This window comes from Cupriavidus basilensis OR16 (genome assembly GCF_000243095.1).
GTDB classification, from domain to species: Bacteria; Pseudomonadota; Gammaproteobacteria; order Burkholderiales; family Burkholderiaceae; genus Cupriavidus; species Cupriavidus basilensis_D.
In genome coordinates this window covers 1-100685 of the sequence record NZ_AHJE01000114.1, presented here as the reverse complement: position 1 = coordinate 100685, position 100685 = coordinate 1, and the positions used below count along the sequence as shown (strand labels likewise).

At 66.0% G+C, this 100685-nt stretch carries 87 protein-coding genes, 4 tRNA genes and 15 pseudogenes; 31 read left to right on the top strand and 75 right to left on the bottom strand.

The window, feature by feature from the left end:
- Nucleotides 1-4089: pseudogene (locus OR16_RS33380) on the top strand (NAD-glutamate dehydrogenase); the annotation flags it as partial.
- 62 nt (nucleotides 4090-4151) lie between these two features.
- Complete coding sequence (locus OR16_RS33375; RefSeq protein WP_006163227.1) at nucleotides 4152-4742, top strand: DUF2939 domain-containing protein; 591 nt, start codon at nucleotides 4152-4154, stop codon at nucleotides 4740-4742.
- Between the two features lie 33 nt (nucleotides 4743-4775).
- Here the strand turns inward: OR16_RS33375 and OR16_RS33370 are convergent, their stop codons facing one another.
- The 5 genes from OR16_RS33370 to OR16_RS33350 form a co-directional block, all read right to left on the bottom strand.
- A complete protein-coding gene (locus tag OR16_RS33370) occupies nucleotides 4776-5030 on the bottom strand; it encodes a hypothetical protein (protein ID WP_006163226.1) in 255 nt (84 codons plus the stop codon).
- Nucleotides 5031-5290: 260 nt separating this feature from the next.
- Entirely contained in the window at nucleotides 5291-5659 is a 369-nt protein-coding gene (locus OR16_RS33365) for a hypothetical protein (protein ID WP_006163225.1), read from the bottom strand.
- Nucleotides 5660-5758: 99 nt separating this feature from the next.
- Nucleotides 5759-6010: a hypothetical protein gene (locus tag OR16_RS33360; protein ID WP_006163224.1), complete on the bottom strand. Its 252-nt coding sequence runs from the start codon at nucleotides 6008-6010 to the stop codon at nucleotides 5759-5761.
- 87 nt (nucleotides 6011-6097) lie between these two features.
- The gene (locus OR16_RS33355) at nucleotides 6098-6340 is read right to left on the bottom strand and encodes a hypothetical protein (RefSeq protein ID WP_006163223.1); all 243 of its coding nucleotides are present in this window, start codon (nucleotides 6338-6340) and stop codon (nucleotides 6098-6100) included.
- Between the two features lie 20 nt (nucleotides 6341-6360).
- Nucleotides 6361-6651 carry a hypothetical protein gene (locus tag OR16_RS33350; protein WP_006163222.1) on the bottom strand — a complete coding sequence of 97 codons (291 nt, stop codon included), beginning with the start codon at nucleotides 6649-6651 and terminating at the stop codon, nucleotides 6361-6363.
- A 274-nt stretch (nucleotides 6652-6925) separates the two neighbouring features.
- Between OR16_RS33350 and OR16_RS33345 the strand changes: the two genes are divergently transcribed.
- Complete coding sequence (locus OR16_RS33345; protein ID WP_006163221.1) at nucleotides 6926-7354, top strand: hypothetical protein; 429 nt, start codon at nucleotides 6926-6928, stop codon at nucleotides 7352-7354.
- Between the two features lie 185 nt (nucleotides 7355-7539).
- Nucleotides 7540-7902, top strand: coding sequence for a hypothetical protein (locus tag OR16_RS33340; protein ID WP_006163220.1), 363 nt, complete (start codon nucleotides 7540-7542; stop codon nucleotides 7900-7902).
- A gap of 1213 nt (nucleotides 7903-9115) precedes the next feature.
- Here the strand turns inward: OR16_RS33340 and OR16_RS33335 are convergent.
- From OR16_RS33335 to OR16_RS33270, 14 genes and pseudogenes are all read right to left on the bottom strand, one after another.
- Nucleotides 9116-9192 (bottom strand) — tRNA-Pro (locus OR16_RS33335).
- A 56-nt stretch (nucleotides 9193-9248) separates the two neighbouring features.
- On the bottom strand, nucleotides 9249-9680 hold the full coding sequence (locus OR16_RS33330; protein ID WP_006163219.1) for a MerR family transcriptional regulator: 432 nt from the start codon (nucleotides 9678-9680) through the stop codon (nucleotides 9249-9251).
- A gap of 124 nt (nucleotides 9681-9804) precedes the next feature.
- Nucleotides 9805-10221 (bottom strand): integration host factor subunit alpha, encoded by a 417-nt coding sequence (locus OR16_RS33325; protein ID WP_043422102.1) that lies wholly within the window; start codon nucleotides 10219-10221, stop codon nucleotides 9805-9807.
- Between the two features lie 70 nt (nucleotides 10222-10291).
- Nucleotides 10292-12768, bottom strand: a pseudogene (gene pheT, locus OR16_RS33320) (phenylalanine--tRNA ligase subunit beta).
- Nucleotides 12769-12837: 69 nt separating this feature from the next.
- On the bottom strand, nucleotides 12838-13863 hold the full coding sequence (pheS, locus tag OR16_RS33315; protein WP_192816473.1) for a phenylalanine--tRNA ligase subunit alpha: 1026 nt from the start codon (nucleotides 13861-13863) through the stop codon (nucleotides 12838-12840).
- 342 nt (nucleotides 13864-14205) lie between these two features.
- Nucleotides 14206-14562, bottom strand: coding sequence for a 50S ribosomal protein L20 (rplT, locus tag OR16_RS33310; protein WP_006163216.1), 357 nt, complete (start codon nucleotides 14560-14562; stop codon nucleotides 14206-14208).
- 27 nt (nucleotides 14563-14589) lie between these two features.
- A complete protein-coding gene (rpmI, locus tag OR16_RS33305; RefSeq protein ID WP_006163215.1) occupies nucleotides 14590-14787 on the bottom strand; it encodes a 50S ribosomal protein L35 in 198 nt (65 codons plus the stop codon).
- A gap of 171 nt (nucleotides 14788-14958) precedes the next feature.
- Nucleotides 14959-15480, bottom strand: coding sequence for a translation initiation factor IF-3 (infC, locus tag OR16_RS33300; RefSeq protein WP_081488948.1), 522 nt, complete (start codon nucleotides 15478-15480; stop codon nucleotides 14959-14961).
- Between the two features lie 45 nt (nucleotides 15481-15525).
- On the bottom strand, nucleotides 15526-17433 hold the full coding sequence (gene thrS, locus OR16_RS33295; protein WP_006163213.1) for a threonine--tRNA ligase: 1908 nt from the start codon (nucleotides 17431-17433) through the stop codon (nucleotides 15526-15528).
- A 367-nt stretch (nucleotides 17434-17800) separates the two neighbouring features.
- Nucleotides 17801-17877 (bottom strand) — tRNA-Val (locus OR16_RS33290).
- 71 nt (nucleotides 17878-17948) lie between these two features.
- Nucleotides 17949-18025, bottom strand: a tRNA-Val gene (locus tag OR16_RS33285).
- Between the two features lie 21 nt (nucleotides 18026-18046).
- Complete coding sequence (locus OR16_RS33280; protein WP_006163212.1) at nucleotides 18047-20200, bottom strand: RelA/SpoT family protein; 2154 nt, start codon at nucleotides 20198-20200, stop codon at nucleotides 18047-18049.
- A 15-nt stretch (nucleotides 20201-20215) separates the two neighbouring features.
- On the bottom strand, nucleotides 20216-20578 hold the full coding sequence (locus OR16_RS33275; RefSeq protein ID WP_006163211.1) for a RidA family protein: 363 nt from the start codon (nucleotides 20576-20578) through the stop codon (nucleotides 20216-20218).
- A 62-nt stretch (nucleotides 20579-20640) separates the two neighbouring features.
- Nucleotides 20641-21352: pseudogene (locus tag OR16_RS33270) on the bottom strand (alpha/beta fold hydrolase).
- 203 nt (nucleotides 21353-21555) lie between these two features.
- Here OR16_RS33270 and OR16_RS33265 point away from each other — a divergent pair.
- On the top strand, nucleotides 21556-22332 hold the full coding sequence (locus OR16_RS33265; protein WP_006163209.1) for a 3-hydroxybutyrate dehydrogenase: 777 nt from the start codon (nucleotides 21556-21558) through the stop codon (nucleotides 22330-22332).
- Nucleotides 22333-22358: 26 nt separating this feature from the next.
- Nucleotides 22359-22832, top strand: a complete 474-nt coding sequence (locus OR16_RS33260; protein ID WP_043422117.1) for a DUF411 domain-containing protein — start codon at nucleotides 22359-22361, stop codon at nucleotides 22830-22832.
- A gap of 133 nt (nucleotides 22833-22965) precedes the next feature.
- On the opposite strand, the gene OR16_RS33255 is transcribed toward OR16_RS33260, so the two are convergent.
- The gene (locus OR16_RS33255) at nucleotides 22966-23604 is read right to left on the bottom strand and encodes a CoA transferase subunit B (RefSeq protein ID WP_006163206.1); all 639 of its coding nucleotides are present in this window, start codon (nucleotides 23602-23604) and stop codon (nucleotides 22966-22968) included.
- A gap of 14 nt (nucleotides 23605-23618) precedes the next feature.
- Complete coding sequence (locus OR16_RS33250) at nucleotides 23619-24332, bottom strand: CoA transferase subunit A (RefSeq protein WP_006163205.1); 714 nt, start codon at nucleotides 24330-24332, stop codon at nucleotides 23619-23621.
- 173 nt (nucleotides 24333-24505) lie between these two features.
- Here OR16_RS33250 and OR16_RS33245 point away from each other — a divergent pair, with 173 nt between their 5' ends.
- Nucleotides 24506-25051 carry a PAS and helix-turn-helix domain-containing protein gene (locus tag OR16_RS33245; protein ID WP_006163204.1) on the top strand — a complete coding sequence of 182 codons (546 nt, stop codon included), beginning with the start codon at nucleotides 24506-24508 and terminating at the stop codon, nucleotides 25049-25051.
- Nucleotides 25052-25090: 39 nt separating this feature from the next.
- Here OR16_RS33245 and OR16_RS33240 read toward each other — a convergent pair whose 3' ends face one another.
- The 7 genes from OR16_RS33240 to OR16_RS33210 all read right to left on the bottom strand — a co-directional run bounded on the left by OR16_RS33240 (nucleotide 25091) and on the right by OR16_RS33210 (nucleotide 31837).
- Complete coding sequence (locus OR16_RS33240) at nucleotides 25091-25489, bottom strand: acyl-CoA thioesterase (RefSeq protein WP_043422100.1); 399 nt, start codon at nucleotides 25487-25489, stop codon at nucleotides 25091-25093.
- Nucleotides 25490-25575: 86 nt separating this feature from the next.
- A complete protein-coding gene (locus OR16_RS33235; RefSeq protein ID WP_006163200.1) occupies nucleotides 25576-26259 on the bottom strand; it encodes a hypothetical protein in 684 nt (227 codons plus the stop codon).
- A gap of 386 nt (nucleotides 26260-26645) precedes the next feature.
- On the bottom strand, nucleotides 26646-27350 hold the full coding sequence (locus OR16_RS33230; protein ID WP_006163198.1) for a DUF2968 domain-containing protein: 705 nt from the start codon (nucleotides 27348-27350) through the stop codon (nucleotides 26646-26648).
- Nucleotides 27351-27588: 238 nt separating this feature from the next.
- The gene (locus OR16_RS33225) at nucleotides 27589-28617 is read right to left on the bottom strand and encodes a DctP family TRAP transporter solute-binding subunit (RefSeq protein WP_006163196.1); all 1029 of its coding nucleotides are present in this window, start codon (nucleotides 28615-28617) and stop codon (nucleotides 27589-27591) included.
- Between the two features lie 156 nt (nucleotides 28618-28773).
- On the bottom strand, nucleotides 28774-30078 hold the full coding sequence (locus OR16_RS33220) for a TRAP transporter large permease (RefSeq protein ID WP_006163193.1): 1305 nt from the start codon (nucleotides 30076-30078) through the stop codon (nucleotides 28774-28776).
- Nucleotides 30075-30683: a TRAP transporter small permease gene (locus OR16_RS33215; RefSeq protein ID WP_006163191.1), complete on the bottom strand. Its 609-nt coding sequence runs from the start codon at nucleotides 30681-30683 to the stop codon at nucleotides 30075-30077. Before OR16_RS33215 ends, OR16_RS33220 begins: the two co-directional genes overlap by 4 nt.
- A gap of 368 nt (nucleotides 30684-31051) precedes the next feature.
- Nucleotides 31052-31837 carry an SDR family oxidoreductase gene (locus tag OR16_RS33210; protein ID WP_006163189.1) on the bottom strand — a complete coding sequence of 262 codons (786 nt, stop codon included), beginning with the start codon at nucleotides 31835-31837 and terminating at the stop codon, nucleotides 31052-31054.
- 339 nt (nucleotides 31838-32176) lie between these two features.
- Here OR16_RS33210 and OR16_RS33205 point away from each other — a divergent pair.
- Nucleotides 32177-33740 (top strand): annotated as a pseudogene (locus OR16_RS33205) (4Fe-4S dicluster domain-containing protein).
- A 53-nt stretch (nucleotides 33741-33793) separates the two neighbouring features.
- Here OR16_RS33205 and OR16_RS33200 read toward each other — a convergent pair.
- Nucleotides 33794-34255, bottom strand: coding sequence for a hypothetical protein (locus OR16_RS33200; protein ID WP_006163184.1), 462 nt, complete (start codon nucleotides 34253-34255; stop codon nucleotides 33794-33796).
- A gap of 137 nt (nucleotides 34256-34392) precedes the next feature.
- The gene (locus OR16_RS33195; protein WP_043422099.1) at nucleotides 34393-35271 is read right to left on the bottom strand and encodes a flagellar brake protein; all 879 of its coding nucleotides are present in this window, start codon (nucleotides 35269-35271) and stop codon (nucleotides 34393-34395) included.
- Nucleotides 35272-35573: 302 nt separating this feature from the next.
- On the opposite strand from OR16_RS33195, the gene OR16_RS33190 reads away from it, so the two are divergent.
- Together OR16_RS33190 and OR16_RS33185 are read left to right on the top strand one after the other, a co-directional pair.
- Nucleotides 35574-36272, top strand: a complete 699-nt coding sequence (locus tag OR16_RS33190; protein ID WP_006163180.1) for a FadR/GntR family transcriptional regulator — start codon at nucleotides 35574-35576, stop codon at nucleotides 36270-36272.
- Nucleotides 36273-36359: 87 nt separating this feature from the next.
- Entirely contained in the window at nucleotides 36360-37466 is a 1107-nt protein-coding gene (locus tag OR16_RS33185; RefSeq protein ID WP_043422097.1) for an NAD(P)/FAD-dependent oxidoreductase, read from the top strand.
- Nucleotides 37467-37508: 42 nt separating this feature from the next.
- Here OR16_RS33185 and OR16_RS33180 read toward each other — a convergent pair whose 3' ends face one another.
- From OR16_RS33180 to OR16_RS33160, 5 genes are all read right to left on the bottom strand, one after another.
- A complete protein-coding gene (locus OR16_RS33180) occupies nucleotides 37509-38474 on the bottom strand; it encodes an MFS transporter (protein ID WP_006163177.1) in 966 nt (321 codons plus the stop codon).
- Between the two features lies 1 nt (nucleotide 38475).
- Nucleotides 38476-39594: a chorismate synthase gene (aroC, locus tag OR16_RS33175; RefSeq protein WP_006163176.1), complete on the bottom strand. Its 1119-nt coding sequence runs from the start codon at nucleotides 39592-39594 to the stop codon at nucleotides 38476-38478.
- A gap of 88 nt (nucleotides 39595-39682) precedes the next feature.
- Entirely contained in the window at nucleotides 39683-40402 is a 720-nt protein-coding gene (locus OR16_RS33170) for a glutathione S-transferase C-terminal domain-containing protein (protein WP_006163175.1), read from the bottom strand.
- 15 nt (nucleotides 40403-40417) lie between these two features.
- A complete protein-coding gene (locus OR16_RS33165; RefSeq protein ID WP_006163174.1) occupies nucleotides 40418-42316 on the bottom strand; it encodes an MFS transporter in 1899 nt (632 codons plus the stop codon).
- Between the two features lie 189 nt (nucleotides 42317-42505).
- Nucleotides 42506-42952, bottom strand: coding sequence for a CBS domain-containing protein (locus OR16_RS33160; RefSeq protein WP_006163173.1), 447 nt, complete (start codon nucleotides 42950-42952; stop codon nucleotides 42506-42508).
- A 203-nt stretch (nucleotides 42953-43155) separates the two neighbouring features.
- On the opposite strand from OR16_RS33160, the pseudogene OR16_RS33155 reads away from it, so the two are divergent.
- From OR16_RS33155 to OR16_RS33145, 3 genes and pseudogenes are all read left to right on the top strand, one after another.
- A pseudogene (locus OR16_RS33155) lies at nucleotides 43156-44395 on the top strand (O-acetylhomoserine aminocarboxypropyltransferase).
- Nucleotides 44395-45219 carry an alpha/beta fold hydrolase gene (locus OR16_RS33150; RefSeq protein WP_043422094.1) on the top strand — a complete coding sequence of 275 codons (825 nt, stop codon included), beginning with the start codon at nucleotides 44395-44397 and terminating at the stop codon, nucleotides 45217-45219. Before OR16_RS33155 ends, OR16_RS33150 begins: the two are co-directional and overlap by 1 nt.
- Nucleotides 45220-45321: 102 nt before the next feature.
- A complete protein-coding gene (locus OR16_RS33145) occupies nucleotides 45322-45639 on the top strand; it encodes an Mpo1-like protein (RefSeq protein ID WP_006163172.1) in 318 nt (105 codons plus the stop codon).
- Nucleotides 45640-45652: 13 nt separating this feature from the next.
- On the opposite strand, the gene OR16_RS33140 is transcribed toward OR16_RS33145, so the two are convergent.
- Nucleotides 45653-47017 carry a YihY family inner membrane protein gene (locus OR16_RS33140; protein ID WP_006163171.1) on the bottom strand — a complete coding sequence of 455 codons (1365 nt, stop codon included), beginning with the start codon at nucleotides 47015-47017 and terminating at the stop codon, nucleotides 45653-45655.
- 157 nt (nucleotides 47018-47174) lie between these two features.
- On the opposite strand from OR16_RS33140, the gene wrbA reads away from it, so the two are divergent.
- From wrbA to OR16_RS33125, 3 genes and pseudogenes are all read left to right on the top strand, one after another.
- Nucleotides 47175-47780 carry an NAD(P)H:quinone oxidoreductase gene (wrbA, locus tag OR16_RS33135; protein ID WP_006163170.1) on the top strand — a complete coding sequence of 202 codons (606 nt, stop codon included), beginning with the start codon at nucleotides 47175-47177 and terminating at the stop codon, nucleotides 47778-47780.
- Nucleotides 47777-48091, top strand: a complete 315-nt coding sequence (locus tag OR16_RS33130) for a DUF2069 domain-containing protein (protein ID WP_006163169.1) — start codon at nucleotides 47777-47779, stop codon at nucleotides 48089-48091. The genes wrbA and OR16_RS33130 overlap by 4 nt, the downstream gene beginning before the upstream one ends.
- 86 nt (nucleotides 48092-48177) lie before the next feature.
- A pseudogene (locus OR16_RS33125) lies at nucleotides 48178-49638 on the top strand (FAD-binding oxidoreductase).
- A gap of 41 nt (nucleotides 49639-49679) precedes the next feature.
- On the opposite strand, the gene OR16_RS33120 reads toward OR16_RS33125, so the two are convergent.
- The 17 genes and pseudogenes from OR16_RS33120 to OR16_RS48555 form a co-directional block, all read right to left on the bottom strand.
- Nucleotides 49680-50222, bottom strand: a complete 543-nt coding sequence (locus OR16_RS33120; protein WP_006163168.1) for a gamma carbonic anhydrase family protein — start codon at nucleotides 50220-50222, stop codon at nucleotides 49680-49682.
- A 178-nt stretch (nucleotides 50223-50400) separates the two neighbouring features.
- Nucleotides 50401-50526, bottom strand: coding sequence for a hypothetical protein (locus tag OR16_RS47915; RefSeq protein WP_006163167.1), 126 nt, complete (start codon nucleotides 50524-50526; stop codon nucleotides 50401-50403).
- Nucleotides 50527-50528: 2 nt separating this feature from the next.
- Complete coding sequence (locus tag OR16_RS33115) at nucleotides 50529-50984, bottom strand: PqiC family protein (RefSeq protein WP_006163166.1); 456 nt, start codon at nucleotides 50982-50984, stop codon at nucleotides 50529-50531.
- Nucleotides 50981-52642, bottom strand: a complete 1662-nt coding sequence (locus tag OR16_RS33110) for an intermembrane transport protein PqiB (RefSeq protein WP_050983179.1) — start codon at nucleotides 52640-52642, stop codon at nucleotides 50981-50983. The genes OR16_RS33115 and OR16_RS33110 overlap by 4 nt, the downstream gene beginning before the upstream one ends.
- Nucleotides 52629-53264: a paraquat-inducible protein A gene (locus tag OR16_RS33105; RefSeq protein ID WP_006163164.1), complete on the bottom strand. Its 636-nt coding sequence runs from the start codon at nucleotides 53262-53264 to the stop codon at nucleotides 52629-52631. The genes OR16_RS33110 and OR16_RS33105 overlap by 14 nt, the downstream gene beginning before the upstream one ends.
- Nucleotides 53261-53911, bottom strand: coding sequence for a paraquat-inducible protein A (locus tag OR16_RS33100; protein WP_050983178.1), 651 nt, complete (start codon nucleotides 53909-53911; stop codon nucleotides 53261-53263). Before OR16_RS33100 ends, OR16_RS33105 begins: the two co-directional genes overlap by 4 nt.
- A 185-nt stretch (nucleotides 53912-54096) precedes the next feature.
- On the bottom strand, nucleotides 54097-54762 hold the full coding sequence (locus OR16_RS33095) for a DUF3313 domain-containing protein (protein ID WP_006163162.1): 666 nt from the start codon (nucleotides 54760-54762) through the stop codon (nucleotides 54097-54099).
- Nucleotides 54763-55252: 490 nt separating this feature from the next.
- Nucleotides 55253-55825, bottom strand: coding sequence for a TetR/AcrR family transcriptional regulator (locus OR16_RS33090; RefSeq protein WP_237717313.1), 573 nt, complete (start codon nucleotides 55823-55825; stop codon nucleotides 55253-55255).
- A gap of 148 nt (nucleotides 55826-55973) precedes the next feature.
- Nucleotides 55974-56702, bottom strand: a pseudogene (locus OR16_RS42090) (N-formylglutamate amidohydrolase); the annotation flags it as partial.
- A gap of 68 nt (nucleotides 56703-56770) precedes the next feature.
- The gene (locus OR16_RS33075; protein WP_272942894.1) at nucleotides 56771-57370 is read right to left on the bottom strand and encodes a porin; all 600 of its coding nucleotides are present in this window, start codon (nucleotides 57368-57370) and stop codon (nucleotides 56771-56773) included.
- Between the two features lie 95 nt (nucleotides 57371-57465).
- A pseudogene (locus tag OR16_RS47500) lies at nucleotides 57466-57663 on the bottom strand (porin); the annotation flags it as partial.
- A gap of 206 nt (nucleotides 57664-57869) precedes the next feature.
- Nucleotides 57870-58846: pseudogene (locus OR16_RS33070) on the bottom strand (ABC transporter ATP-binding protein).
- A 64-nt stretch (nucleotides 58847-58910) separates the two neighbouring features.
- The gene (locus tag OR16_RS33065) at nucleotides 58911-59885 is read right to left on the bottom strand and encodes an ABC transporter ATP-binding protein (RefSeq protein ID WP_006163157.1); all 975 of its coding nucleotides are present in this window, start codon (nucleotides 59883-59885) and stop codon (nucleotides 58911-58913) included.
- A 5-nt stretch (nucleotides 59886-59890) separates the two neighbouring features.
- A complete protein-coding gene (locus OR16_RS42085) occupies nucleotides 59891-61294 on the bottom strand; it encodes an ABC transporter permease subunit (RefSeq protein ID WP_272942895.1) in 1404 nt (467 codons plus the stop codon).
- A gap of 54 nt (nucleotides 61295-61348) precedes the next feature.
- Nucleotides 61349-61636, bottom strand: a pseudogene (locus OR16_RS47495) (ABC transporter permease); the annotation flags it as partial.
- Nucleotides 61637-61667: 31 nt separating this feature from the next.
- A complete protein-coding gene (locus tag OR16_RS33050) occupies nucleotides 61668-63272 on the bottom strand; it encodes an ABC transporter substrate-binding protein (RefSeq protein ID WP_006163155.1) in 1605 nt (534 codons plus the stop codon).
- A gap of 349 nt (nucleotides 63273-63621) precedes the next feature.
- A complete protein-coding gene (locus OR16_RS48555) occupies nucleotides 63622-63789 on the bottom strand; it encodes an IclR family transcriptional regulator domain-containing protein (protein WP_237717311.1) in 168 nt (55 codons plus the stop codon).
- A 69-nt stretch (nucleotides 63790-63858) separates the two neighbouring features.
- Here OR16_RS48555 and OR16_RS43790 point away from each other — a divergent pair, with 69 nt between their 5' ends.
- Nucleotides 63859-64050 (top strand): hypothetical protein, encoded by a 192-nt coding sequence (locus OR16_RS43790; RefSeq protein ID WP_006163153.1) that lies wholly within the window; start codon nucleotides 63859-63861, stop codon nucleotides 64048-64050.
- A gap of 192 nt (nucleotides 64051-64242) precedes the next feature.
- Here the strand turns inward: OR16_RS43790 and OR16_RS33040 are convergent.
- The 6 genes and pseudogenes from OR16_RS33040 to OR16_RS33015 form a co-directional block, all read right to left on the bottom strand.
- Nucleotides 64243-64336, bottom strand: a tRNA-Ser gene (locus tag OR16_RS33040).
- A 150-nt stretch (nucleotides 64337-64486) separates the two neighbouring features.
- Nucleotides 64487-65737 carry an aspartate kinase gene (locus OR16_RS33035; protein WP_006163152.1) on the bottom strand — a complete coding sequence of 417 codons (1251 nt, stop codon included), beginning with the start codon at nucleotides 65735-65737 and terminating at the stop codon, nucleotides 64487-64489.
- A gap of 142 nt (nucleotides 65738-65879) precedes the next feature.
- Entirely contained in the window at nucleotides 65880-67346 is a 1467-nt protein-coding gene (gene tilS, locus OR16_RS33030; RefSeq protein ID WP_081488946.1) for a tRNA lysidine(34) synthetase TilS, read from the bottom strand.
- On the bottom strand, nucleotides 67312-68283 hold the full coding sequence (locus tag OR16_RS33025; protein ID WP_006163150.1) for an acetyl-CoA carboxylase carboxyltransferase subunit alpha: 972 nt from the start codon (nucleotides 68281-68283) through the stop codon (nucleotides 67312-67314). Before OR16_RS33025 ends, tilS begins: the two co-directional genes overlap by 35 nt.
- Nucleotides 68284-68397: 114 nt before the next feature.
- Entirely contained in the window at nucleotides 68398-69336 is a 939-nt protein-coding gene (locus OR16_RS33020; protein ID WP_006163149.1) for a DNA-3-methyladenine glycosylase family protein, read from the bottom strand.
- Nucleotides 69321-70587, bottom strand: a pseudogene (locus OR16_RS33015) (cysteine--tRNA ligase). The gene OR16_RS33020 and the pseudogene OR16_RS33015 overlap by 16 nt, the downstream one beginning before the upstream one ends.
- Before the next feature lie 254 nt (nucleotides 70588-70841).
- Between OR16_RS33015 and OR16_RS33010 the strand changes: the two are divergent.
- From OR16_RS33010 to OR16_RS32995, 4 genes are all read left to right on the top strand, one after another.
- On the top strand, nucleotides 70842-71540 hold the full coding sequence (locus tag OR16_RS33010; protein WP_006163146.1) for a tetratricopeptide repeat protein: 699 nt from the start codon (nucleotides 70842-70844) through the stop codon (nucleotides 71538-71540).
- Nucleotides 71541-71610: 70 nt separating this feature from the next.
- Complete coding sequence (locus OR16_RS33005; protein WP_006163145.1) at nucleotides 71611-72195, top strand: peptidylprolyl isomerase; 585 nt, start codon at nucleotides 71611-71613, stop codon at nucleotides 72193-72195.
- 32 nt (nucleotides 72196-72227) lie between these two features.
- Nucleotides 72228-72728 (top strand): peptidylprolyl isomerase, encoded by a 501-nt coding sequence (locus OR16_RS33000; protein ID WP_006163144.1) that lies wholly within the window; start codon nucleotides 72228-72230, stop codon nucleotides 72726-72728.
- Between the two features lie 83 nt (nucleotides 72729-72811).
- Nucleotides 72812-73600 (top strand): UDP-2,3-diacylglucosamine diphosphatase, encoded by a 789-nt coding sequence (locus OR16_RS32995; protein WP_006163143.1) that lies wholly within the window; start codon nucleotides 72812-72814, stop codon nucleotides 73598-73600.
- A 42-nt stretch (nucleotides 73601-73642) separates the two neighbouring features.
- Here OR16_RS32995 and cysE read toward each other — a convergent pair whose 3' ends face one another.
- The 3 genes from cysE to OR16_RS32980 form a co-directional block, all read right to left on the bottom strand.
- Nucleotides 73643-74386: a serine O-acetyltransferase gene (gene cysE, locus OR16_RS32990; protein WP_006163142.1), complete on the bottom strand. Its 744-nt coding sequence runs from the start codon at nucleotides 74384-74386 to the stop codon at nucleotides 73643-73645.
- 211 nt (nucleotides 74387-74597) lie between these two features.
- Nucleotides 74598-75152, bottom strand: coding sequence for a PrpF domain-containing protein (locus OR16_RS32985; protein ID WP_006163141.1), 555 nt, complete (start codon nucleotides 75150-75152; stop codon nucleotides 74598-74600).
- Nucleotides 75153-75156: 4 nt separating this feature from the next.
- The gene (locus tag OR16_RS32980) at nucleotides 75157-76155 is read right to left on the bottom strand and encodes an RNA methyltransferase (RefSeq protein ID WP_006163140.1); all 999 of its coding nucleotides are present in this window, start codon (nucleotides 76153-76155) and stop codon (nucleotides 75157-75159) included.
- 137 nt (nucleotides 76156-76292) lie between these two features.
- Between OR16_RS32980 and OR16_RS32975 the strand changes: the two genes are divergently transcribed.
- Complete coding sequence (locus OR16_RS32975) at nucleotides 76293-77114, top strand: inositol monophosphatase family protein (RefSeq protein ID WP_006163139.1); 822 nt, start codon at nucleotides 76293-76295, stop codon at nucleotides 77112-77114.
- 82 nt (nucleotides 77115-77196) lie between these two features.
- Here OR16_RS32975 and OR16_RS32970 read toward each other — a convergent pair whose 3' ends face one another.
- Complete coding sequence (locus OR16_RS32970; RefSeq protein WP_006163138.1) at nucleotides 77197-77826, bottom strand: pyridoxamine 5'-phosphate oxidase family protein; 630 nt, start codon at nucleotides 77824-77826, stop codon at nucleotides 77197-77199.
- A gap of 70 nt (nucleotides 77827-77896) precedes the next feature.
- Between OR16_RS32970 and OR16_RS32965 the strand changes: the two are divergent.
- Nucleotides 77897-79371 (top strand): annotated as a pseudogene (locus OR16_RS32965) (PLP-dependent aminotransferase family protein).
- A 168-nt stretch (nucleotides 79372-79539) separates the two neighbouring features.
- Complete coding sequence (locus tag OR16_RS32960; RefSeq protein ID WP_006163137.1) at nucleotides 79540-81507, top strand: APC family permease; 1968 nt, start codon at nucleotides 79540-79542, stop codon at nucleotides 81505-81507.
- A gap of 14 nt (nucleotides 81508-81521) precedes the next feature.
- Here the strand turns inward: OR16_RS32960 and OR16_RS32955 are convergent, their stop codons facing one another.
- Complete coding sequence (locus OR16_RS32955) at nucleotides 81522-81947, bottom strand: universal stress protein (protein ID WP_006163136.1); 426 nt, start codon at nucleotides 81945-81947, stop codon at nucleotides 81522-81524.
- 318 nt (nucleotides 81948-82265) lie between these two features.
- On the opposite strand from OR16_RS32955, the gene mutS reads away from it, so the two are divergent.
- From mutS to OR16_RS47905, 3 genes are read left to right on the top strand one after another with little or no spacing between them, the layout of a single operon-like run.
- Nucleotides 82266-84980, top strand: a complete 2715-nt coding sequence (mutS, locus tag OR16_RS32950) for a DNA mismatch repair protein MutS (protein WP_081488943.1) — start codon at nucleotides 82266-82268, stop codon at nucleotides 84978-84980.
- Nucleotides 84961-85464 carry a hypothetical protein gene (locus tag OR16_RS47910; RefSeq protein ID WP_050983177.1) on the top strand — a complete coding sequence of 168 codons (504 nt, stop codon included), beginning with the start codon at nucleotides 84961-84963 and terminating at the stop codon, nucleotides 85462-85464. The genes mutS and OR16_RS47910 overlap by 20 nt, the downstream gene beginning before the upstream one ends.
- Nucleotides 85455-85808 carry a hypothetical protein gene (locus tag OR16_RS47905; RefSeq protein ID WP_141639952.1) on the top strand — a complete coding sequence of 118 codons (354 nt, stop codon included), beginning with the start codon at nucleotides 85455-85457 and terminating at the stop codon, nucleotides 85806-85808. Before OR16_RS47910 ends, OR16_RS47905 begins: the two co-directional genes overlap by 10 nt.
- Nucleotides 85809-85903: 95 nt before the next feature.
- On the opposite strand, the gene OR16_RS32940 is transcribed toward OR16_RS47905, so the two are convergent.
- Nucleotides 85904-86320, bottom strand: a complete 417-nt coding sequence (locus tag OR16_RS32940) for an FKBP-type peptidyl-prolyl cis-trans isomerase (protein WP_043422086.1) — start codon at nucleotides 86318-86320, stop codon at nucleotides 85904-85906.
- On the opposite strand from OR16_RS32940, the gene OR16_RS32935 reads away from it, so the two are divergent.
- Nucleotides 86305-87513 carry a cupin domain-containing protein gene (locus OR16_RS32935; RefSeq protein ID WP_006163133.1) on the top strand — a complete coding sequence of 403 codons (1209 nt, stop codon included), beginning with the start codon at nucleotides 86305-86307 and terminating at the stop codon, nucleotides 87511-87513. The two genes, OR16_RS32940 and OR16_RS32935, sit on opposite strands and share 16 nt — an antisense overlap.
- 162 nt (nucleotides 87514-87675) lie before the next feature.
- Here the strand turns inward: OR16_RS32935 and OR16_RS32930 are convergent, their stop codons facing one another.
- From OR16_RS32930 to OR16_RS32895, 8 genes and pseudogenes are all read right to left on the bottom strand, one after another.
- On the bottom strand, nucleotides 87676-88464 hold the full coding sequence (locus OR16_RS32930) for an MBL fold metallo-hydrolase (RefSeq protein ID WP_006163132.1): 789 nt from the start codon (nucleotides 88462-88464) through the stop codon (nucleotides 87676-87678).
- Nucleotides 88465-88543: 79 nt separating this feature from the next.
- The gene (bamC, locus tag OR16_RS32925; protein WP_043422083.1) at nucleotides 88544-89758 is read right to left on the bottom strand and encodes an outer membrane protein assembly factor BamC; all 1215 of its coding nucleotides are present in this window, start codon (nucleotides 89756-89758) and stop codon (nucleotides 88544-88546) included.
- Between the two features lie 45 nt (nucleotides 89759-89803).
- Entirely contained in the window at nucleotides 89804-90688 is an 885-nt protein-coding gene (gene dapA, locus OR16_RS32920) for a 4-hydroxy-tetrahydrodipicolinate synthase (RefSeq protein WP_006163130.1), read from the bottom strand.
- 150 nt (nucleotides 90689-90838) lie between these two features.
- Nucleotides 90839-91435 (bottom strand): class I SAM-dependent methyltransferase, encoded by a 597-nt coding sequence (locus OR16_RS32915; protein WP_006163129.1) that lies wholly within the window; start codon nucleotides 91433-91435, stop codon nucleotides 90839-90841.
- Complete coding sequence (locus OR16_RS32910; protein WP_006163128.1) at nucleotides 91432-92634, bottom strand: tryptophan--tRNA ligase; 1203 nt, start codon at nucleotides 92632-92634, stop codon at nucleotides 91432-91434. The genes OR16_RS32915 and OR16_RS32910 overlap by 4 nt, the downstream gene beginning before the upstream one ends.
- 82 nt (nucleotides 92635-92716) lie before the next feature.
- A pseudogene (locus tag OR16_RS32905) lies at nucleotides 92717-93311 on the bottom strand (site-2 protease family protein).
- A 48-nt stretch (nucleotides 93312-93359) separates the two neighbouring features.
- The gene (locus OR16_RS32900; RefSeq protein WP_006163126.1) at nucleotides 93360-93983 is read right to left on the bottom strand and encodes an L-threonylcarbamoyladenylate synthase; all 624 of its coding nucleotides are present in this window, start codon (nucleotides 93981-93983) and stop codon (nucleotides 93360-93362) included.
- Nucleotides 93984-94124: 141 nt separating this feature from the next.
- Nucleotides 94125-94969 (bottom strand): annotated as a pseudogene (locus OR16_RS32895) (3',5'-nucleoside bisphosphate phosphatase).
- Between the two features lie 385 nt (nucleotides 94970-95354).
- Between OR16_RS32895 and OR16_RS32890 the strand changes: the two are divergent.
- Nucleotides 95355-96281, top strand: coding sequence for an NAD(P)/FAD-dependent oxidoreductase (locus tag OR16_RS32890; RefSeq protein WP_423739704.1), 927 nt, complete (start codon nucleotides 95355-95357; stop codon nucleotides 96279-96281).
- A 27-nt stretch (nucleotides 96282-96308) separates the two neighbouring features.
- Here OR16_RS32890 and OR16_RS32885 read toward each other — a convergent pair whose 3' ends face one another.
- Complete coding sequence (locus OR16_RS32885; RefSeq protein WP_043422082.1) at nucleotides 96309-97193, bottom strand: alpha/beta fold hydrolase; 885 nt, start codon at nucleotides 97191-97193, stop codon at nucleotides 96309-96311.
- A gap of 169 nt (nucleotides 97194-97362) precedes the next feature.
- Between OR16_RS32885 and OR16_RS32880 the strand changes: the two genes are divergently transcribed.
- A complete protein-coding gene (locus OR16_RS32880) occupies nucleotides 97363-99096 on the top strand; it encodes an acyl-CoA synthetase (RefSeq protein WP_006163122.1) in 1734 nt (577 codons plus the stop codon).
- A 421-nt stretch (nucleotides 99097-99517) separates the two neighbouring features.
- Entirely contained in the window at nucleotides 99518-99877 is a 360-nt protein-coding gene (locus tag OR16_RS32875; protein WP_006163121.1) for a hypothetical protein, read from the top strand.
- Here the strand turns inward: OR16_RS32875 and OR16_RS32870 are convergent.
- Nucleotides 99871-100673, bottom strand: a pseudogene (locus OR16_RS32870) (ferritin-like domain-containing protein). The gene OR16_RS32875 and the pseudogene OR16_RS32870 sit on opposite strands and share 7 nt — an antisense overlap.
- Between the last annotated feature and the right edge of the window lie 12 nt (nucleotides 100674-100685).

The window sequence follows — 100685 nt, the reverse complement described above, 5'->3', positions numbered from 1 at the left end:
GGAGGGCAAGCAGCCCGAGACGCAGGAAGCCTGCGCCTTCCTGCAGTGGATGCTGGACGAGCATTTCACCTTCCTCGGCCAGCGCGACTATGAACTGGTCACCCAGGACGGCCGCTTCTACCTGCGCGGCGTGCCCGGCTCAGGCGCCGGTATCCTGAGCGAGAGCCTGCGCCCGCCCGAGGCGGATACGCTGACCGAACTGCCGGCGGCGGCCACCTCGGTCATCGAAGGCAGATCGCCGATCTTCGTCACCAAGGCCAATTCGCGCTCCACCGTGCACCGGCCCGGCTACCTGGACTACATCGGCGTCAAGCTGACGGACGCCAACGGCAAGCTCTTTGGCGAGCGGCGCTTCGTCGGGCTTTACACATCCACCACCTACATGATGTCGAGCGCGGACATTCCGCTGGTGCGGCGCACATTCGCCAACATCCTGGCGCGCGCGGGCTTCCTGACCAAGGGCCATCTCTACAAGTCGCTGGTGACCATCCTCGAACAGTACCCGCGCGACGAACTGTTCCAGGCCGAGGAGGACGAGCTGTTCCACATCACGCTGGGCATCCTGCGCCTGCAGGAGCATCAGCGCATCCGCCTGTTCGTGCGGCGCGACCGCTTCGACCGCTTCGTCTCCTGCCTGGTGTTCGTGCCACGCGACAAGTACAACACGGACCTGCGCCAGCGCATCCAGAAGCTGCTGATGACCGCCTTTCGCGGCAACAGCTGCGAGTTCACGCCGCAGCTCTCCGAGTCCCCGCTCGCGCGCATCCAGCTGATCGTGCGCGGCGAGCCCGGCACCATGCCCGAGGTCAACCCGGACGAGCTGGAAGAGCGCATCGTGCAGGCCGCCCGGCGCTGGCAGGACGACCTTGCCGCCGCCCTGCTCGACAGCACGGGCGAGGAACAAGGCAACCGCCTGCTGCGCCGCTACGGCGACTCCTTCCCGGCCGGCTACCGCGAGGACTACCCGGCCCGCACCGCCGTGCGGGACATCGAGCTGATGGAGTCGGCGCAGGCCACCGGCGGCATTGCCATGAACCTGTACCGGCCCATCGAAGCCGCGCCCGGCGCGTTCCGCTTCAAGGTCTACCGCGCGCGCGAGCCGATTGCGCTCTCGCTCAGCCTGCCGATGCTCGAACACCTCGGTGTGCGCGTGGACGAGGAGCGCCCCTACCTGATCGAGCCCAACGGCGCCGCGCCGGTGTGGGTCCATGATTTCGGGCTGGAAATGGCCGATGGCGTCGCGGCCGGCGTCGACCTCGGCGCCGACATCGCGCGCATCAAGGCGCTGTTCGAGGACGCCTTCGCGCGCGCCTGGAACGGCGAGATCGAGAACGACGACTTCAACCGGCTGGTGCTGCGCGCCGAGCTGGCCGCGCGCGACGTGACCATCCTGCGCGCCTACGCCCGCTATCTTCGCCAGGTCGGGTCGACCTTCAGCGATGCGTATATCGAGCGGGCGCTAACCGGCAACCCGGCGATTGCCGCGCGCTTCGTGGAGCTGTTCGTCGCGCGCTTCGATCCTGCCACGGAAAGCGCCCGCGCGGCGCGCTGCGAGCACCTCCAGCAAGCCATCGGCACGGCGCTGGACCAGGTGCCCAATCTCGACGAAGATCGCATCCTGCGCCTGTTCCTGGGCGTGATCAACGCCACGGTGCGCACCAACTATTTTCGTCGCGGGCCCGACGGCGGGCCACGCCCTTACCTGTCGTTCAAGTTCAACCCCGCGCTGGTGCCCGGCCTGCCCGAGCCGCGCCCGATGTTCGAGATCTGGGTCTACTCCCCGCGCGTGGAAGGCGTGCACCTGCGCGGCGGCCCGGTGGCGCGCGGCGGCCTGCGCTGGTCCGACCGGCGTGAGGATTTCCGCACCGAGGTGCTGGGGCTGATGAAGGCCCAGATGGTGAAGAACACGGTGATCGTGCCGGTGGGCAGCAAGGGCGGCTTCGTGGTCAAGCGCCCGCCGCCGGCAAACGATCGCGACGCTTTCCTGCAGGAAGGCATTGCCTGTTACCAGACCTTCCTGCGCGGCCTGCTCGACGTCACCGACAACCGCGTGGCCGGCACCCTGGTGCCACCGCCGGAAGTGGTGCGCGAGGACGGCGACGATCCCTACCTGGTGGTCGCCGCCGACAAGGGCACGGCAAGCTTCTCCGATTACGCCAATGCGATCTCCGCCGAGTACGGCTTCTGGCTCGGCGACGCCTTTGCCTCGGGCGGCTCGGTCGGCTACGACCACAAGAAGATGGCCATCACCGCGCGCGGCGCCTGGGAATCGGTCAAGCGCCATTTCCGCGAGATGGGCATCGACATCCAGTCCACCAACTTCACTGTCGCCGGCGTCGGCGACATGTCGGGCGACGTGTTCGGCAACGGCATGCTGCTGTCACCCCATATCAAGCTGGTGGCCGCGTTCGACCACCGCCATATCTTCCTCGACCCCAACCCGGACGCCACCGCCAGCCTGCGCGAGCGCCAGCGCATGTTCGAGTTGCCGCGCTCGAGCTGGGCGGACTACGACATGAGCCTGGTCTCGCAGGCGTGCCTTGGCATCAGCGCCACCGTGCTGTCGCCCGCCGAACTGGTCCACGCAATCCTGCTGGCGCCGGTCGACCTGCTCTACAACGGCGGCATAGGCACCTATGTCAAATCCAGCCGCGAGAGCCATCTGCAAGTGGGCGATCGCAGCAACGACGCGGTGCGCGTCAACGGCGCCGAACTGCGCTGCAAAGTGGTGGGCGAAGGTGGCAATCTCGGCTTCACGCAGCTCGGCCGCATCGAGTTCGCGCTCAATGGCGGGCGCATCAACACCGATGCGATCGACAACTCCGCCGGCGTCGATTGCTCCGATCACGAGGTCAATATCAAGATCCTGCTGGGGCTGGCGGTGGCCGACGGCGAGATGACGGAGAAGCAACGCAACAAGCTGCTGGCGGAGATGACGGACGAAGTCGGCTTGCTGGTGCTCGAGGACAATTACTACCAGAGCCAGGCGCTGTCGGTTGCCGGGCGCAATGCGGCCGCGCTCCTCGATGCGGAAGGCCGGCTGATCCGCTGGCTGGAACGCGCCGGGCGCCTCAAGCGCGCGCTGGAGTTCCTCCCGACCGAAGACGAGCTAGGGGAACGCAAGGCCGCCGGGCTCGGCCTCACCTCGCCCGAGCGCGCCGTGCTGCTGGCTTACAGCAAGATGTGGCTGTACGACGAGTTGCTCAATTCTGCCTTGCCGGAGGACCCGCTGGTGGCCGGCCTCTTGCCCGCCTATTTCCCGCAGCCGCTACGCGAGCGGCACGCCGACACCATGCTGCGTCATCCGCTGCGCCGGGAGATCCTTGCCACGCACCTGACCAATACGCTGGTCAACCGCATCGGCGCGACCTTCATCCACCGCATGCTGGAAGAGACCGATGCGCGCCCCGCGGACATCGTGCGCGCTTGCCTGATCGCGCGCGACGTGTTCGGCCTGGACCCGCTCTGGTCGCGCATCGACGCGCTGGACAACCGCGTCGACGACGAAGTGCAGGCGTGCATGTTCGCCGCCACGGGACGGCTGCTGGAACACGCCAGCCTGTGGTTCCTGCGGCATCCGCATGCGGGCGGCCCCACCGACGGCAACAGCGCACGCTACGCCGAAGCCGCGGCCTGGCTCACGCCGCAACTGCCCACCCTGCTTGCCGGGCCGGAGGCCGCGGCGCTGGTTGACCGGCGGCAGGCACTGAGCCAGTCCGGCGTAGACGATGAGCTAGCCCTGCGTGTGGCCGCTGGGGAAATCTCCGCGGCGGCGCTGGATATCGCCGAGGTGGCCGCCGCCACGCAGCGCAGCCTGGCGCTGGTGGCAGGGGTTTATTTCGCGCTGGATACGGAGTTCAGCTTTGGCTGGCTGCGGGCGCGCTGACGGTCAGTGTGCTAGCGCAGCCGCAGGAACTGGACACGCCGGCACAACTGATCGAGGCCTGGCGCGGCGGGCGCCAGGCGCAGATCGAACGCTTCTCGCGCATGCTGGCGGACCAGCGCGCATCGGGCGCGGCCGGCTTGTCGATGCTGTCGGTGGCGGTACGGGAGATCGGCTTGCTAGAACGCAGCCAGCGGGGCGGGTAGACGCAGGCGCTGCCAATTGGAGACAATGGAGGATCCTGGCAAGCGCCTGATTCGGACACCAGATGAACAAACCCGTCAAAGCCGCGATCGCCGCGGCCATCGTCGTTGGCGCCACCAGCTACGCCAGCCCCTACTGGACGCTCTACCAGATGCGCTCCGCCATCGAAACGCGCGACGCCGACAAATTCTCGCGCTACGTCGACTATCCCGCCCTGCGAGAAAGCCTGAAAGCGCAGCTGACGTTGTCCCTGCAGCAGAAGCTTGGCGCGCCCGCCTTGCAGAACACGCCCTTTGCCGGAATCGGGCAAGCCATCGGCCTGGCGGTCATCAACACCATGATCGACACCATGGTGTCTCCTGCTGGCGTCATGGCGCTCATGGCCGGCGAGAAACCCGCCACGGCGCCGCAGCCAAAGCCCGCCACGCCCCCTGCCCCCACACCTGCGGAAAACAAGGGAGAGCCCGCCGGGCCGGCCAAGGAGGAAGCCGCCAAGGATGCACTAAAGTACAGATTGTCCTATCGGGCACTGAACACCGTGGAGGCCTCGGCCACCAAGGACAATGGCGACCGTATTCTCATCGGCCTGACGCGCGAAGGCTTATGGTCGTGGAAATGGAGCAGCGTCGTGCTGCCCGAGCTTTCCAAGCCTTAGGCCTGATTCGGCCTTTGGCTCGAATGCCAGCATTCACCGGCCCCATTTCGCCTCGAGCAGCACCGCCGCCTTGATCGCGTCGACGGTCTCTTCTTCGGTCTTGAAATCGCCAAGCAGCCGCTTTGACTTGCCGCTGAGCACCGCCGCCTGGAGTGCCTTGCCGGACGCCTCCGAGGTACCGGGACTCCAGCAATAGCGCGCCGTCCAAGAGCCGTCCTGCAAACGCTCGGCCACCCAGATGACGCGAAAATCCTCGAACACTACCCCGAAAGGTTCGTCTTCGTTCATTGCAACCTCCACAACACGCGATCGCTCCCCTCGAACACCACGGCAGTGCGCGCGCGTGCCGTGACAGCATCACCGCCAGGTCGGGATCGGCATGGGACCGGGCGAAATGTCGCCGTCCGTGCGGCGATCTGGTTGATCAGGGCTAGCGGCCACGCTGCGCCACCACCCTGTTTTCGCGTGATGCTAGCACGCAGCCTGGCCGTCGTGTCAGCCATGGCGCACGTGGTGTGCCTGGAGCACCACGGCACTAATCCTGGCGGCTAATCGGCGGGGATCTCATGGTTGCCGTGCACCAGGAGGCTACCCGGGCTGTCGCCGAGCATGCGCGGCCTGCGCGGCTGCAACTCCAGGCCCAGGCGGATGAGCAGCTCGAACGCATCCGCCAGCAGATGCTGCTGGCGCGGCAACAGGCTGGCATAGGGCATGTCGTAGATGGACTGGTGCGAGCCACGCGCGCCCTTGAGGCCGCGATCGCGGGCCATGTCGGACAACAAGGCGGCAAAGCCGTTCAGGTCCTCGGCGGCCAGGGCGGTATTGAGCACCGCGGCCAGCACATGCGGCGGCGACGAACCCCAGCCCATGGCATCGGCGTTTGCGGCGCAGTCTTCGGAAGCATCGAATGAGTTCATACCCGGATTAACGACAGCGATCCCCTGCCATGTAGGTTAAGCGGCAAAACTTCTGCCCTTGCCAAAGCATGGCCGGGCCGTCCAGTCCGGGACAATCAATCAGCCCGCGGCATAAGCAACATGGTCCACCGTCGCGTCAATCAGGCGGCAGGCGCGGGCCTGGGCCCGGTCGGCGACGTCCAGCAGCTCTCCCTGCTCATGCCCCACCCACGATTGCAGCGGCGAGGGATTGCGCACCGCGCCCTTGGCCTCCTGGACGATCGAAGCGCTCACCAAGCACCCCCGCTCATGCTGCTGTACCGAGATCAAGATCACGTAGCCTCGGTAATGCTGTGTTCTGGATTCATTCATTGCGTCTCCCTTTGCCAGCCATCGTAGCATGCCGCAGCGCAGCGTCCGGCCAGCCGGGGAAAGGGGCCGCCGGGGATAATGCCGGGTCTAGGTCCGTTCCTGCGGGCGGTCCTGTGGGCGGCGCCCCATGCGCCAGACATTGGGCGGCTCGCCGTGGGCGGCGTTCTGGAACATCCAGGCGCCGCAGACCGTGCACCGCCAGGGCCGGTCCACCCACCGCGAATTGATATCCATGCCAAGTGCGCCCGCACCCGATGCAGCCAGGTTCTCATGCGGCTCCACCGTGGTCGGCGCACCAACGAGAAGATGGCAGAGATCGCAAGCGTGCATGCCTTACTCCAACGAAACACTCACTCCAGCGAGGGCGGAGTGCCAAAGGGATCAGCGCCTTGCTGATCCGGCACCTCGGCAAGGTCAAACTCATCACGCGCCTTGTCCACCACGGCCCGGATACTGCGCTCATGGCCCGCGGCATTGCCGAAGACCTTCATATCCCAATTGCGTCCGCGCGCATCGCGTGCATGCGCCTGCGGCGCCGGCACGCGGACCTTCGCGCCGTCCTCCACGATGTCATCGATACGCTGGATGCGCCGGCTCACCTCGTCCTGCAAGGCCCGGGCCGCGCGCGCGCGCTTGACCATCCTGTACTCCTATCGTAGGCGTATCACACAGCAAACGGCATCAGGCCGAACCAGTGCCCCGGAACCATGCACCCAAACGTCCGCCCAAAGAGACATGTACGCCGCACGGTCCATGGCTTGATTGTAGGTTCCGCCACCCCTTCGCGACAAACCTGATTGATCGGCGAAGGGTTTTGCTAGCCCTCCACGTCATCGGTCACTGCGACCGAGCCTAGCTGGGCGCAAATAGTCCGGCTATACTGTATATTCATACAGTACTCTTTTGAGTGAAGTGATGTTCACCTGCGATCCTGGCTTCATCCACCTCTACACCCACGGCACGCACAACGTGGCCATCAAGTGCCAGACGCTGACCGTGGACGATCCATTGCTCACGGTGGATACCCGGAGCCCCGAAGCCGAGGCAGCGGCGCAAGTTGCCGGCGCAACGCTCTACCTGATGGGCATCGACACCGCCGCACTCAAGGCACTGCCCTGGCCGGTCGACGGCCTGGTGATCGAGCACGAAGGCGCGCGGCCGCGCTTCGAACTGGCGAAGGGCTTCGACTTCCTCGATGCGAGATCGCTGCGCGTGCGCACACGTGGCGAGCGCCACTATGCCACGCGCGAGGAGCCGGCCGATCCCTATTGGGCCAAGGGAGTCAAGGGAATCAAGGGAGAAAAGGCAACCTTATCCGCGTGGTGTGACTCCCCGGTGATGTAGTGCGGGAGCGTGCTGCCTGGTCAGGCCTTTCTTGATAGGGGTCGGGGCATGCGGTTCTTGAGCTGGTCGCCCTATTGTGGCCGGATGGTGCCGCACTGTATATCCATACAGTTAACTCGACTATTGACCACCCCTCCCGGACGGCCCATATACTGTACATCCATACAGTATCCAGTGAGAGAGACATGTTCGCCTGCGCCCCCGATACCGTCTATCTTTACAGCCAGTCCCACGGTGCGGCGCGCCTGGCCATCCGCTGCCCCCGCCTGACCATCGAGGACCCGCTGCTCACCGCGGACACCTGGAACCCAGAAATCGAGGCTGCCGCGCAGGCCGCTAGCGCGACGATCACCCTGACGGGAGTCGACACGGCAGCCATCATGGCCCTGCCGTGGACCATCGACCGCCTGGCGTTCAACTACCGGGGCACTTCACTAAGCTTCCAGCTCGCCTATAGCATCCAGTTCGCCGGTCCTCGCTCGATCTGCCTGCGCACCCGCGGCGAGCGCCACTATGCCACCCGCCGGGAGATGGCATGCCTCCTGTGACCTGCCAGGCTGGCTCGATCCTCCTGGAGACCTTTTGCACCAAAATCGACGAGCCATCTCAGCGAGGCTTTATAGCGCGTGTTATTCGCTGGATCGGGTCGCAGTCGCCAAAGCCCCTACAGAGCCAAAGGGCCTAGACCCGAATCACATCAGGATCTCAAGAGCAGCAACTCGCAGGCAGTCCGCAGCGATCGGTCAAGCTCGTTCGAATATTCCCGATGCCGCAATGGGCATCGCACAATGACGAGGGAGTCTTGCGCGAACCGCCCGTTGAAAACACTCATATCAGCACACGGAAATATGAAAAGCGCGGTGTTGTGGATTTCTATACGATCATGCCGCCGTGGCATTCTGATCGCGAGAAAGCTCGTGCCTATGCGCAGGTCTCATAGCGATGAGGAGATTCAGCTTCCTTCTTAACGATCAGCCATCACAGAAAGCCTGATGATCGGTTGATTCGCACCAACAGCGGCGGCGCGGGTCTTCGGTCTCCTATCCTCTTCTGACCAACGGGTTGGCGCTTGGCAATGCCGGGACCGCCACCGGCTCGGGCGGTACAGCCGTGAGCATCACCGGCAGTAATAATCTGCTGACATTGGGAACGGGATCCGTGTTGAATGGCAACGCCACGGTCAATTCCGAACACCTCGGTCTTTTGCTGACTATTCTTTGCAATCGATTTTGGCGGAGGCTGGTAGCCTGTCTGCCCCCATGCCAACTTCCGATTGCCGATCAATGACCACCGTTCTCGCCATTGCCGTTGCCTGCGGCGCATTTCTCAGGCTCTGCGTCGCGTCCCCGTATGAAGAGGCATTCGGGCTGGGAAGCTGCAATATCGGCGGCTCCAGCGAGGTCCTGGCGCCGGAGTCCGGAGACGCGGGCGTTCGTCGATCTGTGCAATCTGACGCGCCAGAGGTCCACTGAGATCCGGCTGTCGCGTTGGCGCCAAGCCGACCAGCGAGCCGAGGTGACAGGGATGCAAAGAAGGCGGGCTACAACATCGATGCCCCTCGGGCTGCCGGCGCGCGCACTGCGCGACAACCGAGAGATATATTAAGCAGCGCTAAGCTCCGGCCCCAACGGCCCCATTTACACCTTCCCGCTGCTTGATATTGGATGTCATCCAGGATGTCATCCAATAAGGCGATTTTGATCGCTACCCGCGCAGAAAAGAAAAAACCCGCTAGACGTTAATCTAGCGGGTTCTTAATACTGGTCGGGGCGAGAGGATTTGAACCTCCGACCACCTGCACCCCATGCAGGTACGCTACCAGGCTGCGCTACGCCCCGAGAGAAAAAGATTATATCAGAAGCTTTTTGGAAATGGCTAGTCTTTAGTGCACTTTTTATTCATGCCTCGCGATCTGCTGAAGCTGGGCAAGCAGATGCTGCACTTCCACGAGCTCGTTGCGCAGGCTGCTGAGGTCGAGCGAGAAAACCGGCGCTTCACCGGCGGCCTCCGCAGCCTGCGCTTGCTCATCCTCAGTGGCTGCGTGGCTGTACTGCCGCCCTTCATCCAGGCGATTGCGTGCGCCATTGATGGTGAAGCCTTGCTCGTACAGCAAGTCGCGGATGCGGCGGATGAGCAGGACTTCGTGGTGCTGATAGTAGCGCCGGTTGCCGCGTCGCTTGACGGGCTTGAGCTGCGTGAACTCCTGCTCCCAGTAGCGCAGCACATGCGGCTTGACGGCGCAAAGCTCGCTGACTTCACCGATGGTGAAGTAGCGTTTGGCGGGAATCGGCGGCAACAAGATGCGTTCGCTGGATCTTTCCGACATGCGGTGAATGGGCGGGCTTCAGGCCGTGCCGGGAGAGGTTGTGGTGTTCGCGCGGGCTAGCGCGTGAACAAGCGTGATACACGAAACAAGCAGGATAACGAGTCGTCGTGCTGCTGGCAAACGATCAGCCGGCCACCGCCACCAGGCCTGCACGCTCTTCCACCAGGCCCTTGAGCTTCTGGCTGGCATGGAAGGTCACCACGCGCCGTGCCGTGATAGGAATGATCTCGCCAGTCTTGGGATTGCGGCCGGGACGTTGCGGCTTGTCGCGCAGCTGGAAATTGCCGAAGCCGGACAGCTTGACGCTGTCGCCCTGTTCCAGCGCTTCGCGAATCACGTCGAAGAAAGCTTCGACCATGTCCTTGGACTCGCGCTTGTTGAGACCGACCTGGTCGAACAGCATTTCAGCGAGCTCGGCCTTGGTGAGGGTCGGCACTTCAGCGACGCGAGCGTCGGAAGTATCGTCGTCGAGCGAGGCTGCCTGGCGGTCGCCTGCTTCACCCATTGCAGAGGCCATGAGATACGCGTGTCGATCGTTCATTGTCATTCAGTGTGGCGATCCGCCCGGATGCGGAAGGTCCGGGCGCTCCATTGTCATGTCAGCTGGTGGATCAGCCGCGCATCCGCGCCTGGAATGCAGCGCTGGCGGCTTCGACCATGCAACGCACCGCGCTGTCGACGGTTTCGTCCTGGAGGGTCGCCCCAGTATCTTGCAAGGTCAAGCGGAACGCAAGGCTTTTCTCGTCCGCGCCAATGGCCGCCGAAGCCGCCTTCGGACGGAACTCGTCGAACAGCACAAGGCTCTGGCAATAGCGGGCGGAGCCTTGTTTTTCCAGGGCTTCGCGCATGGCGTCGAGCAGGTCCTGCACACGCACCGACTGCTTCACCACCAATGCCAGGTCGCGTACGGCGGCCGGGAACTTGGAGATTTCGGTGTAGCCGGGCAAGCCCACTTCGCGCAGTGCCTGCAGGTCCAGTTCGAACACGACCGGCGCTTGCGTCAGTTCATACTCCTGCAGCCAGCGCGGGTGCAGTTCGCCGATCACGCCGGCCACCTTGCCATCGATCACGACTTGCGCGGCGCGGCCCGGATGCAGCGCGGGATGCGATACCGGCTCGAAGCGCGCGACGCGCGGGAACAGCAAGGCCTCGACATCGCCCTTGACGTCGAAGAAGTCCACCGGGCGGGTGCCGATGCCCCACTGCTCCTCGAAGGCCGGCCCGTAGGCAATGCCGCCGGCAACCATCGGCTGGCGATAGCCGGCCACCGTCAGGCCACCATCGGCAACCGAGGCGTCGCGATGGAACACGCGGCCTACTTCGAACATCCGCACGCGCGATGCCTTGCGGTTGAGGTTGTAGCGCACCTTGTCGAGCAGGCCGCCGATCAGCGTGGAACGCATCACCGCCAGCTGGCTGGCGATCGGATTCAGCAGGCGGATCGGGTTGTCGTTGCTGGCAAAGTCGCGCTCCCACTTCTCTTCGACGAAGGCGAAGTTGATCACCTCCTGGTAGTCGCGCGCGGCGATCGCGTGGCGCACGGCATGGGTCGAGCGGCGCGCTTCGTCGGTCGGGCGCATCTCGCTTTCGGCGACCGGCGGGCGTGCCGGGATACGCTCGAAGCCGTAGATGCGGGCCACTTCCTCGATCAGGTCTTCCTCGATTTCGATGTCAAAGCGATAGCTCGGCGGTGTGACCACGAACACTTCGCCATCCGCGCCTTGCTCGCGGGTGAACGGCAGCTGCAGGCGCAGGAACACGTCGGCGATGACCGCAGGCGACAGCTCGATGCCGAGCACGCGCTCGGCGCGCGCCACACGCAGGCGCACCGGCTTGCGCTGCGGCAGGTTGACGACTTGGTCATCGACCGGGCCGGCCTGGCCGCCGCAGATCTCGAGGATCAGCGCGCTGATGCGCTCGATATGCTCAACCGTGGTGGCGTAGTCCACGCCACGCTCGAAGCGATGCCCGGCATCGGTCGAGAAGTTGAAGCGGCGCGAGCGGCCCTGGATGGCTTCCGGCCACCAGAAGGCGGCTTCCAGGTAGATGTTGGTGGTGTCGAGCGTCACGGCGGTACTGTCGCCGCCCATGATGCCGGCCAGGCTCTCGATCTCCTTGTCGTCGGCGATCACACCGACCTGCTCGTCGAGCTCCACGGTATTGCCATTGAGCAGCTTGAGCTGTTCGCCCTTGCGGCCCCAGCGCACATCCAGCCCGCCGTGGATCTTGTCCAGGTCGAAGACATGCGAGGGACGGCCGAGTTCGAGCATCACGTAGTTGGAGATGTCGACCAGCGCGGAGATGCTGCGCTGCCCTGCCCGCTCCAGGCGCTGCACCATCCATGCCGGCGTGGCCGCGTGCGCGTTCACGCCGCGGATCACACGACCCGAGAAGCGGCCGCACAGGTCGGGGGCCGAAATCTTCACCGGCAGCTTGTCGGCCAGCGTCACCGCAACCGGCTTCATCTCCGGCAGGCGCAGTTCGGCGCCGGTCAGTGCGGCGACTTCGCGCGCCACGCCGTGGATCGACAGGCAGTCGGCCTTGTTGGGCGTGAGCTTGATCACGAAGACCTGGTCATCGAGGTCCAGGTACTCGCGGATGTCCATGCCAATCTTTGCGTCTTCAGGCAGGAGCATCAGGCCGCCGCGTCTTCAGGCAGGAGCATCAGGCCGCCGTGGTCCTCCGACAGCTTGAGCTCGCGCGCCGAGCACAGCATGCCGAAGCTGTCCACGCCGCGCAGCTTGCCCACCTTGATTTCAAACGACTTGCCGCCGGATTCCGACGGCGGCAGCACTGCGCCAACCAGCGCGCAAGGCACCAGGACGCCGGGCGCCACATTGGGCGCGCCGCAAACGATCTGCAGCGTCTCGCCAGTGCCCGCGTCGACCTGGCAGACGTTGAGACGATCCGCGTTGGGATGGCGCTCGGTGGAGAGCACGCGCGCCACCACCACCTTGTCGAAGGGCGGCGCAACGGGGCCGACCTCTTCCACTTCCAGCCCGGCCATGGTCAGGCTGTGCGAGAGCGCATCTGTGGAGATCTTGTCGGGATTGACGAAACTGCGAAGCCAGGATTCCGAGAATTGCATGGCGCTTCTGATCCGGTAAGTATTCTGTTCTGTGGTGTCGGTGACGATGTGCTCTGGCGCTTGCGCGCTTCAGGCGAACTGGCGCAGGAAACGCGCGTCGCCTTCGAAGAACAGGCGCAGGTCGTTGATGCCGTAGCGGAGCATGGTCAGGCGTTCGAGGCCGGAACCAAAGGCAAAGCCGATATAGCGCTCGGGGTCCAGGCCCATATTGCGCAGCACGTTCGGGTGCACCTGGCCCGAGCCGGAGATCTCCAGCCACTTGCCGTTGCCGAAGGCCATGTCGATTTCCGCGGACGGCTCGGTGAACGGGAAGTACGAGGGACGGAAACGCACCTGGATGTCATCGCGCTCGAAGAACTTGCGCAGGAAGTCGGTGTACACGCCCTTGAGGTCGGCAAAGCTCACGTCATCGCCGATCCACAGGCCTTCGACCTGATTGAACATCGGCGAATGCGTGGCGTCGCTGTCGACGCGGTAAGTACGGCCGGGGCAGATCACCTTGATCGGCGGCATCTCGCGGCCCTTGTACTTCTCCACGTGCATGCGCGCGTAGCGGACCTGCATCGGGCTGGTGTGGGTACGCAGCAGCAGCAACTTGTCATCGCTGTCGCGGCCGTCCACGTAGAAGGTGTCCTGCATCGAACGGGCCGGATGGTTGTCCGGGTTGTTCAACGCGGTGAAGTTCATCCAGTCCGTTTCGATCTCGGGGCCATCGGCCACGTCGAAGCCGACGGAGCCGAAGATCTGTTCGACCCGTTCCCAGGTGCGCATCACCGGGTGCAGGCTGCCGCGGGCAACGGCCCGGCCCGGCAGGGTGACGTCGATGGCTTCGGCGGCCAGCCGCTCATTCATCAGCGCGTCGGCCAGCGCCTGGCGGCGTGCCTGCAGCGCGGCCTCGACCTGCTGCTTGGCCAGGTTGATGCGCGCGCCTTCGCTCTTGCGCGTTTCCGGGTCGAGCTTGCCAAGGCTCTTGAGCAACTCGGTGAGCGCGCCGGTCTTGCCGAGAAAGCGGGCTTTTTCGTTTTCCAGCGTGGCGTTGTCGTTGGCTGCAGAGAAGGCGGCCTGGGCGTCGGCGACGATTTGATCCGGATCCAGAGACATGGCGGCGGTCGGCGATAAATTTGGCGTCCGGGTCACGCTGGGCCCGGGCGTGGGTTGGCACTAGGTGCGATGTGGGTGCAGAGTCCGCGCGGCACCGGGGGCGGCGCGGGCTTCGTTTCGGATGTCGTCTTGCATCGCGCCGGGGACGGCACGCGAAACGGCATTCGAAATGAAAACGGGGCTCGGTGAGGAGCCCCGTTTCTGCAGGTCCGGCCGACTCGCCGTCGCGGCGACAAGCGCTGCTCAGGCAAATTCGGCGGAAATGCTGTCGACCTTGCGGTCGGTGCTTGCCCGGGTAACCACACTACACACTAGCGCGGCACCCCGGAGCCGGCATCAGGCAACGGTGGCTTTCACCTGGTTGACGATGGCGGCAAAGGCAGGCTTGTCATGAATAGCCATGTCCGACAGCACCTTGCGGTCCAGCTCAATCGAAGCCCGCTTCAGGCCGTTCATGAACACGCTGTAGGTCATGCCATGCTCACGCGAAGCAGCATTGATACGCGCAATCCAGAGAGCGCGGAACACGCGCTTCTTGTTGCGGCGATCGCGGTATGCGTACTGGCCAGCACGCATGACCGCCTGCTTGGCGATACGGTAGACGTTATTGCGGCGGCCGCGGAAACCCTTGGCAGCGACGATGACTTTCTTATGGCGGGCCCGTGCAGTGACCCCACGTTTTACTCGAGGCATGTAATGCTCCTTTCGTTTTCGTTAGGGTTATGCGTAAGGCATCATTGCGCGAACGGCCTTCAGGTTCGTCTCATGGACGTCCTGGGTGCCACGCAATTGGCGCTTATTCTTGGTGGTCTTCTTGGTCAAGATGTGACGCTTGAAGGCCTGGCCACGCTTGAACGAACCATTCGGACGCGCAGTAAAGCGCTTGGAAGCGCTTTTCTTGGTCTTCATCTTCGGCATGAAATACTCCAGCTTCTATGACATGCATGCAGGTGGCCAGCTGGCGCCGACACTTGCAAAACCCGCATCCACTTATTGTTGCGCGAAAGCCGCTTGCGGCTCCCTGCGCTGCTTTCGCACGACGCCGCGCTCGGAGGGATTCCCCTCCGGGCCGCAGCGACGCGCAAAATCTTACTTCTTCTTCTTGGGAGACAGCACCATCACCATCTGGCGGCCTTCCATCTTCGGCATCTGCTCGACCTGGCCAACTTCTTCCAGGTCCGCCTTTAGGCGTTCGAGCACACGCGCGCCGATTTCCTGGTGCGCCATCTCACGGCCGCGGAAACGCAGCGTGATCTTGGTCTTGTCGCCGTCTTCGAGGAAGCGCTTCAGGTTGCGCAGCTTGACGTTGTAGTCGCCATCATCCGTACCCGGCCGGAACTTGACTTCCTTGACCTGGATGATCTTCTGCTTCAGCTTGGCGTCGTGCGCGCGCTTGGCTTCCTCGTACTTGAACTTGCCGTAATCCATGATACGGGCAACCGGCGGCACCGCTGTAGGAGCGATTTCCACCAAGTCCAAGTCCTTATCCTCAGCCAGGCGGAGCGCGTCCATGAACTTGACGATGCCGAGCTGCTCGTTATCAACCCCGACCAGGCGCAATTCGGGTGCGCTGATTTCGCGATTGATGCGATGACCTTTGTCTGTAGCGATGTTGCGTTACCTCAAGAAGACAAAAAACAAGCCGTGCTCATCCCATCAGGCTTTGCTGGCAACGTCCTGTTGCAGACGTTCCACAAACGCGGAGACGGACATCACGCCCAGATCCACGTTGCCACGGGCACGCACGGCCACTTGACTGGCATCCCGCTCTTTGTCGCCCACTACCAGGAGGTAGGGAATCTTCTGAAGGGAATGCTCGCGGATTTTATACGTAATTTTCTCGTTACGCAAATCCGCCTTAGCCCTAAATCCTTGTTTTTGCAGCAGTTGCACGACGTTTTCGGCATATTCCGCCTGCGAGTCGGCAATGTTCAGCACAATGACTTGTTCCGGCGCCAGCCAGGCGGGCAGCGCCCCGGCGTGGTTTTCGAGCAAAATGCCCAGGAATCGCTCGAAAGAACCCAGAATGGCCCGGTGCAGCATGACCGGGCGCTTGCGCGAGTTGTCTTCCGAGACGTATTCGGCATCCAGGCGCTCCGGCAGCACCAGGTCCAGTTGCAGCGTGCCGCACTGCCAGGAGCGGCCGATCGCATCCTTGATATGGTATTCCACCTTGGGGCCATAGAAGGCGCCCTCGCCCGGCAGCTCTTCCCATTCCACGCCACAGGCGCGCAGCGCCAGGCGCAGGCCTTCCTCGGCGTGATCCCAGACCTCGTCCGAACCGGCCCGCTGATCCGGGCGCAGCGACAACTTGACCGCGATATCCTTGAAGCCAAAATCGTCGTACACGGAAAACGCCAGTTCGTTGAAGGCCTTGGCTTCCGCAACGATCTGTTCTTCCGTACAGAAAATGTGCGCATCATCCTGCACAAAGCCGCGCACGCGCATCAGCCCGTGCAGCGCGCCGGAGGGCTCGTTGCGATGGCAGGCGCCGAACTCGGCCAGCCGCAGCGGCAGGTCGCGGTAGGAGCGCAGGCCGTGATTGAAAATCTGCACATGGCCGGGGCAGTTCATCGGCTTGATCGCGTAGTCGCGCTTCTCCGACTCCGTGACGAACATGTTCTCCTTGTAGTTTTGCCAGTGACCTGACTTCTCCCACAGCGAACGATCCATCACTTGCGGCGTGCGCACTTCTTCATAGCCAGCCTGCGTCAGGCGACCGCGCATGTACTGCTCCACCGCTTGCCACACCTGCCAGCCCTTCGGGTGCCAGAACACCATGCCCGGCGCTTCTTCCTGCAGGTGGAACAGGTCAAGCAGCTTGCCCAGCTTGCGGTGGTCGCGCTTCTCAGCCTCTTCCAGCATGTGCAGGTAGGCTTCCTGGTCTTCCTTCTTGGCCCAGGCCGTGCCGTAGATGCGCTGGAGCATCTCGTTCTTGGCGTCGCCGCGCCAGTAGGCGCCCGCTACCTTCATCAGTTTGAAGACCTTGAGCTTGCCCGTGGACGGCACGTGCGGGCCACGGCAGAGGTCGACGAACTCGCCTTCGCGATACAGGCCGATCTCCTGATCCTGCGGGATCGAGGCGATGATCTCAGCCTTGTACTTCTCGCCCATCGACTCGAACAGCTTCACGGCTTCGTCGCGGCTCCAGACTTCGCGCGTTACCTTCTCGTCCTTCTTGACCAGCTCGGCCATCTTTTTCTCGATGGCAACCAGGTCCTCGGGCGTGAAGGGGCGCTTGTAGGCGAAGTCGTAGTAGAAGCCGTTCTCGATCACCGGGCCGATCGTCACCTGCGCCTCGGGATACAGCTCCTTGACCGCGTAGGCCAGCAAGTGGGCCGTCGAGTGACGGATCACATCAACGCCATCGGCATCCTTGTCCGTGACGATGGCCAGGCCAGCATCGCGCTCGATGAGGAAGCTGGTGTCGACCATCTGGCCATCCACCTTGCCCGCGAGGGCAGCCTTGGCCAGGCCCGAGCCAATACTCTGCGCCACTTCGGCCACCGTCACCGGGCCGGGGAATTCGCGTCGGGAACCATCCGGCAGCGTGATTGCGATCATCTTGCACCTCATCAGAAATCCACCCGCCGGCACCGTACGGCCGGCAAGCGAATAAAAAGCATCTTGTAGCGCCAGGCTCATGCCACTTCATGCAACCAGCATGAGCCAGGCAGCGGGGACTTCGCTCGGATCCACCCACGGGCGACCGAGCAGGATAGCAGGGAGCCAAGAAGCGACAGACGAAAAAAAACGCAGCCAAGGCTGCGTTGTTTTTCGATTTAACCCCAATCCACCGGGTCCGAAGGCGCACCTCGACTACTGTCGCTAATTAGCGGTAGTAGTTCGCTGTGTCTTGAACATGGCGCCTTTTCCGTTCCAGGTTATCGGGATCAACCGGACTGCTTCGGTACTTCTTGCTACTATGCGTTGGTAGGCTCGATTGGACTCGAACCAACGACCCCCACCATGTCAAGGTGGTGCTCTAACCAGCTGAGCTACGAGCCTATGGTACTGCTTGAAACTGACTGCTGTATGCGCCAACTGCACTGCGCGCTTACGTCTTGCTGCTTGTTCGTTGGTAGGCTCGATTGGACTCGAACCAACGACCCCCACCATGTCAAGGTGGTGCTCTAACCAGCTGAGCTACGAGCCTACGGAGAACGAAAGTATAGCATCACTTTCTTTTCGCTTGCAAGACCCCCACCACATCTTCGATCAAACCGAGTGCGCGCTGCAACTGCGTGGCCTCGGAAACCTCGGCGGTGAACTGCATCCGCGCGACGCCTTTGCTCGACAGCGTCTTCACGCCGGTGACGTTGATCTTCTCGCGCGACAGCACTTCGGAGATGTCGCGCAGCAGCCCTTGCCGGTCGACCGCCTCTACATGGATGTCCACCGGATAGACCGCGTCGCTGCGCTTGCCCCACTCGGTATGGATCACGCGCTCCGGCGCGCGCGCCGAGAGCTGCCCGAAGGTGTGGCAGGTGCGGCGATGGATCGAGACGCCGCGCCCGCGCGTGACAAAGCCCACGATCTCGTCCGGCGGCGCCGGCTTGCAGCATTTGGACATCTGCGTCAGCAGCGAATCCACACCCACCACCAGCACGCCGCTCTTGGCGCCGCGCGCCACGCTGGTGGCGCGGCTCTTCTTGGTGACGGCCTCTTCCTCGCTCTGCACCACCGCGGCCTCGCCCTCGGGGTGCCGCAGCGCCTGCTCCACATGACGCAGGCTGAACTCGTCCTTGGCGACCGCTGCGAACAGGTCGTCCGGCGTCTTGAAGCCCAGCCGCGCGGCAAGGTCATCCAGGTTGACAGCGGTCTTGCCCTCGCGCTGCAAGGTCTTGTCGATCAGCGCGCGGCCTTGCGACATGGTCTCTTGCGAATCCAGCGCATTGAACCAGGCGCGCACCTTGGCGCGCGCCCGCGGGCTGGCCAGGTAGCCAAGTTCCGCGTTGAGCCAGTCGCGCGATGGGCCGCCCTGCTTGACGGCAATGATGTCCACCGTCTGCCCGTTCCTCAGCGGCGTGTTCAGCGGCACCATGGTGCCATCCACGCGCGCGCCACGGCAGCGATGGCCCAGGTCCGTATGCAGGTAGTACGCGAAATCCACCGGCGTGGCGCCCTGCGGCAACGCCACCACGCGCGCCTGCGGCGTCAGCACATAGATGTGATCATCGATGGCCGCGTGCTTGAGCTGCTCCCACGGCGACTCGTCGTGCGCAACCGAATGGTCGGCATCGTCCTTCCACGCCAGCAGCTGGCGCAGCCAGGCGATCTTCTCGTCGTAGCGTTCGCTGGCGGAGAACTGGCCGCTATAGCCCTTGCTGCCCGCTTCCTTGTAGCGCCAGTGCGCAGCCACGCCGTACTCGGCGAAGTGATGCATCTCCTGGGTGCGGATCTGCACCTCGAAAGCGCGCCCGTCGTCGCCGATCACGACGGTGTGCAGCGACTTGTAGCCGTTCGATTTTGGCCGGGAAATATAGTCGTCGAACTCGCGCGGGATCGGCTGCCAGATATGGTGCACGATGCCCAGCACGGTGTAGCAATCCTTGATGTCGTCGACGATCACGCGGAAGGCGCGCACATCGTAGAGATCGGCGAAGTCGAGTTCCTTGCCGCGCATCTTCTTCCAGATGCTGTAGATATGCTTGGGCCGCCCGCTCACCTCGGCGCGGATCTCGGCCGATGCCAGCTCGGACTGCAGCCGCGCGATCGCGCTGGCGATATAGCCTTCGCGCTCGATGCGTTTTTCGTCTAGCAGCCGCGCGATGCGCTTGTAGGTTTCGGGCTGCTCGAAGCGGAATGCCAGGTCCTCCAGCTCCCACTTCATCTGCCAGATCCCCAGCCGGTTGGCCAAGCGCAGCGTTTGCAGCCGCGAGGCGAGGCGCACCAGCACCACGCGGATGTCCTGCGCGAAGGCCAGCAGCATCTTGCGCAGCGCCTCCACCTGCTCCTGGCGCGCGGCGATCTCGTCCTTGGTGGTTTCGGGCGCGCCGCTATGGCCCACTGCGATCGCGCCGATGCGCAACAACTGCCGCACGCCCTTGACCAGCCCCGCCACCTCTTCGCCGAAGAGCGGCTCGATTTCCACCTCACTGCCAGGCACAAACGCGGCCAGCGCAAACAGGCAGGCCGCCGCGCGCGCGGCATCGTCGACGCGCAGGCCGTCGAGAATGCGCAGCATGCCCTCGGCATGCGAGAGCACGGTTTCGCCGGTGGGCAGCAACGCCGCGCTGCCGCGCTCGCGCACGAACGCCAGGGCGCGCTCCACCAGTCCGGCATCGGGCGTACCGGCAATCTGCCCGGTCAGGTCAGTCGACGTCACCATCTCGCTGCCCCGGCCTCACTTGAGCGCGGCGGTGACCACCACTTCGATCAGGTACTGCGGATTGGCCAGGCGAGCCTCCACGGTGGCGCGCGGGGGCGTATGGCCCTGCACCACCCACGCGTCCCAGACTTCGTTCATGATGCCGATCTGGTCGACGTCGGCGAGGAAGATCTGGCACGAGAGAATCCGGCTCTTGTCGCTGCCTGCTTCATTCAGGAGGCGCTCGATATGGCCCAGCACCTCGCCGGTCTGGCCACGCAGGTCCGCGCCGGGATCGACTTCCGGCACCTGGCCGGCGAGGTAGACCACGCCGTTGTAGATCGCGTATTCGGACAGGCGCTTGCCCACGTGGGCGCGCTTCAGTTCATTGGTACTCATGGCAATACTTTAGTCGTCGGGTAAAACATCAAAATCATCGGATCCGGGCAGCGCTTCGCGCTTCAGGGCGCGCCCAGGAAAAACTGCCTGGCGATGGCCACTTGCGCGGGATCGATGAACGTCGGGGCATGCCCCACATCAGGCACTTCCACCGCGCTCACATTACGCCCGCGCGCCACCATTTCCGCCACCGTCTCGCGCGTCAGCAAGTCCGACTGGGCACCGCGCACCACCAGCGTGGGCGCCTGGATGGCCTCGAACATGTGCCACAGCGCCACCTCGCCCGCGCTCACCTGCTCGGGCGTGGTCTCGCGGAACGGCAGCGCCATCGCCGGATCGTAATGCAAGCCCCATTCCAGGCCTTCCGCGCCCTGCACGGGCTTGAGGATGGCGCCGTTGAGCTCGCGCCATTGCGCGGGCGTGTGCCGGCCAAAGGATGCACTGATGGTCTGCAGGTAGGCCAGGCCTTCCTCGAAGGTCTTGAAGCGCACGGGCAGGCCCAGGTAGGCGCCGATCCGCTCCACCGCCGAGGCGGCAATGCGCGGGCCCACATCGTTGAGCAACAGTTTGCGCACCGGCGACTTGGGCAAGCCCGCCAGTCCCATGCCGATCAGGCCGCCCATGGAGGTGCCGAACCAATCGACCTGCTCGACATTGCACGCACATCAGCACCCGGGGATTGGTGGGATCGCCCCACTCGTGATAGGCCATGCGGTGAAGACCCGCCGGGCTGATGCACTGGACGAAGCCGAGGCGCGGACTGACTGACGACATCTGAACTCCCTGGCAAGACGGTAGCAAAGAACGGCGCCGCCGGCATGGTGGCGCCCAGGTTGGGCAAAGCTGGATTGTACGCTGCAGCAGTTACAATGCCACAGCATCGGGGTTCTCGCCGTCATGCCTTTGCCGCTGGCGCGCGACGGGTCCCTCGCGCAGTCCAATTCCAACGTGCAAAGCACTCCGACGAAAAGGAAAACATGCTTAAAGGCAAGACGGCACTGGTCACGGGTTCCACCAGCGGAATCGGGCTCGGCATCGCACAAGCGCTGGCCGCCCAGGGCGCCAACATCATCGTCAACGGCTTCGGCGATGCAGAAGCCGCCAAGCGCGGGATCGCGCAGGCCGGCGCGGGCATCCGCGTGGGCTACCACGGCGCGGACATGAGCAAGTCCGCCGAGATCGAAGACATGATGCGCTACGCCGACGCCGAGTTCGGCGGCGCCGATATCCTCGTCAACAATGCCGGCATCCAGCACGTGGCGAATATCGAGGACTTCCCGCCCGAGCGCTGGGACGCGATCATCGCCATCAACCTGACCTCCGCCTTCCACACCACGCGCCTCGCCCTGCCCGGCATGAGGCGCAAGGACTGGGGCCGCATCATCAATATCGCCTCCGCCCACGGGCTGGTGGCCTCCGCGCAAAAATCCGCCTACGTGGCCGCCAAGCACGGCATCGTAGGCCTGACCAAGGTCACCGCGCTGGAGACCGCGCAGACCGGCGTGACCGCCAATGCGATCTGCCCGGGATGGGTGCTGACGCCGCTGGTGCAAAAACAGGTGGAAGCGCGCGCGCAGAAGGAAGGCATTGCCGTGGAGCAGGCCAAGCACGAACTGGTGATCGAGAAGCAGCCGTCCGGCCAGTTCGTTACGCCCGACGAACTTGGCGCGCTGGCCGTGTTCCTGGCCAGCGACGCGGCCCGCCAGGTGCGCGGCGTGGCCTGGAACATGGATGGCGGCTGGGTGGCGCAATGAGCGCAATGAAGACAATGGCACAGAGCATGCAACGACGCCACTTTCTCCGCGCCCTGGCCCTGGGCGCCACCGTCTCGCTGGGACTGCGCGCCGGCGCCAGCGCCGCTGCCGCCCCGCTCGCCATCGAGGTGTACAAGAGCCCGCAGAGCGGCTGCTGCGAGGGCTGGGTCGGGCACCTGCGCGCGAACGGCTTTGCCGTGACCGTGCGCGACGTGGAAGACACCGGCGTCTATCGCGCCCGCTTCGGCATTCCAGAGCGCTTTGGCTCCTGCCATACCGGCCGCATCGCCGGCTATGCGATCGAGGGCCACGTGCCGGCCGCCGACATCAAGCGGCTGGTAGCCAGCAAACCCAAGGCCGTGGGCCTGGCCGTGCCCGCCATGCCGGTCGGCTCGCCGGGCATGGAACAAGGTACGCGCAAGGACCCGTTCGATGTCCTGCTGGTACGCGCGGATGGCGGCGCATCGGTCTTCGCCAGCTACAACAAGCGAAGCACCTGAAGCACCGAAGCACCTGAAGCCTCTGATGCATATGAAGCAACCGGGGCATCGGACATAGGCGCCCCGGCTGCGCTGAAAATAAAAAAACCCCGCGAACGCAAGCTCGCGGGGTTTTTTACTACGGCAACGCGTATCAGAGCAGCGGAGCGCCCGTCTTGCTCTGGATCTCTTCGCGGCTCACGCCCGGTGCGGTCTCCACCAGCTTCAGGCCGGTTTCGGTCACGTCGATCACGCCGAGATCCGTGATGATGCGATTGACCACGCCCACGCCGGTTAGCGGCAGCGCGCACGACGCCAGGATCTTGATGTCCTCGGTGCCGTCCTTCTTCTTGGCCGTGTGTTCCATCAACACCACCACGCGGCCCACGCCGGCCACCAGGTCCATCGCGCCGCCCATGCCCTTGACCATCTTGCCCGGGATCATCCAGTTGGCCAGGTCGCCCTTCTCGCTGACCTGCATGGCGCCGAGGATAGCCAGGTTGATATGGCCGCCGCGAATCATCCCGAAGGAATCCGCCGAGGAGAAGATCGACGAGCCCGGCAGCGTCGTCACCGTTTGCTTGCCGGCGTTGATCATGTCGGCGTCGACCTCGGCTTCGGTCGGGAACGGGCCGATGCCCAGCAGGCCGTTCTCGGATTGCAGCCAGACTTCCATGCCTTGCGGAACGTGGTTGGCCACCAGCGTCGGCAGGCCGATGCCCAGGTTCACATAGAAGCCGTCCTGCAGCTCGCTAGCGGCGCGCGCCGCCATTTCGTCACGTGTCCATGCCATGATGATGATTCTCCTTAGCTGGCCTGATTTTCCGAAACCCGCACGGTGCGCTGCTCGATGCGTTTCTCGGGATTGGCGTTCAGCACGATGCGTTGCACAAAAATGCCCGGCGTGTGGACCTCATCCGGGTCCAGCGTGCCGGTATCGACCAGGTGCTCGACCTCGACGATGGTGACCTTGCCGGCCATCGCGCACATCGGGTTGAAGTTGCGCGCGGTGCGGCGGAACACCAGGTTGCCGGCGCGGTCCGCCTTGTACGCCTTGACCAGGGCCACGTCGGCGGTCAGCGCGCGTTCCATCACGTACTGCTGGCCGTCGAACTCGCGGATTTCCTTGCCGTCGGCCACGATGGTGCCCACGCCGGTCTTGGTGAAAAAGGCCGGGATGCCCGAGCCACCAGCGCGCAACTTCTCGGCCAGCGTGCCCTGCGGGGTGAATTCCAGCTCGAGTTCGCCGGCCAGGTACTGGCGCTCGAACTCCTTGTTCTCGCCCACGTACGACGAAATCATCTTCTTGATCTGGCGCGTGGCGAGCAGCAGGCCGAGGCCGAAGCCGTCCACGCCAGCGTTGTTCGAGATGCAGGTGAGTTGCTTGGCACCGCTGTCGCGCAGCGACGCAATCAACGCCTCCGGGATGCCGCACAGACCGAAACCGCCAACCGCGATCGTCTGGCCGTCGCGAACGACGCCCGCGAGCGCCTCCGCGGCGCTGGCGTAGACCTTGTTCATGTTTGCTCCTTCCTCGGTGATTTCCTGTCATAGCGCCCGCCTCCGGGTGATACCGGCGAGTCACGCAGGGAAATTGTAACGGTACAATCGGACGGAGATCGCTCGATTGCCGACTGCCCGACAGCATACGCAAGCGCCGCATCCCGCGCCAATACGTACAATTACATAAGCAAATGCCCGCTATCGACTACCAAACCGCCTTCCAGCTCGCCCCAGTCGGCCTTGTGCTGTCGCGCGAGCGCATGATCGAGGACTGCAACGACGAGCTCTGCCGCATCTTCGGCACCACCCGGGCTGCCTTGATTGGTGAGTCGTTCCAGGTACTTTATCCCACCGCCGACGAGTTCGAGCGCACCGGCGCGCGCATCGTGCCGATCATGAATACCAAGGGCACCTACTCCGACGAGCGCATCATGAAGCGCGCCGGCGGCGACTTGTTCTGGTGCCATGTCACCGGGCGCTCACTGGATCGCCAGCAACCCTTGGGCGCTGGCATCTGGACCTTCGAAGACCTTTCGCAGAAACGCCCGGTCACCGCCGAACTGACGGCGCGCGAACGCGATATCGCGGCGCAACTGGTGGATGGCAAGACCAGCAAGCAGATCGGCAAGCTACTCTCCATCAGCCCCCGCACGGTGGACATCTACCGGGCCAGGCTGATGAAGAAATATGGCGCCCATACCTCGGTCGACCTGGTGCAACGCCTGGTCAACCACTAGGCGCTGGGAACGCCCTAATCCCCCTGCTCCCCTGCTCCCCTACTCCATCAGCGCCCGGATCGCCGACGGCACCGGCACCGATTTCTCGGCCGCGTAGTCGCACCACACCACCTTGGCGCCGCCCTCGGCGTACACCACGCCGGGCTGGTCGGCGCGCAGTATCTCCATGCGGGTCTCGAAGCTGGTGCGGCCCAGGCCGCCGGCAAACATCCGGCACTCGATATCCCCGGGATAGCGCAGCTGCTTCATGAAGGTCATGTGCGCATTGATGATGACCGGGCCGCGGCCATCGGCATCCTTGCCGCCGTGGCCGAGCGACTCGAACCAGGCGATGCGCGCCTGTTCCAGGTAGCGGAAATAGACCGTGTTGTTGACATGGCCCATAGCGTCCATGTCGCCCCAGCGGATAGGCATGAGAAGCGTGAATACAGGTTTCATGGACGCTAGCCTAACATCGCCGGCACGCCGCATCCATCGGCGGATGCGACGGTTTGGCACCCGCCGGCGACGCGGCGCCTGCCGGCTCAGTCGCCCGTCAGGCGGGTATGGGCGTGCAATTCGATGCGCGAATCGTGAGGCAGGTAGGCCACGGCGCTCGGACGCAAGTAGGCCGCGTCCGGGGCATCGTATGCCACCGCCCAGGCGGCCTCGGCGTGCGCGGGCATCCCGCTGGCCGGGGCGGCAGCGGGCTCCGCCGGCCTGTGTGGCAGCGCGTGCACGACACGCTGTGCCACGAGTGCCGGCGCGCCGGCGCTGTGATGCTTGCCACCCCTGCCGGCCGCAGCAGTTACCGGCGGGCTGACCGGGCGGGCGTCATCGGGCCGCATGGCGGCAACCGCAGCGGCATCTTCCGGAAGCCGCGGGTCGAGGGACGCCATCGGCGCGGGCGGGACGGCAACGGCAAGCGACACCTCGGCGGCTTCCTGCATGCCGCCGTCCGCCGGCGCCTTCCGTGGCTCCGCGCTTGCCGGCATGACCGCCGGCGCCGAAGCCAGCGCCGCTGCCGGCTGTTGCCCGTCGCCAATGAACGCAGCGGTGACGAACCACGCCGCAAGGACGGCCAGCCCGCCGCCTAGCGCGCCGGCGCTCAGCCCCCGCTTGCGCTCCCGGCGCAACGCGCGAGCCTTCTCGCGTGCCTGCCCGGGCTCGATGGCGGCGAGATGCGCCCTGACCGCCTCGGCCCGCAGCGCGGCCAGGGAGTCTTGCACATCAAAGCGCGTACCCCAAGGTGGCGGCACGTCGAAACCTGACGATAAATCTGGAAAACTGGAACGAAGCAAAGCTCACCCCTGAAGCGCAATCGGGACACAAGCTCGCCGGACGGTCCAGGCGAAGCTAGTCAATAGAAAATTGTAGCGACCGGGAAGTGAGTCGAGAATCGGACAAATCTGATTCTGCGTTCAGAATGTCGGCTAAATTGCCTGACCGGAAAATTCGGGCGAGCCATCCCCAGGCGCGGAAGAAGCAAGACACCGCGCAAAGCCACAAGCCGGGGAAGTTGTTCGCCGCGGCCCCGGCAAAGCGGCAGGGCTCGGGCTGGGGCAGCCGGCATCGAGCGATGCCGGCGCAGGGAAAAGAAGCGATTCGCGGCCGATCAGCGACGCTGCGTGCGATCGTTCCCGGGCGTCCCGGATATGGCGAGCCCGGAGTCCGACAGGGAGGATTCCATGCGGCGGATCTGCTCCTGCAACTGCTCCAGGCGCAGGCGCGAGGCGCGGCTTTCGATTTCCGCGCTCTGCACTTCGATGCGCGACGCCTTCTGTTCCTCGGCGATACGCTGGCGCTGCGCCTGCATCACCCGCACGTCTTCGTTGAGCGCATTGGCACGCGCCTCGGTCTCTTGCAGGGCCTTGTCAAACGCGCGCTTTTGCGAAGCCAGCACCTGGCGGCGGATATCGTCGCCGGCCCAGGTCGCGCTTTGCTGGGTCACTTGGCGGTAAGCCTGCTCCGCCGGCCCGATCGACTCGAAACGGAAGACGCGCCAGAGATTCTTCTGGTAGAACAGCGCCACGTAGCAAACCACCTGATCGTCCGCGAGCATCAGCGTGGTGCCGTAGTCGCCGTTGTAGCTGGTGCGCAGTTCGCGCACCGACCTGTCGCGCAGGCGCTTCTGCAACTCCGACACCAGCCCCAGGGAAGCCGGCGAGGCCTGCGGCATGCTGCCCGAAGCGGTCAGCGGCGCCGGGGCTGCCGACATCGGCACAGGCTCGGCTGCCGCCACGACACCGGGGACGGACAGCGACAGGGCCAGGCCAATCAGGCTGGCAAGCAAGGTGGCGCGGCAGGAATTATTCAACATGGCGTTCCGGCTGGGACAGGGGCGAAAAGACGGTTCAGGAAATCGGGGTGCGCCATGCGGCACGGTCCGGCGGCAATGATGCGCAGCGCGCACCTCACCGACCGCGGATTGTAACAAGCTTACCCACGGAGGGCCGCGTTTTGTAACCATTGCGGGGATGGCGGTGCCATTCCCGCAACAACCCCACTGGCGTGGGGGAGCGTTAGCGCCACCCCACGCCTTGGCGATGGCCAGCCGCTTAGCGCTTGGCGATCGAGGTTTCTGCCTTGCTCACCAGATCCACGCCAATCTGTTTTTTCCACTTGTCGTAGACCTTGGCCGTGGCCTTGCGGAAGGCATCGTGCTCGGCCGGCGTCAGTTGTGCCACCTTCACGCCATGGGCTTCCATATCCTTCCAGGCCGGCGCGCCCGCCTCGACCAGACCCTTGCGAGCCAGCGCGATTTCCTGCTTGCCGGCGTCGATGGCAGCTTGCTTGACGACCTCACGATCGGCCGGCGTCCAGCTTTCCCAGATCTGCTTGTTGACCACGAAGATCAGCGGATCGGCCACGTAGCCCCAGGTGGTCACGTACTTCTGGCCCACCGTGTAGAGTTTGGCGGCGGCGAACACCGATTGCGGGTTCTCCTGGCCGTCCACCGCGCCCGAGGCCATGGCCGGCTGCGCGTCGGCCCAGCTCATCTGGGTCGGATTGGCGCCAAGCGCATTGAAGGTCTCGATATACAGCGGCGAGCCCACCACGCGCAGCTTCATGCCTTTCAGGTCTTCCGGCTTGCGGATTTCGCGCTTGGAATTGGAGACTTCGCGAAAGCCGTTCTCGCCCCAGGCTAGCGGCACCACGCCGGACTTGTCCAGGGTCGCGAAGATCGACTTGCCGACCTCGCCTTGCGTGAGCGCGTCCAGTGCCTTGTAGTCGGGCATCAGGAATGGCAGCGAGAACAAGTTCAGTTCCTTGACCTGCGGCGACCAGTTGATGGTCGAGCCGACCGCCATGTCGATCACGCCCTGGCGGATCGCCGAGAACTCGCGGGTCTGATCTCCGGCCACCAGCGAGGTGCCCGGGTACAGCTTGATGTTGATGCGGCCGCTGGTGCGCTGGCGCACCAGGTCAGCCCAGATCTCGCCGCCCTTGCCCCACGGGAAGGCCGGGCCAAGCACCAGCGACATCTTGTACTCGGCTTTGTAGCTCTGCGCCATGGCGCCAGCGGGCGCTAGGGCGGCAGCGGCGATGGTGGCTGCCAGCGACAGCATCAGGGCACGACGTTTCATGCGTTCTCTCCTCTCAGGATCTGTTGTGTGTTGTGTGTTGCTTGTTGTTTGTTGTTTGTTGTTTGCTTCTCATGCATTGCGCCGAGCGCGGCCCGGCGCGGACCTGGCAGCGCGGCGAGCCAGTCCCGCCCCGCCCGCTGAACGCCAGCTTCAGCCTCAATAACCCAGGTAGTCAGGCAGCCAGGTCGCCAGAGGCGGGAAGGCCAGCACCAGCAGCATGGCGACGAACATCGCCAGCAGCATCCACACCACCCAGGGCACCGTTTCTTCCATGCGCACACGCGCGATCCGGCACGAGACCATCAGGTTCACGGCCAGCGGCGGCGTGAACTGGCCAAGCGCGACCTTGAGCGTCAGCACCACGCCGAACCACACCGGGTTCCAGTGGAAGGCATTGGCGATCGGCAGCAGCAGCGGCACGAAGATCAGGAAGATCGAGATGCCGTCGAGGAACATCCCCACCGTCATCAGCAGGGCCACGATCAGCGCCAGCACGCCGTATTCGCCCAGCCCGGAATGCGCGATGGCATTGGCCAGCGGATCGATCACGCCCAGCGTGGACAGCGCGTAGGCAAAGATGCCGGCCAGCGCCACCACCAGCAGGATCACCGCGGATGTCTCGGCCGCCTCCTGGAAGATCACGAACAGGTCGCGCAGGCCGATGCTGCGGTAGATCACCATGCCGACGAACAGGCCGTACACCACCGCCACCACGGCCGCTTCGGTCGGCGTGAACCAGCCCGCGCGCATGCCGCCCAGGATCAGGAACGGCGCGACCAGGCCCCAGGCCGCTTCGCGCAGGCTCTTCCAGAACGGCGGGCGCGGCAAGCCGGCCTCGATGGCGCCCATATTGTGCTTGCGCGCCAGCCAGACGGCCGGCACGATCAGCGCCACGCCGGCCAGGATGCCGGGGATCATGCCGGCGGCGAACAGCGCCGGCACCGAGGCGCCGGGCACCAGCACGCTGTAGATGATGAACGCAACGGATGGCGGGATCAGGATGTCGGTCGCGGCAGCCGCGCCGACCACCGCCGCACTGTACGCGCCGGGGTATCCGGCCCGCGACATCGCCGCGATCATCACGCCGCCCACCGCGGCCGCATTGGCCGGGCCGGAGCCGGAGATGCCGCCCAGGAACATCGCGACCAGGATGGCCACCAGCGGCAACATGCCGGGACCGCGCCCGACGATGGCGATGGCGAAGGTCACCAGCCGCTGCGCCACGCCGGAGCGATCGAAGATCGAGCCGACCAGCACGAACATCGGGATCGCCAGCAGCGGGTACTTGCCCAGGCCGGCATAGAAATTCTGCGGCACGGCCAGCAGGCCGAACATCTGGGTGTCCAGGTTGGACAGGCCGATCGCCACCAGGCCGCCGAGGCCCAGCGACACGCCGATCGGCACGCCCAGCATCATCAAGCCCAGGAACACCACGAACAGGATAATGGCAACGAGGGTCATGGCGCCGCCTCCGAAGCCGCTACGCCATCGGCGCGCTCGGCATGCAGGGCCTTGAGCGCGCGCAGGTTGCGCACCGCCACGCCAAGCGCCCGCAACGCGATGGCGGCGGACAGCACCGGCAGCCAGACCGAGTACCACCAGCTTGGCACGCCGATGCCAGGCGAGGTCTCGCCAAACGTGTATTCGTCCCAAGCCACGCGCCCACCCAGCACCGCCAGCGCCACGAACATGACCGCGACGGCGAGCGCCGACAGCACCGCCAGGCGCCGCTGCCGCGCCGCGCTGCCGCGATCGAAAAAGAACTCGATGCGGATATTGCGATCGCGCGCCACGGCGGCACTCCCAGCCACCAGGGCCAGCACGATCATCAGGAAGACCGAGAATTCCTCGGTCCAGGCAAACGACTCATCGGTGAAATATCGGACCACCACGTTGGCGAAGGTGATGCACACCAGCAGCACCATGACGATCACGCCAACCCAGTCTTCGATCCGCGGCGAAACCTTGAAGCCGCTGTCCCCTTGCTGGCTGGCGCCAGTCTCGTCCGGCATGGCCGTGACGTGTTGTGAGCCGGCATCGCGCCACCCCTCCCGATCTGCTTGCATCTCCCCGGCCTCCGGTCCGGTCCGCGCGGCGCTCAACGCTGCGCGCGGATTTTCTCTTTGAATTATGTAAAGACTTAATCTCAAGACATGGCGGATTATGCCAAGACTTGCAGGGCACGCGGGAACTTTTGCGCCATTGTCCGCGTCGCGCCCGCCGGACAGGGCACCAATACGCCCCCGCGCAGGCTCGCGCCAACTGGCAGTCTTCGGGTCATGGGGCGACCCGGCAGGTCATCGATGCCGCAGGGCGCCCAAGGGGACCGGATAAGCCCAGGGACCGCGAATCGCCGGCCCCGCCCGCGCTGTTGGCGCGGGCGGGGCCGGCTTGCCAGCGAGTGGATGCGGGCGGGCGCCGCCCGTCCGGGCGGTTACACCATGCCGTCGTCGGCGGTAATGATCGCGCCGTTGATGAATGCCGACTGGTCGGACGCCAGCAGCAGCAGCAGGCCGTCCAGGTCCTCGGGCTTGCCCACGCGCTTGCGGGGCAGCATCTGGACCAGTTTCTGGCCGGCGTCGGTATCCCAGTGGTGGTGGTTGATATCGGTGTCGATATAGCCGGGGCAGATGGCGTTGACATTGATGCCGTGGCGCGCCCATTCCAGCGCCATCGACTTGGTCATGTGCACCACCGAGGCCTTGCTCATGCAGTACACGCCGATCTGCGACAGCACCTTGAGCCCGGCGACCGACGCAATATTGACGATGCGCGACTGCGGCAGCGGATTGCCATTCTTCTCGGCACCCTTGGCCCGCGCAATCATGCGCTTAGCCACTTCCTGCGCCACGAAGAAAGCGCCCCGGGTGTTGGTATCGAAGACGAAATCGAAGTCCTCGGGGGTCACGTCGGTCAGGCGCTGGGTGGTGGAGACACCCGAGTTATTGACCAGGATGTCGATCGCACCGGCCTCGGTCTCGGCATGCGCCACCGCCGAGCGGATGCTGTCGTAGTCGGTTACGTCGAGCTGCACCACGTGCGCGCTGCCGCCCTCGGCCTCGATCGCGGCGCGCAGCTCCTTGAGCCGCTCGGTGCGCCGCGAGGCCAGGATGACCTTGGCGCCGGCGCTCGCCAGGACGTGGGCAAAACGCGTGCCCAGACCGCTCGAAGCGCCCGTCACCAGCGCAACCTTGCCTTCCAGATTGATCGACAAACCCATATTGGCCTCTATGTTCGGGAGCCCCCGGCGCCGCCTGCCATGGCCGCGGCCAACGGGCGCTCCTCGCTAAATCTGCCTGCTGGAACCGAAGGCAGCATATCAAAAAAAAGAACGGTCGTTCCAAAAAAAATCTTGCCTGACCATGGCGAGTCCCGGACAATGCCGGAGATTCTAAGAACTCGGGCCACAAAGGGAAAGAGGAAAAACGCGCATGGCAGCCACTGGCGCCCGCGCCGCCCCCTGCCCGGAGTTCCACCCGATCATCGCATCCCCGGTATTACCGAACACGGCATTTCCCACAATTGCGCGCAAGTTGCCAAGAATAGAGGGTTAGAGACAATGAATCAGCAACAGCTCCTGGAGCAGTACGGCCCCCGCGAGGCCATGGAATACGACGTTGTCATCGTTGGCGGCGGCCCCGCCGGCCTGGCAACCGCCATCCGCCTGAAGCAGCTCGCCCAGGAGAAAGGCACCGAAGTCAATGTCTGCGTGCTGGAAAAGGGCTCCGAACCCGGTGCCCACATCCTGTCCGGCGCCATCATGGACCCGCGCGCGCTCGATGAGTTGTTGCCGAACTGGAAGGAACTCGGCGCGCCGCTGAACCAACCGGTCGCCGAAGACAAGTTCCTGTTCCTCAACGAAGCCGGCTCCAAGGCCACGCCGTCCGCCCTGCTGCCGGAGTGCTTCCACAACCACGGCAACTACATCGTCAGCCTGTCCAACTTCACGCGCTGGCTGGGGCAGCAGGCCGAAGGCCTGGGCGTCGAGATCTTCCCCGGCTTCCCGGCCGCCGAAGTGCTCTACAACGACGATGGCTCGGTCAAGGGCGTGGCCACCGGCAACATGGGCATCGGCAAGGAAGGCGAGCCGACCGAGAACTTCCAGCTCGGCATGGAGCTGCACGCCAAGTACACCATCTTCGCCGAAGGCTCGCGCGGCCACCTGGGCAAGCAGCTGATCGCCCAGTTCAAGCTCGACGACGGCAAGGATCCGCAAAGCTACGGCATCGGCCTGAAGGAGCTGTGGGAGATCGATCCCGCCAAGCACCAGCCCGGCCTGGTGGTGCACACCGCCGGCTGGCCGCTGGACCCGGCCACCTACGGCGGCTCCTTCCTGTACCACATGGAAGACAACAAGGTCGCGGTGGGCTTCGTGGTGGGCCTGGACTACACCAACCCCTGGCTGTCGCCCTTCGAGGAATTCCAGCGCTTCAAGACGCACCCGGAAATCCGCAAGTATTTCGAAGGCGGCAAGCGCATCAGCTACGGCGCGCGCGCCATCACGGCCGGCGGCCTGCTGTCGCTGCCCAAGACGGTCTTCCCGGGCGGCGCCCTGGTCGGCTGCGATGCCGGCTACCTGAACGCCTCGCGCATCAAGGGCAGCCATGCCGCCATCAAGACCGGCATGATGGCCGCCGAAGCCGCGTACGACGCGCTTCAGGCCGGGCGCCAGCACGACGAACTGACGGCTTACCCGACCGCCTTCGAGAACAGCTGGCTGTACAAGGAGCTGCTGCAGGCCAAGAACTTCAAGCAATGGTTCAAGAAGGGCCGCACCACTGCCACGCTGATGACCGGCATCGAGCAATGGCTGCTGCCCAAGCTGGGCATCCGCAACCCGCCCTGGACCATCCACCGCGTGAAGCCGGACCACGTCTATCTCAAGCCGGCCGCCGAGTAGCGTTCCCGTCAATGTCAACTGGGACAAGTTTGCCGGGCCTGAGAGCCGCTACTGCCCGGCCGGCGTGTACGAGTTCGTGCAGAACGACGACGGCAAGGAACGCCTGCAGATCAACGCGCAGAACTGCGTGCACTGCAAGACCTGCGACATCAAGGATCCCACCCAGAATATCGTGTGGGTGACGCCGGAAGGCGGCGGTGGCCCGAACTACGTGGGCATGTGATTTCGCCGCATGGCAAGAACAACGGCACCGGATTCGGTGCCGTTTTTTTGGGCTCAGACCTGCGGGCTCGACGTCGCGGGCAACGTCAGTGAGTCATGGTAGAGCGGCCTGTCCTCGGCCACGCCCTGGTACCAGCCAATCACATTGGCCACGCCGGCAATCAGCGTAATCAGCGCCGGGCCGGCGAGCGGCACCTGTCCGATGCCGTCGATCAGGGCCAGCACGGCATCCGTCATGCCGCCGGCCTCGCGCGGCTTGCCGATGGCGGTGGCCAAGGCCACGTCCGTTGGCGACATCCCGACCAGCAGGCGCGCGCCGTCGGCGCCGGCATCGCTGCTGGCAGGCTTGCCAGCGCCTGGGAAAGCGTCAAGCCCCAGCGCGCGCTCGTCCATCGACAATACGCTGGCCTGGCCGGCGCCCTGCGCGACATTGCCCATGGCGGGCATGGCAACGGCCAGCAGGCCGGCCAGGATGGGCGCGCACAGGCGCGCGCCGAAGCGCGGGTTCCGCTTCATGTTGCCTCCTCATGTTGGTGATCGGGATATTGGCGTTCCCGAATGCCATATCCGCTTTTTTTGCTGGAGGACAGTAGAGACGGGAAGCGTGCTTCGGGCAAGGGGCCGCGTTAGCAGGTTTACTCCAAACGCCGGCATCAGGCGCCCACCTGCATGCGGGCGTTTGCCAGCAACTGCTCATAGATGAAGCACTGAAGCAGCGTCAGCTCGCGCTCGCCGAGCGCGTCGAACACAACGCCGAACGTGGGAAACTCCGTATCGCCATCGGCGGGCAACGCGTTGCGCACAACCCCGTCGACCATGATCTCGCTATCCAGCGCGGCGGTGCGCAGATGGAAGCACAAGCGCACCGGCGCACCGGACGCCGGCACCGCGCCGGCAATCTGGATCTGCGCGCCGCCGGTGCTCAGGTCAGTCAGCAGCACCAGCCGGGTGGGCTCACGGGAGGCCTGCGCATCCTCGTCCGTACTGCCGGGGTCCACCAGGTAGGCCGCCAGCCGCGTCGGCACACGGGTCGCCTTGCGCACCGGCATGTGCTGCGGCTCGGCCGGCGCCGACAACACCAGATAGCGGAAAGGACTGCGGCAGATTGCGGTCACCGTCGACTCGAAGCTGAGGATGGCATGGCCAGAAAAGCCGCGCAGCAGCACCTTCTCGCCGGGCTGAAGCTGCAACTCCTTGCCGCCAAGCTGTGGCCATGTCGCGAACAGGCCCTGCTCGACAAAGCCGATCAGCCGGCTGGCCGCGGCGCGCCCGCTCTGCCCTGGCGACTTGACCTGCAGCAGCGTGCCCACCTGCAGGCCCAGCGGCCCCGCATTGGCTGGCCGGCCGCTGTCCTCCGGCTCGCCCGACTCGTCCTCGGGACGGCACACCGTGCCATGCCGGAACACCAGGGCGACGTCGCGATCCTCAGGGATCACGCTGCCACTGCCGAGCACGAGGTTGCCCGCCTCGTCCAGCAAGGACCAGGGCAAGGGCTGGCCGACGGGGAGATCGTTAGGAGTGAGTGCAATCATGGGAAGCACCGGTGAACGCCCAGGCAGCGGGCGTGGCAGATTCAACAGCGGCTACGGGAACGCAATAACGACCGCCCCGGCCACCACCTAGCGAGGCGCTTAGCGCACAGCGCGGCTGGCACGACGGCCTCAGGCCGCCGATGTACCAAGTGAATAGCGCATCTCATCCAACTAGCTATCGGCGTATTCCGAGAAAACCTTGAGGGCGATCCACATCCGCACCCTCACCAAGGCCTTGACGCGGCCACGTTTTCCTCGCAAAATCCCGCCACAAGCTGTCTGACAGCCTTACATATTTATCGATGACCACCCTCAGCCGCCCCGCCTCGCTTGCCGTACGTATCGCCGATGCCCTGCGCGCCGACATCGCAGCCGGCCGCTTTGCCGCCGGCGCCCGGCTCCCGGCCGAAAGCGCTCTCGGCGAGACCTTTGGCGTAAGCCGCCCCATCGTCCGGGAGGCCATTGCGCAACTCAAGGCGGACGGGCTGCTGGTCACGCGCAAGGGCTCGGGCGCGTACGTATCGGACATACCCGGCGGCCAGGTCTGGCGCATGGCTCCCGAGCCGCAAGGCGGCCCGACCCCGGCCCAGTTGTTCGAGTTGCGCATGGTGGTGGAATGCGCCTGCGCGGAAATGGCCGCCCTGCGCCGCACTGACGAGGACCTGCAAGCCATCCGCGGCGCGCTGGCCACGATGCGCGAGCACGCGGGAGATTTCTCCAGCGCCGCTGCCGCCGACGTGGCATTCCACCACGCCATCGCGCAGGCCGCGCACAACCCCTGCTTCACCGGCCTGACCGATTTCGTTGGGCAGCACATGCTGGCGGCGCGGCAAACCGCCTGGGAAAACGCTGCGCGCTTTCGCGGCGGCTCGCAAGGCGCGGACAGCGAGCACGCTGCGCTGGTGGAAGCCATCGCCGCCGGCAACCCCAACGCCGCGCGACAGGCCGCACGCCGGCACCTCGGTGGGGCAGCCAAGCGCATGGGGCTGACATTGAGTTGATGCAGGCCAATCGACGGGCACGACAAATCCAGGGACCCGCGGCACGCACCGCCTGACAGGCACCGGCCGCATCAGCAGAGAACGACAATGGAACAAGTAGATTGCGTGGTAATCGGCGCGGGCGTAGTGGGCCTGGCCGTGGCGAGACAACTAGCCATGCAAGGCCGCGAAGTCATCATCCTGGAAGCCGAGAATGCCTTCGGCACCATCACCAGCGCGCGCAACAGCGAAGTGATCCACGCCGGCATCTACTACCCGGCCGGCTCGCTCAAGGCGGCGATGTGCGTGCGCGGCAAGTCCATGCTGTACGAGTACTGCGCCTCGCACCACATCCACCACCAGCGCTGCGGCAAGCTGATCGTAGCCACCACCGAGGCCCAGGTCGCCACGCTGGAAGGTATCCGGGCCAAGGCCGCGGCCAATGGCGTGCATGACCTGCGGCTGCTCAGCCAGGCCGAGGCGCAGGCGCTGGAGCCAAACCTGCAATGCCGCGCCGCCCTGCTCTCGCCGTCCACCGGCATCGTCGACAGCCATGGCCTGATGCTGGCCTTGCTGGGCGACGCCGAGAACGCCGGCGCCATGCTGGCGGTACAGTCACCCGTGGCCGGCGGCGCGGTGACGCCGGATGGCATCCGCCTCGACGTAGGCAGCCAGGATGACGCGGCCGGCACCACGCTGCTGGCCCGCACCGTGATCAACTCGGCCGGGCTGAGCGCGCCGGCGCTGGCGCGCCGCATCGAGGGCATGCCCGCCGAGCATATCCCGCCCCAGTACTACGCCAAAGGCTGCTACTTCACGCTGGCCGGACGTGCGCCCTTCTCCCGTCTGATCTACCCGGTTCCGGAGGCCGCCGGCCTCGGCGTGCACCTGACCATCGACCTGGGCGGCCAGGCGCGCTTCGGCCCCAATGTGCGCTGGATCGACGAGATCGAGTACGGCGTGGATCCGGCCGATGCCGACAGCTTTTATGGTGAAGTGCGGAATTACTGGCCGGGGCTGGCCGATGGCGCGCTGCAGCCGGGCTATGCCGGCATCCGCCCCAAGATCAGCGGGCCGGGCGAGCCGGCGGCGGATTTCCGTATCGATGGCCCGGCCACCCATGGCGTGCCGGGGCTGGTCAACCTGTTCGGCATCGAGTCGCCCGGGCTGACCTCGTCGCTGGCGCTGGCCGAGCATGTGGCAAGCCTGCTGTGAACCCCGCGGTGAAGCCCTGAACGAACCAAACGCCGGCGCGCGTCAGCGCCCGGCCGTGGCGGCTTGCGCCTTGGCATCGGAAGCCGCCTCCGTACGGAACGTCATGAACGCGCACAGCGCGCCGCCCGCCGCCGCCAGTGCCGCTAGCCCGAACGTGTGAGCGGGCCCGAGCGCCTTCCAGGTCCATCCCATCGCCAGCCCACCGCAGGTGCCGCCCAGGCCGTAGGAAACCACGCCGATGGTCCACATCACGCCGATGGAAAACTTGCTGTAGCCAAGCTGCTCCAGGTACAGCGAATAGAACACGTACAGCGCGGCGTGGGCGAACATCATCAGGAACGCCGAGCCGAAGAACCAGCTCACATCGGGACGCCGCAGCAGCGGCAGCGCCGGCGGCGGCTTGACGCGCGGCCCGTCGTCCGGCGCGTCGCGCATGCCGAACACCACCACCAGGAATAACGCCAGCATGGCGCTCGCCAGCCACGGGAACGCCTCCATGCCGTAGCGCTCGAACAGCGCCCCGCCCAGCAGCACGGCCGCGATAAAGCCGGCCGAGCCGAACATGCGGATGCGCCCGTAGCGGTGATCGAAGGCGCCGTAGCGGCGCAGCGTGGAGATGGTGAGCGCGTCGCCCAGCGGCGACATGGCACTGGTGATCAGGTTCAAGCCGATCATCATCGCCATCATGCCGCCGTAGCTGGTGACGCCGGGCACCATCAGGAACGCCAGCAAGGATGTCACGGCGGCCAGGCGCAGCAGGCGCACGCGGGTGTGCATCACGTCGGACAGCCAGCCCCAGAAATACGGGCCGACAATGCGGCTGAACTGGAAGCAGGCCATCAGCACGCCGATCTGCACCGGGGAAAAACCACGCCCGGCGAAGAACAGGCTCACATAGGGGGAGATGACGCCGACGTAGCCGTAGTAACCGAGATAAAACAGGCCAAAGCGCGTCTCGGAGACGCGCCCGGCACCCGCGGCGCGGGCGTGTTGTTCCGCCTGCGCCAACTCAGCGCGACTGGCCGGACTGCGGCGACTGGGCAGGAATGCGCGGGGTATCGACCTTGACGTCGCCGCATTGGGCACGGTGGCGCAGCGCGTGGTCCATCAGGACCAGCGCCAGCATGGCTTCGGCGATGGGGGTCGCGCGAATGCCCACGCAGGGATCGTGGCGGCCGAAGGTTTCCACCGTGGCGGGCTGGCCGGCCTTGTCGATGGATTCGCGCGGGGTGCGGATGCTGGAGGTGGGCTTGATCGCCAGCGAGACGGTGACGTCCTGGCCGGTCGAGATGCCGCCCAGCATGCCGCCGGCGTTATTGCCGCGAAACCCTTCCGCGCTGAGTGCATCGCCATGCATGCTGCCGCGCTGGCTGACGCTGTCAAACCCCGCGCCGATCTCCACGCCCTTGACGGCATTGATGCCCATCATGGCATGCGCGATATCGGCATCGAGCTTGTCGAACAACGGTTCGCCCAGGCCCACCGGCACATTGCTCGCCACCACCTCGATGCGCGCGCCGACGGAGTCCCCATCGCGGCGCAGCGCGTCCATATAGGTTTCCAGCTCCGGCACGATCTCCGCATTGGGTGCGAAAAAGGGATTCTCCGGCACTTGCGCCCAGTCCACGAACGGCACGCGGACTTCGCCCAACTGCGACATATAGCCCCGGATCTCGGTACCGTACTGCTCGCGCAGCCACTTCTTGGCCACGGCCGCCGCCGCCACCACCGGCGCCGTCAGGCGCGCCGACGAGCGGCCGCCGCCGCGATAGTCGCGGATGCCGTACTTCTGCCAGTAGGTGTAGTCGGCGTGACCCGGGCGGAAGGTCTCGACGATATTGCCGTAGTCCTTGCTGCGCTGGTCGGTGTTGCGGATCAGCAGGCAGATCGGCGTGCCGGTGGTCTTGCCCTCGAACACGCCGGAGAGGATCTCGACCTGGTCAGGTTCCTGGCGCTGCGTGACGTGGCGCGAGGTGCCGGGCTTGCGTCGATCCAGGTCGAGCTGGATATCGGCCTCGGTCAGGGACATGCCCGGCGGGCAGCCATCCACCACCGCGCCGATGGCTGGCCCGTGCGATTCGCCGAAAGTGGTGACAGTGAAGAGCAGGCCGAGAGTATTGCCGGACATGATGGGAGACCGCGGAGGGCGTGAGAATTGGGGAACGGGCTACATTGTAAGGCTTTTGCCGCCCGTCCGGCCCTCCCCGCTTTCGCGCTCAGGATGCGGGCGCCGCCTGTGGGTCCGGATAGAAGCGCTCCCGCATCCGCGCCACGTAGGCCACCAGGTTGGGGTGGGATTCAGCCGCGGTGCGGATCGGCGTGTCGAACAGCGGGCACAGCGCGCCGGCCATGAAGGCGAAAACCGTAGCGTCGGCACCGCAGGGCTTGTCGCCCATCAGGTAGGGCTGGTCGCCCAGCATGTCGGCCACGGCCGCCACGTCGCGGCCGGCGATCGCGGCCAGATCGGCCGGGCTATGGCGCCCGAGCCCCTGCGTCCACAGGATGCGGCGGATCTTCGAGCGCACAAAACGCATCGCCAGCCCGCGCACCGGCCAGGGCACGGCGCGGAAAAACGTCGCCGGGCCCCTGGAAAAATTGGCGTCGTGGTTCCAGCGTGCATCGGCCACGGCCCAGTAGAAGTTATCTTCAAGCATCTTTTCGACCGACCAGGCCGTGCCGCGCTGTGCCGGCGTCAGCCCTTCGTCGAAGTCGATGTGGTACGTCTTCTCCAGATGCCAGCGGATCAGCGTGGAGTCCGCCACCACGCGGCCTTCGTCGTCGAGATAGGGCAGCTTGCCCTTGGGCGCGCGCCGCAGACCGCCCTGCGCGGCGCGGTACGGCAGCCGCGCGAGCTTGAGCAGCAGGTCGGCCTTGGTGACGAACGGGCTGGCGTCGGGCAGGCCGAAGGCCGGCCCGAAGGTGTAAAGCGTGATCATGGTTTGCGGCTCCAGTTAGCGCCACTCGCCGCGCAGGCCTTGCACCACCTGCTGCAGGCCCTCCGGCGTGGCCAGTTCCGGCGCGATCGGGTCGCCCACGACCAGCTCCAGGCGGTTCAGGATGCCGCGCCGGAATGGCCGGGACATGGCATTGCCGCCCTTGCGCGAGAAGAAGCTGCCCCACAGCCCGCGCAGCGCCATCGGCACGACCGGCACGGGGGTGCGCCGGATGATCTGCTGCACGCCCTGCTTGAAGGGATTGAGCTCGCCGGTGGCCGTTATCTTGCCCTCCGGGAAGATGCAGACCAGGTCGCCGTCGGCCAGCGCCCGCGCGACTTCGTCGTAGGCGCGCTCCAGCATGAGCGGATCCTCGTGCGCCGGCGCGATCGGAATGGCCTTGGCCTGGCGGAAGAACCACGACATCAGCGGCACCTTGAAGATGCGGTGGTCCATCAGGAAGCGCACCGGGCGTGGGCTGGCGGCCATCAGCACCACCGCGTCGGCAAAGCTGACGTGGTTGCACACCAGCACCGCCGCACCCTCGGCCGGGATGTGTTCGGCGTTGACGCGCTTCAGTCGATACACGGTATGGACCAGAATCCAGGCAATGAAGCGCAGCAGGAACTCCGGCACCAGCGAGTAAATGTAGATGGCGACCACCGCGTTGAGCAGCCCCACCACCAGGAACAGCTGCGGAATGCTGAAGCCGGCCTGGGTCAGCACCACCGCCAGCAGCGAGGAGCCGATCATGAAGAAGCTGTTGAGGATGTTGTTGGCGGCAATGATGCGAGCCCGGTGCGTCGGCGCGCAGCGGCTCTGGATCAGCGCGTACAGCGGCACGCTGTAGAAGCCGCCGAACATGGCCAGCAGGAACAGGTCGATCAGCACACGCCAGTGGCGCGGGTCGGCGGCAAAGCCGGCCAGCCCGGACAGTTCGCTATGCTGCTCGCCATTGCTGGCGAAGAACAGGTCGACCGCGAACACCGTCATGCCGATCGAGCCGAACGGCACCAGGCCGATCTCGACATGGCGCCCGGACAGCCGCTCGCACAGCAACGAGCCGGTGCCAATGCCCAGCGAGAACACCGCCAGCAGCAGCGTCACCACGTTCTGGTCGCCGCCCAGCACGTCCTTGGCAAAGCTGAAAAACGAGGTAAGGAACGTCGCGCCCAGGAACCAGAGCCAGGAAATCCCCAGCAGGCTCAGGAACACCGTGCGATCGGTGCGCGCCAGCTTGAGGTTGCGCCAGGTCTCCGTGAACGGGTTCCAGTTGATGCGCAGGTCGGGTTGCGGCGCTGGTGAGTCCGGCACGCGCGCGGACACCATGCGGCCGGCCAGTGCCAGCACCACGCAGGCGGCGCCGACATAGAACGGCCCCACGATCTTCTCGCCATGGGTCAGGCCGGCCAGTTCGCCGCCAAGCAGGGTGCCAAGCAGGATCGCCACGAAGGTGCCCATCTCCACCAGCCCGTTGCCGCCCACCAGTTCGGTCTCGGCCAGGTGCTGCGGCAGGTAAGCGAACTTGACCGGGCCGAACAGCGTCGAGTGCAGCCCCATCAGGAAGGTGCCGGTGTAGAGCAGTGGCGCGCTGTGCATGGCAAAGCCCGCCAGCCCCAGCAGCATGATGGCGATTTCCAGCGTCTTCACCAGCCGGATCAGACGGGACTTCTCGATCTTGTCGGCAATCTGGCCGCTGGTGGCCGAAAACAGCACGAACGGCGCAATGAAGATCGCCGAAATCAGGAACGCCGCGCTCTTGGCGTCAACGCCGTCGAACAGGGCCGTATGGTAGGTGACCAGGGAGGTAAAGGCGACCTTGAACAGGTTGTCGTTCATGGCGCCCAGGAACTGGGTCCAGAAGAATGGCGCGAAGCGGCGCGTGCGGAGCAGACGGAACTGGTTTTGTTGGCTCATGTAGCGCTCATGTAGCGGTCGGCTCAAAAAGATGCCGCGTCGTTGCGCGGCATTTACCACTGATATGGACCACGGACCGTGCCCCAGGAGGGTGCACATGCACCCCGGCCAGGGCATCCCGCGGCGCCCCGACACCCCCAGCCCGCCCGCTGCCACCTGGCACCTGGCACCTCTCGCGCCACGGGCGGCTCAATCGGTCTTTTCTTCCGGCCAGTCGCGGATGTAGGCCTTGAGCATGCGGTTCTCGAAGCTCTGCTCTTCCACCACGGCCTTGGCCACGTCGTAGAACGAAATCACGCCCATCAGCGTCCGGTTGTCCAGCACCGGCAGGTAGCGGGTGTGGCGCTCCAGCATCATGCGGCGGACTTCATTGACGTCCGTCTCCATCGTGCAGGTCAGCGGCGCGTCGTCCATGACCTTGCGCAGGCTGGTGGTGCCGACGTTGCCGCCGTTGGCGGAGAGCGTCTTGATGATCTCGCGGAAGGTCAGCATGCCGACCAGGTCGCCGTATTCCATCACCACCAGCGAGCCGATATCGTGCTCGGCCATGATGTTGACCGCCAGCAGCAGTGACGTTTCCGGCTTCACCGTATAGAGCGTATTGCCCTTGATCTGCAGGATGTCGCTGACTTTCATGATGGTCTCCGCTTCTCTGAATCTGCTGTTTTGCTGTTTATTACCTGCCGCTGCCGGCATGGCCTGATGCGCCGATCCTAGCCGAAACCAGCCGCCCAAGTAAAGCACGGGCCGCCGCCGGGGCCGCCAGGGCTATTTGCCGTGCTCCGCAGCGGCAGCGGATGCTACGATGCGCTCCGGAGACAACTCTAGCCCTTGAAGCCATGTCCGGTACCCGTTTCGACACCCTGGCGCTGCATGCAGGCGCCGCCCCCGACCCCGCCACGGGGGCGCGGGCCACGCCCATCCACCTGACGACGTCGTTCGTCTTCAAGGACAGCGAGCACGCCGCCTCGCTGTTCAACATGGAACGCGCGGGCCACGTCTACTCCCGTATCTCCAACCCGACGGTCGCCGTCTTCGAGGAGCGCATTGCCGCCCTGGAGAACGGCGCCGGCGCGATCGGCGTGGCTTCGGGCCAGGCTGCGCTGCACCTGGCGGTGGCTACGCTGATGGGCGCGGGCTCGCACATCGTGGCGTCCAGTGCCCTGTACGGCGGCTCGCACAACCTGCTGCACTACACGCTGCGCCGCTTCGGCATCGAGACCACCTTCGTGCAGGCGCGCGACATCGACGCCTGGCGCGCAGCCATCCGGCCCGAGACCAAGCTGCTGTTCGGCGAGACCCTGGGCAATCCGGGGCTGGACGTGCTCGACATCCCGACCCTGGCGCAACTCGGCCAGGACAACGGCATCCCGCTGCTGGTCGACTCCACCTTCACCACGCCCTACCTGCTCAAGCCCTTCGACCTGGGCGCCGGCCTGCTCTATCACTCGGCCACCAAGTTCCTGGGCGGCCACGGCACCACCATCGGCGGCGTGCTGGCCGAAGGCGGCACCTTCGACTTCGACGCCTCCGGGCGCTTCCCGGAGCTGTCGGAGCCCTATGCCGGCTTCCACAACATGGTGTTCACCGAGGAAAGCACCGTGGCCCCGTTCCTGCTGCGCGCCCGCCGCGAGGGCCTGCGCGACTTCGGCGCCTGCCTGAGCCCGATGGCCGCCTGGCAACTGTTGCAAGGCATCGAGACGCTGCCGCTGCGCATGGCCCGCCACGTGGACAACGCGCGCCGCGTGGTGCAATTCCTGGTGTCGCATCCGATGGTCGAGTCGGTGGCCTATCCGGAGCTGGAGTCGCATCCGGATTACGCGCTCGCCAAGCGGCTGCTGCCGCGCGGCGCGGGCGCCGTGTTCAGCCAATGTGGGCGATGCCCGCTCGCTGGTGATCCACCCCGCCTCCACCACCCACTTCCGCATGGACGCGGCGGCACTGCAGGCGGCCGGCATCAGCGAAGGCACCATCCGCCTGTCGGTCGGCCTGGAAGACCCGGACGACCTCATCGACGACCTCAAGCGCGGCCTCAAGGCCGCGGAGAAAGCCATGAGCGCCAAGGGAGGGCAAGCCTGATGGAACTGACGATCGCAGGCCGCAAGGCCTACGCCTACACCGGCGGAAAACCCTTCGACCCGGCCCTGCCTTGTGCCGTGTTCGTGCACGGCGCGCAGAACGACCACAGCGTATGGGCTCTGCAGACGCGCTGGTTCGCCAACCACGGTTTCAGCGTGCTGGCCGTGGACCTGCCCGGCCACAACCGAAGCGAAGGCGAACCCCTCAAGACGGTCGAGGCCATGGCCGACTGGGTGATCGAACTGGTGCGCGCGGCCGGCGTCAGCGCCCCGGCGCTGGTCTTCGGGCACAGCATGGGCTCGCTGATCGCGCTGGAAACCGCCGCGCGCCATCCGCAAGCGGTGCGCGGCATCGCGCTGCTTGCCACGGCCTACCCGATGAAAGTCGCCGACGCCCTGCTCGACGCCTCCCTCAACCATGTGGACCAGGCTATCGCCATGGTCAACGCCTGGTCGCACTCCAGCCTCGCCAACAAGCCCTCCTCGCCGGGACCGGGCTCGTGGATGCAAGGCGGCAGCCAGCGCCTGATGGAACGCGTGGCGCAACGCAACCCGGCAGGCCACGTCTTCCACACCGATTTCTCCGCCTGCAACGCCTACGCCAACGGCGACGCCGCCGTGGCCGCCGTGGACTGCCCCGCCCTGTTCATCAGCGGCAGCAAGGACATGATGACCTCGCCCAAAGCCGCGCAAGCACTAGCTGACCGGATGGCTTCGGCCAGCACGGTCACGGTGCCCTGCGGACATGCACTGATGGGGGAAAGGCCGGATGAGGTACTGGACGCGCTGGCGGCTTTCGCACGCAAGGTGGTCGCCGCGGGTTGAATGCACCGGCATCGCGAGCGAGCGGTTCGTCCCCCTCTCCCACTGCGCCGGAGAGGGGGACGAACCGTTGCAAGGCGGCAATGCCCGACCGGGGCCCTTGCCATGTCCCAGGCCCACCACCGTGAGTTCGAGAATTTCGCCGCCTTCTACCCCTTCTACCTGAACGAACACCGCAACTCCACCTGCCGCCGCCTGCATTTCGCCGGTTCCACCGTGGCATTGCTGTGCCTGCTTGCGCTCCTGCTCAGCGGCAACTGGTGGTGGCTGGCAGCGGCCGCGGTCTCAGGCTATGCCTTCGCCTGGGTCGGCCATTTCGTCTTCGAGAAAAACCGCCCCGCCACCTTCCGCCATCCGCTCTACAGCCTGATGGGCGACTGGGTGATGTACGGCGATATCTGGCGCGGCAGGATTCCCTTCTAGGCCTGCGCGGCCTTCAGACCTGGCCGTGCCAGCCGGGCGGCACCACTTCCAGGGTGCGCCGGGCGGGATCGGCGGGACGTTCCTGGGCGTCCGGCCCGGTCTGCGCCTGCGCCAGTTGATCCTGTTGCTGGCGCCGGAACACAGCCTGCAGCGGTTGGTCCAGGCGCGGGTTGTCCAGCACCTGCTTGAGCGCATCGGCGCCCTGCAACTGCTGCGCCAGCGCCGTGCGCGGCAGGCGCGGCAGGTTCAGCACCAGCCGGTCGTGCAGCGAGCGCAGGGTCACCTGTGCCGGATCGCACAACAGCGCCCAGTGCGCCTGGCCTCGATCCTGCGCCAGCCTGCCGACCAGATGCATGCCCTTGAGCTTGCCCAGCAGGCCAGCCAGGTAGTCCGCCTCCACCCGCAGCTTGCGCCCCAGGTCGAGCTCGCCGACGCTGCGCGGCACTTCGTCCCGCGCCCGATAGAGCAGGTAGAGCACGCCAAGCGCATCGAAGAACTCGCTGCCAGCGAAGGTGCGGCGCCGCCAGTAGCCTTGCCGGATCACCGGCAGGTTGGCGGCGATGGTGGCGCCCAGCAGCGTCACCAGCCAGCTCAGGTAGATCCACAACAGGAAGATCGGCAGCGCGGCAAAGGTGCCGTAGACCGCAGTGTAGGTGGGGATATGGGTGACGAAGTAGCCGAAGCCCCGCTTGGCCAGCTCAAAGGCCAGCGCCGCCACCAGGCCGGCGGCGATCGCGTCGCGCCACTCCACGTTGGCGTTGGGCACGGCGGTATAGAGAAAGGCAAAGGCCACCGCCGAGAGCAGCACCGGCGTCAGGCTCACCACCAGCCCCAGCCCGATCGGCATAGTGCCGACATAGCCGGCCGAGACCGAGATCAGGTAGGAGCTGATTGACAGGCTGGCGCCGATCAGCACCGGGCCCAGCGTCAGCACGGCCCAAAACACCAGCACGCGCTGCGCCAGAGGGCGGCGCTGCTTGACGCGCCAGATCGCGTTAAGCGCGTCCTCGACCGTCAGCATGGTCAGCACCGAGGTCACCATCAGGCCGCCCAGGCCTACCGCGGTCAGGCCTTTTGCGTTTTTCGCGAACTGCCCGAGGTAGCTTGTGATGGAGTTGCTGACGTTACCCGGAATCAGGTTCTGGAACAGGAAGGACTCGATCGCGCTGCGAAACTCACGGAACACCGGGAAAGCCGCCAGCAAGGCGAAGGCTACGGTCAGCACCGGCACTACCGCCAGCACCGTGGTGAACGTCAGGCTGGCCGCGACCTGCGGCAAGCGGCCTTCGCCGGCGCGGCGCAGCGCGTAGCGCGTGAGCGCGCGCAGTTTTTGCAGATTCCATTCCCTGCGCAGGCGAACGATGCGGGCAGCAAACATGCGGGGGCAAACTCCTTACCGGATTCAGTAGCGAGGCCGCAACTATAATACGCGCATTGCCCTCGCGCGCAGCGCAAGGCACAAACCCGGCTTTGCCTGCCGGGACCGCTCCACCCTGGCGCCCCTCGCTTACCGTTAAGGCGCCTCAGCCCTGTCCATGACCGAACTCCTCGTCCTCTATTACAGCCGCCACGGCAGCACCCGCAAGCTGGCCGAACTCATCGCCACCGGCATCGACAGCGTACCCGGCGCCCAGGCGCGCCTGCGCACGGTGCCGCCGGTCTCGACCGTGAGCGAAGCCACCGCCCCGGACATTCCGGGGGACGGCCCGCCTTACGCCGAGCTGCGCGACCTCGAGGAATGCGCCGGCCTGGCGCTGGGCAGCCCCACACGCTTCGGCAACATGGCCGCGCCGATGAAGTACTTCCTCGATGGCACCGTGGCCCAGTGGCTGTCCGGCGCCCTCACCGGCAAGCCCGCTTGCGTGTTCACCGCCACCGGCAGCCTGCACGGCGGCCAGGAAACCACCTTGCTGTCGATGATGCTGCCCTTGCTGCACCACGGCATGCTGATCATGGGCCTGCCCTACTCGGAAAGCGCGCTGATGACCACCACGGGCGGCGGCACGCCCTACGGCCCGAGCCATCACGCACGCGTGGACAACAGCGCGCCGGTGTCAGAAGACGAAGCCGCGCTCGCGCGCGCCATGGGCAAGCGCCTGGCCGAGACCACGCTGCGCCTGGCCGGCGGGAGCCGCGCATGAGCGCCGCCCCGCCCCCCACGGCACCGTCCGCCACCAATGCCACCGACGGCGCACTGCACAGCGCAGCCCTGTGGCGCCTGAGCGCCGGCAGCCTTGTTGCGCTGATCGTGCTGTGCATTGCCTGGGAATGGTTCCTGGCACCGCTGCGCCCGGGCGGCTCGTGGCTGATCCTCAAGTTCCTGCCGCTGCTGCTGCCGCTGCGCGGCGTGCTGAGCCGCAACCGCTACACCATGCAGTGGTCTTCGATCCTCTACCTGCGCCCGTACAAGCGCCGCGCCAAGGCCCTGCAACCGGCCAAGCCGGGCAAGTGACAACGCCGGCGAGCTCGCCGCGAGCCCGCACCGATCCATCTCAGCGCGGCCGCCCTCACAGCGGCCGCCCTCCCGGACCCACCGCCATGAACGCCTCGCACCTCGATTCCTTCCTTGCCCTGTGCCGCGCCGCGCTCGGCGAGCAGCATGTGCTGACCGACGACGCCGATAAGGCCCCCTACCTGACCGACTGGCGCAAGCGCTACACGGGCGAGGCTGTGGCGGTGCTGCGGCCGGGTTCGGCGGAGGAAGTCGCCGCCGCCGTGCACGCCTGCCACGCGCACAAGCTGGCCGTGGTGCCGCAAGGCGGCAATACGGGGCTATGCGGTGGCGCCACGCCGCAGGCGGACCAGGCTTCGGTGGTGATCTCGCTGCAACGGCTGAACCGCGTGCGGCAGGTCGACCCGCTAAACAATACCATCACCGTGGAAGCCGGCGTAATCCTGCAGCAGTTGCAGGACACCGCGCGCGAGCACGGCCGGCTGTTCCCGCTGAGCCTGGCCGCGGAAGGCAGCTGCACCATCGGCGGCAACCTTTCCACCAACGCGGGCGGCACAGCCGTGCTGCGCTACGGCAACACGCGCGAGCTTTGCCTGGGGCTGGAGGTGGTAACGCCTGCCGGCGAGATCTGGGACGGCCTGCGCGGCCTGCGCAAGGACAACACCGGCTACGACCTGCGCGACCTGTTCATCGGGGCGGAAGGCACGCTCGGCATCATCACCGCCGCCGTGATGAAGCTCTACCCGCTGCCACGCGCCCGCGTCACCGCGCTTGCAGCCGTGGCCAACCCGCGCGCCGCGCTGGCCTTGCTGGCTATCGCCCAGCAGCGTGCGGGCGCCATGCTGACCGGTTTCGAGCTGATGTCGGAGCGGTGCCTGTCGCTGGTCACCACGCACTACCCGCAGCTGCGCTAATCCGCAGCTGCGCTATCCGTTCGACCGCCCGCACCGCCAGGTCGTGCTGCTGGAACTGTCTGACAATGAAAGCGAAGACCATGCGCGCGCCATCTTCGAAGCGCTGATGGAAACGGCCTTCGAAGCCGGCGTAGTGCAAGACGCGGTAGTCGCTGAATCCGTGCAGCAATCACGCGACTTCTGGAACCTGCGCGAGCATATCCCGCTCGCCCAGGTCGACGACGGCAAGAACATCAAGCACGACATCGCCGTGCCGATCTCGCGCATCGCCGACTTCATCGACACCACCGACGCCCTGATCCAGCAAGCCTTCCCCGGCGCGCGCATGGTCACCTTCGGCCATCTCGGCGACGGCAACCTGCACTACTCGGCGACGGCAACCTGCACTACAACGTGTCGCCGCCCGTGGGCGAAAACCACGATGCCTTCCTCGGCAACTCGGAAGCCATCAACCTGATCGTGCATGACAGCGTGCACGCCCACCGCGGCTCGATCTCCGCCGAGCATGGGCTGGGCCAGCTCAAGCGCGAGGAGAACCGCCGCTACAAAAGCGGCGTAGAGCTGGCGATGATGCGGGCGATCAAGCAAGCGCTGGATCCGCAGAGCCTGATGAATCCGGGCAAGGTGATCTGAGCGCAAGCGCCGGCGGGTTGCGGTACCAGGCAAGCAACCCGTCAACCGCCCGTCAACTCCGCCACATGCTCGTCCTTCAGCTTCACGTAGTTGGCCGCCGTGTAGCGGAAGAAGCCACGCTCGTTCTCCGTCAGCGGCCTGGCCTGCCGCGCCGGGCTGCCGACATAGAGATGCCCGCTCTCGAGCACCTTGCCGGGCGGCACCAGGCTGCCGGCGCCGAGGATCACTTCGTCCTCGATCACCGCGCCGTCCATCACGATGGTGCCCATGCCGATCAGGATGCGGCTGCCGACCGTGCAGCCATGCAGCAGCGCCTTGTGGCCAATCGTCACGTCGTCGCCGATGGTGAGCGCGAAGCCCTCGGGATTGAACGGCCCGGCATGCGTGATGTGCAGCACGCTGCCGTCCTGCACGCTGGTACGCGCGCCGATGCGGATCCGATGCATGTCGCCGCGGATGGTCACCAGCGGCCAGATGGAGCTGTCGGCGCCGATCTCTACGTCGCCGATCACGACGGCGGTGGGGTCGACAAACGCACGGTCGCCGAGTTGGGGGGCCTTGCCCTGGAAGCTGCGAATGGTCACAATAAAAGCCTGGATACGGAAAGCCGCGAATTCAGCGCGCGCTGCGGCGCCGGGGTGGCGCCGGTTCAGCGTGGAGCGTGCCGGTTTCGAGCATTCTAATCTTCTGGCTGGCAACGGACGAGGCGCAATCCTGGGCGGATTGCCGACTCTTTGGGAAAGCGATGGCAAAGGCCTGGATTCACGATCGTTGCGAGCGTACCGCCGCCGCGATGTCGGCAGCGGTGTTGATCACCACTTGCTGATAAGCGGCCACAACGCCATCCACGCCGCCCGCCGCCGCCAAATCCGCACGCGTGTGGCCCATCGTTACCTTGCCGTCGGGCAGACACGTTCGTCGATCTCGGCATCGATCTGTACCACTTCGGTGCTGACGCGAAAAAACGGCTCCGCGCCGGACCTGCCTTGCTGGTACGTATCGACTGCGCCCAGGCTCACCTGCAGCCGCTGGGACAGCGCATCGCGAAATTCATCCGGCAGCGTTGCCGACCATCGATCCTGTGCCAGCAACTTGAACCTGCCGCTGCCGTTGCTCAGGACCAGGTTGACCCGGTTGACGCGTTCCGGCACGCGAACGGGTGCCACTTCGATCCAGACTGGCTCCGTGGCCTGGCTGGGCACCGGCATGGCCGCCGGACGCGCCTCCGCCGCCGGCGACAACGTGTAGTACCGCGCCTCGGGCGAAGCGCAGCCGGCCGGCACGGCGGCGGCGAACGCGATCGCCAGAACCGCGGCCAGTTGGGACAGATTGTCGCGTCCGGTCATGGTGTCTCCTGATCCGTTTTGCCGCGCACCACGGCTTCCGGATGCCCTTCCAGATAGTCGGTCAAGGTGCGCAGCGAGATAGCCGTGCGCGTCAACTCCCGCATCATGCGGCGCGCGTCTTGTTGCATTGGCCCGCTTGAGTCGAGCGCGGCGTTGGCGGTCTGCAAGGTCTTGCGTGCGTCCTGCAGCGCTACGGTGATTTGCGGGATCACGTCGCCGTTGAGCTGGGTCGCCAACTTGTCGGCATTGCCCAGCATCTTTTCCAATGACGCCATCGTGGTCCGGAGATCCTGGCCGATCTGGTCAAACGGCACTTTGTCCAACTTGGAAACGATGTCCCCAAACTTGGTCTGCAGCTCGTCGAACGTCCCGGGCATGGTGGGGAGCTCGGGCACGGCGGTGTCCAGGCTGAGCTTTACCGGTGGCGCGTTGGCGAAGAAATCAAACGCCACAAAGACCTGGCCAGTCAACAGGTTGCCGGTACGCAGTTGCGCCCGAAGGCCGCGCTTGTTCAGGACATCGGCGATGCCTCTAGCGTGCTGCTTATCCGCAAGGTCGCGCGCGCCCAAGCCAATGCGCGAAGGATATAGCTCCACGATGACGGGCATGCGGAAGCTCTTCTTGTCGCGCTGGTATTCAATGCCGATGGATCGTACCTGGCCCACCGCGATGCCGCGAAAATCCACCGGAGCGCCGGGAGACAGGCCGCGCACGGACTGGTCGAAGTAGAGCACGGCCAGCGTAGGCGCGAGTTCGTCGGATGCCTTCAAGGCGTTGGCCTGGTCGCTGGCGAGCATGAACTGGGTGTTCTCTCCTGCCGCGGCGGTCGCCTTGGAATCGTCCGGCGCCTGGAAGGCCACGCCGCCGAGCAACATGGTGGCGAGCGACTGCGTGTTGAGCTTGAACCCACCCGAGTCGAGCTTGATATCGATGCCACTGGCGTGCCAGAAGCGTGTATCCGCGGTGACCATCTGGTCGTAGGGCTTGTTGATGAACACCCGAACGGACAGGTCCCGGCCGTCGGGATTGAGTTGATACGCCACCACCTGCCCTACCTGCACGCGCCGGTAGTAGACCGGAGAGCCGATATCGAGTGAACCAAGCTCGGCGGCGCGCAGCACGAATTGCTTGCCGGAGGCATCGGTGGTGACGACAGGCGGCGCCTCCAGTCCGGTGAAGGCTCGTCCGCGCACCTCCGACCTGCCGGCGTCCACGCCGATATAGGTGCCGGACACCAGCGTCTCCAGGCCCGAGATGCCGGAGACGGCGATCCTCGGGCGCACGACCCAGAAGCGGGTGTCGTCGGTCGAGAAGCTCTCGGCGTCGCTAGTCAGTTCGATCGTGGCGACGACATGCGAATGGTCCTGCGCCAGGCGCAGCGACTTGACGAGGCCGATATCCACGGCCTTGTAGCGCACCGGGGTCTTGCCGGGAATGAGTCCGTCCGCGGAGCGGAGGGTCACGGTGATCGTTGGGCCGCGCTCGGCCAATGTGTGGATCAGCAATGACAGCGAGATCAATGCGGCGACAACGGGGATCAGCCAAACGAGCGAAGGTAGCCAGCGCCCGCGCTGCCGGCGCTCTGGCCTCGGCAGCGGTGGCGACGGGGGCAATGCGGGAGACTGCGCAAAGGGCACGGATGCCTCAAGTTCGGACATGCTTTGCATCCAGCGAATCCCACAGCAGGCGTGGGTCAAAACTCAGTAAAGCCATCATGGTGAGCACCACCACGGCGCCAAAAGCAATCGCCCCGCCGCCCGGAACAACGGTCGCCAGCGAGCCGGCCCGTACCAGCGAGGCCAGCAGCGTGACCACGAAAATGTCGAGCATCGACCAGCGGCCAATCAGTTCAACCAGGCCATAGAGGCGGGTCTGCTGGCGGATGCGCCAGCTTGAGCGGAATTGCACGGTAAGCAGCAATAAGGTAAGGATTGCCATCTTCAAGAGCGGCACGACGATGCTTGCGATCAGCACCACGATGGCGAGCAGATGGGCGCCCGACGTCCACAGGTAGACAACGCCGGAGAAGATGGTGTCGCGCTGCGTGCCGAGGATGGATTGCGTCACCATCACTGGCAGCAGGTTGGCAGGGACATAGAGCATGTAGGCCGCCAGCAGGAAGGCCCAGGCACGGCTCAGGCTCCGCGGTTTGCGATGATGCAGGGTGGCGCCGCAGCGCGGGCAGGGCTCGCCCTCCAGAGCGCGCGGGATGAGCGCGGCGCAAGCGTGGCAGGACAGAAGGCCCAGTGAGGCAGCCGTCGTGGCGCTCGGGATTGTCATCGCGGCGTTTGCGCCCTCAGGTGCCGCCAGAGGTTGCGCGGGTCGAAGGAGAGCATCACGGCGAGCACGATCATCAGTGCGGCGAACGACCACAGCGCGACGCCTGGCTGCACCTGCGCGATGGTCGAGAGCTTCACCAGCGTGACCAGCACGCCGATCATGAAAACCTCAAGCATGCCCCACGGCCTGGCCCGCTGGATGCCGCGGACAAGACGGCCGAATCCCGGGGGCATGCGGTGCTGGGCCATGGGCACCAGCAGGTAGAGCAGCATCAGCATTTCGGTAAGAGGAAACAGGATGGTGGTCGCGAACACCAGGATGGCCACCGGCACCATCTCGCCGCTAGAGAGAGCCTGTATCGCGCCCCACAACGAGGTCGCGGTACGCACGCCCTTGAGGTCCAATTCGACGATGGGACAGGCGCTTGCGAGCATGAACAGGATCAGCGCGGTCACCACGAGCGGCAGCTGGCGGTGATAGGCTCGCTGGCTCTCGCGATACAACAGGCCGCCGCAGCGCAGACACAGCGCTCGCTCGCCCTCAGCGAGATCGGTTTGCTGATGGACGGCGTCGCAATACTCGCAGGCGATCAAGGGCGGGAAACTCACTGGGTCAGCCGAAGCGTCTCGCTTCACGGGGGATGGCATCACGACGCCGCAAGCCACTGCGCCACCTGGCCGGCTATCCAGCCGCAGCCAATGCAGAGCGCCACCCATGCAGCGACAATGGTGGCACAGCTTCTGAAATCCATGACTCGACTCCGGCTGGATCCCGCTTGCCGCTCAGCTTGATGCCAGCCAGCACGCGGGACGTGAGAAGGCAGTAAGCGGGCTTACCGGAGTTGCTCTACGAGCGCATCCGCCCCTTTATCGATGCCCGTCTTGGATGCAGTCAATGCGCCAACATTGGCAACGACGTTCATGGCATTGGGGTACTGCTTGGTGATGTACGCCTTGAGAAGCCGATTGCTCTGCGCATCGAAGATCTCGACGGCGTAGATGACATAGCCCGTCATCGCGCCCTCTCGCCCCCGAATCGCCTGCACCCCGTTATAGAGCCCGCCGGCGATGTCGAAACGCAACAAGGGCCCGAGAACAGGTGTGGTGGTATTCGCACCTGTCAATGTCAGCTTCAACCGCAACGTGTCCCGGGCCGGGCTGCTCACTACAGCAAATCGGGTTTTGAGTTTTTCGGAAAACTGCGACTGCATGTAGCTCGCAAGCGCGGACTTGTCGGCGGCGGACATATCTTCGAACTGCTGGTCGGGGCCTTTGTAGATCTCAACCGGGTCAACGATGATGGAAGTGTATTGCCGCCAGTCCACCGTCGTCGCATAGCTATACGGGATACGCTCGGCTTCCTCCTTGGCGTTGGTTGTCAGCACGGTTGACGATGCGATTCCGGAATAGGCCACGGGCTTTGTGCTCGCGCAGCCTGTCATGGCGACGGCAAGCAGTGCGATCACCAGAAGTCGGTTCGGCTTATTGGAGGCCAGCATTTGAAATCCCTTCGTTGATTTGCCCGGCGGACCACCTTGGTGATGGAACGGAGGTCGGGGGCCGTTTAGTGGATGCGCCACGCTTGGGAAGCCAAGCCATGGTCGACTCTGGTTTCCTTGGACTGTGAGCAGCTCCCCAGCGAACAGGCGCACGCCTCCACGGCGCCAAAAAGGCGCCAATGTTTAGCGTTACCCATGGATGAGCAGGACTGTGACGTAGCGAGAGCTGCCTTGCGACGCAGTATAGAGTACCGGAATCAATTTGCAAACAATACAGTCGGTTTGTTTTTGTAAACCAACATGTGGACGAAGGCAAACAATGGCCGGAGGTCGAAGGATAGGAGGGAGAGATGGGACAGATGCGGCCAGCGCCGTGCTGCCCCGGGGCCCCGGCTTCAGATCGAACGCATTGCGCGTCCGTCGGCGGCAACCTGGCGCTGCCGCCTCGGCGGCGTTTGTCGATGCCTTGCCAGGCACCGTCGAGCGCGGACTACTTCTTCTGGGGCTTGGGCTTGGGCTTGCGCGTGGCCTTGGTCTTCGGCTGCGCTGACCAGGCCTGGCTGTCGAGCAGCCGGTCGAACAAGCGGTCGCGCTCCTGCGGCGCAAGCGGGCAGAGCCCCAACATCTTTGCGAGCACCATCCCCTGCGCAGCCTGCCAGCGCAGCACCGCGAGATCGGGATCCTCAGCCTCTGCCTTGATGCGCACCACCTTCTCGGCCGTCTTCTCCCTGACTACGGACAGCAGCTCGGGGTTCTCTGCAATGGAGCCCAGGATGGCAAAGACCAGCGATTGTGGATGGGAGACGGATTCGCGAAACGCCAGGATCTGTTCCGACAGTTGAGCCTCGGGATTCCCGGCACCGGCAGCGGCAAAGTAGTCCTTCGCGAACTTGTCGAAGTACTCGACCTGATGCTCCAGCAGTGCCTCCACCACGGCCGCCTTCGTACGGAACTGGTGCATCACCCGCCCCTTGCTGATCCCGCCCTCTTGCGCGATGGCATCGATTGTGAGCCTGCCAGGACCCTCGCGTGCGAGGATGGCGATTGCCGCGTCGAGGATCATCTGGCGGGAGCGCTCCGACCGTACTGCGTTCTCCATTGTCTATCTCCATGGCGGAGCCAGCGACCTGCTCGAGCACCTGGCTTAGATGCGCCTGCAATGTGGCAAATCCCTCGTGCTTCGCAAAGCGCGCTTCGTCAAGATAGAGCACCCGGTTGATCTCGACCTGCAAGCTGTGCCGCCCGCGTGCCGGGTCGGAGTAGGCCGCGACCAGTTGCGCGCCCTTGTAGGGCGCATTCACGCCAACCTCATAGCCAAGGCCGCGCAGCGCGTCCACCACGACCGCGACGAAGTCCGCCGAGCAGCTCTTGCCGTCGCGGTTGCCGATGACAAAGTCAGGCCGGATGGCGCCATTGTCGATATTCATCGCATTGCCGCGTGATTTCATCGAGTGGCAGTCGATATGCCAGACGGCGCCGAAACGGGCGTGCCGCGCTTCGATCAGGCCGGCCAATGCGGCGTGGTAGGGATCGTAGTAGGTCGCAAGCAGGCGCTCCACCAGTTCGGGCGGCAGCTTGCCGCTGTAGACAGGCACGCCGGGCAACGCGAAGCGGCGCAGCACGCCCATGCCCCGCCGCGCCTTGTCGCTTGGATGGATCGGGTAAGGCAGTTCGCCATCGACCAATTCAGGATCGATGTCGTCGCGGGCGCGGTTGGCGTCGACCAGCCAGCGCGGAAACGCCGCGCTCAGCAGCGCCCCGCCAACCTCGGGGGTGTGCGCGAACAGTTCGTCGACATAAGCATCCCAGCCGGTCAGGAGCGCGGATGGCTCCGCGGCCAGCGGCAGCGACTCGGTATGGCGCAGCCCGCTGTGCGGGGAGTCGACCACCAACGGCAGGATAGGCGCGGCGGGGTCGACAAGAAGATAGGACAGATTCATGAATGCTGGAGGGTGGGCTTTGGAATAGCCACCCCGGCCGGCGACGCCCTGCCGGCCGGGGCGGTGAATCAGAACTTGTGCTGGATGCCGATGCCGTAGGTGGTGACAAGATTGCCGGCCACCCGCGAGTTCGGATCCTCGCGATCGAAGAACACGTAGGGCATGGTGCGCTTGCTGAGGTTGTAGCCGTAGCCGGCCTGGAACTTGCCGAGCCTGCCACTGCGATCGCCCTGCACGTCGCGCTGCATGTAGTTGACGGTCACGGTATGCGGGCCACGCGGCATCGACACCCCCACCAGCCAATAGTCGACATTGCTGCGCGTGCTGGCGGTGGCGGCGTAGCGGTCGCGCCCGTACACGCCGTACACGCTGGCCACGCCGAAGTCGTATGTCACCACCGCCTGCACCTTGTCGCGGAAATCGTTGGCCACCAGGCCGCCGGTCTTGGTGTCGCGCGAGTAGCCCAGCCCCGCGCCGAAGTTGCCGGCCGAGTAGCTCAGGCCGACGTCGTACTGCTTGAAGTCGTCCTCGGCCTTGACCGGCGACTTGGCATTGGGCGTGGCCGGATCGGGGCCGGCCAGGTCCATGCGCGCACGCAGCACGAAACCGGCAAGGTCGGGCGACTGGTAGCCCAGCGCGTTGGAGACGCGGTTGCGCGCATTGAGCACCTTGGTGCCGATCGCCGTGGCGCCCGCGTGCGACGCGCGCCGAAGCCGCTGGTCAGGCCGACATAGGAGTTGCGGAACACCGGCGTGGTCGACGCGCCCGTATCGGCCGAGAAGCCCTGCTCCAGGCCGAACACCGCCCGCATGCCGCCGCCCAGCTCTTCGCTGCCGCGCATGCCCCAGCGCGAGGCATTATCGACCATCTGGTACGCCGAACCGCTCGGTCCCTTCTGGACTTCCACATCGGTATCGACGCGCCCATAGAGCGTGACGCTGGTCTGCGCGCCGGCGGACATGGCCACGAATGCGCCGCCGATGCAGGCCTGCTTGATCAGGTTGACTGATTTCATCTTTCTTCTCTTCTCCTCATAAACAACTTGGCGCCGCGGTTGCCCGCGCTCGGCGCAAGGCGCGAACGTCCCCTTCCGTCCTGCCCGCAGGCAGGACGGATACGTTGGCTCGATGCAAGGGATGCGTCCGCGCGCTGGCGGCCGGGCTTTAACTAGTCATTGAGATGGCAGGCGGACATGCGCCCGCCGATATCGCGCAGCATGGGCACCTCGGCCGCGCAGCGCGCGGTTGCATGCGGGCAGCGCGGATGGAAGCTGCAACGCCCGGTGGCGACAACGGGCTGGGCAGTTCGCCGCGGATTGGCTGGTGGCTGGCGGAACTGCCATCCAGCCTCGGGGCGTCCGCCAGCAAGGCGCGCGTATAGGGATGGTTCGGCGCCGCGAATACCGTGCGCGCATCGCCCATCTCGACAATGCGGCCGAGATACATGATGGCGACGCGGTCCGACATATGCTCGACCACCGCCAGGTTGTGGCTGATGAACACGTAGGTCAGCCGCTGGCGCTGGCGCAGCTCCATGAACAGGTTGATGATCTGCGCCTGCACCGAGACATCCAGCGCCGACACAGCCTCGTCGCACACTACCAGCCGCGGCTTGAGCGCGAGCGCGCGGGCAATGGCCACGCGCTGGCGCTGCCCGCCCGAGAACTGGTGCGCATAGCGATCGGCATAGGAGGCATCCAGGCCGACCTGCGCTAGCAGATCGTTGACGAACGCGGGTGCGTCCGCGCGCGCAGCCACGCCGTGATAGACCGCACCCTCGGCGATCATCTGGCCAACGCGCAGGCGCGGGTTGAGCGAAGCATAGGGATTCTGGAACACCATCTGCACCGCCAGGTGGTGGGCGGTCGCGGTAGTGTCGGCAGCCTTGCCGTCCATGGCGATCTCGCCGCCGCTGGGGCGCAGCAGTCCGGCCAGCATGCGCCCGAGGGTGGACTTGCCGCAGCCGGATTCGCCCACGATGCCAAGGACCTCGCCTTCACGTACCTGTAGCGAGACATCGTTGACGGCATGGACGACCTGGTGCGCGGCCGGCTTGCGGGCCAATGCCGCGCCCATGCGGCCCAGCAGCCCGGCCTTGAGCGTGAATCGTTTTTCCAGATGGCGAGCATCGAGCAGTACGGTCATGCGACCCTCTCCTTGCCTGCGGGGTTGACGGAGTTGATGGTGCTGATGGTGCTGAGTGCGTGGCTCATGCGGCCACCAGCGGATGAAAGCAGCGATGGGTGCGCCCCCGCACCACCACTGCGGGCGGCACCTGCGCGCAAGCCGTGCTCGCCCTGCCGCAGCGCGGCGCGAACGCGCAGCCAGGCGGCAGTGCGGACAGCGGCGGCGTGGCGCCCGGGATGGCCAGCAAGGGCTGGCCGCGCGTCTCGGCGGTGGGCAGCGAAGCAAGCAGCCCGCGCGTGTAGGGATGCAAGGGCTGGCGGATCACGTCGGCCACCGGCCCCTGCTCAACCACGCGCCCGGCGTACATCACGCACACGCGGTCAACGAGATCCTTGACCACGGCCAGGTCATGGCTGATCCAGATCGCGGCGGCGCCGCTCTCGCGCACGAGTAGCTTCATCTCGTACAGGATCTGTGCCTGGATCGTGACGTCGAGTGCGGTGGTGGGCTCGTCGGCAATGATCAGGTCCGGCTGGTTGATCAGTGCATTGGCGATCGCCACGCGCTGGCGCATGCCGCCTGAGAGCTCGTGCGGATAGGCGCGCATGCGCTCATCCGGTGCCGGAATGCCCACGCGCTTGAGCGCGCCGATGGCCCTGTCCACGGCTTCACTGCGGCTGCAGCGATGGTGCACGCGGACCGTCTCGGTCAATTGCGCGCCAATGCGCATCACCGGGTTGAGCGACATCATGGGATCCTGGAACACCATCGCAATGCGGTCGCCGCGCAGCGCCTGCCATTCGCGCGGCGAGCAGTCTCGCAGGTTGCGCCCCTTGAACCGCACCTCGCCAGCGGCCACCCGGCCGGGCGCGTCCAGCAGGTTCATCAGCGAGAACGCCGTGACCGACTTGCCCGAGCCGGACTCGCCGACGATGCCGAGGATCTCGCCCGCTTCCAGCGAGAAAGACACGTTGTCGACCGCAGTGACTGGCGCCTGCGCCGATTCGAAGCGGGTCGTCAGGTTGAGCACTTCCAGTAATGGGGATGCCATCGTCATTCCTCTCAGGCCTCAAGGCGGGGGTTGAGCACACGGCGCAGCCTGTCGCCAACCAGGTTGATGGAGCCGACCAGCAGCACCAGGGCCAGCCCCGGAAAAATGCTGATCCAATACTTGTTGGAGAGCATGTATTCGAAGCCGTTGGCGATCAGCATGCCCAGCGACGGTTCGGTGCGCGGCAGGCCGATGCCCAGGAAGCTCATGGTGGCCTCCAGCGTGATGGCATGCGCGATCTGCAGCGTGGCGGTCACCACCAGCGGCGCCATGCAGTTGGGCAGGATGTGGCGGAACATCAGGCGGTAGGCCGGCAGGCCCTGCCCCATGGCGGCCTCGACATAGTCCTTGCGCCGCTCCACCTGCGCCGCGCCGCGCACGGTGCGCGCGAAGTACGCCCACTGCACGATCACCAGCGCCAGCAAGGTCTTGTCCACGCCCTGCCCCAGCACGGCCAGCAGGATCAGCGCCACCAGGATGGCGGGCAGGCTCAGCTGCAAGTCCACCAGGCGCATGATGGCGGCGTCGACCAGGCCGCCGCAATAGGCCGCCGCGAGGCCGACGCTCGCGCCGACCAGCAAGGCCACCAATGCGCTCACCACGCCCACACCAACGCTGATGCGAATGCCGTAGAAGATGGCGCTGAGCAGGTCGCGCCCCGCGCCATCGGTGCCGAGCCAGTAGTGCGCCTGCCCCTCGTAGCCGCTGCTGCCCGGCGGCAACTCCGAATCGATCACCGACACCGTGGCCAGGTCATAGGGATTCTGCGGGCTGATGAAGGGTGCGAGCAACGCGATCAGCAGCAGCAGCGCCAGCAACCCCAGCGCGAGCGCAGCGCCGCGATTGTGCACAAAGCGCGCCAGCAGGCCAGGCCGGGCGGCCGGCTTGGGCGATGCAGCCGATGAAGGCGATGAAGGTGAAGCAAGCGATGGCGCGGCAGAGCCCGGCCAGGAGAACACCGACTCGGTCACCACCGAAAATGCGATCAGGTGGCCGAACTCCAGCCCCACCACGGTGATGATGGGAATCAGCACATTGGGCGCCACATGGCGTAGCACCAGGCGCGCGCCGCCCACGCCCTTGGCGCGGGCGAACTTGATGTACTCCTGGCCCGCCACTTCGCGCGTGCCTGCCTCGGTCAGGCGCGCCACCAGCGAGATCTTGAACAGCGACAGCGTCAGCGCCGGCAGGATCAGGAAGCGGATGCCCTCCCAACTGGTCACCGACAGCGGCATGCCCAGCACCGTGCTGACCGGCCCACGCCCGCCCGACGGCAGCCAGCCCAGGTTCACCGAGAACACCAGGATGCCGATCATCCCGACCCAGAAGGTCGGCATGATCACGCCGCCCAGCGACGCCGCCATCAGCGCCCGCGCCCAGCGGCTCTCCGGCTTGAGGCCGGCGAAGATGCCCATCGGTATGCCCAGCAGCAGCGAGAACAGCAAGGCCGTCACGGCCAGCTCCAGCGTGGCCGGCACGCGGCTCAGGATCAGCCCGATGGCTGGCCGGTTGAAGATGAACGAGTTACCGAGGTCGCCGTGCAGCGCACCCTGCAGGAATCGCAGGTATTGCGTCTGCATTGGCAAATCCAGGCCCAGCGTGTGGCGGGCTTCGGCGATCTCCTGCTCGGTGGCGGTCGGGCTCACCAGCAGGTGCACGGGATCGCCGATCAGGTTGACCGCGCAGAAGGTGATGACCGACATGATGAAGAGCACGACAAGGCTCTGCAGCAGCCGCTTGATGAGGGTTTCCAGCATGATGCGTTCCGGGCTTGGTGGATGGGCAGCGTCAGCGGCTGTCGCTCGGGCTGATATTGGTGGCGTAGGTAAAGCCGTCGCTGCGTGGTCGCACCGTCAGGCCATGGCGATAGGCCCAGGTTGCGCGCAGATGGTGCAGCGGGATCAGGCCCGCATCGTCGGCCAGCTTGCCCGCAGCCTCCCGCTGCGCTTGTTCGCGCGCGGCCGGGTCCATGGTGCGCATGGCGGCGTCGATCAGCGCATCCACGCCCGGATTGGCGTAGCCGCTGCGATTGTTGGCGCCCAGGCCGGCCTTCTTGTCCTGCGAGTGCGCGGTGGCAACCAGCGGTTCCAGCGAGTCGCCCGTCACCGCGCCAATGCCGAGCATGAACACGCTGAACTCCGGCTTGCCACCGGCCGCACCCGAGGTGGCGCGCGTGATGTAGACCGAGTACGGCAAGGTGCGCACCTCGGTGCGGATGCCAGCACGCGTCAGCATCTGTCCCAGCGCCTCGCAAGTCTTGGCGTCATTCAGGTAACGATCGTTCGGGCAATGCAGCGTCAGGCGAAACCCATCCGGGTAGCCCGCCTGCGCCAGTAGCCGGCGCGCGCCGGCTGCGTCGCCGCGCGGCGAGGCCACCCCGGGTGCGTAGCCAAAGAAGCCCCGCGGCACGAGTTGGCCGGCCGGGACCGAGTCGCCCTTGGTCACCCGCGCCGCGATCAGGTCCCGGTCGATCGCGATGTTGATAGCCTGGCGCACCTTGGGCAGGCGCAGCGGATTCTCCGCCAGCGGCTGGCCGTCGTTGCCGACCACATAAGGAGACACCGTGCGCGCCTGGTCGAGCTGCAGGTAGTTGGCCATGTACGACGTGGCCGCGACGGTATGGATGCGTCCGTTGGTGCGCTCGAACGCGGCGGCGATGCTGGCCGAAGACGCATCGATGACATCCACCTGCCCGGACAGCAGCGCCGAGGCGCGTGCCGGCTCCTTGGAGATGAACTGGAACACCAGCCGCTCCCAGGGCTGCTGGCCGCCCCAGTAGCCGGCATTGCGCGCCAGCGTGAGTTGCTGGCCATGCTCCCACGCCACGAGGCGATAAGGCCCGGTACCGATGGCGGCGCGGCCATCAGCGAAGTCCGTTTCCTTGACCTTGCCGCCCAGCGATTTCGGCAGCATCGCAACCAGGCTCAGGTTTTCCGGGAGCACCGGGTTGGGTGCCTTGGTGACGACGCGCACCGTCAGCGGCCCCGTCACCGCGACGCTGGCGATCGACTTCAGGTAAGTGCGGAAGGTGCGCGCGCCGGGCAGGCCCATGGCCCGCTCGATCGAATACTTGACGTCGTCCGCCGAGAACGGCTCGCCATTGCTGAAGCGCACGCCGGGACGCAGGCGGAACTCCCAGGTCGTGGCGTCCACATGCCGCCAGCGCACCGCAAGCAAGGGGACCGGCCGCAGATCGTTGTCCATGCCCACCAGCGTCTCGTAGACGTGCCCCCACAGGTTGCGGCCCGCCGCATCCAGCACGTGCGGATCCGCCGCGCTGAGTTCTGTCTTGTAGCCAATGCGCAGGTCCGCCGCCCGGGCTGCGAAGGCGCTGGCCCACAAGGCCATGCCGAGGGCGAGGCAGGCTGCCGGCAGCCGGCGCCGGATGCTCATGGCTAGTTGTTTTTGGCTTGATGCGCAGAACATTGTTTCACTCACCGATACGATGGATCGAAGAATAAAACAACAAGTCTGCAAGGGGAAGACCGGGTTTACCCCCTCAGACATTGAGGACAGGCGCGCGGAACGCGATGCCGCCATCAGCGGGCGGGGCGACAAACACGGTAAATGCACGCGGACATGACGCACGGCGGCGCCGTGGCCATGCCGGCACGATAAAGGGCTGCGAAGGAAAGCAAGGGCGCGCTACGCTAGGCCAGCGCGCGGCGGCGCATCGGCATCGGCCTCTCTGGGATGGCGCGGTGGAGCCGCGCCGAAAGGAAGCGAGCGCCGGCGGGGGGCCTCAGCCGCGTGCGTGGCCCAGCGTGCGCGAGAGCATGGCCGCGCGCTCGACCACCAGCGCAATGTGGCGCTCGATGATATCCGGCTTGGTGCGGCTGGCAGGGCTCGCAATGCTGAGCGAGGCCACCGCGGCGCCACTGTGATCGCGCAACGGCGCGGCGACGGACACGGCTTCGCATGGCACCCGCTCACGTGTGTGAGCGGGTCCTCGACGCAGCCCTCTGCAGTTGCCTGCCCGATGACTGCCACCGCACAGGCGATCGCTTTGCCGATGCGCCACACTCCGCTCTCCACCACACCCGATACGGGTGTGCGCGTAGTACCGATGGAGATGGTGTTACCGGAGATGCGCGGCGCTTGCGCGAGCGTTGCCATCGCCATGCAGATGCGCATGTGCACGCGAGGCGCAGAGAGAATGCTGATGGAATGACAGTGCCGGCTCGATCAATCCGGATGGCGCTGGAAGTACTGATCGGATTGCCTGCGATCGACAAGAAGCTGGTGTTGAAAACGACGAGGCGCAGCGAGCGAGGCGCGTGATGCCCGCATTTTCAGGGCCACAAAAAACAAAACCCCGGAAGACCGCAATCTTCCGGGGTTCCGCCGCCAATACGATGTGTAGTGGCGGAGACGGAGGGATTCGAACCCTCGATCCAGGTTTTGGCCCGGATGCTCCCTTAGCAGGGGAGTGCCTTCGACCTCTCGGCCACGTCTCCCAAACCTGCCGTTGTGTGAGGGAGGCCACACAACGAAGCGCGTATTCTATCGGTCGGATTTCAATTGGTCAACGGTGATTCGATGACTAATTGAAAAAACTTTCACTGCCCGTTAGAAGTGCAGGCCGCATGCGGCCCGCCCCTCATGGATCACGCCTGATCCAGCTCGAACACCTTATGCAGCGCGCGCACGGCGAGCTCCATGTACTTCTCGTCGATCAGCACCGAGATCTTGATTTCCGACGTGGAGATCATCTGAATGTTGATGCCTTCTTCGGACAGCGTGCGGAACATCTTGCTGGCGATGCCCACGTGCGAGCGCATGCCCACGCCGACTACCGAGACCTTCGACACCTTCGGATCGCCCGATACGCTGGCGGCACCGATATGGGCCTTCACGCCATCGTTGAGGATAGCGAGCGCGCGCTGGTATTCGCCACGCGGCACGGTGAAGGTGAAGTCGGTCTTGCCGTCGACGGACTGGTTCTGGATGATCATGTCGACGTCGATATTGGCGTCGGCCACCGGGCCCAGGATCTGGTATGCGATGCCGGGCTTGTCGGGCACGCCCAGGACGGTGATCTTCGCCTCGTCACGGGCAAAGGCGATGCCGGAGATGACGGCTGCTTCCATTTCAGAATTTTCCTCAAAAGTGATCAGCGTGCCCGAGTGCATTTCTTGCTCGAGGGGCATCAGGGGGTCGGTGAGCGACGAAAGCACGCGGGTCTTCACGCGGTACTTGCCGGCGAATTCCACCGAACGGATCTGCAGCACCTTGGAGCCCAGGCTGGCCATTTCCAGCATTTCCTCGAAGGTGATCTGGTCCAGGCGGCGAGCGTCTTCGACCACGCGCGGATCGGTGGTGTAGACCCCGTCCACGTCGGTGTAGATCAGGCATTCCTCAGCCTCGATGGCCGCGGCGATGGCCACGGCCGAGGTGTCGGAACCACCACGGCCCAGCGTGGTGATGTTGCCGTTGTCGTCGATGCCCTGGAAGCCGGTGACCACCACCACGCGCCCGGCGTCGAGATCGGCCAGGATGCGCTCGTCATCGATGGACTCGATGCGGGCTTTGGTATGGGACGAGTCGGTCTTCACCGGCACTTGCCACCCGGTGTAGCTGACCGCGTCGACGCCCTCGCCTTGCAGCGCGATGGCAAGCAGCGCGGAACTGGCTTGCTCGCCGGTGGCGGCCAGCATATCCAGCTCACGCGGGCTCGGCTGCGCCGAAATTTCCTTGGCAAGGCCAAGCAGGCGATTGGTCTCGCCTGACATGGCCGAAGGCACCACGACTACGCGGTGACCTGCACGATGCCATTTGGCAACGCGCTTGGCGACATTCTTGATGCGTTCCGGAGAACCCATCGAAGTGCCACCGTATTTGTGAACGATGAGAGCCATCTGTTTGTCGACACCAGCGATTGTGCAAAACCTCTGAAAATACACGAAGGGGCGCCCCAAGGCAAGGCGTGGGCGGCTCGAACGACGGCCGCGGCAAGTGGCGCGCGAGGATTATCGCTAGCGGAAAGCGGCCTGCCGAGCCTTATTCGATGGCTGCGCCCTGCCCGGGCGACGCAACCGGCTCGACCCACTCGAGCCATTCGACACGCCAGCGCGGCGCGGCCGGCGCATCGGGCCAGCGCCGGTGCATGCCCAGGCCAGCCGCGAACACGAGCTGATCGCCCGACCACAGCAGCGGCAGCCGCGCGCGCCGCGCCATCGGCACACCGGCCTCCTGGTAGGCCTGCTTGAGCGCGCGCGCGGGCCCGCCCGGGCGCAGCACGATACGCTCGCCGCCTTGGCGCGCGGCGAGGCGCAGGCGCTGGCGCAGGGCTGCCTCCGGCAGGCCAAAGGTATCGTCGCGCGTAAAGCGCAGCTCGCCATGCCACGCAGGCACGGCCAGGCGTGCCTCGCCCTGCCAGTGCAGCGCCAGGTCTTCTGCCTCAATGGCAGGCCCCGCGCGGCGGGCCAGCACACGCCCCCTGAAGCGATGCAGCGTCAGGGTCTCGTGCTGGATGGCAGGCTCGCCGCCCTCATGCTCGATCAGTTGCGCGCGCATGGCGGACAGCCGCGCGGTGGACGGGGCCTGCGTGCCAAGCTCGCGCAGCCACAGCCGCAGCACGGCGTCGGCCTCGGCCGGCGGCAGCGCGCGCAGCCCGGCAAGATCGAGTTCAGCCAGCGTGCTGGCATCGCGCGGCGTGCGCACCAGCCCCGCCATCCATCGCGTAGCCAGCGCATCGAGCAATTCGCCGGCCTGCGCCAGGTGTGCGGCGGCTTGCGCCACGTTGGCACGCAACGCGGGAAACGCCGCGGCCAGCGCGGGCATGTGGTGCCTCAGCGCGTTGCGGGCAAAACGGGAATCGTCATTGGAAGGATCGTCGATCCAGGGGAGCGCATTCACTGCGCAATACGCATCGATATCATCGCGACCGACCTCAAGCCACGGACGCAGCAAGACGATCTGCTGCCTTGCCCCGAGCCTGCGCAGGCGCGGCATGCCGCCAAGCCCGGCCAGCCCGGCGCCGCGGAACAGGCGCAGCAGCACCGTCTCGACCTGGTCGTCCAGGTGATGGGCAAACAGCAGCAACGCCGCCCCGGCCTCGTCGCACATGGCTTCGAGCGCAGCATATCGCGCGCGCCGCGCCGCCGCCTCCAGCCCTTCGCCCTGCCCCTGGCTGACCGAGACACGCCGGCTGTAAAACGGCAGTTGCCAGTCGGCGCACAGCGTCGCGCAGAACACGTCCCACTGGTCCGCCTCGGCCTGCAGGCCATGATGCACATGCAGCGCCACCACGCGCAACGGCAACGACGACGCTACCACCGCCGCGCGCAGCGCGTGCAGCAGCGCGACCGAATCGCGTCCGCCGGAGAGTGCCACCGCCACCGTGCTCGCCCGTGCGCCGTCGCCAGAAACAACAAAGGCCGCACCGGCCTGTAGCGCCTGTGCGACCTTGTCGGTCAAGCCGGCGGACGGGTCAGCCCGGTGCGCCGGTTTCCTTGAACTTGCCATAGGCCAGCAGACGCTCATGACGGCGCGCCTGCAACTCCTTCACGCTCATGCCCTGGAACTGGCGCAGCGAATCCGCCAGCGAACGCTTGAGCATGGCAGCCATGCCCTTGACGTCGCGGTGCGCGCCGCCCAGCGGCTCGCTGACGATCTTGTCGATCAGGCTGAGCGCCTTGAGGCGGTGCGCGGTCAGGCCGAGGGCTTCGGCAGCTTCCGGCGCCTTCTCGGCGGTCTTCCACAGGATCGACGCGCAGCCTTCAGGCGAGATCACGGCGTAGGTGGCGAATTGCAGCATCTGCACCACGTCGCCCACGGCAATCGCCAGTGCGCCGCCCGAGCCGCCCTCACCGATGATGGTGGCGATCAGGGGCACCTTGAGGCCGGCCATGACGTAAAGATTGTGGCCGATGGCTTCGGACTGGCCGCGCTCTTCGGCGTCGATGCCGGGGAATGCGCCCGGGGTGTCGACGAACGTGAAGATCGGCAGGCCGAACTTGTCGGCGAGTTCCATCAGGCGCTTGGCCTTGCGATAGCCCTCGGGCTTGGACATGCCGAAGTTGCGCAGCGCGCGCTCCTTGGTGTCGCGGCCCTTCTGGTGGCCCATCACCATGCACGCCTGCCCGTTGAAGCGAGCCAGGCCGCCCACGATCGACAGATCATCGGCAAAGGCGCGGTCGCCGTGCAGTTCGTGGAAATCGGTGAAGATCTCCCGCACATAGTCCAGCGTGTAAGGACGCTGCGGGTGCCGGGCGATCTGCGCCACCTGCCACGGGGTCAGGTTGGCGTAGATGTCCTTGGTCAGCTGCTGGCTCTTGCCGGCCAGCCGCGAAATCTCTTCGGAGATATCGACAGCCGAATCGTCCTGCACAAATCGCAGTTCTTCGATCTTTGCCTCGAGTTCGGCAATCGGCTGCTCAAAATCTAGGAAGGTGGTTTTCATGAGACTCGCGTACCTGTCTGTGAAGGAGCGCATTCTACCGGAATTCGCCCACTAAACCGCAAGTCTGCGGATGCAGTCTTGCGCACTTCCATGCAAATTTTGCTGCCTTCCAGCCTAATACGTCACAGGCAAGGGATCAAGACTGCGCCACATGTACCAGGTGGCGACGGTGCGCCAGGGCTCCCAGTTGGCCGCCACCTCGCGCGCTTCGCTGCGCGTGACGGGCTCGCCACTGAAATAATTTGCCGAGATGGCGTTGATCAGGCCGACGTCATCGAGCGGCAGCACATTGGGCCGCATCAGGTTGAACATCAGGAACATTTCGGCGGTCCAGCGGCCAATGCCGCGGATCTGCGTCAGCTCGGCGATGACGGCTTCGTCATCCATCTCGGTCCAGCTATTGACATGCACGCGCCCCGCCTTGAAATGCTCGGCAAGGTCGACGATGTATTCGGCCTTGCGGCGCGACAGGCCGCAGGCGGCCAGGTTGTCATGGCCCGCCTTGAGCATCTGCGCCGGCGTAAGCCTGGGACAGACCGCTACCAGCCGCTCCCAGACCGTTTGCGCGGCCTTGACCGAGATCTGCTGGCCGACCACGGACCGGGCCAGCGTGATGAACGGGTCGCCACGAGAGATCAGGTGCGCGGGGCCGTAGGTGGGGATCATCTTGCGCAGGATGCGGTCGCGCTTCATCAGGTCGGCGCAGGCCTCGTCCCAGTAGGCCGGACGCACGGCGTCCACCACCGTTTCCACCGGCAGGGGCAACGCCTCGGCTTCCGGCAGCACGGGCGCCCTGGCCGCGCGCGCGCCAGTCTTGAGGGCGGGCTTGCCGTCCGCCTTGCGCACCGGACCAGGTGACTTGCCGGCAGCCTTGGCAGCCGCTTTCACAGGCTTGGCGACTTTCGCCGCCGAGCTTGCCTTGAGCTGCTTCGCTGGCGGCTTCACGGGCGCCAGGGGCTTGGCCGCTGGCTTGGCCTTGGTGGTCGCAGCAGTCTTGGACGGCGCCGCGAGCGTCGCCGTCTTGCGCACGGCAGCGTTCAAGCGCGCCTCCACTCGGTAGCACCACCGGGCTTGTCTTCGAGCACTACGCCACCGGCCAGCAACTCGGCACGGATGCGGTCGGCTTCGGCAAAATTGCGTTCGGCCTTGGCTTGCTTGCGCGCCGCGATCAGCCCTTCGATCTGCCCCGGATCGAGGCCATCGGCCGGCTTGCCGCCCTGCAGGAACACATGGGCGTCGCGCTCCAGCAGGCCCAGCGTGGCGGCCAGGCCCTTGAGCTGGCGCGCCATCGCGCTGGAGCCGGTGCGATTGACTTCGCCTGCCAGGTCGAACAGCACGGCCATGGCGATCGGCGTATTGAAGTCATCGCCCATCGCGTCAATAAAGCGCCGCGCATGCGCCTCTTCCCAGTCCAGCGGCTGGCCATCGGGCTGCACGTCCTTGAGCGCCGTGTACAGGCGCGTCAGCGAATGACGGGCGTCTTCCAGGTGGACGTTGCTGTAGTGCAGCGGGCTGCGGTAGTGCGCGCGCAGGATAAAGAAGCGCACCACCTCGGCGTCATATTCCTTTAGCACGTCGCGGATGGTGAAGAAATTGCCGAGCGACTTCGACATCTTCTCGTCGTTGATGCGTACGAAGCCGTTGTGCATCCACAGGTTGACGAACGTCTTGCCGCTCGCGCCCTCGGACTGCGCGATCTCGTTCTCGTGGTGCGGGAACTGCAGGTCGGCGCCGCCGCCGTGGATGTCGAAATGCTCGCCCAGCAAGGCGCAGCTCATCGCCGAGCACTCGATATGCCAGCCCGGGCGGCCCGAGCCCCACTTGGAATCCCACTTGCTTTCGGCGGGCTCGCTTTCCTTGGCGGACTTCCACAGGACGAAGTCGAGCGGGTCGTGCTTGGCTTCGTTGGTGGCCACGCGCTCGCCGGCGCGCAGGTCCTCCAGCGACTTGCCCGACAGGCGGCCGTAGTTGGGGAACTTGCGGGATGCCAAGTGCGTCGGCGTCCTCGTGCATGTAGCGGATGAAGCGGTCGGTCAGCGCGCCGATGGTCTCGCCATTCTCCGCGGCGCGGCGAATGATCTTGTCATCGATGTCGGTGATGTTCTGTACATAGGTCACGTCGTAGCCGGCGGTGCGCAGCCAGCGCTGCACCATGTCGAATACCACCATCACGCGCGCATGGCCGACGTGGCAATAGTCGTACACCGTCATGCCGCAGACATACATGCGTACACGGCCGGGTTCGATTGGCACGAAAGGCTGCTTTTCACGCGCGAGCGTGTTGTAGATATTCAGAGGATGCATGAAACGAGGTGAATGGATGAGGGATTGGCGCCATTGTCGCGCCATTCGCGAGACCGGCAACTTGCGCCAACGCAAAGCCTGGCGCGACCCATATCTTACCGGAAGCGCCCGAGCGCGGCAGGTCGTCGCCCGCCTTGCACCGCACCACGAAAAAGCCGGCTCGGGCCAGGCCAACGCAGGCCGGCGCGCCGATACCCGGGCCGGCATGGCCGCGCTTTGCTAGAATGCCGCGGAGTATAACGGACCGCCCATACATGAGCCTGTTCCTGCCCACCATAGCAACCGTGTCATCCCAGCCCGCGCGCCAACGCATTGCGGCCGCCTCATTCGCCCTGGCGGCGATCCTGGCAGGCCTCCTTGCCGTAGCGGGGCCTGCGCGCGCGCAGAACGGTCCGCTATCGCTTGCGGTGCCGGCCACCACGCCAGGCGGCGTGCGCTCGGCCGACCCCGGCATGGCGGACGCCGAGAAGGCGGCGGCGAAGAAGCAATATGGCGAGGCAATCGACCGCTTCGACCGCGTGCTGGCCACCAACCCGCGCAACGCGCAGGCGCGTTTCGAACGTGCCTGGGCCCTGGCCCAGGCCGGGCGCGAGGACGAGGCCATCGCGGCGCTGCAATCCATGGCCCAGGACTTCCCTGAGTTGCCCGAACCGCACAACAACCTGGCGCTGCTGTATGCCAAGCGCGGGGATCTGAAGCGCGCCGAGGCGGAATTGCTGATCGCGCTCGATGCCAAACCCGATTTCGCCGTGGGCTATGCCAACCTTGGCGACGTCTACCGCCGCCTGGCCGAGAATGCCTACCGCGACGCATTGCGCCGCGATCCCAAGCAAGCAGGCGCCGCTGCCGGCCTCACGCAATTGCAACCTGCCGGGGCCACCCAGCCGCCGGCCGGCGGCACCCGCAAGCCAGGCGCGGCCGCCAGCGAACCGGCCGCCGCGCCCAAGCGTTAGTTACCTTGCCCAGCGGGCTGGGCCGCTACCCTGCCCGGCCCTATCGTTTCCCCGATCCACGGAGTCAAGCATGATCTTTTCGCGTCGCCTAGTCCTTGCCGGCATCGCCGCCGCCGCCATGGCGCTCTCGCCGCTGGCCGCGCAGGCACAGCAGACGAAAACCGAACGGGTGCAGTTCGTCACCAGCGCCGGCAAGTTCACGCTCGAGGTCTATCCGGACGCTGCGCCCAAGACCGTCGCGAACTTCATGGAGTACGTGAAGAGCGGCTTCTATAGCGGCACCATCTTCCACCGCGTGATCAACGGCTTCATGGTGCAAGGCGGCGGCTTCGACCGCGACATGAAGCAAAAGCCCACGCGCGCGGCGATCCCGCTGGAAGCCCAGAATGGGCTGAAGAACAAGGCCGGCACGGTGGCCATGGCGCGCACCAGCGATCCGAACTCCGCCACCGCCCAGTTCTTCATCAATGTGGTGGATAATTCCAGTCTCGACTATCCGTCGCCGGACGGTAACGGCTATGCCGTGTTCGGCAAGGTGGTGGAAGGCATGGATACCGTCGACAAGATGAAGAACGCGCCCACCACCTCGTATGGCCCGATGCGTAATGTGCCGGCCACGCCGATCGTGATCGAGTCGGCAACTGTCGTCAAATAACCGCCGAACAAACACCGAACAAAGGAACGCAAATGTCCAAGGTAGAACTCCACACCAACCAGGGTGTCATCACCATCGAACTCGACGCTGAAAAGGCACCGAAGTCGGTTGAGAACTTCCTGTCGTATGTGCGCAAGGGTCACTACGACAACACCATTTTTCACCGCGTGATCAAGAACTTCATGATCCAGGGCGGCGGTTTCGAACCCGGCATGAAGCAAAAGGGCACCGATGCCCCGATCGAGAATGAAGCCGGCAACGGCCTGAAGAACGATCGCTACACGGTTGCCATGGCGCGTACCAACGCACCGCACTCGGCCACCGCGCAGTTCTTCATCAACGCGGTCGACAATGACTTCCTGAACTTCACCTCGCCGACCCCTCAGGGCTTCGGCTACGCCGTGTTCGGCAAGGTGACCGACGGCTCCGATGTGGTCGAGAAGATCAAGGGCGTGCGTACCGGCAGCGCTGGCTTCCACCAGGACGTGCCGCTCGAAGACGTGGTCATCGAAAAGGCCGTGGTGGTCGAATAAGCCACTGGCCATCATCGGGGCAGGCTCCACCAGGCCCCGCGGGGTCACACCGTGACGTCAGGCCAGCTTCTCTTTCCAACCGCATGACTGTGACCCCATCCACGCCGGGCGCCGGCGCCCTCGCGGTGCCAGCGCCTGCGTGGTTCATTTCCGACCTGCATCTCACCCCCGGCATGCCGCGCACGCTGGCGTCCTTCGAGCACGTGCTCGAACGCGCGGCGCAAGAGGCGCGCGCCCTGTTCATCCTGGGTGATTTTTTCGAATTCTGGGTTGGCGACGAAGAAACCGACAACCCCTTCGCGGCGCAGGTGGCCGCCAGGCTGCGCCAGCTTGCACAGCGCGGCGTCAAGGTCTACCTGATGCACGGCAACCGCGACTTCCTGCTGGGGCAGCGCTTTGCGCGCGCCGCAGGCGCGATCTTGCTGCCCGACCCCACCGTGATCGACTGCGCCGGCCAGCGCGTGGTGCTCAGCCATGGCGACATGCTTTGCACCGACGATGAACGCTATATGCGGTTTCGCCACTGGACCCGCAAACGCTGGGTCCAGCGCGTGTTCCTGTCGCTGCCCTTGACGCTGCGGCTGCGCGTGGCACGCCGCCTGCGCGCGGACAGCGAGGCCGGCCGCACGCAAGCCCGCCGCGACGCGCCGCCCGACTACGGCGACACCACGCCGCAAGCCGTGGCCGCGCTATTGCGTGCCAGCCATGCGCCGGCCCTGGTGCACGGCCATACGCACCGCCCCGCCCGGCACGAAAGCCCGGAAGGCGTGCGCTGGGTGCTGACCGACTGGGACCTCGACGGCAAGCGGCCGCGCGCCGCCGTGCTGCAACTCGACGCAAGCGGATTCAGCGTGCTGCCTCAAGTCGGCTGACGCCGAATCCCCCTCTGCGCTGCATCAACCTACTGCATCAACCTACTTCATCAGCTTGCGCAGCTCGCTCGCATCGAAGCGGTCGTTCGGCGTGTTCTCGAGATGCTCGCCGAGCCGATCCAGCGCGGCCATCACGGTCTCCAGCCGCTCGTGCTGCTGCGCGGCGTTGTCGATCAGGCTCTTGAGTGCCAGCGAGACCGGGTCATCGGCGTTCGGCGTGATGCCGTAGGCCGAGAACTCCTGCTTGGCACCCTGCTGCCCGCTTGGCGCGTCCGGCAGGATGATGCGCGCCGGGATGCCGACCGCGGTGGCGCCCGGCGGCACCGGCTTGAGCACCACGGCGTTGGAGCCGATGCGCGCGCCGTCGCCGATGGTGTAGCCGCCGAGCACCTTGGCCCCAGCGCTCACCACCACGTTCGCACCTAGCGTGGGATGGCGCTTCACCCCTTTGTAGAGCGAAGTCCCGCCCAAGGTCACACCCTGGTAGATGGTGCAGTCGTCGCCGATCTCGGCGGTCTCGCCCACCACCACGCCCATGCCGTGATCGATGAACACACGCCGCCCCACCTTGGCACCGGGGTGGATCTCGATACCAGTGAAAAAGCGCGCCCAGTGCGAGATCCAGCGGCCCAGCCAATGGAATCCTGCATTCCAGCAGGCGTGCGCGAAGCGATGGAATACCACGGCGTGAAAGCCGGGATAGCAGGTCAGCACCTCCAGACGGCTGCGTGCGGCGGGGTCGCGCCGCATGATGGCGTCGATATCTTCCTTCAGGCGAGTGAACATCTTGGTCGTGTCGTGTTGCCACGCCGTGCGCCGCGCGCCCTGGGTCAGGGCTGGCGCGATCGCCGGCATGGTCATTGGCCGGTGAAAACGGGATCAGGGAGTGTAAGAGATTTGCTACCCTGCTGCCGCCATGGACATTGGTGCAATGACGCCGGCCGTCCCGTGGAACATGTTGGACATGTCGGATAGGCGGGACAGGCGGCGCCTGCCATCAACATCGCTCTGGCACGTGCACGAGGCCGGTCATCAAGCGGCGCGCGCTGGCCGGCGCGAGGTCGTCGAGCACGATCCCGGCCGCCGCGAACGGCAAGCCGTCCTCGGCAACATCGCCATCCTCGAGCGGATGGCCATTGCGGCAGGGCACGCGGGCAACGACGGCCTGGCCCACGTTCGGCAGCCAGATGCGCACGGTGGTGACGCTGTCGCGCGCCGGCACGAAACCGCGCCAGATCGCGAACGGCCCAGCCGCCGCCAGCAGGTCGCCGCCGTTGCCGGTCCAGTCGATGCGCGGCTCGCCGATGGCCACCGCGCCGAACAGGCAATCCACATCGCAACCGGGACGCTGCGAGGGACGTACCAGCACGACATTGCTGGTGCTGGCGGTGCCGCCACCCATGCCATCGCCCTGCCGGCGATGCGGATCGGGCGAGCCGGTCACGCGCAGCAGCACGGCATCGCGGTCGCTCGGATCGGTGGGCAAGTCGTCAGCCAGGAGGAAGACCCCTTTGCTGGTACCGCCACGCATGTAGTAGGCCGGAATCTCCACCTGCTCACTTCTCCTGTTCGGTTGGCGCCCCTGCGCCATGGCCTTGCGCGGCCACCAGCATGTGCTTGGCGATGCCCCGCAGGATATTGACTTCCTCGCGCTCCAGCCCGCTGCGCGCAAGCAGCCGGCGCAGGCGCGGCATCAGCTTCTTCGGGCTGGCCGGATCGAGGAAGCCGATGGCTTCCAGCCCAGACTGCAAGTGACCGAACATGGCCTCGATCTGCTCTGCCGTGGCCGGTTCGCCAGCATAGCCGATCTCGGCGAGCGGCGTCGCCCTCACCTCCAGCAACGCGAGGCGCATCTCGTAGGCCACCAGTTGCACGGCCTGGGCGAGATTGAGCGAGGTGTAGGCGGGATTGGCGGGAATGTGGGTGACCGCCGAGCAGCGGTCGACCACCTCGTTGGGCAGGCCGAAGCGCTCATTACCAAACACGAAGGCCACATGGGCACCGCCAGCCTTGGTGGTTTCGGCCCTTTGCCGAGTGGCGATGCGGGCGCCAGCCTGTGCCACCGCGTCACGCGGCAGCAAGCGGGGCGGCCCGAACTCGCGCTGGCGCGCGGTGAGCGCCACTGCGTAGGCGGTGCCGGCCAGCGCGGCCTCGATATTGTCGACGATCACCGCGCCAGCCAGCACATCGTCCGCGCCGCTGGCCATGGCGATCGCATCCGGATGTTCCCGCACCGCCGGCTCACGTGGCGAAACCAGCACCAGGCTGCCAGGAACAGTGCCGAAGCCCATGGTCTTCATAGCCCGCGCGACGGCACCGACATTGCCGGGATGGCTGGTCTCGACCAGCACGAAACGCACCGCGGCAAACGCGGCGGGAGCCATCAGCGCCGTATCGGCGCCCGCCTCGGCAGCGGCGCCGGAAACTGCCCCGGAAGGCGCGCCAGATGGCGGATTCAGGTCCGGGGCGGCGGTTGCGGCCGCGGTTGTGGCGGCGGCGCTGCTGGCGTCCGCGCTCGTCTGGTTCTGCGGGTTCATATACAATTCAGGCTTCATCTTCGGTGCGCCGCCCGTTTTATGCGATCGCGACGCGCCCGTTCTTCTACAATCCGTTGTGTTGTCAGCCGCCCCAAAGGGCAGCGCGCCGGCCTTTTGCGCCAGGCCGCGCACCCTTGGCCGGCCTGGAGAGATTCATGCATCCGATGCTAAATATTGCCGTCAAGGCGGCCCGCAAGGCAGGTTCCGTCATCAACCGTGCGTCGATGGACGTCGACCGGGTTCAGGTATCGCGCAAGCAGCACAACGATTTCGTCACCGAAGTCGACCGCGCCGCCGAGGCCGCGATCGTCGAAATCATTCGCACGGCCTACCCGGATCACGCCATTCTAGCGGAAGAGTCCGGCCAGTCCTGGGCCGAGGGTGAAGAACCCACCAGCGAATACGTCTGGGTCATCGACCCGCTCGACGGCACCACCAACTTCATCCACGGCTTTCCCCAGTACGCGGTCTCGATCGCCCAGTTGCACAAAGGCGTGCCGGCACAAGCCGTCGTCTACGACCCGTCGCGTGACGAACTCTTCACAGCCAGCAAGGGCGCCGGCGCGTTCCTGAACAACCGCCGCATCCGTGTGTCGCGCCGCGACAAGCTGGCCGACTGCCTGATCGGCACCGGCTTCCCCTACCGCGACATGGCAGGCCTGGACCAGTACATGGAGCTGTTCGCGCTGATGACGCAAAGCTGCGCCGGCCTGCGCCGCCCGGGTGCCGCGGCGCTCGATCTGGCCTACGTGGCCTGCGGCCGCACCGATGGTTTCTTCGAGCAAGGCCTGCACCCCTGGGACATGGCCGCCGGCATGCTGCTGGTGACCGAAGCCGGGGGCCTGGTGGGCAACTACGCGGGCGAAGCGCGCCAGCTCGAACAAGGCGAAGTGCTGGCCGGCAACCCCAAGGCATTCGCGCAGATGGTGCGCCTGCTGTCGCCGTTCTCGGTGGACAACGCCAAGCCGGCCCGCTAAGGACCTCCGGCAACGACGCAGCGCGGCCGCCTGGCCGCGCTGCGTCGTGAAAGCTCAGGGATGGCCATGGCGTACTGCCCGCTCAGGCATCAACCGCGGCGACCCTGCCTGGCACCGTATCGCCGGCCACCTCCGCCACCGCCTTGGTGCAGGCCCCCTGCCCCCAGCGCCGCACGTACTCCGGCGTGCTGCGCTGCGCGCCATCCGGCACCGGCCGTTGCCCCTGGAGACTCAGCGGCAGCACGCCCGCCCATACCGGCAGCGCCATGTCGGCCTCGTCATCCTTGGGCCCGCCGCTGCGGATCTTGGTGGCTGCTTCGTCCAGGCCGATGCGCAACACCGTGGTCGCCGCCAGCTCATTGGCATCTCCTGGCCTTGCCTCGCCCGAGCGCCCCGCCGCAATGCGCTCCAGGAAGGCATCCATCGCCGCCGCCTTCGCTGCGCCAACAACCACTTCAAAACTGCCGTAGATCACCGCCGAGCGGTAGTTCATCGAGTGATGAAAAGCGGATCGCGCCATCACCAGACCGTCCAGGTGAGTCACCGTTACGCAGACCTGGCTGCCTGTCGCGGCCAGCTTGAGCATGCGGCTACCGTTGGAGCCATGGATATAGAGGTGCTCGCCCTCGCGCCAGCACGCGGTGGGAATGCAGTGGGTGCCGTGTTCGTCGGTGAAGGCCAGGAATCGCGTTGCCTCCGGCGATGCCGCCAAGATAGGATTTCCGTGGCACCATTGCTAGACCCATGGCATGCACAGTATTTGGAACCACGGAAAACACGATATGGACTACGGCCTGCTGGTCTCGACCTTCACCCGCCAGCTCGATGGCCGCAAGCTCACCCAGCAGCGGCTCTTGTACCAATGCCTGCGCGGCGCCATCCTCGACGGCAGGATCGCCCAGGGCAGCCAGCTGATCGCCACGCGCACGCTCGCGGCGGAACTCGGCATGGCGCGCAACTCGGTGATCTACGCCTACGAGAGCCTGGCGGCGGAAGGCTTCGTAGTGCCAACGCGGCATGGCACCACGGTGGCGCGCGTGGGCCTGGCGCAGGCTGGCCACAGCGCGGGGGCGGCGAAGCGCGTCACCGAGTTGTCGCGCCGCGTGCGCGGGCTGCGGCGCGATGCCGACGGCATGCACGACCTGTTGCCTTTCGTGCCCGGCGTGCCCGACCTGGATGGTTTTCCGCTGGCCGCGTGGCGGCGCTGCATCGAACGCGCCTGGCGCAAGCTCGGCCCCGCCATCTTGGCTACGGCAAGATCGAAGGGCAGCCCGCGCTGCGCCACGCCATCGCCGAGTACCTGAAGGTCTCGCGCGGGGTGCGCTGCGACATGGACCAGGTCTTCATCACCGACGGCACCCAGACCAGCCTGGACCTGTGCGCGCGCATCCTGGCCGATGCCGGCGACACGGCCTGGATCGAGAATCCAGGCTACGGCGGCGCGCGGGCCGCCTTCCAGTCCGCCGGCCTCGTGCTCGAGCCCGTGGCGGTCGATGCCGACGGGCTGGCGCCTCGCCCCGAGCAGTGGCGCGACGCCCCGCCCCGGCTGATCTACATCACGCCATCCCATCAATATCCACTAGGCTCCATCCTCAGCCTGGAACGGCGCCTCAAGCTCATCGAAGATGCCCGCGCCGCAGGGGCCTGGATCGTCGAGGACGACTACGACAGCGAGTTCCGCCGCGGCGGCGTGCCGCTCTCGGCCGTGCAGGGGCTGAGCGAGGATGCACCGGTGATCTACCTGGGCACGTTCAGCAAGACCATGTTCCCGGCGCTGCGCCTGGGCTTCATGGTGGTGCCGCGCTACCTGGCCGCGACCATCGCCGGCACGCTAGGCGAAATCACCCGGCGCGGCCACGTGGCCGAGCAAATCGCGCTGGCGGATTTTATCGACAGCGGCCAGTTCGCCCGCCACCTGCGCCGCATGCGCCAGCGCTATGGACAGCGCCGCGATGCCCTGGAGGCGGCACTGGCGCGCCACCTGCGCGGCAGCGTGACGGTATCGTCCAGCGCGGGTGGCATGCACCTGTCCGCGCGCCTGGAACTGCCGCTCGCCGATACCGTGGTCACCCGCGCGGCGCGCGCGCAGGGACTGATCGTGCGGCCGCTGAGCACCTACCGCTTGCCCGGCACGCCGCTGGCACAGTACAACGGCTTCGTGTTCGGCTACGCCGGGGTGCCGGCCGGCGCCATTGATGGGCTGATCGCACGGCTGGCACAGGTGATCGACGCGCTGCGGCACGAGCCCGCGCCATAGCGCGGCGCCGAACCCGTTCTTGCGAATCGGCCTGCTTGCCGCCTACATTACTCCCATGGGGAGTGCCGAACTCCCAGCGCTGGCACGCGGGCAGCGACGCCGCGGGCTGCGTTTTTCCGGCGCCGCGCTTTCGTGCGCTGCGCCGCAATAGCGTCCAGGGTGGCGAACATGACGGCGTTGTCGAAGTGGTGGAGGCACCTGGCCGGCAAGCCGCTCGATCCGCTCGCCCCGCAAACCCGCCACGCGATCGCCGTGGTCCCTGTGCTGGCCTGGGTCGGATTAGGCGCCGACGGACTTTCTTCCTCGTGCTACGGGCCCGAGGAGGCATTCCTGGCGCTCGGCACCCATACGCCGCTGGCGCTCTTCCTTGCCCTGGCCACCGCCAGCACGGTATTCATCATCGCGGTCGGCTACAACCAGGTCATCGAGCTGTTCCCCACCGGCGGCGGCGGCTACCGCGTGGCCACGGCCTTGCTGGGGCCGCGTCCTGGACTGGTGTCGGGAGCCGCGCTGCTGGTCGATTACGTGCTCACCGTCGCGACGTCGCTGGCCAGCGGCGTCGACGCGTTCTTCAGCTTGCTGCCGGTAGAGGCCCAAGCCTTCAAGCTTGCTGCCGAGCTGTTGATCGTGATCATGATGACCGGGCTCAATTTCCGCGGCATGAAGGAATCGATCCTGGTGCTGATGCCCATCTTCCTGGCCTTCGTGGTATTGCACCTCGGGCTGATCGTCTATGGCGTCGCCGCGCACGGCGACCATCTCGGCGCGGTCGTGCCCAACGCCATTGGCGAGGCCTCCGGCATGTCGCAGGCGATGGGTCCGATCGTGGTGGCGGCGCTGCTGATGCGCGCGTTCTCGCTCGGTGGTGGCACCTACACCGGGCTGGAGGCGGTCTCGAACAACGTGAACATGCTGGCCGAGCCGCGGGTGCCGAACGGCAAGTGGACGATGTTCTACATGGCGACCTCGCTGGCCTTCACGGCGGGCGGCATCATCCTGCTGTATATGCTGTGGAATGCGGCGCCGGTGGAAGGCAAGACGCTGAACGCCGTGGTCTTCGACCGCATCATCGACCATCTTGGCTTCGGCTCGGCATGGTCCCGCCATGCGCTGCTCGCGGCACTGCTGGCCTCGGAGGCCGGGCTGCTGCTGGTGGGCGCGCAGACCGGCTTCCTGGACGGCCCGGCGGTACTGTCGAACATGGCGGCGGACTACTGGGTGCCGCGGCATTTCCGCGATCTCTCCGCCCGGCTGGTGCGGCAGAACGGCGTCATCGTCATGGGCCTGGCCAGCTTGCTGATCCTGTTGTGGACGCGCGGCCAGGTCGCGGTGCTGGTGGTGCTGTACAGCATCAACGTCTTCCTGACCTTCAGCCTCTCCTTGCTTGGCCTGTGCATCTACTGGTGGCGCCATCGCGGCGAGCCTCGCTGGATCGTTCGCCTCGCCCTGTCCCTGCTTGGCTTGTCGGTCACCGCCACGGTCCTGGTGATCACGCTGGTGGAAAAGTTCACCGCTGGCGGGTGGCTGACCGTGCTGGTCACGGGCCTGGTGGTTGCGCTGTGCGTCTTCATCAAGCGGCACTACACGACGACCCGCGCCGAACTGGCCCGGGCGGATGCCCTCTTCGCCGGCAGCCCGCCGCTGGTCGATGCGAGCCGCGTGCGGCCGCTCGACCGCGGCCAGCCCACCGCGATCGTGCTGGTGGGCAAACACCGCGGCGCCAGCATGCATGCGCTGCTCTGGGTCGAGCGCTTATTTCCCGGACACTTCAAGAACATGATCTTCCTGGCCGTGGGAGAGGTCGACGCGCAGAGCTACGAGGGCCAGGAAACGCTGCACCGCCTTCAGCAGACGATTGGTGAGTCACTGCGTTACTACGTCGCCAATTGCCAGCGCCACGGCCTGGCGGCCGACTCGCGCGCCGCATTCGGCACGAACCCGGTGCTCGAGTTCATGACGCTGGTCGATGCGGTCACGGCCGAATACCCGAACAGCGTCTGCTTTGCCAGCAAGCTGATCTTCCAGCACGTCAATTTCCTCACGGCCTGGCTGCATAACCAGACACCCGGCGAGCTGCAGGAGCGGCTACACCTGCAGGGCAAGCAGATGGTGCTGCTGCCAATGCGAGTAGCGTGATGGCGCGGCGCGGCTTACTTGACCAGCGTCACCGGTATGCGCGACATGCGTATCAGCTTGTTGGTCAGCCTTCCCGCCAGCAGCGCGCCAACCGCCGTGCGCCCGGCAGTGCCCATCACGATGGCATCGCAGTCGTTCGCCGCCGCGGCCTGCGCGATGGTCTGCGCCACATCGCCCACCTTGATCTGTGCAACATACCTGGCCCCGGCGTCGTCCAGGATACTGCGCGCATCGCGTAGCGCGGCCTCGCCGCTGGTCTCCTCGAGCTTGCGCAAGGCGGCCAGCGAGTGAAAGGCCAAGGCGCGGCCAAATTCCAGCGGCGGCTGGACATTGAGCAGAACCACCTCTGACACACAGCGGTCCCGGAACATGAAGGCGGCATGACGCACCGCGTCCAGCGCGTGCGCGGAGCCGTTGACGGGTACCAGAACTCTCAGCATGTCGAACCCCTTGCGTTGTCTCGATTCTCGTTCGTTTCGACGCCGGCGTGTATCTGCCGGTCATCACGATTCCATCTAAGTTCGAATCCCGCAAAGATTCTGTAAAGAGACGGATGGCCGCGTATTTTTTTTGTAAACGCCCGGCCGGCACGGGCCGGCACGCCTGTTCCTGCCCCCCTTCCTGCACCCTTCTGTCCCCTTCTCGCCCCCTTCGGTGCCCGGCTCGCAGTAAAATACGGGTTTTATCCGCGCCAGGCCTCCGGGCCGCCGGAGTACCCGAAAACAGGCGGCTTCGCCGAAGCCGCCCGAGAGGATTGCATGTCCGTAGAACCCCGACAGTCCGCCAAGACCGAGCCCAAGGCCGGTAACGCGGAAAAGCACACGCCCATGATGGCGCAGTACCTCGGCCTGAAGGCTGACCATCCGGACACCTTGCTGTTCTACCGGATGGGCGACTTCTATGAGCTCTTCCACGACGATGCCGAGAAGGCTTCGCGCCTGCTCGACATCACGCTGACGTCGCGCGGCAGCTCCAACGGCGTGCCGATCCGCATGGCCGGCATCCCCTTCCATTCGGTGGACCAATACCTCGCGCGGCTGGTCAAGCTGGGCGAATCGGTGGCGATCTGCGAGCAGATCGGCGACCCGGCCACCAGCAAGGGGCCGGTGGAGCGCAAGGTGGTGCGCATCGTCACGCCGGGCACCCTGACCGACGCAGCGCTGCTGCCGGACAAGGTCGATACCTACCTGATGGCGGTACACCAGCAAACCACGCGCCGCGGCGTGAGCAAGACCGGACTGGCCTGGCTGAACCTGGCCAGCGGTGAGCTGCGCCTGATGGAGTGCGAGGTGGCGCAGTTCACCCGCGAACTGGAGCGGATCCTGGAGCTGCTGTATGCCGATGGCATCGAGCTGCCTGCGCTGGAGTGCGCGCGCACCCGGCTGCCGGAATGGCATTTCGACCAGGAAGCCGGCACCCGCCGCCTGCGCGAGCAGCTCGGCGAGGCCAGCCTCGATCAGTTTGGCTGTGCCGGACTGGGCGCGGCGCTCGGCGCCGCCGGCGCGCTGCTGAACTACGCGGCCTCCACCCAGGGGCAGTCGCTGCGCCATGTGAAGGGCGTGACGGTCGAGCGCGAATCCGAGTTCGTTGGCCTGGACACCGCGACGCGGCGCAACCTGGAACTGACCGAGACCCTGCGCGGCGGCGAGTCGCCGACCCTGTTCTCGCTGCTGGACACGTGCGCCACCGCCATGGGCAGCCGCCTGCTGCGCCACTGGCTGCACCATCCGCTACGCGACAGCACCATCCCGCAGGCGCGCCAGCAGGCCATCGGCGCGCTGATCGGCCAGGGCACCGATGCGCTGCGCGCGGCGCTGCGCCGGCTGTCCGACGTGGAGCGCATTACCGCGCGCCTGGCCCTGATGAATGCGCGCCCGCGCGACCTGTCCTCGCTGCGCGACACGCTGACCGCCCTGCCCGATGTGCAGGCCTGCCTGCGCGCTGACGACGGCGCGCCGTTGCTCAACCAGACGGTGACGGAACTGGCGGTGCCCTGGGAATGCCATGCCCTGTTGTCCAGCGCGGTGGCGCCGGAGCCGGCCACCGTGATCCGCGATGGCGGCGTGATCGCCCGTGGCTACGATGCCACGCTCGACGAGCTGCGTGACATCTCGGAGAACTGCGGCCAGTTCCTGGTTGACCTGGAAGCCCGCGAGCGCACCCGCACCGGCATCGCCAACCTGCGCGTGGAGTACAACCGCGTGCATGGCTTCTATATCGAGGTGACCAACGGCCAGGCCGACAAGGTCCCCGACGACTACCGCCGCCGCCAGACGCTGAAGAATGCCGAACGCTACATCACACCCGAGCTCAAGGTCTTCGAAGACAAGGCGCTGTCCGCGCAGGACCGCGCGCTGGTGCGCGAGAAGCAGCTGTACGATGCGTTGCTCCAGCAGTTGCTGCCGCATATCGGCGAGTTGCAGCGCGTCGCCGGCGCGCTGGCGCGCCTGGACGTACTCGCGGCGCTGGCCGAGCGCGCCCAGACGCTGGACTGGACCCAGCCCGAGCGCGTCGCAGAGAACGTGATCGACCTCACCCAGGGCCGCCACCCGGTCGTGGAAGGCCAGCTCGCCGCGGAATCCGTGCCGTTCATCGCCAACGATTGCCAGCTGACCGAAGCGCGCAAGCTGCTGCTGATCACCGGCCCGAACATGGGCGGCAAATCGACCTTCATGCGCCAGACCGCACTGATCGTGCTGCTGGCCTGCGTGGGCGCTTATGTGCCGGCGCGGCGCGCGGTGATCGGCCCGATCGACCGCATCTTCACCCGCATCGGCGCCGCCGACGACCTCGCGGGCGGACGTTCCACCTTCATGGTGGAAATGACCGAGGCCGCCAGCATCCTGCACAACGCCACGCCCGCCAGCCTGGTGCTGATGGACGAGATCGGCCGCGGCACGTCGACCTTCGACGGCCTCGCGCTGGCATGGGCGATCGCGCGCCACCTGCTGGCACACAACCGCAGCCATACGCTGTTCGCCACCCACTACTTCGAGCTGACGCAGCTGCCGCAGGAGTTTACGCAGGCGGCCAATGTGCATCTGTCCGCCGTCGAGCACGGCGATGGCATCGTCTTCCTGCATGCCGTGCAGGATGGGCCCGCCAGCCAGAGCTACGGCCTGCAGGTGGCGCAGCTGGCAGGCGTGCCGCAGCCCGTGATCCGCGCCGCGCGCAAGCACCTGGCCTGGCTGGAGCAACAGTCGGCTGACGCCACGCCCACGCCGCAACTGGACCTGTTCGCCGCGCCACCCTTGCCCCCGGACGATGACGACGACTACGCGGAACCAGGCGACGGCCATGGCGAAGGCGAAGGCGAAAGCAATGGTCAGCCGGTCAACGCGATCTCCGCGCAGCAGGCCGCCTTGCTCGACGCGGTGGCCGAGCTTGACCCGGACAGCCTGACGCCGCGCGACGCGCTCGAAGCGCTCTATCGGCTGCGCGCGCTCGCCAAGGATGCTGTCGCCACCGCATGACGCCAACCGGGATCGTGCGCCGGCGCGTGCAGCGCCTGGCCGGACTGGCCATGCCGCCCGCCTGCTCGATTTCCTGGCCGCGCGGCGGCTGGAATTTGTCGTCCATCTGGGCGGCATCAAGGGCGATACCGAATCCTGCGGCGACACCTTGCTTGCCGCCCGCCAGCGCCTGCTCGACCAGTCGCCGCTGCCGCTCGTCTACCTGCCCGGCGAAACCGACTGGGCGGAGTGCGGGCGCGCTGCCAACGGGCGCTTTGATGCCGTGGAGCGGCTGAACCGCCTGCGTGAGCTGTTCTATCCGGCCGATACCACGCTCGGGCAGCGAGCGCTGCCGCTGATGCGGCAGTCCGAGCAGGCCACCTTTCGCAGCTATCGGGAAAACGTGCGCTGGCACGCCGGCGGCGTCTTGCTGGTGGGCTTGAACCTGCCGGGCGACAACAATCACTGGCGCAGCAGCAGAACCTGCCCGGCATCGTGCTGTTGATGCATGCCGACCCGCAATTCGGCAACGGCTGGGAGCAACGCGGCAAGCCCTCCCTGTTCGATGGCTTCCTGCGCCGGCGCGCGCGCGATGGCTTCCTGGAGTTCAAGCGCCAGTTGCGCGAGCTGGCCGGGCACTACCGGGGCCAGGTCCTGCTGGTACATACCGGCCTGGGCGGCTTCGGCATCGACACGCCGATGAAAGATGCCGGCGGCAAGACGCTGCGCAACGTCTTGCGCGTGGTGTTGCCGAGCAGCGCGCCCGGCCAGTACACCGAATTGGCGATCACGCCGGGGTCGCCGTCGCTGTTTGAAGTCACGCTCAAGGATGGCCCCGAGGCGGAATAAACAGCCTCCGTCCGAAGCCGCGGCCCCAAAGAAAAAGCCGGCGATGCCGGCTTTATTCGTGGGACCTTCCGCGAGGGCTCGCGCGCGTCTCGCACTCAGTGCAAGGTGCGGCTGCTGTCGCCTTCGTCGTCCTCATCCTCGTCCACGACTTCGATGCCCGAGGCGCCGTGCGCATGGCCATGCTGTACTTCGTCGGCCGTGGCTTCGCGCACTTCCGCTACCTGCAACCAGAAGCGCAGTGCCATGCCGGCCAGCGGGTGGTTGCCATCCAGCACGACCTTGTCTTCGGCCACGTCGGTCACGGTGTAGATGATCGAGTCTTCGTCGTCGCCGTCTTCGGGCACGCCTTCAAACTGCATGCCGACTTCCAGCGGCTCGGGGAAACGGTCGCGCGGCTCTACCTTGACCATGTCGGCGTCGTAATCGCCGAAGGCTTCCTCGGGCTCGAGCACCACGGATACCACCGTGTTCTTAGCGATTTTCAATTCTTGACTCCATGAACGATTCCGCATTATACGCGCAGGCCTTGCCCCCCGGCCCCGTCGATCCTGACGCGCCGCTCACCCTCCTGGGTGGCATGACGCCAGCCGCTTTCATGCGCGATATCTGGCACCGCAAACCCCTGCTGATTCGACAAGCCGTACCGGGAATCGTGCCGCCGGTATCGCGCGAGTCGCTTTTCGAACTGGCCGACCGTGACGACGTCGAGTCGCGCCTGGTGTCGCACTTTCGCAACCGCTGGAAGCTCGAACAAGGCCCCTTTGCCGCCGATAACCTGCCCCCCCTGAAGACCCGCCAATGGTCGCTGCTGGTGCAGGGCGTTAACCTCCACGATAGTGCAGCCGCGGACTTGCTGGGGCAATTCCGCTTCGCCCCGGATGCGCGCCTGGACGACCTGATGGTCAGCTACGCCACCGACGGCGGCGGCGTGGGCCCGCACTTCGATTCCTACGACGTTTTTCTGCTGCAAGTATCGGGCCGGCGGCGCTGGCGCATCTCGTCGCAGACCAGGCTCGACCTGGTCCCGGACCTGCCGCTCAAGATCCTGTCGGACTTCACGGCCGAAGAGGAATGGGTGCTCGAGCCAGGCGATATGCTTTACCTGCCACCTCAGTACGCCCACGACGGCGTGGCCGAGGGCGAATGCATGACGTATTCGATCGGCTATCGCGCACCGGCCTACCGCGAACTGGCTGGGCACTTCCTGGCCTGGCTGTCGGAAACGGTCGAGGACAACGAGGATTTGAGCGGGCGCTACGCGGATGCCGGCGAGCCGGCAACGGCACATCCAGCCCAGCTGCCGGCCCAGATGGTGCGGGCGGTGACCGAAAAACTGAGTGCCCTCCGTTGGTCGGGTAGCATGGTTTCGGAGTTTCTGGGTACGCATCTGTCCGAGCCCAAGCCCAGCGTGGAGTTTGCGGAAATATCCGAAATCACGCTGAAGAAATACAACAAACTCGCCCTCTCTCATGGCGTCGTACTTGCGCCGGGATCCATCGCGTTGTATGACCGCACGCATTTCTTTATCAATGGCGAAGCCTACGAGCCGCCTTCGGCGCTGGCGCGCTGGCTGCGCCTGCTGGCGGACCAGCGCTGCCTGAGCGCCGCGGAAGTGGCTGCCTGCGCGGATCTGCCCGATCTGATGGAGACTTTCCATCACTGGGCGCTGGAGGGCTGGCTGCAATTTGGGCCCGCTTCGCTGTAATAATCCGTAACAACCAAAAACAGGAAAAGACAGCGCTACACAAGCCGGGAAAACGCGGATATAATCACCGGCTGGCTAGTACTGTGTACCACTGCATTTGTTCTTTTTTACGTCTGTCGCTTTTACGTCCGCAGGTTTCGCCGGCGCGTTGCCCGCCTCGCCTCAGGCCTTGACCGGCTGCCAGTCCAGTCCATCGTGCTGGTCCGCCACCAGGATGTCGCCGGGCGACACGCCCAGCACGCTTGCCAGTGCCTGGGTAGCCAGCTCCCGGGTATTGTTCTGCTGGCTCAGGTGCGCAGCCACCACGCGTTGCAGCCCCGCATGCGCCACGCGCGCCAGGATGCCAGCCGCGACTTCATTGGCAAGGTGGCCAAAGTCGCCACCGATGCGCCGCTTCAGCGAATATGGGTAGGCGGAATTGCGCAGCATCTCGCGATCATGGTTGCACTCCAGCACCAGCGCATGCACCCCAGCCAGCCGCGCAGTGACGTAAGGCGTCTCCATGCCGGCGTCGGTCAGCACGCCCAGGCGGGCGTCGCCGTCACTGAGCACGAACTGCAATGGCTCGCGCGCATCGTGCGGCACGGTGTACGGGAGGATGTGGAGGCCGCCGATCACCAGCGGATGGTCGGCACCACACACGCGTACATCGGCCTTGTCCGCCCCGCGCATGTGCGACGTGGCAAGCCAGGTACCGTGGCTGGTGTGCACCGGCAAGTCGTGACGAGAGGCAAAGGCGTAGGCCGAGCCGACATGGTCGCCGTGCTCATGGGTGACCAGCACGGCATCGAGCTGGTCCGGCGTGACGCCGAGCCGCCCCAACCGCCGCGCGGTTTCGCGAATGCCAAAGCCGCAATCGAGCAACACCCTGGTCGTGGTGGTGCCCTCTTGCGACTCGATCAACAGGGAATTGCCCTCGCTACCGCTACCGAGGAAGGCAAAGCGCATCATGCGCCGGCCTCCCCTGGCGGCTTGGCAGGCCACCCCGCGGCAGAGCGCCGCGGGCTGAATTGCGTGGCCCGCACGCCGGTCAGCGCAGTTGCTCGTCGAGCAGCGAAAGAATGCGTTTGCCGACTTCGGTGCTTTCCGGCTGGCCCGCATCGTTCTGCACCGTCACGGTCGTGCCGGTGCCGTCACCCTTGAGCGCCACGCGATACTTCTTGGCCTTCTTGCTCTCCTCGGTGCCGGTCTTGGTGAACAGCTTGGAGAAGAAGCCACGATTGTCCACGGTGTCGCGCGGGTCGACATAGCGCACGTAGTACAGGCCCTGCGCGCGGTCCCGGTCTTCCACCGTGAAATTCACGCGGTCCAGCGCCAGCCCGACCGAGCGCCAGGCGCGGTCGAACGGCTCGGACAACTGCAGTGCCTGGCTGCCATTGACCTGGGTCAGATTGGCATTGGCGCTGGATGCTGCCCCCTTGGCGGCTGCCGCCGTCGCGCCAGCAGCGGCGGCTCCCGGCGTGGCGGGGTTCTTGGCCATGCGGTCGGCCTGCTCCTTCTGCACGCCCAGGCGCTGCGCGAAGCGCGAAAGGAACTCGGCTTCCAGCTCAGGATCGGAGGGGCGCGGCGTCCAGGTCGTGGTCGACTTGTCGAGGCCGGTCAACTGCTCCTGCGCGCCGCGGTGGCTGATGAAGACTTCCAGGTTGCCGTTCTGCGAACGCTCCACGCGCGAGCGGAACTTGTCGCGCTCGGAGGTCGAGTACAAGCCATCGAAGACCTTGCCGATCGTGTTGCGGATGAAATCCTGCGGGATCTTGGCGCGGTTCTCGGCCCAGTCGGTTTCCATGATGCCGGTCTCGGGCGAGTCCTGCACCAGCAGGAAACCGCTCTCCTGCCAGAATTCACGCATCGACTGCCACAGCTTGTCCGCCGGCATGCCGTTGCTGATCACCAGCCAGCGCTGGTTGCCATCGCGCTCCATGCGGATGCCTTGCGTGGAGGGCAGCACGTTCTCGGTGCCCACCTGCTGCTGCACGACCTTGTTCGACTGGTTGTAGGTCGACAGGGTCGACGTGCCGTTCTGATCGGGCACGGAGTAGCGGCGATCGCCTTCGATCTTGGTCAGGTCCGGCGGCACGTCCAGCGTGGAGGTGCGCTTGGCGGCGGACTTGTAGTCGATCTTGTCGGGCGCCATCGCGTCATTGATGCTGCTGCAACCGGACATCGCGCTTGCCACTAGCACGGGCAAGACCAGGGCGGCACGGCCAACTTGCGTTGCACCGTGGCGGTTAAGCTTGAGTTTCATTGACACGCAATCCTAGTTGAGGGATGACGGCAAAACACCGTGCGATCAGCCGAGCAGGCCGGCCGCCGACAGCGCCTTGCGCACCACATCGTGGTATTCCGGTGACAGCGGAGTGAGCGGGAGGCGGATGCCACCCTGCATTCTGCCCATTTGCTGGAGCGCCCACTTGACGGGAATCGGGTTGGCCTCGACGAACATCGCCTTGTTCAGCGCAACCAGTTCCATATGGATGCGACGCGCGGTAATCGCGTCGCCCTTCAGGGCAGCCACGCACAATTCGTGCATCTTGCGCGGCGCCACGTTGGCCGTGACGGAGATATTGCCATGGCCACCCAGCAGCATCAGGGCAATCGCCGTGGGATCGTCGCCACTGTAGATGGAGAAGCCCTGCGGCGCATCCTTGATCAGTTGCGCGGCGCGGTCGATGTTACCGGTCGCTTCCTTGACGCCGATGATGCCCGGCACCTGCGCCAGGCGCAGGATGGTGTCGTGCTGCATGTCGGCCACGGTACGGCCCGGCACGTTGTACAGCACGACAGGCAGTTCCACCGCTTCCGCGATCGTGCGGAAATGGCGGTACATGCCTTCCTGGGTCGGCTTGTTGTAGTAGGGCACCACCTGCAGCGACGCATCGGCGCCGACCTGCTTGGCAAACGCGGTCAGCTCGATCGCCTCCTTGGTCGAGTTGCCGCCGGTGCCGGCGATGATCGGGATGCGCTTGTCGGCCTGCTCCACCGCGACGCGGATCAGCTCGCAATGCTCATCCACGTTCACCGTGGGCGACTCGCCGGTGGTGCCGACGATCACGATGCCATCGGTGCCCTCGGCCACGTGCCAGTCGACCAGGGCGCGCAGCGCGGGGAAATCCAGGCTGCCATCTTCCTGCATCGGCGTCACGATAGCGACGATGCTGCCGTTAATCTGTGTCATAACGTTTGAGAATTCGAGAAACGAATACCGCGATTGTACCGGATACCTCAGGCCTTCCGACCGCACCTTCGACCGGGGAAAACCCAAGGCAGTTCAACGCGTGAAGCCCAGGTCTCGCCGACCGGGCCTGCAAATAACCGGGGCCGCACTTCAGCCCGGCAAAGGATACCGCGGCGGCGCTCCGCCGCCCGATTTGCCTATATCTTCGCGAATCGCGCAAATACGCTGCACAAAGGCAGCTTTAGGCACTTCCAGCATACCATCTTCGTAGCCGGCCACACGCAAGATGCCGTGCACGGCATCCAGCAGTTCGCCCGGCCGGAGCAGGAAATCCGGGTTCGAAGGCTTGCCCACGGTCTCGTTGCCGGCCGCGAAGGTTTCGTAAAGGAGCACGCCGCCCGGCGCAAGCGCACCGAACAAATGCGGCCAAAGAGGCCTGTGCAGGTAATTTGTCACCACGATCGCGTCGAAACCCGGCTCATCCGCAAGCGGCCACGTGCCCTGCTCCAGGTCGGCCAGGCGCGTAGCGACGCCATCGGGCAACGCCGCCAGCGCAGCCAATGCCGCCGCATCACGGTCCACACCCAGCACCGCATGGCCGCGGCGCGCGAACCAGGTGGCATGGCGACCGCTGCCGCAAGCCAGGTCGAGCACCCGGCCGCCCGGGCGCACCAGGTGCGCCCAGCGCATCACCCATGGCGACGGCGCGCCCAGCGGCGCGTGGGCGATGCCCGCCGCTGTGTTCATCGGTACCCCAGGCCCATGACGGCGCGCACGTCGCGCATCGTCTCGCGCGCCACCCGGCGGGCCTGGTCGCAACCGTGGTCGGCGATGGCGCGCAGCAGCGCAGGATCGTCCAGATATTTTTGCGCCCGTTCCAGCATGGGCTGCTGCTCGCGCAGGATGCCCTCGATCACCGGCTGCTTGCATTCGATGCAGCCGATGCCGGCGCTGCGGCAGCCCTGGTCGACCCACTCGCGGGTGGGCGCATCCGTGTAGACCTGATGCAGTTGCCACACCGGGCAACGCGCCGGGTCGCCGGCATCGGTGCGGCGCACGCGGGCCGGATCGGTCGGCATGGTGCGCACCTTCTTTTCCACCGATGCCTTGTCCTCGCGCATGCGGATGGTATTGCCATAGGACTTCGACATCTTCTGGCCATCCAGCCCGGGCATGCGCGATGCCGTGGTCAGCAGCGCCTGCGGCTCGACCAGGATGGTCTTGCGCGAGCCGCCCAGGTAGCCCAGCAGCAACTCACGGTCTTCCGCGGCCAGGCTCTGTGACTGCGCCACCAGCGCGCCGCCCTCTTCCAGCGCCTCGGCCTTGACCTGTTCGTGATAGGCGCGGCGCAGCTCCAGATAAGCCTTGGTGCGCTTGCCGCCCAGCTTCTTGGCGGCCTCCTGCGCCTGCGCCTCGAAGTCCGGCTGGCGGCCGTACAGATAGTTGAAGCGGCGCGCGATCTCGCGCGTGACCTCCACGTGCGGCACCTGGTCTTCGCCCACCGGCACGCGGCCGGCGCGGTAGATCAGGATGTCGGCGGCCTGCAGCAGCGGATAACCGAGAAAGCCGTAGGTGGAGAGATCCTTGTCCTTGAGCTTCTCGATCTGGTCCTTATAGGTCGGCACCCGCTCCAGCCAGGCCAGCGGCGTACCCATCGACAGCAGCAGGAACAGTTCGGCATGCTCGGGCACGCGGCTCTGGATAAACAGCGTGGCGCGCTCGGGATCGACGCCGGCGGCAAGCCAGTCGATCAGCATCTCCCACACGGATTCGCCGATCACTTCCGGCGATTCGTAGTGCGTGGTGAGCGCGTGCCAGTCGGCCACGAAGAAGAAGCAGGGATATTCGGCCTGGAGCCGGACCCAGTTCTTGAGCACGCCGTGATAGTGGCCCAGGTGCAGCGCGCCAGTAGGCCGCATGCCGGAAAGAACGCGATCGGGGAACATGTCTATCTGTATTTGTGGGAATCGGTACTCGTATTCGGCGTCGGCGCCGGCATGGACGGCGGCGGCGCGGCGGCGGCGCGGCTTACTGCACCAGCGCCAGGATGGGTTGCAGCATCAGCAGCACCAGGCTCCTGAGCGCCCCCATCACCGGCTGCATCCACACCTTGGTGATCACGCCAGCCGCCACCAGCGCCAGCACCACGAAGATGCCATAGGGCTCGATGCGCGAACAGGTTGAACGCAGCCATCACCAGGTTGACCAGCACGCCGGCCTGCGCCATCTGGGTGAAGAACGGCTCCTGCACCCTGGCCACCACCAGGCCGACCGCCACCAGCGCCCACAGGAAGGCCTGCAGCACATTGCTGCCCGGGCCCGCCAGGGCCACCCACATGCCGTGCCAGCGCGGATTGCGCAGGTGGTCGAAGGCGACCGGCACCGGCTTGGCGTAACCGAAGACGAACTGGCCGCTGGTCATGAAATAGAGCAGCAGCGGCACCGCGATGGTGCCGATGGGATCGATATGGCGCGCCGGATTGAGGCTGACGCGGCCCATCGAGTAGGCCGTGTTGTCGCCAAACAGCTTGGCCACGTAGCCGTGCGCGGCCTCATGCAGCGTGATGGCGAACAGGACCGGCAGGGCGTAGACCGCTAGGGTCTGTATCAGGGAAGAATCCATGGGTCGCTATTGTACCGGGGCCGCGGCAAAGCGACTGTTCGGTGGCAATCAGAGTCCGAAACGTTCGATATCGCCGCGCCCCTGCCGCACCAGCTCGGGCTCGCCGGCGGTCAGGTCGATCACCGTGGTTGGCTGCGCCGGCGCGGCGCCGCCGCAGATCACCAGCTCCAGCAGCTTCTCCAGCCGGGTGCGGATCACCTCCGGCTCGTTGAGCGGCGCTTCGTCGCCCGGCAGTTGCAGGGTGGCGGAAATCAGCGGCTCGCCCACTTCGGCCAGCAGCGCCAGCGGGATGGGGTGGTCGGGCACCCGCACGCCGATGGTCTTGCGGGCGGGATGCGAGAGCCGGCGCGGCACTTCCTTGGTGGCCTCGAGGATGAAGACGTAGGGCCCGGGCGTGGCCCCCTTGAGCCAGCGGTACTGCCGGTTGTCCACCCGCGCGAAGTTGCCGAGCTCGGACAAGTCGCTGCACATCAGCGTCAGATGGTGCTTGTCGTCGATCCCGCGCAGGCGGCGCAGCCGCTCCACCGCGGCCTTGTCGTCGAGCCGGCAGGCCAGCGCATAGCTGGAGTCGGTGGGCAAGGCAATGAGCCCGCCCTGGCCGATGATCTGCGCGGCCTGCTTGATCAGCCGGGATTGCGGGTTGAGCGGATGAATCTCGAAGTATTGGGACATGTGCGGGCCTGGGGCAACCAGCCGCGGAATGGGCGCGAACGCCGCGCGCACTCCGGGCCAGTCCTGCGATGGGGAAAAGCGAAGGGAGCGCATGGCGGGTTCGGGCGGCGTGGACGCCGGGCAGCCGTTTGACAGCGCGGCTTACCAGTCATGCCAGACCGGCGTGACCGACGACGGCAGCGGCGGCAGCGAGCCCAGCTCGATCCGCCCCTCGCCGGGCCCATGGAAGTCCGAGCCGCGCGAGGCCAGCAGGCCGTAGTGATGCGCGACATTGGCATACTGGCGGTACTGATCCGGCGTATGGCTGCCGGTGACCACCTCGACCGCAGCCCCGCCGAGTTGCTTGAACTCGTCGAACAGCGCGTCGTGCTGGAGTTGCGTGTAGTTGTAGCGCCCGGGGTGGGCCATCACCGGAATGCCGCCGGCGGCCCGGATCCAGCCGATCGCATCGGCCAGCCTGGCCCAGCGGTGGCCAACATAGCCCGGGCAGCCTTCACCGAGGTAGTCGTCGAACACCTCGCCGATGGACTGGCAGCGCCCTTGCTCCACCAGCCAGCGCGCGAAATGGGTGCGGGAAATCAGGTCGGGATTGCCGACATGGCGCAGCGCGCCCTCATAGGCGCCCTCGATGCCGATCGTGGCCAGCGCCTCGCCGATGTCTTGCGCCCTGGCGGCGCGCCCCGAGCGCGTGGCGGCCAGGCCGTCCACCAGCGCCTGGCAGTCCGGGTCGATCTGCAAGCCAACGATATGCACGGTCTGGCCAGCCCACGTCACCGAGATCTCCACCCCAGGCACGTAGCGCATGCCAAGCGCCTCGGCTGCGGCTCGCGCCCTGGCCTGGCCCTTGACCTCGTCATGGTCCGTCAGCGCCCAGTACGCCACGCCGCTGCGTGCGCGCGCGCGGCGACATCCTCGGGGGACAACATGCCGTCGGACACCGTGGAATGGCAATGCAGATCCGCGTTGATTGCGTGTGAATTTTGCATGCGTCTATTCTACTCTTGCGTTAAATCCGCGTTAAATCCACCTTAATCCCGTACCCATGCGCACCACGTGGGCTGGCCCACACATCCGCGCGATAGCCCTGCCGCCAACGCTGGCGTAGGCGGCCGGCCAAGCCCCGCGCGGTATAGTTGGGGCCTGACGATCCTCCCGCCGGGCGCCGCCGCGCGCGCCGCCTGCCAAGCCATGCCGACCCAAGTCCCTGCTTCCGCCACGCCCGCCCCCCCCCCCCAACCCCCCCGGCCGACATGATCCGCACCGATGTGCTGATCGTCGGCGCCGGCCCGGTCGGTTGTTCGCCGCTTTCCAGGCCGGCGTGCTGGGGCTGAAGTGCGAGCTCATCGACGTGCTGGACCGCGCCGGCGGCCAGTGCACCGAGCTCTATCCGGAAAACCGATCTACGACATCCCGGCGGTGCCCGGCTGCCTGGCGCAGGACCTGGTCGACCGCTTGCTCGAGCAATGCGCGCCGTTCGCGTTTCCCATGCATTTCAACGAGCGCGCCAACGGCTTGGCCGAAATCCCGGCCGAGGCGCACGCCATAGCCCAGCATGAGCACCCGCACCGCCTGCTGGTCACCACCGACACCGGCAAGCGCTTCGACGTGGCCGCGGTGCTGGTCTGCTCCGGCGCCGGCGCCTTCGCCCCGCAGCGCGTGGCGCTGCCCGAGGCCGCCGCGCTGGAAGACCGCCACCTGCACTACGCTGTGCGCGATACCGCGCGCTTCGCCGGCAAGCGCGTGGTAGTGGCCGGCGGCGGAGACTCCGCCCTGGACTGGGCGCTGGCGCTGCGCACTACGGCCGCACGCGTCACGCTGCTGCATCGCCGGGAGGGCTTTCGCGCGGCCGACGGCTCGGTGGCCGAGATGCACGCGGCCGTGGCCGCCGGCGAGATGGACTTCGTGGTCGGCATGCTGGGCGCGCTCAAGACCGAGGGCGACACCCTGGCCGGCGTCGACATCCGTACCCGCGACGACGTCGTCAGCCTGCCCGCCGACGAACTCGTGGCGCTGTACGGCCTGGTCTCCGAGCCCGGCCCGATCGCCCAATGGGATCTCGACATGCGCGCCGGGCGCATTGTGGTGGATACCACCGCCTACGAGACGTCCCGTCGCGCAATCTTCGCCGCGGGCGACATCGCCTTCTACCCCAACAAGCAAAAACTCATCCTGTCGGGCTTCCACGAGGCTGCGCTGGCCCTGCGGCGCGCATATCACTATGCCCACCCCGAAAAGGCGCTGGTCCATGTGCACACGAGCAACAACGCCACGCTCAAGGAAAAACTGACGCACGCCTGAGCGCGACGGCGCGCACCGTCCGCGGCGTCAGGCGCAGAACGAGCCGGCAACCACCCGCGGCTGGTCGTGATGCAGCATATGGCCGGCGTCATCGACAATGGCCTCGCGGAAATCGCGGAACGCCTTGAAACGCAGCTTGAACTCCTCCAGCGGCTGATCCTTTGCGATGTGGCTGAGCGTCTGCGAATCGCGCGCTTCCACATGCAGCACCGGCGCGGTGGCCTCGGCCCAGATCGCCATCACCTCGTCGAGCCGGTACAGCACCGGGTTGACCATCTTGTGGGCCGCATCGCCCAGGATCTCCCAACGGCCCTGCGCGTTCCGCGCTGACCAATGCTCGGCCAGGAAGGCGGCGCGGTCGTCGGGCAAGCGCGGATTGGTCTTCTGCAAACGCGCGGCCACCGCCCCCACGCTGTCATAGGATCGCAACGGCTGGCGCTCGCGCAACGCATCCAGCCAGCGCGCATAGCGCCCAGGCGCTTGCTCGGCGCGCGTGCCCGTCATGCCAAACCCTTCCAGGTCGACCACCCGGCGCACCCGCTCGGGGCGGATGCCGGCATAGAAGCAGGCCACGTTGGCACCCATGCTATGCCCCACCAGGTTCACCGGCGCATCCGGCTGGTAGTGGTCGAGCACGGCCTCGAGATCCGCGACATAGTCAGGAAACCAGTAGGACTCGGTGCCGGGATAGCGCGTGGGCCAGTCGGTCTGGCCAAAGCCGCGCCAGTCCGGCGCGATCACATGCCAGTCGCGTTCGAGCGCGTCCACCATGAACTGGAACGAGGCTGCCACGTCCATCCAGCCGTGCAGCAAGAACAAGGTAGGCGCGCCAGGTTCGCCCCAGTGGCGCACGTGCATGTTAAGGCCGCGCAACGTGATAAATTCCGAGCGCGAGGTTTCTCTTATTGTCATGGTGTCTCCCCGGGTGCCTTTTCCCTGATCGTGGACGCTTTCACCCGCGACAACGGGGAAGCCATAAAAATAGAACGATCGTTCGTTTGCGGATTATAGCGGCAAGCCGGCCCGGACCGCATCCCGGCCCGTCGCGCACGCAAAGCGAGCGCACACCAGGAGACCCACCATGGCCGCATCCGCCCTGCCAGCCAGCCGGCGCGACGACTATCCCGCGCTCTACGCGCAATTCCAGTGGCATGTGCCCGAGCACTTCAACCTGGCCGACGCATGCTGCGGCCGCTGGGCACGCGACCCCGCCACCATGGATCGCATCGCGGTCCACACCGAGCACGAGGACGGGCGCCGCGCCAGCTACAGCTACGCCTTCATCCAGGCCGAGGCCGATCGCCTCTCCCGGGCGTTGCGCACGCTGGGCGTGGCGCGGGGCGACCGCGTGGGCATCGTCATGCCGCAGCGCATCGAGACGGTGATTGCGCATATGGCGATCTACCAGCTCGGCGCCATCGCCATGCCGTTGTCGATGCTGTTCGGCCCGGAAGCCCTGGCGTACCGCCTCCAGCACAGCGAAGCGTGCGTGGCGATTGCCGACGAATCCTCGATTGACAACGTGCTGGCCGCGCGCACGGAGTGCCCGGCGCTGGCCACGATGATCGGCGTCGGCACTGCCGTGGGCCGCGCGGAGCACGATTGGGATGCGCTGCTCGCCGCGGAGCTGCCGGCGTTCACCGCGGTCGCGACCAAGGCCGACGAGGCAGCGGTGCTGATCTACACCAGCGGCACCACCGGGCCGCCCAAGGGCGCCCTGATCCCGCACCGCGCGCTGATCGGCAACCTGACCGGTTTCGTCTGTTCGCAGAACTGGTTTCCCCAGGACGGCGACGTGTTCTGGAGCCCGGCGGACTGGGCCTGGACCGGCGGGCTGTGGGATGCGCTGATGCCCACGCTGTATTTCGGCAAGACCATCGTGGGCTACCAGGGCAGGTTCTCCGCGCAAACCGCCTTTGCGCTGATGGAGCGTTATCGCGTCACCAATACCTTCCTGTTTCCCACCGCGCTCAAGCAGATGATGAAGACCTGCCCCGCGCCGCGCGAGCACTACCAGTTGCACCTGCGCGCGTTGATGAGCGCTGGCGAAGCCGTGGGGGAAACCGTGTTCGCCTGGTGCCGCGACGCGCTCGGCGTGGTCGTCAACGAGATGTTCGGCCAGACCGAGATCAACTACATCGTGGGTAACTGTACCGCGCAGAACGACGATGCTCAGCTGGGCTGGCCGGCGCGTCCGGGCTCGATGGGCCGGCCCTACCCTGGCCATCGCGTCGCCGTGATCGACGATGAGGGCATGCCCTGTGCACCGGGCGAGGACGGCGAGGTGGCCGTGTGCAGCACCGACGTCCACGGCCACCCCGATCCCGTCTTCTTCCTGGGCTACTGGCGCGGCGAAGCCGCCACCGCGGGCAAGTACCTGGAACGCGACGGCCTGCGCTGGTGCCGCACGGGCGACCTGGCGCGCATCGACGACGACGGCTACCTGTGGTACCAGGGGCGCGCAGACGATGTCTTCAAATCCTCCGGCTACCGCATCGGGCCAAGCGAGATCGAGAACTGCCTGCTCAAGCATCCCGCTGTATCGAACTGCGCGGTGGTGCCCTCGCCGGACCCGGAGCGCGGCGCGGTGGTCAAGGCGTTCATCGTGCTGGTGCCCTCGGTCACGCGATCGGCGCAGGCCGACGCTGCGCTGGTCGCAGAGCTGCAGCAGCATGTGCGCGGCCAGCTCGCGCCATATGAGTATCCCAAGGCCATCGAGTTCATCGAGCAGTTGCCAATGACCACCACCGGCAAGATCCAGCGCCGCCAGCTGCGTGACATGGAAGCCCTGCGCAAACCCGCTACGCGCCCGTAGCCCTGGCGGGCGCTGTCGCCAGGCTGCCGCCCGCCGCCCCCTTCCCGCCCCTCCCGACGCCCCCCCTCCCGACGGTCAAGTATTCGCCGAATCTGACGTTAGCTAGGACTTGCAACGCCAGATTCGGGAGTCGCCTATTGCCATTCAAAATTCAGAAGAATTTATAAGAATATTCTTATAAAAAAGTCACGGAACAAAGCGGCCTCCTCATCAGAACAGGAGTGATCCCGCACGTGGGTGGGCGCCACCACGTTGAATGCGCGCGCCATCACCAATCCAACTAAACAGAATAGTGCAAAAGCATGTTTAGGAAAAATCAGATTACCTCGATTGTTTTTTCTGATTTCTGTAAATAAAGTTCCCAAAGAGCGCGCGGAAATTTCCCAACGCGCTTCAACTCGATGCCGAACAGGGGATCACGATGAGCACGTTTGCACGCACCGGCCGCTGCGCCGCCCAAGACCTCGCCAAGCGCCTGCCTCTTGTCCTGGCCAGCGCATTGCTATCCGTCCCCGCGTGGGCCGCGGATGGCATCATCGCGTTCCGGGGCGCCATCGTGGCACCGTCCTGCGCCACGCAGATGAGCGCTAGCGGAAGCCCGTCGGTGAGCTGTCCGGCGAGCGGCAACCTATCCGCGGAGTTCGCCGTGCTGCCGCCAGTGCCTGGCAAGGTGGCCATGCTGAAAACCGCACGGGTATCCGTCGAGGCCGTGCAGTTCGTGAAAGGCAGCGGTCCCAGCAGCCGCCAGCAAGGCATCGTCGTGGTGACCGAGTACTACTGAACCGCCTGCCCCTCCAGCAGGGCCAACTCGATCTCGTCGAAGCCCGCCGCGCGCCGCGCCGCCAGGTTGAATGGCGGGCGCAGGCGCGGCGCCTGGAAGCGCGCGGCGAGCTCGGCGTAGGTGGCAACAGGGTCGAGGCCACGGCCCGCGCATAGCCAGCGATACCAGTGGTTGCCGATCGCCACGTGGCCAACCTCATCGCGCAGGATGATGTCGATGATGGCGGCGGCATCATGATCGCCGGCCGCGGCCAGCTTGGCCCGCACCGGCGGCGAGGCGTCCAGCCCACGCGCCTCCAGGGTCCGCGGCACCAGCGCCATGCGTGCCAGCACGTCGCCCGCGGTCTTGTCCGCCATTTCCCAAAGGCTGTTGTGCGCGGGCAGGTCGCCGTAGCGCGCGTCCAGCGTGGCCAGGTGCCCCGCCAGCAGGCTGAAGTGCAGCGCCTCTTCGTCGGCCACGCGCAGCCAGTCCAGGTAGAAGGCCGGCGGCATCCCGCCAAAGCGCCAGATCGCATCCAGCGCCAGGTTGATGGCATTGAACTCGATATGGGCAAGCGCATGGACCAGCGCCACGCGGCCGGCCGGCGTATGGATGGAGCGCCGCCGCTCGACCCGTTGCGGCGGCACCAGTTCAGGCAGGGCGGCCGGCCCGGCACCGGCAGCTCGGCCAGGATCGACTCATCGATGCCGAGCGCCTGCGGCGTCGCGGCGGCGAGCGCCTGCCGCATCCAGCGCGTGGCGGTGGCCTTCTGGCTGGCGTCGTTCAGGCACAGGATGGCGAGCGCCTGGCGGCGCAAGGATAGGGAAGC

Coding starts and splice junctions, on each gene's coding strand:
- OR16_RS33150 (WP_043422094.1), top strand. CDS start 44,395: ATGGAACTGACGATCGCAGGCCGCAAGGCCTACGCCTACACCGGCGGA.
- OR16_RS33050 (WP_006163155.1), bottom strand. CDS start 63,272: ATGAGCATCCGGCGCCGGCTGCCGGCAGCCTGCCTCGCCCTCGGCATG.
- OR16_RS33005 (WP_006163145.1), top strand. CDS start 71,611: ATGATCTTTTCGCGTCGCCTAGTCCTTGCCGGCATCGCCGCCGCCGCC.
- OR16_RS33065 (WP_006163157.1), bottom strand. CDS start 59,885: ATGACGATGGCATCCCCATTACTGGAAGTGCTCAACCTGACGACCCGC.
- OR16_RS42085 (WP_272942895.1), bottom strand. CDS start 61,294: ATGGGCATCTTCGCCGGCCTCAAGCCGGAGAGCCGCTGGGCGCGGGCG.
- tilS (WP_081488946.1), bottom strand. CDS start 67,346: ATGGCAAGTTCAAGGAAACCGGCGCACCGGGCTGACCCGTCCGCCGGC.
- OR16_RS33185 (WP_043422097.1), top strand. CDS start 36,360: ATGGAACAAGTAGATTGCGTGGTAATCGGCGCGGGCGTAGTGGGCCTG.
- OR16_RS33000 (WP_006163144.1), top strand. CDS start 72,228: ATGTCCAAGGTAGAACTCCACACCAACCAGGGTGTCATCACCATCGAA.
- OR16_RS33365 (WP_006163225.1), bottom strand. CDS start 5,659: ATGAACTCATTCGATGCTTCCGAAGACTGCGCCGCAAACGCCGATGCC.
- rplT (WP_006163216.1), bottom strand. CDS start 14,562: ATGCCTCGAGTAAAACGTGGGGTCACTGCACGGGCCCGCCATAAGAAA.
- OR16_RS32885 (WP_043422082.1), bottom strand. CDS start 97,193: ATGACAATAAGAGAAACCTCGCGCTCGGAATTTATCACGTTGCGCGGC.
- OR16_RS33215 (WP_006163191.1), bottom strand. CDS start 30,683: ATGCAAGCAGATCGGGAGGGGTGGCGCGATGCCGGCTCACAACACGTC.
- OR16_RS33025 (WP_006163150.1), bottom strand. CDS start 68,283: ATGAAAACCACCTTCCTAGATTTTGAGCAGCCGATTGCCGAACTCGAG.
- OR16_RS33280 (WP_006163212.1), bottom strand. CDS start 20,200: ATGGTGACGTCGACTGACCTGACCGGGCAGATTGCCGGTACGCCCGAT.
- wrbA (WP_006163170.1), top strand. CDS start 47,175: ATGACCGAACTCCTCGTCCTCTATTACAGCCGCCACGGCAGCACCCGC.
- OR16_RS33110 (WP_050983179.1), bottom strand. CDS start 52,642: ATGTCCGAACTTGAGGCATCCGTGCCCTTTGCGCAGTCTCCCGCATTG.
- OR16_RS33325 (WP_043422102.1), bottom strand. CDS start 10,221: ATGAACGATCGACACGCGTATCTCATGGCCTCTGCAATGGGTGAAGCA.
- OR16_RS33145 (WP_006163172.1), top strand. CDS start 45,322: ATGTCCCAGGCCCACCACCGTGAGTTCGAGAATTTCGCCGCCTTCTAC.
- OR16_RS33095 (WP_006163162.1), bottom strand. CDS start 54,762: ATGCTGGCCTCCAATAAGCCGAACCGACTTCTGGTGATCGCACTGCTT.
- OR16_RS33250 (WP_006163205.1), bottom strand. CDS start 24,332: ATGAACAAGGTCTACGCCAGCGCCGCGGAGGCGCTCGCGGGCGTCGTT.
- OR16_RS33360 (WP_006163224.1), bottom strand. CDS start 6,010: ATGAATGAATCCAGAACACAGCATTACCGAGGCTACGTGATCTTGATC.
- OR16_RS33195 (WP_043422099.1), bottom strand. CDS start 35,271: ATGATTGCACTCACTCCTAACGATCTCCCCGTCGGCCAGCCCTTGCCC.
- OR16_RS33240 (WP_043422100.1), bottom strand. CDS start 25,489: ATGAAACCTGTATTCACGCTTCTCATGCCTATCCGCTGGGGCGACATG.
- OR16_RS33190 (WP_006163180.1), top strand. CDS start 35,574: ATGACCACCCTCAGCCGCCCCGCCTCGCTTGCCGTACGTATCGCCGAT.
- OR16_RS33340 (WP_006163220.1), top strand. CDS start 7,540: ATGTTCGCCTGCGCCCCCGATACCGTCTATCTTTACAGCCAGTCCCAC.
- OR16_RS33165 (WP_006163174.1), bottom strand. CDS start 42,316: ATGAGCCAACAAAACCAGTTCCGTCTGCTCCGCACGCGCCGCTTCGCG.
- OR16_RS33330 (WP_006163219.1), bottom strand. CDS start 9,680: ATGTCGGAAAGATCCAGCGAACGCATCTTGTTGCCGCCGATTCCCGCC.
- OR16_RS33255 (WP_006163206.1), bottom strand. CDS start 23,604: ATGGCATGGACACGTGACGAAATGGCGGCGCGCGCCGCTAGCGAGCTG.
- OR16_RS43790 (WP_006163153.1), top strand. CDS start 63,859: ATGACTGCCACCGCACAGGCGATCGCTTTGCCGATGCGCCACACTCCG.
- OR16_RS33100 (WP_050983178.1), bottom strand. CDS start 53,911: ATGCCATCCCCCGTGAAGCGAGACGCTTCGGCTGACCCAGTGAGTTTC.
- mutS (WP_081488943.1), top strand. CDS start 82,266: ATGTCCGTAGAACCCCGACAGTCCGCCAAGACCGAGCCCAAGGCCGGT.
- OR16_RS33170 (WP_006163175.1), bottom strand. CDS start 40,402: ATGATCACGCTTTACACCTTCGGGCCGGCCTTCGGCCTGCCCGACGCC.
- OR16_RS47910 (WP_050983177.1), top strand. CDS start 84,961: ATGCTGTCGCCACCGCATGACGCCAACCGGGATCGTGCGCCGGCGCGT.
- dapA (WP_006163130.1), bottom strand. CDS start 90,688: ATGACACAGATTAACGGCAGCATCGTCGCTATCGTGACGCCGATGCAG.
- OR16_RS32995 (WP_006163143.1), top strand. CDS start 72,812: ATGACTGTGACCCCATCCACGCCGGGCGCCGGCGCCCTCGCGGTGCCA.
- OR16_RS32880 (WP_006163122.1), top strand. CDS start 97,363: ATGGCCGCATCCGCCCTGCCAGCCAGCCGGCGCGACGACTATCCCGCG.
- OR16_RS32875 (WP_006163121.1), top strand. CDS start 99,518: ATGAGCACGTTTGCACGCACCGGCCGCTGCGCCGCCCAAGACCTCGCC.
- OR16_RS32910 (WP_006163128.1), bottom strand. CDS start 92,634: ATGTTCCCCGATCGCGTTCTTTCCGGCATGCGGCCTACTGGCGCGCTG.
- OR16_RS32980 (WP_006163140.1), bottom strand. CDS start 76,155: ATGAAGCCTGAATTGTATATGAACCCGCAGAACCAGACGAGCGCGGAC.
- OR16_RS32940 (WP_043422086.1), bottom strand. CDS start 86,320: ATGCGGAATCGTTCATGGAGTCAAGAATTGAAAATCGCTAAGAACACG.
- OR16_RS47915 (WP_006163167.1), bottom strand. CDS start 50,526: ATGGGCCACACGCGTGCGGATTTGGCGGCGGCGGGCGGCGTGGATGGC.
- OR16_RS33350 (WP_006163222.1), bottom strand. CDS start 6,651: ATGGTCAAGCGCGCGCGCGCGGCCCGGGCCTTGCAGGACGAGGTGAGC.
- OR16_RS32975 (WP_006163139.1), top strand. CDS start 76,293: ATGCATCCGATGCTAAATATTGCCGTCAAGGCGGCCCGCAAGGCAGGT.
- OR16_RS32935 (WP_006163133.1), top strand. CDS start 86,305: ATGAACGATTCCGCATTATACGCGCAGGCCTTGCCCCCCGGCCCCGTC.
- OR16_RS33035 (WP_006163152.1), bottom strand. CDS start 65,737: ATGGCTCTCATCGTTCACAAATACGGTGGCACTTCGATGGGTTCTCCG.
- OR16_RS33115 (WP_006163166.1), bottom strand. CDS start 50,984: ATGACCGGACGCGACAATCTGTCCCAACTGGCCGCGGTTCTGGCGATC.
- OR16_RS32930 (WP_006163132.1), bottom strand. CDS start 88,464: ATGATGCGCTTTGCCTTCCTCGGTAGCGGTAGCGAGGGCAATTCCCTG.
- OR16_RS33160 (WP_006163173.1), bottom strand. CDS start 42,952: ATGAAAGTCAGCGACATCCTGCAGATCAAGGGCAATACGCTCTATACG.
- OR16_RS33140 (WP_006163171.1), bottom strand. CDS start 47,017: ATGTTTGCTGCCCGCATCGTTCGCCTGCGCAGGGAATGGAATCTGCAA.
- OR16_RS32955 (WP_006163136.1), bottom strand. CDS start 81,947: ATGCTGAGAGTTCTGGTACCCGTCAACGGCTCCGCGCACGCGCTGGAC.
- OR16_RS33105 (WP_006163164.1), bottom strand. CDS start 53,264: ATGACAATCCCGAGCGCCACGACGGCTGCCTCACTGGGCCTTCTGTCC.
- OR16_RS33355 (WP_006163223.1), bottom strand. CDS start 6,340: ATGCACGCTTGCGATCTCTGCCATCTTCTCGTTGGTGCGCCGACCACG.
- bamC (WP_043422083.1), bottom strand. CDS start 89,758: ATGAAACTCAAGCTTAACCGCCACGGTGCAACGCAAGTTGGCCGTGCC.
- OR16_RS33010 (WP_006163146.1), top strand. CDS start 70,842: ATGAGCCTGTTCCTGCCCACCATAGCAACCGTGTCATCCCAGCCCGCG.
- OR16_RS33275 (WP_006163211.1), bottom strand. CDS start 20,578: ATGAGTACCAATGAACTGAAGCGCGCCCACGTGGGCAAGCGCCTGTCC.
- OR16_RS32960 (WP_006163137.1), top strand. CDS start 79,540: ATGACGGCGTTGTCGAAGTGGTGGAGGCACCTGGCCGGCAAGCCGCTC.
- rpmI (WP_006163215.1), bottom strand. CDS start 14,787: ATGCCGAAGATGAAGACCAAGAAAAGCGCTTCCAAGCGCTTTACTGCG.
- OR16_RS33200 (WP_006163184.1), bottom strand. CDS start 34,255: ATGAAGCGGAACCCGCGCTTCGGCGCGCGCCTGTGCGCGCCCATCCTG.
- aroC (WP_006163176.1), bottom strand. CDS start 39,594: ATGTCCGGCAATACTCTCGGCCTGCTCTTCACTGTCACCACTTTCGGC.
- OR16_RS32900 (WP_006163126.1), bottom strand. CDS start 93,983: ATGTCCCAATACTTCGAGATTCATCCGCTCAACCCGCAATCCCGGCTG.
- OR16_RS33260 (WP_043422117.1), top strand. CDS start 22,359: ATGCAACGACGCCACTTTCTCCGCGCCCTGGCCCTGGGCGCCACCGTC.
- thrS (WP_006163213.1), bottom strand. CDS start 17,433: ATGATCGCAATCACGCTGCCGGATGGTTCCCGACGCGAATTCCCCGGC.
- cysE (WP_006163142.1), bottom strand. CDS start 74,386: ATGTTCACTCGCCTGAAGGAAGATATCGACGCCATCATGCGGCGCGAC.
- OR16_RS32915 (WP_006163129.1), bottom strand. CDS start 91,435: ATGAACACAGCGGCGGGCATCGCCCACGCGCCGCTGGGCGCGCCGTCG.
- OR16_RS33225 (WP_006163196.1), bottom strand. CDS start 28,617: ATGAAACGTCGTGCCCTGATGCTGTCGCTGGCAGCCACCATCGCCGCT.
- OR16_RS33220 (WP_006163193.1), bottom strand. CDS start 30,078: ATGACCCTCGTTGCCATTATCCTGTTCGTGGTGTTCCTGGGCTTGATG.
- OR16_RS33245 (WP_006163204.1), top strand. CDS start 24,506: ATGCCCGCTATCGACTACCAAACCGCCTTCCAGCTCGCCCCAGTCGGC.
- OR16_RS33265 (WP_006163209.1), top strand. CDS start 21,556: ATGCTTAAAGGCAAGACGGCACTGGTCACGGGTTCCACCAGCGGAATC.
- OR16_RS33230 (WP_006163198.1), bottom strand. CDS start 27,350: ATGTTGAATAATTCCTGCCGCGCCACCTTGCTTGCCAGCCTGATTGGC.
- OR16_RS33210 (WP_006163189.1), bottom strand. CDS start 31,837: ATGGGTTTGTCGATCAATCTGGAAGGCAAGGTTGCGCTGGTGACGGGC.
- OR16_RS33345 (WP_006163221.1), top strand. CDS start 6,926: ATGTTCACCTGCGATCCTGGCTTCATCCACCTCTACACCCACGGCACG.
- OR16_RS33090 (WP_237717313.1), bottom strand. CDS start 55,825: ATGATCCTCGACGCGGCAATCGCCATCCTCGCACGCGAGGGTCCTGGC.
- OR16_RS33375 (WP_006163227.1), top strand. CDS start 4,152: ATGAACAAACCCGTCAAAGCCGCGATCGCCGCGGCCATCGTCGTTGGC.
- OR16_RS33370 (WP_006163226.1), bottom strand. CDS start 5,030: ATGAACGAAGACGAACCTTTCGGGGTAGTGTTCGAGGATTTTCGCGTC.
- OR16_RS33130 (WP_006163169.1), top strand. CDS start 47,777: ATGAGCGCCGCCCCGCCCCCCACGGCACCGTCCGCCACCAATGCCACC.